102 protein-coding genes, 5 tRNA genes and 2 pseudogenes (2 of these 109 only partly in view) are annotated in these 113,603 nt (G+C 68.8%); 41 read left to right on the forward strand and 68 right to left on the reverse strand.

All coding sequences use genetic code 11. The annotated features are described in order from the left end of the window. The 3 genes from MNO14_RS10140 to MNO14_RS10150 all read right to left on the reverse strand — a co-directional run. Positions 1-503, reverse strand: the 5' portion of a protein-coding gene (locus MNO14_RS10140) for a beta-ketoacyl-ACP synthase III (RefSeq protein ID WP_241943639.1). 481 nt of this gene lie to the left of the window's left edge; only the first 503 of its 984 coding nucleotides appear in the window; the start codon lies at positions 501-503; its stop codon lies beyond the left edge, outside the window. 182 nt (positions 504-685) lie between these two features. Then, positions 686-880 (reverse strand): 50S ribosomal protein L32, encoded by a 195-nt coding sequence (gene rpmF, locus MNO14_RS10145; protein ID WP_183425630.1) that lies wholly within the window; start codon positions 878-880, stop codon positions 686-688. 22 nt (positions 881-902) lie between these two features. Beyond that, positions 903-1,421 carry a YceD family protein gene (locus tag MNO14_RS10150; protein ID WP_241946316.1) on the reverse strand — a complete coding sequence of 173 codons (519 nt, stop codon included), beginning with the start codon at positions 1,419-1,421 and terminating at the stop codon, positions 903-905. Between the two features lie 247 nt (positions 1,422-1,668). Here MNO14_RS10150 and MNO14_RS10155 point away from each other — a divergent pair, with 247 nt between their 5' ends. Then, positions 1,669-2,247: a nucleoside triphosphate pyrophosphatase gene (locus MNO14_RS10155; RefSeq protein ID WP_241943640.1), complete on the forward strand. Its 579-nt coding sequence runs from the start codon at positions 1,669-1,671 to the stop codon at positions 2,245-2,247. A gap of 186 nt (positions 2,248-2,433) precedes the next feature. On the opposite strand, the gene MNO14_RS10160 is transcribed toward MNO14_RS10155, so the two are convergent. The 6 genes from MNO14_RS10160 to MNO14_RS10185 form a co-directional block, all read right to left on the reverse strand. Beyond that, positions 2,434-3,768, reverse strand: coding sequence for a DUF763 domain-containing protein (locus MNO14_RS10160; protein WP_241943641.1), 1,335 nt, complete (start codon positions 3,766-3,768; stop codon positions 2,434-2,436). A gap of 73 nt (positions 3,769-3,841) precedes the next feature. Further along, the gene (locus MNO14_RS10165) at positions 3,842-5,638 is read right to left on the reverse strand and encodes a DUF885 domain-containing protein (RefSeq protein ID WP_241943642.1); all 1,797 of its coding nucleotides are present in this window, start codon (positions 5,636-5,638) and stop codon (positions 3,842-3,844) included. Between the two features lie 23 nt (positions 5,639-5,661). Beyond that, a complete protein-coding gene (locus MNO14_RS10170) occupies positions 5,662-7,920 on the reverse strand; it encodes a S9 family peptidase (RefSeq protein WP_241946317.1) in 2,259 nt (752 codons plus the stop codon). 210 nt (positions 7,921-8,130) lie between these two features. After that, entirely contained in the window at positions 8,131-10,653 is a 2,523-nt protein-coding gene (locus MNO14_RS10175; protein ID WP_241943643.1) for an excinuclease ABC subunit UvrA, read from the reverse strand. A 78-nt stretch (positions 10,654-10,731) separates the two neighbouring features. Continuing rightward, entirely contained in the window at positions 10,732-11,868 is a 1,137-nt protein-coding gene (locus MNO14_RS10180; RefSeq protein ID WP_241943644.1) for an acyl-CoA desaturase, read from the reverse strand. A 19-nt stretch (positions 11,869-11,887) separates the two neighbouring features. Beyond that, positions 11,888-12,994: a ferredoxin reductase gene (locus tag MNO14_RS10185; RefSeq protein WP_241943645.1), complete on the reverse strand. Its 1,107-nt coding sequence runs from the start codon at positions 12,992-12,994 to the stop codon at positions 11,888-11,890. Between the two features lie 134 nt (positions 12,995-13,128). Here MNO14_RS10185 and fabR point away from each other — a divergent pair, with 134 nt between their 5' ends. Beyond that, on the forward strand, positions 13,129-13,800 hold the full coding sequence (gene fabR, locus MNO14_RS10190) for an HTH-type transcriptional repressor FabR (RefSeq protein WP_241943646.1): 672 nt from the start codon (positions 13,129-13,131) through the stop codon (positions 13,798-13,800). Between the two features lie 193 nt (positions 13,801-13,993). Here the strand turns inward: fabR and MNO14_RS10195 are convergent, their stop codons facing one another. After that, entirely contained in the window at positions 13,994-15,226 is a 1,233-nt protein-coding gene (locus MNO14_RS10195; protein ID WP_241943647.1) for a serine hydrolase domain-containing protein, read from the reverse strand. Between the two features lie 92 nt (positions 15,227-15,318). Here MNO14_RS10195 and MNO14_RS10200 point away from each other — a divergent pair, with 92 nt between their 5' ends. The 3 genes from MNO14_RS10200 to MNO14_RS10210 are packed head-to-tail and all read left to right on the forward strand — an operon-like array spanning position 15,319 to position 17,515. Continuing rightward, positions 15,319-16,266 carry a LysR family transcriptional regulator gene (locus MNO14_RS10200; RefSeq protein ID WP_241943648.1) on the forward strand — a complete coding sequence of 316 codons (948 nt, stop codon included), beginning with the start codon at positions 15,319-15,321 and terminating at the stop codon, positions 16,264-16,266. 42 nt (positions 16,267-16,308) lie between these two features. Beyond that, a complete protein-coding gene (locus tag MNO14_RS10205) occupies positions 16,309-16,896 on the forward strand; it encodes an NAD(P)H-dependent oxidoreductase (RefSeq protein WP_241943649.1) in 588 nt (195 codons plus the stop codon). A 19-nt stretch (positions 16,897-16,915) separates the two neighbouring features. Then, entirely contained in the window at positions 16,916-17,515 is a 600-nt protein-coding gene (locus MNO14_RS10210; protein ID WP_241943650.1) for a TetR/AcrR family transcriptional regulator, read from the forward strand. Between the two features lie 278 nt (positions 17,516-17,793). On the opposite strand, the gene MNO14_RS10215 is transcribed toward MNO14_RS10210, so the two are convergent. The 4 genes from MNO14_RS10215 to MNO14_RS10230 form a co-directional block, all read right to left on the reverse strand. Next, positions 17,794-18,537, reverse strand: coding sequence for a hypothetical protein (locus tag MNO14_RS10215; protein WP_241943651.1), 744 nt, complete (start codon positions 18,535-18,537; stop codon positions 17,794-17,796). Positions 18,538-18,647: 110 nt separating this feature from the next. After that, positions 18,648-19,088: a sigma-70 family RNA polymerase sigma factor gene (locus tag MNO14_RS10220; protein WP_241943652.1), complete on the reverse strand. Its 441-nt coding sequence runs from the start codon at positions 19,086-19,088 to the stop codon at positions 18,648-18,650. 63 nt (positions 19,089-19,151) lie between these two features. Beyond that, the gene (locus MNO14_RS10225) at positions 19,152-19,571 is read right to left on the reverse strand and encodes a hypothetical protein (protein WP_241943653.1); all 420 of its coding nucleotides are present in this window, start codon (positions 19,569-19,571) and stop codon (positions 19,152-19,154) included. A 189-nt stretch (positions 19,572-19,760) separates the two neighbouring features. Further along, complete coding sequence (locus MNO14_RS10230; protein ID WP_241943654.1) at positions 19,761-20,384, reverse strand: DUF429 domain-containing protein; 624 nt, start codon at positions 20,382-20,384, stop codon at positions 19,761-19,763. Positions 20,385-20,450: 66 nt separating this feature from the next. On the opposite strand from MNO14_RS10230, the gene MNO14_RS10235 reads away from it, so the two are divergent. From MNO14_RS10235 to hxsA, 6 genes are all read left to right on the forward strand, one after another. Next, a complete protein-coding gene (locus tag MNO14_RS10235; RefSeq protein WP_241943655.1) occupies positions 20,451-20,801 on the forward strand; it encodes a nucleotide pyrophosphohydrolase in 351 nt (116 codons plus the stop codon). A 28-nt stretch (positions 20,802-20,829) separates the two neighbouring features. Further along, positions 20,830-22,695, forward strand: coding sequence for a DUF2075 domain-containing protein (locus MNO14_RS10240; RefSeq protein ID WP_241943656.1), 1,866 nt, complete (start codon positions 20,830-20,832; stop codon positions 22,693-22,695). A 90-nt stretch (positions 22,696-22,785) separates the two neighbouring features. Continuing rightward, entirely contained in the window at positions 22,786-23,091 is a 306-nt protein-coding gene (locus MNO14_RS10245) for a hypothetical protein (RefSeq protein ID WP_241943657.1), read from the forward strand. Next, the gene (gene hxsB, locus MNO14_RS10250) at positions 23,088-24,596 is read left to right on the forward strand and encodes a His-Xaa-Ser system radical SAM maturase HxsB (RefSeq protein WP_241943658.1); all 1,509 of its coding nucleotides are present in this window, start codon (positions 23,088-23,090) and stop codon (positions 24,594-24,596) included. The genes MNO14_RS10245 and hxsB overlap by 4 nt, the downstream gene beginning before the upstream one ends. After that, the gene (gene hxsC, locus MNO14_RS10255; RefSeq protein WP_241943659.1) at positions 24,583-25,800 is read left to right on the forward strand and encodes a His-Xaa-Ser system radical SAM maturase HxsC; all 1,218 of its coding nucleotides are present in this window, start codon (positions 24,583-24,585) and stop codon (positions 25,798-25,800) included. The genes hxsB and hxsC overlap by 14 nt, the downstream gene beginning before the upstream one ends. Then, positions 25,800-26,390, forward strand: a complete 591-nt coding sequence (gene hxsA, locus MNO14_RS10260) for a His-Xaa-Ser repeat protein HxsA (RefSeq protein ID WP_241943660.1) — start codon at positions 25,800-25,802, stop codon at positions 26,388-26,390. The genes hxsC and hxsA overlap by 1 nt, the downstream gene beginning before the upstream one ends. A 97-nt stretch (positions 26,391-26,487) precedes the next feature. Here the strand turns inward: hxsA and MNO14_RS10265 are convergent, their stop codons facing one another. Together MNO14_RS10265 and MNO14_RS10270 are read right to left on the reverse strand one after the other, a co-directional pair. Next, positions 26,488-28,680, reverse strand: coding sequence for a diguanylate cyclase (locus MNO14_RS10265; RefSeq protein WP_241943661.1), 2,193 nt, complete (start codon positions 28,678-28,680; stop codon positions 26,488-26,490). A 441-nt stretch (positions 28,681-29,121) separates the two neighbouring features. Next, complete coding sequence (locus tag MNO14_RS10270) at positions 29,122-29,670, reverse strand: YaeQ family protein (protein ID WP_241943662.1); 549 nt, start codon at positions 29,668-29,670, stop codon at positions 29,122-29,124. Between the two features lie 278 nt (positions 29,671-29,948). Between MNO14_RS10270 and MNO14_RS10275 the strand changes: the two genes are divergently transcribed. Further along, positions 29,949-30,632 carry a hypothetical protein gene (locus tag MNO14_RS10275; RefSeq protein WP_241943663.1) on the forward strand — a complete coding sequence of 228 codons (684 nt, stop codon included), beginning with the start codon at positions 29,949-29,951 and terminating at the stop codon, positions 30,630-30,632. Positions 30,633-30,637: 5 nt separating this feature from the next. Here MNO14_RS10275 and MNO14_RS10280 read toward each other — a convergent pair whose 3' ends face one another. Beyond that, the gene (locus MNO14_RS10280) at positions 30,638-31,147 is read right to left on the reverse strand and encodes a hypothetical protein (RefSeq protein WP_241943664.1); all 510 of its coding nucleotides are present in this window, start codon (positions 31,145-31,147) and stop codon (positions 30,638-30,640) included. 290 nt (positions 31,148-31,437) lie between these two features. On the opposite strand from MNO14_RS10280, the gene MNO14_RS10285 reads away from it, so the two are divergent. Beyond that, positions 31,438-32,829 carry an NAD-dependent succinate-semialdehyde dehydrogenase gene (locus MNO14_RS10285; protein WP_241943665.1) on the forward strand — a complete coding sequence of 464 codons (1,392 nt, stop codon included), beginning with the start codon at positions 31,438-31,440 and terminating at the stop codon, positions 32,827-32,829. A 135-nt stretch (positions 32,830-32,964) separates the two neighbouring features. Here MNO14_RS10285 and MNO14_RS10290 read toward each other — a convergent pair whose 3' ends face one another. The 4 genes from MNO14_RS10290 to MNO14_RS10305 form a co-directional block, all read right to left on the reverse strand. Next, positions 32,965-33,297, reverse strand: coding sequence for a hypothetical protein (locus MNO14_RS10290; protein ID WP_241943666.1), 333 nt, complete (start codon positions 33,295-33,297; stop codon positions 32,965-32,967). Positions 33,298-33,492: 195 nt separating this feature from the next. Next, positions 33,493-34,389 (reverse strand): NAD(P)H-hydrate dehydratase, encoded by an 897-nt coding sequence (locus MNO14_RS10295; protein ID WP_241943667.1) that lies wholly within the window; start codon positions 34,387-34,389, stop codon positions 33,493-33,495. Continuing rightward, a complete protein-coding gene (locus tag MNO14_RS10300; RefSeq protein ID WP_343226386.1) occupies positions 34,386-35,153 on the reverse strand; it encodes a histidine phosphatase family protein in 768 nt (255 codons plus the stop codon). The genes MNO14_RS10295 and MNO14_RS10300 overlap by 4 nt, the downstream gene beginning before the upstream one ends. A 306-nt stretch (positions 35,154-35,459) precedes the next feature. Further along, positions 35,460-36,392 (reverse strand): LysR family transcriptional regulator, encoded by a 933-nt coding sequence (locus tag MNO14_RS10305; RefSeq protein ID WP_241943668.1) that lies wholly within the window; start codon positions 36,390-36,392, stop codon positions 35,460-35,462. 122 nt (positions 36,393-36,514) lie between these two features. On the opposite strand from MNO14_RS10305, the gene MNO14_RS10310 reads away from it, so the two are divergent. Beyond that, entirely contained in the window at positions 36,515-36,916 is a 402-nt protein-coding gene (locus MNO14_RS10310) for a RidA family protein (RefSeq protein ID WP_241943669.1), read from the forward strand. A gap of 77 nt (positions 36,917-36,993) precedes the next feature. On the opposite strand, the gene MNO14_RS10315 is transcribed toward MNO14_RS10310, so the two are convergent. The 13 genes from MNO14_RS10315 to rlmE all read right to left on the reverse strand — a co-directional run bounded on the left by MNO14_RS10315 (position 36,994) and on the right by rlmE (position 51,168). Next, positions 36,994-38,403 (reverse strand): sorbosone dehydrogenase family protein, encoded by a 1,410-nt coding sequence (locus MNO14_RS10315; RefSeq protein ID WP_241943670.1) that lies wholly within the window; start codon positions 38,401-38,403, stop codon positions 36,994-36,996. Next, positions 38,400-38,840: a DUF2231 domain-containing protein gene (locus MNO14_RS10320; RefSeq protein ID WP_241943671.1), complete on the reverse strand. Its 441-nt coding sequence runs from the start codon at positions 38,838-38,840 to the stop codon at positions 38,400-38,402. The genes MNO14_RS10315 and MNO14_RS10320 overlap by 4 nt, the downstream gene beginning before the upstream one ends. 354 nt (positions 38,841-39,194) lie before the next feature. Continuing rightward, entirely contained in the window at positions 39,195-40,487 is a 1,293-nt protein-coding gene (locus MNO14_RS10325) for an adenylosuccinate synthase (RefSeq protein WP_241943672.1), read from the reverse strand. Between the two features lie 240 nt (positions 40,488-40,727). Further along, positions 40,728-40,919 carry a DUF2065 family protein gene (locus tag MNO14_RS10330; protein WP_241943673.1) on the reverse strand — a complete coding sequence of 64 codons (192 nt, stop codon included), beginning with the start codon at positions 40,917-40,919 and terminating at the stop codon, positions 40,728-40,730. 8 nt (positions 40,920-40,927) lie between these two features. Beyond that, the gene (gene hflC, locus MNO14_RS10335; RefSeq protein WP_241943674.1) at positions 40,928-41,791 is read right to left on the reverse strand and encodes a protease modulator HflC; all 864 of its coding nucleotides are present in this window, start codon (positions 41,789-41,791) and stop codon (positions 40,928-40,930) included. Beyond that, positions 41,788-42,948, reverse strand: a complete 1,161-nt coding sequence (gene hflK, locus MNO14_RS10340) for an FtsH protease activity modulator HflK (protein ID WP_241943675.1) — start codon at positions 42,946-42,948, stop codon at positions 41,788-41,790. Before hflK ends, hflC begins: the two co-directional genes overlap by 4 nt. 196 nt (positions 42,949-43,144) lie before the next feature. Beyond that, the gene (hflX, locus tag MNO14_RS10345; protein WP_241943676.1) at positions 43,145-44,467 is read right to left on the reverse strand and encodes a ribosome rescue GTPase HflX; all 1,323 of its coding nucleotides are present in this window, start codon (positions 44,465-44,467) and stop codon (positions 43,145-43,147) included. Positions 44,468-44,487: 20 nt separating this feature from the next. Next, the gene (gene hfq, locus MNO14_RS10350) at positions 44,488-44,766 is read right to left on the reverse strand and encodes an RNA chaperone Hfq (protein WP_241943677.1); all 279 of its coding nucleotides are present in this window, start codon (positions 44,764-44,766) and stop codon (positions 44,488-44,490) included. A 148-nt stretch (positions 44,767-44,914) separates the two neighbouring features. Beyond that, the gene (miaA, locus tag MNO14_RS10355) at positions 44,915-45,901 is read right to left on the reverse strand and encodes a tRNA (adenosine(37)-N6)-dimethylallyltransferase MiaA (protein WP_241943678.1); all 987 of its coding nucleotides are present in this window, start codon (positions 45,899-45,901) and stop codon (positions 44,915-44,917) included. Positions 45,902-45,923: 22 nt separating this feature from the next. Continuing rightward, positions 45,924-47,345 carry an amino acid permease gene (locus tag MNO14_RS10360; protein ID WP_241943679.1) on the reverse strand — a complete coding sequence of 474 codons (1,422 nt, stop codon included), beginning with the start codon at positions 47,343-47,345 and terminating at the stop codon, positions 45,924-45,926. A gap of 121 nt (positions 47,346-47,466) precedes the next feature. Beyond that, the gene (gene folP, locus MNO14_RS10365; protein ID WP_241943680.1) at positions 47,467-48,366 is read right to left on the reverse strand and encodes a dihydropteroate synthase; all 900 of its coding nucleotides are present in this window, start codon (positions 48,364-48,366) and stop codon (positions 47,467-47,469) included. A gap of 131 nt (positions 48,367-48,497) precedes the next feature. Then, a complete protein-coding gene (gene ftsH / locus MNO14_RS10370) occupies positions 48,498-50,426 on the reverse strand; it encodes an ATP-dependent zinc metalloprotease FtsH (protein WP_241943681.1) in 1,929 nt (642 codons plus the stop codon). A 115-nt stretch (positions 50,427-50,541) separates the two neighbouring features. After that, positions 50,542-51,168, reverse strand: a complete 627-nt coding sequence (gene rlmE / locus MNO14_RS10375; RefSeq protein WP_241943682.1) for a 23S rRNA (uridine(2552)-2'-O)-methyltransferase RlmE — start codon at positions 51,166-51,168, stop codon at positions 50,542-50,544. An 83-nt stretch (positions 51,169-51,251) separates the two neighbouring features. Here rlmE and yhbY point away from each other — a divergent pair, with 83 nt between their 5' ends. Together yhbY and MNO14_RS10385 are read left to right on the forward strand one after the other, a co-directional pair. Further along, a complete protein-coding gene (gene yhbY, locus MNO14_RS10380; protein WP_241943683.1) occupies positions 51,252-51,557 on the forward strand; it encodes a ribosome assembly RNA-binding protein YhbY in 306 nt (101 codons plus the stop codon). A gap of 15 nt (positions 51,558-51,572) precedes the next feature. Continuing rightward, positions 51,573-51,956: an Mth938-like domain-containing protein gene (locus tag MNO14_RS10385; protein ID WP_241943684.1), complete on the forward strand. Its 384-nt coding sequence runs from the start codon at positions 51,573-51,575 to the stop codon at positions 51,954-51,956. Between the two features lie 74 nt (positions 51,957-52,030). On the opposite strand, the gene MNO14_RS10390 is transcribed toward MNO14_RS10385, so the two are convergent. From MNO14_RS10390 to surE, 4 genes are read right to left on the reverse strand one after another with little or no spacing between them, the layout of a single operon-like run. Continuing rightward, positions 52,031-52,819, reverse strand: a complete 789-nt coding sequence (locus MNO14_RS10390) for a peptidoglycan DD-metalloendopeptidase family protein (RefSeq protein WP_241943685.1) — start codon at positions 52,817-52,819, stop codon at positions 52,031-52,033. After that, positions 52,753-53,337: a VTT domain-containing protein gene (locus MNO14_RS10395; protein ID WP_241943686.1), complete on the reverse strand. Its 585-nt coding sequence runs from the start codon at positions 53,335-53,337 to the stop codon at positions 52,753-52,755. Before MNO14_RS10395 ends, MNO14_RS10390 begins: the two co-directional genes overlap by 67 nt. Next, positions 53,337-54,032, reverse strand: coding sequence for a protein-L-isoaspartate(D-aspartate) O-methyltransferase (locus tag MNO14_RS10400; RefSeq protein WP_241943687.1), 696 nt, complete (start codon positions 54,030-54,032; stop codon positions 53,337-53,339). Before MNO14_RS10400 ends, MNO14_RS10395 begins: the two co-directional genes overlap by 1 nt. Then, positions 54,029-54,811, reverse strand: coding sequence for a 5'/3'-nucleotidase SurE (surE, locus tag MNO14_RS10405; protein ID WP_241943688.1), 783 nt, complete (start codon positions 54,809-54,811; stop codon positions 54,029-54,031). Before surE ends, MNO14_RS10400 begins: the two co-directional genes overlap by 4 nt. A 123-nt stretch (positions 54,812-54,934) precedes the next feature. Between surE and MNO14_RS10410 the strand changes: the two genes are divergently transcribed. After that, on the forward strand, positions 54,935-55,480 hold the full coding sequence (locus tag MNO14_RS10410; protein WP_241943689.1) for a Smr/MutS family protein: 546 nt from the start codon (positions 54,935-54,937) through the stop codon (positions 55,478-55,480). 112 nt (positions 55,481-55,592) lie between these two features. Here MNO14_RS10410 and lon read toward each other — a convergent pair whose 3' ends face one another. The 7 genes from lon to MNO14_RS10445 all read right to left on the reverse strand — a co-directional run bounded on the left by lon (position 55,593) and on the right by MNO14_RS10445 (position 63,278). Next, the gene (gene lon, locus MNO14_RS10415; RefSeq protein ID WP_241943690.1) at positions 55,593-58,052 is read right to left on the reverse strand and encodes an endopeptidase La; all 2,460 of its coding nucleotides are present in this window, start codon (positions 58,050-58,052) and stop codon (positions 55,593-55,595) included. A 228-nt stretch (positions 58,053-58,280) separates the two neighbouring features. After that, positions 58,281-59,570, reverse strand: coding sequence for an ATP-dependent Clp protease ATP-binding subunit ClpX (gene clpX / locus MNO14_RS10420; RefSeq protein WP_241943691.1), 1,290 nt, complete (start codon positions 59,568-59,570; stop codon positions 58,281-58,283). Between the two features lie 112 nt (positions 59,571-59,682). Further along, complete coding sequence (clpP, locus tag MNO14_RS10425) at positions 59,683-60,309, reverse strand: ATP-dependent Clp endopeptidase proteolytic subunit ClpP (RefSeq protein WP_241943692.1); 627 nt, start codon at positions 60,307-60,309, stop codon at positions 59,683-59,685. 58 nt (positions 60,310-60,367) lie between these two features. After that, on the reverse strand, positions 60,368-61,675 hold the full coding sequence (gene tig, locus MNO14_RS10430) for a trigger factor (protein WP_241943693.1): 1,308 nt from the start codon (positions 61,673-61,675) through the stop codon (positions 60,368-60,370). Positions 61,676-62,501: 826 nt separating this feature from the next. After that, a tRNA-Leu gene (locus MNO14_RS10435) sits at positions 62,502-62,586 on the reverse strand. A 461-nt stretch (positions 62,587-63,047) separates the two neighbouring features. Then, a tRNA-Lys gene (locus MNO14_RS10440) sits at positions 63,048-63,123 on the reverse strand. Positions 63,124-63,201: 78 nt separating this feature from the next. Next, positions 63,202-63,278, reverse strand: a tRNA-His gene (locus MNO14_RS10445). A 188-nt stretch (positions 63,279-63,466) separates the two neighbouring features. Here MNO14_RS10445 and MNO14_RS10450 point away from each other — a divergent pair. From MNO14_RS10450 to MNO14_RS10460, 3 genes are all read left to right on the forward strand, one after another. Continuing rightward, positions 63,467-63,871, forward strand: coding sequence for an isochorismatase family cysteine hydrolase (locus tag MNO14_RS10450; protein WP_241943694.1), 405 nt, complete (start codon positions 63,467-63,469; stop codon positions 63,869-63,871). A 159-nt stretch (positions 63,872-64,030) separates the two neighbouring features. Further along, a complete protein-coding gene (locus tag MNO14_RS10455) occupies positions 64,031-64,324 on the forward strand; it encodes a hypothetical protein (protein WP_241943695.1) in 294 nt (97 codons plus the stop codon). A gap of 251 nt (positions 64,325-64,575) precedes the next feature. Further along, positions 64,576-65,073, forward strand: a complete 498-nt coding sequence (locus MNO14_RS10460; RefSeq protein WP_241943696.1) for a DUF892 family protein — start codon at positions 64,576-64,578, stop codon at positions 65,071-65,073. Between the two features lie 154 nt (positions 65,074-65,227). Here the strand turns inward: MNO14_RS10460 and MNO14_RS10465 are convergent. Then, a tRNA-Arg gene (locus MNO14_RS10465) sits at positions 65,228-65,304 on the reverse strand. 32 nt (positions 65,305-65,336) lie between these two features. Next, a tRNA-Pro gene (locus MNO14_RS10470) sits at positions 65,337-65,413 on the reverse strand. Positions 65,414-65,559: 146 nt separating this feature from the next. Between MNO14_RS10470 and MNO14_RS10475 the strand changes: the two genes are divergently transcribed. Beyond that, positions 65,560-66,321: a Bax inhibitor-1/YccA family protein gene (locus MNO14_RS10475; RefSeq protein ID WP_241943697.1), complete on the forward strand. Its 762-nt coding sequence runs from the start codon at positions 65,560-65,562 to the stop codon at positions 66,319-66,321. Between the two features lie 89 nt (positions 66,322-66,410). Here the strand turns inward: MNO14_RS10475 and MNO14_RS10480 are convergent, their stop codons facing one another. The 3 genes from MNO14_RS10480 to grxC form a co-directional block, all read right to left on the reverse strand. Then, complete coding sequence (locus tag MNO14_RS10480) at positions 66,411-67,418, reverse strand: isocitrate dehydrogenase (protein WP_241943698.1); 1,008 nt, start codon at positions 67,416-67,418, stop codon at positions 66,411-66,413. Between the two features lie 141 nt (positions 67,419-67,559). Beyond that, positions 67,560-67,895, reverse strand: a complete 336-nt coding sequence (locus MNO14_RS10485) for a carboxymuconolactone decarboxylase family protein (RefSeq protein WP_241946318.1) — start codon at positions 67,893-67,895, stop codon at positions 67,560-67,562. Positions 67,896-67,957: 62 nt separating this feature from the next. Next, positions 67,958-68,206, reverse strand: coding sequence for a glutaredoxin 3 (gene grxC / locus MNO14_RS10490; protein ID WP_183425979.1), 249 nt, complete (start codon positions 68,204-68,206; stop codon positions 67,958-67,960). Positions 68,207-68,412: 206 nt separating this feature from the next. On the opposite strand from grxC, the gene MNO14_RS10495 reads away from it, so the two are divergent. The 7 genes from MNO14_RS10495 (at position 68,413) to MNO14_RS10525 (ending at position 78,032) form a co-directional block, all read left to right on the forward strand. Then, the gene (locus MNO14_RS10495) at positions 68,413-70,086 is read left to right on the forward strand and encodes a M48 family metalloprotease (RefSeq protein WP_241943699.1); all 1,674 of its coding nucleotides are present in this window, start codon (positions 68,413-68,415) and stop codon (positions 70,084-70,086) included. 154 nt (positions 70,087-70,240) lie between these two features. Beyond that, complete coding sequence (gene phoB / locus MNO14_RS10500) at positions 70,241-70,930, forward strand: phosphate regulon transcriptional regulator PhoB (protein ID WP_241943700.1); 690 nt, start codon at positions 70,241-70,243, stop codon at positions 70,928-70,930. A gap of 109 nt (positions 70,931-71,039) precedes the next feature. Continuing rightward, entirely contained in the window at positions 71,040-72,368 is a 1,329-nt protein-coding gene (phoR, locus tag MNO14_RS10505; RefSeq protein WP_241943701.1) for a phosphate regulon sensor histidine kinase PhoR, read from the forward strand. Next, positions 72,365-74,512, forward strand: a complete 2,148-nt coding sequence (gene ppk1 / locus MNO14_RS10510) for a polyphosphate kinase 1 (RefSeq protein WP_241943702.1) — start codon at positions 72,365-72,367, stop codon at positions 74,510-74,512. Before phoR ends, ppk1 begins: the two co-directional genes overlap by 4 nt. 148 nt (positions 74,513-74,660) lie before the next feature. Beyond that, entirely contained in the window at positions 74,661-76,205 is a 1,545-nt protein-coding gene (gene ppx / locus MNO14_RS10515) for an exopolyphosphatase (protein WP_241943703.1), read from the forward strand. A 131-nt stretch (positions 76,206-76,336) separates the two neighbouring features. Next, positions 76,337-77,518 (forward strand): glycosyltransferase family 1 protein, encoded by a 1,182-nt coding sequence (locus MNO14_RS10520; RefSeq protein WP_241943704.1) that lies wholly within the window; start codon positions 76,337-76,339, stop codon positions 77,516-77,518. Then, positions 77,499-78,032 (forward strand): phosphatase PAP2 family protein, encoded by a 534-nt coding sequence (locus MNO14_RS10525; RefSeq protein WP_241943705.1) that lies wholly within the window; start codon positions 77,499-77,501, stop codon positions 78,030-78,032. The genes MNO14_RS10520 and MNO14_RS10525 overlap by 20 nt, the downstream gene beginning before the upstream one ends. Before the next feature lie 97 nt (positions 78,033-78,129). On the opposite strand, the pseudogene MNO14_RS10530 reads toward MNO14_RS10525, so the two are convergent. Then, positions 78,130-78,636, reverse strand: a pseudogene (locus MNO14_RS10530) (inner membrane CreD family protein); the annotation flags it as partial. Continuing rightward, positions 78,549-78,881, reverse strand: a complete 333-nt coding sequence (locus MNO14_RS16690) for a response regulator (RefSeq protein WP_343226387.1) — start codon at positions 78,879-78,881, stop codon at positions 78,549-78,551. The pseudogene MNO14_RS10530 and the gene MNO14_RS16690, both read right to left, overlap by 88 nt. Positions 78,882-78,949: 68 nt before the next feature. On the opposite strand from MNO14_RS16690, the gene rlmJ reads away from it, so the two are divergent. The 4 genes from rlmJ to MNO14_RS10555 all read left to right on the forward strand — a co-directional run bounded on the left by rlmJ (position 78,950) and on the right by MNO14_RS10555 (position 84,833). Continuing rightward, complete coding sequence (gene rlmJ, locus MNO14_RS10540) at positions 78,950-79,807, forward strand: 23S rRNA (adenine(2030)-N(6))-methyltransferase RlmJ (RefSeq protein ID WP_241943706.1); 858 nt, start codon at positions 78,950-78,952, stop codon at positions 79,805-79,807. A 106-nt stretch (positions 79,808-79,913) separates the two neighbouring features. After that, positions 79,914-80,501, forward strand: coding sequence for a GNAT family N-acetyltransferase (locus MNO14_RS10545; RefSeq protein ID WP_241943707.1), 588 nt, complete (start codon positions 79,914-79,916; stop codon positions 80,499-80,501). Positions 80,502-80,700: 199 nt separating this feature from the next. After that, complete coding sequence (gene mfd, locus MNO14_RS10550) at positions 80,701-84,228, forward strand: transcription-repair coupling factor (RefSeq protein WP_241943708.1); 3,528 nt, start codon at positions 80,701-80,703, stop codon at positions 84,226-84,228. After that, positions 84,228-84,833 carry an HD-GYP domain-containing protein gene (locus tag MNO14_RS10555; protein ID WP_241943709.1) on the forward strand — a complete coding sequence of 202 codons (606 nt, stop codon included), beginning with the start codon at positions 84,228-84,230 and terminating at the stop codon, positions 84,831-84,833. Before mfd ends, MNO14_RS10555 begins: the two co-directional genes overlap by 1 nt. Positions 84,834-84,836: 3 nt before the next feature. Here MNO14_RS10555 and MNO14_RS10560 read toward each other — a convergent pair whose 3' ends face one another. From MNO14_RS10560 to map, 8 genes and pseudogenes are all read right to left on the reverse strand, one after another. Beyond that, on the reverse strand, positions 84,837-86,192 hold the full coding sequence (locus MNO14_RS10560; RefSeq protein ID WP_241943710.1) for an AcvB/VirJ family lysyl-phosphatidylglycerol hydrolase: 1,356 nt from the start codon (positions 86,190-86,192) through the stop codon (positions 84,837-84,839). Next, positions 86,189-88,762 (reverse strand): bifunctional lysylphosphatidylglycerol flippase/synthetase MprF, encoded by a 2,574-nt coding sequence (mprF, locus tag MNO14_RS10565; protein WP_241943711.1) that lies wholly within the window; start codon positions 88,760-88,762, stop codon positions 86,189-86,191. Before mprF ends, MNO14_RS10560 begins: the two co-directional genes overlap by 4 nt. 155 nt (positions 88,763-88,917) lie before the next feature. Beyond that, positions 88,918-89,406 carry an 8-oxo-dGTP diphosphatase gene (locus tag MNO14_RS10570; RefSeq protein ID WP_241943712.1) on the reverse strand — a complete coding sequence of 163 codons (489 nt, stop codon included), beginning with the start codon at positions 89,404-89,406 and terminating at the stop codon, positions 88,918-88,920. A 72-nt stretch (positions 89,407-89,478) separates the two neighbouring features. Further along, a complete protein-coding gene (dapE, locus tag MNO14_RS10575; protein ID WP_241943713.1) occupies positions 89,479-90,621 on the reverse strand; it encodes a succinyl-diaminopimelate desuccinylase in 1,143 nt (380 codons plus the stop codon). 102 nt (positions 90,622-90,723) lie between these two features. Beyond that, entirely contained in the window at positions 90,724-91,080 is a 357-nt protein-coding gene (locus tag MNO14_RS10580; RefSeq protein WP_241943714.1) for an arsenate reductase, read from the reverse strand. An 82-nt stretch (positions 91,081-91,162) separates the two neighbouring features. Beyond that, positions 91,163-92,030: pseudogene (gene dapD / locus MNO14_RS10585) on the reverse strand (2,3,4,5-tetrahydropyridine-2,6-dicarboxylate N-succinyltransferase). Beyond that, on the reverse strand, positions 92,027-94,642 hold the full coding sequence (gene glnD, locus MNO14_RS10590; RefSeq protein ID WP_241943716.1) for a [protein-PII] uridylyltransferase: 2,616 nt from the start codon (positions 94,640-94,642) through the stop codon (positions 92,027-92,029). Before glnD ends, dapD begins: the two are co-directional and overlap by 4 nt. 1 nt (position 94,643) lies before the next feature. Further along, entirely contained in the window at positions 94,644-95,426 is a 783-nt protein-coding gene (gene map / locus MNO14_RS10595) for a type I methionyl aminopeptidase (protein WP_241943717.1), read from the reverse strand. A gap of 341 nt (positions 95,427-95,767) precedes the next feature. Here map and MNO14_RS10600 point away from each other — a divergent pair, with 341 nt between their 5' ends. From MNO14_RS10600 to tsf, 7 genes are all read left to right on the forward strand, one after another. Then, positions 95,768-96,310: a spore coat U domain-containing protein gene (locus MNO14_RS10600; protein ID WP_241943718.1), complete on the forward strand. Its 543-nt coding sequence runs from the start codon at positions 95,768-95,770 to the stop codon at positions 96,308-96,310. A 7-nt stretch (positions 96,311-96,317) separates the two neighbouring features. Next, positions 96,318-96,890 carry a spore coat U domain-containing protein gene (locus MNO14_RS10605; protein WP_241943719.1) on the forward strand — a complete coding sequence of 191 codons (573 nt, stop codon included), beginning with the start codon at positions 96,318-96,320 and terminating at the stop codon, positions 96,888-96,890. A 100-nt stretch (positions 96,891-96,990) separates the two neighbouring features. Beyond that, complete coding sequence (locus tag MNO14_RS10610) at positions 96,991-97,701, forward strand: molecular chaperone (RefSeq protein ID WP_241943720.1); 711 nt, start codon at positions 96,991-96,993, stop codon at positions 97,699-97,701. Further along, positions 97,701-100,043: a fimbria/pilus outer membrane usher protein gene (locus tag MNO14_RS10615; RefSeq protein WP_241943721.1), complete on the forward strand. Its 2,343-nt coding sequence runs from the start codon at positions 97,701-97,703 to the stop codon at positions 100,041-100,043. The genes MNO14_RS10610 and MNO14_RS10615 overlap by 1 nt, the downstream gene beginning before the upstream one ends. After that, entirely contained in the window at positions 100,040-101,083 is a 1,044-nt protein-coding gene (locus tag MNO14_RS10620; protein WP_241943722.1) for a spore coat U domain-containing protein, read from the forward strand. Before MNO14_RS10615 ends, MNO14_RS10620 begins: the two co-directional genes overlap by 4 nt. Before the next feature lie 289 nt (positions 101,084-101,372). Then, positions 101,373-102,158, forward strand: coding sequence for a 30S ribosomal protein S2 (rpsB, locus tag MNO14_RS10625; RefSeq protein ID WP_241943723.1), 786 nt, complete (start codon positions 101,373-101,375; stop codon positions 102,156-102,158). A gap of 138 nt (positions 102,159-102,296) precedes the next feature. Beyond that, positions 102,297-103,175, forward strand: coding sequence for a translation elongation factor Ts (gene tsf, locus MNO14_RS10630; RefSeq protein WP_241943724.1), 879 nt, complete (start codon positions 102,297-102,299; stop codon positions 103,173-103,175). 197 nt (positions 103,176-103,372) lie between these two features. On the opposite strand, the gene MNO14_RS10635 is transcribed toward tsf, so the two are convergent. Next, positions 103,373-104,482, reverse strand: coding sequence for a hypothetical protein (locus tag MNO14_RS10635; protein ID WP_241943725.1), 1,110 nt, complete (start codon positions 104,480-104,482; stop codon positions 103,373-103,375). Between the two features lie 190 nt (positions 104,483-104,672). Here MNO14_RS10635 and MNO14_RS10640 point away from each other — a divergent pair, with 190 nt between their 5' ends. Both MNO14_RS10640 and MNO14_RS10645 read left to right on the forward strand, forming a co-directional pair. After that, entirely contained in the window at positions 104,673-104,867 is a 195-nt protein-coding gene (locus tag MNO14_RS10640) for a hypothetical protein (RefSeq protein WP_241943726.1), read from the forward strand. Between the two features lie 39 nt (positions 104,868-104,906). Then, a complete protein-coding gene (locus MNO14_RS10645; RefSeq protein ID WP_241943727.1) occupies positions 104,907-105,923 on the forward strand; it encodes a DUF6624 domain-containing protein in 1,017 nt (338 codons plus the stop codon). Positions 105,924-105,983: 60 nt separating this feature from the next. Here MNO14_RS10645 and galU read toward each other — a convergent pair whose 3' ends face one another. From galU to cmk, 7 genes are all read right to left on the reverse strand, one after another. Next, a complete protein-coding gene (gene galU / locus MNO14_RS10650; protein WP_241943728.1) occupies positions 105,984-106,886 on the reverse strand; it encodes a UTP--glucose-1-phosphate uridylyltransferase GalU in 903 nt (300 codons plus the stop codon). Next, a complete protein-coding gene (locus MNO14_RS10655) occupies positions 106,883-108,802 on the reverse strand; it encodes a nucleoside-diphosphate sugar epimerase/dehydratase (RefSeq protein ID WP_241943729.1) in 1,920 nt (639 codons plus the stop codon). The genes galU and MNO14_RS10655 overlap by 4 nt, the downstream gene beginning before the upstream one ends. 6 nt (positions 108,803-108,808) lie before the next feature. After that, on the reverse strand, positions 108,809-109,813 hold the full coding sequence (locus tag MNO14_RS10660; protein ID WP_241943730.1) for a lipopolysaccharide biosynthesis protein: 1,005 nt from the start codon (positions 109,811-109,813) through the stop codon (positions 108,809-108,811). Further along, positions 109,814-110,992, reverse strand: a complete 1,179-nt coding sequence (lapB, locus tag MNO14_RS10665) for a lipopolysaccharide assembly protein LapB (protein WP_241943731.1) — start codon at positions 110,990-110,992, stop codon at positions 109,814-109,816. 181 nt (positions 110,993-111,173) lie between these two features. Further along, positions 111,174-111,476 carry an integration host factor subunit beta gene (locus MNO14_RS10670; protein WP_047135970.1) on the reverse strand — a complete coding sequence of 101 codons (303 nt, stop codon included), beginning with the start codon at positions 111,474-111,476 and terminating at the stop codon, positions 111,174-111,176. Between the two features lie 63 nt (positions 111,477-111,539). Further along, complete coding sequence (rpsA, locus tag MNO14_RS10675) at positions 111,540-113,228, reverse strand: 30S ribosomal protein S1 (protein ID WP_183425738.1); 1,689 nt, start codon at positions 113,226-113,228, stop codon at positions 111,540-111,542. Positions 113,229-113,493: 265 nt separating this feature from the next. Next, positions 113,494-113,603, reverse strand: the final stretch of a protein-coding gene (gene cmk, locus MNO14_RS10680; protein WP_241943732.1) for a (d)CMP kinase. Its footprint extends 571 nt past the window's final position; the window shows 110 of its 681 coding nt (coding positions 572-681); its start codon lies off the right edge, out of view; the stop codon is at positions 113,494-113,496.

The following is a 113,603-nucleotide window of genomic DNA, read 5'->3' on the forward strand; positions in this document are numbered from 1 at the left end:
GCCCCGGCACCGTCGCCGAACAGCACGCAGGTCGTGCGCTCGGTCCAGTCGACCATGCGGGTGAGGGTCTCGGCGCCGACCACGAGCACGGTTTTCGCATCGCCGGACTTGATGAACTTGTCGGCAACCGACATTGCGAACAGGAAGCCCGAGCAGGCCGCGTTGACGTCGAACGCGCCGCAGCCGCCCGCGCCCAGCCGCGCCTGCAGCAAGCAGGCGGTGGACGGGAAGATGATGTCGGGGGTGGTGGTGCCGACGATGATCAGGTCGAGCTCGCCGGCCGAGACGCCGGCCGCCTCCATCGCGCGCGTGGCGGCATGGAAGGCCAGATCGCTGGTGGTCTCGCCTTCGGCCGCGATGTGACGCTCGCGAATGCCGGTGCGGGACGCGATCCACTCATCGCTGGTGTCGACGATCTTCGACAGGTCGTCGTTGGTCAGCACCTTCTCGGGCAGATAACTGCCGGTGCCTGCGATGCGGGAATAGATGCGTTCGCTGCTCATCGTGCGGACTGCCCTCGCCTCATGAACGTCTTGGGAAGGACGGCGGCGACCGGCGCGTTCGCGAATCTGCGAGAACGACCGGCGCTATGCCGCAACGCGGCGCGTCGCCTGGAAAGCGTGATACCAAAACGCTTGATACACGCCGAAGGGTCCGCCGCGATGCGACGGACCCGTGGGAAGACTCAGTCTTCCTCGACGATCCGCGTCTTGGGCTGGATCACCTGCTTGCCGCGGTAGTAGCCATCGGCCGTGACGTGGTGGCGGATATGGGTCTCGCCGGTCGTCGGGTCGGTCGACAGCAGCTTGGCGCTCAGCTTGTCGTGCGCGCGGCGCTGGCCACGGCGGGACGGGGTCACTCGGGATTTCTGCACAGCCATGGGAATTGCTCCAGCAACAGGTTCAGTTGTTTCGTTCTTTCTTGAGATCCGCCAATGCCGCGAACGGATTGACGCGTGTTTCTTCTTCGGTCGACACCGGCCAATCGCGTTCGACCGTCTCCGACCCCGGGGCCGCCGGAATCAGCGGCACCGCGAGAATCAGCTCGTCCTCGACCAGCGTGGCCGGCGACAGCATGCCGTCCTCGGGGACCAGCAGCGCTTCGTACTCCGGCAACAGCCCGGCCTCGTCCGCTTCGTCGCGGATCAGGCCCAGCCGCTGCACCGTCGCGACCGGCAGCACGAACCGCTGCAGGCTGCGCTGGCACATCAGCGGCAGCATCGCGTCGATCCGCAGTTCCGCGTACGGGATCTGCAGCGCGTCGCGACCGAACTCGATCGAGCAGACGACATCGTCGGCTTCGGTGTCGGCCAGGACATCGCGAAGACGCGACATTGACGACAACGGAACCTTGGCTTCCAGACGGCTTGCAGCCGCGACCAGACGCCAAGCATCGACCAACTCGGGCATTTGCGCGGACATAAGCCGCTGAATGTTAAAGAGGTGCCGGGAGCCTGTCAAATACGCCATCGCCCCGGAATCGTCTTCGACCGCCCGGCGATGCTGCCGCTATCGTTCGACACGGGTCGATCGCACTGCAGGCGCCGGATGGGTCTGTATTGTAAGCCGCAGGCAGGCAAAGGTGGGCGCACTGCGACCCCCCCTATCCAGGCGAGGATGACCGCGCACACCGCGCCTCCCTGCCCCATGCAATGCCACAGGACCCCCGATGCCCGCGCCCCTGATCCTTGGTTCCACCTCTCCCTACCGCCGCGACCTGCTCGCCCGCCTGCGCCTGCCCTTCGACTGCCGGCGCCCCGAGGTGTCCGAGACGCCCGCCCCGGGCGAGGACGCGCAGACACTGGCGATGCGCCTAGCGCTGGCCAAGGCGGTGGACGTGGCGACCCATACACCGGACAGCTGGGTCATCGGCTCCGACCAGGTCGCCGCACTCGACGGTGCGCCGCTGGGCAAGCCCGGCGACCGCAACGGCGCCATCGTCCAGTTGTCGGCGATGGCTGGCCGCACCGTGGTGTTCCACACCGCCGTGGCCCTGGTCCGCAATGGCGAGCCGGCACGCCAGGCTCTCGACCGCACGCAGGTGCGCTTCCGTGCCCTCGACCGGGCGACGATCGAACGCTACGTCGACGCCGAGCAGCCCTTCGACTGCGCCGGCAGCTTCAAATGCGAAGGCCTGGGCATCGCCCTGTTCGAGGCGATCACCAGCGACGACCCGACCGCACTGATCGGCCTGCCGCTGATCGAGACCGCCCGCCTGCTGCGCGAGGCCGGCTACGCGGTGCCTTGAGAGTCCTGCCCGAAACCCGTGTCCCCACCCGGCGCGCAATGCACGCCGACCTCTACCCGCGATGCGGGGGAGGTGACCGCATCGCGAAGCGCCACGTCCGCTGGTCAGCGCCCCTCCCCCGCGTGCGGGGCATTGCGCCCTTTACGGGTGGAGGACTGGGGTGGGGACAGACGCTTCGCGGATACCTCAACCCGCGCGCGACGCGCCTGCGTTATCGGCCGGCGGCTCCCAGCCGAACACGCTGCGTCCGCCGTAGGCGTGCGAGGCGGCCCGCTCCTGGGCCAGGAAGGCCGCCAATGACGGGCCGCCCGCGGTCGCCTCCAGCGCGCGCGATTGCGCATCCAGCCGGCGGATCGCCGCCAGGCGGTCGTCGTTGCCGAGCTTGGCGCGCGTCACCGCAGTGCGCATCACTTCGATCGTGTGGTCGAACACCTTTGTGGGCACCGGATAGGGATGCCGGTCCTTGCCGCCGTGCGCCAGCGAGAACCGCGCCGGATCACTGAACCGGCACGGCGTGCCGTGCACGACCTCGGCGACCAGCGCCAGCGCGCGCACTGTCCGCGCCCCTACGCCCGGCACCTGCAGCAGTTCGGTGAAATCGCGCGGGCCGCACTCGGCCGCAGCGGCCAGGGCGCCATGCAGCCGCCGCAGCACGACATCGCCACTGCGCACGTCGTGATGGCCCGGAAGGCTCAGGTGCGGTTGCAGCGGCGCCACGTCGTGACCGTCGGGCGCGAACAGATCGCCGGTCGTGCCCGGCACCATCGAGACCGGTGCCGCGCGCGCGGCACGTGCCGGCGCCGCACCCGCGGCCCGCTCCAGTTGCCCGAACTCCCGCACCAATTGCACAGGTGCCATCTCCCGCAGCAGCGCGACCTGCGATGCGCGCGATGCCGCCGCGCGCCGGTCGGCGAGATTGACGATCCGTCCCTGCCCCGGCCCGTCGATCGCCGCATGCGGCGCGTCGACGAAGCTCTCCAGGCCTTCGGACAGCCAGTGATAGCGGCGCGCCTGCCCGCGCCCGCCGTGCATCCCCTGCTGAATCACGACCCACTGGCCGTCGTCGGCAACGATGAAGCCGTGCAGATAGAGATCGAAGCCGTCCTGCACCGCCGCGCTGTCGACCTTGGCGACCAGCCGGCTGGTGCGCGCCAGCGCCGCGCCGTCGAGCCCGGTGCGCGCGCCGACCGCCAGCAGTTCGTCAGGGGTCGCCCGCGAATGCCGCCCGCGCCCGCCGCAGACATGCAGGCCGAGTTCGCCCGACAACGGCGCCAGCCCGCGCTTGAGCGCGCCGACCACGCTGGTGGTGATGCCAGACGAATGCCAGTCCATGCCCATCACCGCACCGAAGGCCTGGAACCAGAACGGATGCGCCAACCGGCGCAGCAGCTCGGCGCGCCCGTACTCGAGCACGATGGCCTCGCATAGCACCGCCCCCAGCCGGGTCATGCGCCGGCCCAGCCACGCGGGCACGCGCCCGCCATGCAGGGGAAGGTCGGCGCTGCCGGTTCGTCGGGACATGCGCACAGCCTGCCGCGGCGACGTCTCAAACCGTGAGACCGCGCACCGGCGGCGCGTACGCCTGTGCCGTCGGTCAGCCTTGCGCGGCCGGCTTCGCCTTCTCTTCCGCGATGAAGCGCCGCACCTCCGACTCGAGCACCGGCAGCGGCACCGAGCCCAGATTCAGGATCGTGTCGTGGAACGGGCGCTGGTCGAAGGCGGGCCCGAGCGCGCGCTCGGCTTCGGCGCGCAGGTCGAGCATGGTCTTGTAGCCGATGTAGTACGACAGCGCCTGGCCCGGCCAGGAGATGTAACGGTCGACCTCGGTCACGACATCGTGCTTGGCGAGCGCGGTGTGGCTGGCGAGGTAGTCGATCGCCTGCTCGCGGGTCCAGCCGTACTCGTGCAGGCCGGTGTCGATCACCAATCGCGCCGCGCGCCACATCTCGAACGTCAGTCGGCCGAACTCCTCGTACGGCGTCTCGTACAGGCCCATGCGCGTACCCAGCCACTCGGTATACAGCCCCCAGCCCTCGCCGTAGCCGGAGAAATAGGTCTGTTGGCGGAAGTCCGGGCGTGCCGGCGCCTCGAGCGCGAGCGCGGCCTGGAAGCTGTGGCCCGGCGCGCATTCGTGCAACACCAGCGCCGGCAGGTTGTACAGCGGCCGCGACGGCAGGTCGTAGGTGTTGAAGAAGCACGCCTCCAGCCCACCGCGACCGGAGGTGTAGATCGGCGCGATGTCATCGGCCACCGGCAGGATCGTGAAGCGGTAGCGCGGCAGCGTGCCGACGACGTACTGCAACTGGCCGTCGATCTTCTTGGCGATCAACGACGCCTCGGCCAATAGTCCGCGTGGCGTGGTCGCGTAGAACTGCGGGTCGGTGCGCAGGAAATCGATGAACTGCGCCAAGGTGCCGGTGAAGCCGGCGCGCTGCTTGACCTGCTCCATCTCGGCGGTGATCCGCGCGACTTCGGCCAGGCCCAGATCATGGATCTGCCGCGGGTCCATGTCGCGGGTCACGTACTCGCGGATCTGCGCGCGATAGAACGCGCGACCATCGGGCAGGTCGCTGGCGGCGATCGTGGTGCGCGTGCGCGGGAGGTATTCGCCGCGGATGAAGCCCAGCAGCTTGGAGTACGCCGGGATCGCGCGTTCCAGCACCACGCGCCGGCCCTCGTCGCGCAGTTGCGTGCGCACCGGCTCAGGGATGCTGGCAGGAATGCGCTCGAAGGTCGCCAGCAGCGGATTGCCCTCGCCCGTCTGCACATAGGGATCGAGCGTGTTGTCGCGGCCGTCCAGCGTCGCCCGCGGCACGCTCCAGCCCCGCGCCAGGCCGCGCTCCATGTTCGCGATCTGCTCGTCGAAGTACCGCGGCACATCCGCCAGCCGGCCGATGAACCGACGCCAGTCGGCCTCGGTCTGGAACGGCTGGCGCGGATTGATGCCGCCCCAGAAGAAGCTGTCGCTGTTGAACGGCGCCTCGTACGTGCGCCACTGCGCGTTGGCGACGTTGGCTTCGAGCGTGGCGCGGAACACCGTGGCATTGATGCGCTCCTCGCCGCCGAGCGCATCGGCGTCGATGGCATCGAGCGCGGCCAGCGTCCGGGTCCAGTAGTCGGCGCGGCGCGCCCAGGCCTCGGGGGTCACCGACGGCAGCCGGTCGCCGGATTGCCAGCGCCCGTCGACTTTCACGCGCACGAACTCCTGCTGCCGCCACGCCCACTCCTGCGTGTAGAGCGCGCGCAAGGCGGTTTCTGCGGCATTGGCCGGCGCGGCGAGCGGGGCGGCGGGCACGTCCTGCGCCCATGCCGGCACGGCGGCGCCGATCGCGAGCGAGAGCGACAGGACGAGGACGGACAGCGTCGTGCGACGACGCGGCGGCATGGACATCGGGCAACTCCTGGACAACGGATTCATGGGGCGGCAGCCGCGGCACGGTTCCAGCGCGGTGGTGCGACGCCAAGCAGGTGGCGGACGAAGACATCGGCCTGGCGGCGGTGAGCGTAGTCGATCGGCCCGCTGGACCGGCCGACGGTATGGCCGCCGCCAGGAATCGCGAGCAGTTCGAAATCCTTGCCGGCACGGATCAGCGCATCGGCGACCTGCATCGTCGAGGCCGGGTCGACGTTGTCGTCCTGCTCGCCGAGGATCAGCAGCAGCTCGCCCTGCAGGCGATGGGCGTTGTCGACGCCCGAAGCGCGCGCGTAGTGGTCGCCCTCGCCCTCGGGCAATCCCATCCACTGCTCGTTCCAGCTGATCTTGTCCATGCGGTTGTCGTAGCAGCCGTTCCAGGCCACGCCGACCTTGTAGAAATCGGGATGGAACAACAGCGCGCTGAGCGTGCTCTGGCCGCCGGCCGAGGCGCCGTAGATGCCCACGCGCGTGATGTCATAAGCCGGGTCGACCGCGGCCAACGCACGGTGCCAGGCGATGCGGTCCGGGAAGCCCGAGTCGCCGAGATTGCGCCAGGCCACATCGTGGAAGGCCTTGCCGCGGTGCGCGGTGCCCATGCCGTCGATCTGCACGACGATGAAGCCCAGGTCCGCCAGCGCCTGCATGCCGATCGCCTTGTCGCCGCCCGAGTGATAGCCGAACGGCCAAAACGTCTTGGGCACGAACGCATCGTGCGGACCGGCGTAGATGTTCTCGATCACCGGGTAGCGCCGCGCCGGATCGTAATCGCGTGGGCGCACCACCAGTCCCCAGATGTCGGTGATGCGGTCGCGCCCCTTCGCGACGAACGGTTCGGGCGGCCGCCAGCCGGCCGCGCGCAGCGCTGTGATGTCTCCGCGCGCGATCTCCGCGACCAGACGGCCGTCAGCGCGGCGCAGTTCCATCACCGGCGGCAGATCGACCCGCGAATACACGTCGACGTAGTACGCGCCATCGGGCGACAGTGCGATGTCGTGGTCGGCATCCGCGTCGGTCAAGCGCACCGGGTCGCCGCCGTCGAGGCTGACGCGGAACAGTTGGCGGAAATACGGATCGCGCCCCGCATCCACGCCGCTGGCGGTGAACCAGACCTGGCGCGTGGCCTCGTCGACGCGCAGCACCTCGCGCACGACCCAGTCGCCGCGGGTCAGCTGCCGGCGGATCGCGCCGCTGCGGCCGTCGAACAGGTACAGGTGACGCCAGCCGTCGCGCTCCGATACCCAGACGATCTCCTCGCCCAGCCCATCGAGTTCATGCCGGAACCCGCGCCAGGTGTCCACGAAAGTCGCGCTGGGCTCGGCGATCGCGATCCGTGCGCTCGCCTCGCCATCGCCGGTCGGCATGTCGACCGCGATCACATCCACCCGCTGGTGGCCGCGATGCACGACCTCGAACGCGAAGCTGCCGCTGTCGCGGCGCCACTGGATCGGCGAGAGCCGGTAGGGGTTGGCGAACGCCGACGCGTCGATCTCCAATTGCCGGCCCTGCACGACGTCGAACAGCACCGGCCGCTCGATATCGACCCGGTCGCCGGGCTTGGGATAGAGCTGGGTGTGCACGCGCGGCTGGCGCTGGTCGCGTGGCGCACTCTCCACCCGCACGACCTCGCGGCGATCGCCCGGCACCACCCGGTAGACCGCCAGCCAGCGCGAATCGGGCGACCAGGCCAACGTCTGCGGATCGTCGAATGCGGTCGCACTGCCGCCGCTGCCGCGCAGCACCACCTGGCCATCGGCGATCCGGCGCACGACGACGTTGTCGCCTTCGACCTGCGCCTCGTAATGCCCGTCGGGCGACGGCCGCGGCGTCGTGTCGGCGGCCACCGTGACGTCGCGCACCACACCGAACGCGCGCGGCCGCCCCGGGCGCGCCGGCTTCGGCGCGCAGTGCGCAGGCTGCAAGGTGCAGCCCCAGCGCACGTCGCCGACCTGGAACGCGATCGCGCGGCCGCCGGCCTCGTAGTCGAATGTCTCGAACGGCAGCTGCAACGGATCGTGGCGCGTGCCGTCTGCGCGGCCCAACGCGGCCGCGATCGCGCCATGATCGAACGCGCGGCGCGGCCCACCGCCAGCGAGGTCGTAGCGCAGGAACGCGAAGCCACCCTCGACCGTCGCGCGATAGTGGAAGCGCCCGTCGTCGGTCCAGCGCGCCGGCCAGGTCACATTGCGGGTCAATCCGCTCCACTGCGCACGCAGTGCCAGCGAACGCGCGTAGTCGTCGGCGTCCGGACCGGCGGCCATCGCGGTCGCCGGGATCGCCAGCAGCGCCGTCAGTCCCCACGCGGCCAGCCGCCTCGCGCTCCCCTTGTCCGGTCGTGCCATCGTCCCCGTCGCTGCAGCGGCCCCGTCGGCCGGTCGGTTCGTATGCCACATCTCGCGCGGCGACGACAACCGCCGTTCGCCACGTAAGGCCATCAACCGCGCCGCGATCCCGCCGCGCCGGCTTCGGGCCTAGGCCATCGCCTCACGCAGAAACAGTGCGGTCCGGCTGGTGCGGTGCTTCGCGACGGCCTCCGGCGTCCCGGCCACGACCACGTGGCCGCCCGCCGCGCCCGCGCCCGGCCCCATGTCGACGACCCAGTCACTGGCGGCCGCCACGCGCATGTCGTGCTCGACGACGATCACGGTGTTGCCCGCGTCCACCAGCCCGTGCAACTGCGTCATCAAGGTATCGACATCGCTCGGATGCAGGCCGGTCGTCGGTTCGTCGAGCACGTAGACGGTGCCGCGTCGCTGCGCGCGTTGCAGCTCGCTGGCCAGCTTGATGCGCTGGGCCTCGCCGCCCGACAGTTCGGTCGCCGGCTGGCCCAGCCGTAGATAGCCCAGGCCGACTTCGAGCAGCACCTGCAGCGGCCGCGCGATCGCGGCGTCGTCCTCGAAGAACGCCGCGGCCTCGGCCACGGTCATGCCCAGCACGTCGGCGATGGACTTGCCCCGCAGCGTGATCGCCAGCGTCTTCGCATCGAAGCGGCTGCCGTGGCAGGTCGGACACGGCGCATAAACGCTGGGCATGAACAACAGTTCCACGCTGACGAAGCCCTCGCCCTCGCAGGTGGCGCAACGCCCTTTGGCGACGTTGAACGAGAAGTGCCCGGCATCGAAGCGGCGACGGCGCGCGGCCGGGGTGTCGGCGAAGCGCTTGCGCACATGGTCGAACAGGCCGGTGTAGGTGGCCAGGTTCGAGCGCGGCGTGCGTCCGATCGGCTTCTGGTCCACGCGCACCAGCCGGCGCAGCTCATCGAGCCCGCCGACGATCCTCCCCTCGACCGCGGCCTCGACACCACGTTCGAGCGGATCGAGCGACGCCTCGTCGGCATCGCCGGCCTGCCCTAGGTGCGCGCCCAGCAGTTCGACCAGCGCCTGGCTCACCAGCGACGACTTGCCCGACCCGCTGACCCCGGTGACGGTCGTGAATACGCCCAGCGGCAGGTCGACATCGAGCCCGCAGACGTTGTTGCGCACGATGCCGCGCAGTTGCAGCCAGCCGGTCGGCGCGCGCAGGCGGCTGGCCTCGGGGGCGTGCCCGGCGAACAGATAGCGCCGCGTCGCCGAGGCCTCGACGTCCGCCAGGCCCGCCGGCGGTCCGCTGTAGAGCACCCGGCCGCCCTGCTCGCCCGCGGCCGGCCCGACGTCGACGATCCAGTCCGCATGCCGGATCACGTCGATCTCGTGCTCGACCACGAACAACGAATTACCGGCGCCCTTGAGCTGATCGAGCGCGCGCAGCAGCGCCTGCGCATCGGCCGGATGCAGGCCGGCCGAGGGTTCGTCCATCACGTAGACCACGCCGAACAGCTGCGAGCGGATCTGCGTGCCCAGGCGCAGGCGCTGCAACTCACCCGGCGACAGCGTCGGTGTGCTGCGCGCGAGCGTCAGATACCCCAGCCCCAGGTCCTGCAACACCGCGATGCGCGCCAGCAGGTCCTGCGCGATGCGCTGCGCGGCCAGCGCCTGCTCCGGATGCGCGCGGGCATGGGTCTTGCCGGCCGCGGCCGGCGCCAGCAGGCCGGCAAGTTCGTCGAGCGGGCGCTGCGAGAACGCGGCGATGTCCAGCCCGGCGAAGGTCACCGACAGCGCCTCGCGGCGCAGACGCTTGCCGTGGCACTCGGGGCAGTCGGCCCCGATCAGGTACTGCGCCGCACGTTTTTTCTGTTGCGGGCTCTGGGTATTGGCAAAGGTGTGCAGTACATGCCGCCGCGCACTGGTGAAGGTACCCATGTAGCTGGGCTCCATTTTCTTCTTCAGCGCACGCCGCACTTCGTCCAGGCCGAAGCCGGCATACACCGGCACCACGGGTTGCTCGTCGGTGAACAGAATCCAGTCGCGGGTCTTCTTCGGCAGCTTCGACCACGGCACGTCGACGTCGATGCCGAGCGTGGTCAGGATGTCGCGCTGGTTCTGGCCGTGCCAGGCACCCGGCCACGCCGCGACCGCGCGCTCGCGGATCGTCAGACTGCGATCGGGCACCATCGACGCCTCGGTCGCGTCGTAGATCCGGCCCAACCCGTGACAGGTCGGGCATGCGCCGGCCGGCGTGTTGGGCGAGAACCCGTCGGCGTAGATGATCGATTGCCCCGGCGGGTAGTCGCCTGCGCGCGAGTACAACATGCGCAGCGAATTGGAGATCGTCGTCAAGCTGCCCACCGACGAGCGCGCGGTCGGCGTACCACGCGCCTGCTGCAGCGCAACCGCCGGCGGCAGGCCCTCGATCGCATCGACCTGCGGCACGCCGGCCTGGTCGATCAACCGGCGCGCGTAAGGCGAGATCGAATCGAGGTAGCGCCGCTGCGCCTCGGCGAACAATGTGCCGAAGGCCAGCGACGACTTGCCCGAGCCCGACACGCCGGTAAACACCACCAGCGCATCGCGCGGGATGTCGACATCGACGTCCTTGAGGTTGTGCTCGCGCGCGCCGCGCACGCGCACGCATTGCGCGGGGCCGGGCGGCGTCGACGGCGACGGTGGCTTGGGCATGGGCGGCCTTGGAAGCGGAAGCGGCCGGCATTATCGGCCCGCCGCCGTGTCGGCCGCGTGCGGTCGCGTCGTTGCGCGTTACACCTGCTGCGGCGCGCCGACGCGCGGCGCGGGGGCGCGGCGCGGCCGGCTCGGGAACGCGTGCCGCACAATCCGCCAGGTCACCTGGCCGAACTGCCGCAGCAGCGAGCCGGTGTTGTAGGGCTGGCCGTAGCGCGTGCAAATCTCCCGCACCTCGACCGCCATCGCACCGTAGCGATGCGCCGGCACGTCGGGATAGAAGTGATGCTCGATCTGGTGGCTCAGGTTGCCGGTCAGCAGGTTCATCAACCGGCCGCCGCCGATGTTCGACGAGCCGCGCAGCTGGCGCAGGTACCAGTGGCCGCGGGTCTCCTGGCGCAGGCAGTCCTTCGGGAACACCTCGGCATCGGCGGTGAAGTGGCCGCAGAAGATCACCACGAACGTCCAGATGTTGCGCAGGCCATTGGCGACCAGGTTGCCCAGTAGCACCGGCAGGAAGAACGGGCCGGCGAGCGCGGGGAACAGCACGTAGTCCTTGAGCAGTTGCCGGCCCATCTTGCGACCGACCGGCGCGAAATCGCGCGCGAGCTTGCCCTTGGGCATCTTGCCGGCGAACCAGCGACCGACCTTCAATTCCTGGATGGCCACGCCCCACTGGAAGTACAGTGCAAACACCGGGGCGATCAGCGGCTGCAGCAGGTAGAACGGCTTCCAGCGCTGCTCGGGGAAGATCCGCAGCAGCCCGTAGCCGATGTCGTCGTCCATGCCGCGCACATTGGTGTAGGTGTGGTGACGATAGTTGTGCGAATGCCGCCAGTTGTCGGCGGTCGCGACGATGTCCCACTCGTAGCGCTGGCCCTCGAGCTGTGGATCACCCATGAAGTCGTACTGGCCGTGCATCACGTTGTGCCCGACCTCCATGTTCTCGAGGATCTTGGCCAGTGCCAGCAACAGCACGCCCACCGGCCACGCCATCCACAGCACCCACGGTACGAACGCGCCGGCGATCGCGCCGAGCATCAACAGCGCGCGACCGGCCAGGCCCGTCCAGCGCACCGCGGCGACGACCCGACGGATGTAGTCGGCATCGACCTTGCCCACCTGCGCCATCGTGCGCGTGTGCAGCGCATCGAGTTCGGCGCCGAAGGCTTCGAGTTCCTGCGCGCCCAGGCGGCGGGCGGTGGTGTTGGACATCAGGGAGCTCCGCAATTTTCTACAGATCGAGAACGAGATCGGTGACCGCACTGCTGACGCACAGCTTCAGTGCTGCCGAGGGCTCGCCGTGGACGTGGCCGGTGCGCAGGTCGCGCGCGGCACCGGCGGCCTTGCCGCAAGCGCAGGTGTTGCAGATGCCCATGCGGCAGCCCGAACGGGGCTTGAGCCCCTCGGCTTCGAGCGCTGCGAGCAGGTTGGTGCCGCGCGGTAATGTCAGCGCGCGTCCGCTGCGCGCCAACTGCACCGACACCGTGCCGGTGTCGTCGACCGGCGGACTCGGCGGCGGTGTGAAAGCTTCACTGCGCAACAGCGGCACGCGTCCGTCGAGCAGCCCCTGCGCGGTGGCGACGAAGCCGCCAGGGCCGCAGGCATACACCTGACGCTGTGCAAGATCAGACACCATCGTGTCCAGCAGCGCAGCATTGATCCGGCCGCCCGCTTCGTCGCCGGCCACGGGTGCCTCGCCCGTCAGCACGAAGCGCACGTCGAAGTCGGCGTGGCGTGCGGTCAGCATCCTGAGTTCCTCGACGAAACAGGCCTGCGTGCGATGGCGCGCCCAGTACAGCAGCGTCACCGGCACCGACATGTCATGCGCGGCCAGTTGCCGGATCAGCGCCATCATCGGCGTGATTCCGCTGCCGGCCGCCAGCAGCAGCCAGCGCCCCTGCGGCGCCTCGGGCAGCACCAGATCGCCGAAGCCAGGACCGATGTCGAACACATCGCCGCGCTGCGCGCGCTCGAGCAAGTGCCCGCTGACGCGCCCGCCTTCGACCTGCTTGACCGTGATTGTCAACCGGCCGTCGGCCGCGACCGGGGCATCGAGGCTGTAGCTGCGCGTGACGCGCACGCCATCGATCTCGACGCCGAGGTTCACGTGCTGGCCCGGCTGCGCACCGGTCCAGTGGCGATTGGGCTGCAAGGTCAGCGTGACCGCCCCATCGGCGGCGGGCACCCGGCCCACGACTCGTGCGAGTGGCCGCTCCCAGGTCCAGGTGGGGTGCAGCCGGCGGGCCCAGAAGTCGAACACCGGGGGCGCGACGAAGGGCGCGGCAAGCCGACGAAGCGGGCTGCGCGGGCGGGAGGCAAGCGGGGAGACGGCGGACATGGGGCGACTGTACAGGCATCCGCACAGGCGTGTATACAGTTGTGCATTAATTGTTCAGCGCGCCGTCTCCCGCGGTCAGGCGGGCATTCCGGATGCACTGTTATGCTGGTCGCCCGCTTCACCTGGCTTCCCCTTTGACCGTCACCGCTCCCGCGCCCGCCGGCGATCCCGCCGCTCCGGACGGTCAACCCGGCCGCAAGCCGACCATCGTCCGCGACGACCTGATCGCCGCGACGCTGCGCCTGATCGGTCCGCACCGCAGCGTTTCGACGCTGAGCTTGCGCGAAGTCGCGCGCGAGGCCGGCATCGCCCCCAACAGCTTCTATCGCCAGTTCCACGACATGGACGAACTGGCCGTCGCGCTGATCGACCAGGCCGGCGAATCGCTGCGCCGCATCGTCGGCGATGCCCGCAAGCGCGCGGTCTCGGGTCGCAGCATCGTGCGTGGTTCGCTGGAGGCGTTCATGGAACGTCTGCGCGCCGACGATAAGTTGCTGCACGTGCTGCTGCGCGAAGGCACCGTGGGCTCGGACGCGTTCAAGCGCGCGGTGGACCGGCAACTGCATTTCTTCGAGGACGAACTGCGCGCGGACCTCGTGCGCATCGCCGCCGCCCAGGGCGCAGCCTTTCACGAACCCGCACTGGTGGCGCGCGCAATCACCCGCCTGGTGTTCGCATTGGGCGGCACCGCGCTCGACTCGCCGCCCGAACGCGACGCCGCACTGGTCGACGACCTCGCGAAAATGATCCGCATGTTGCTGCGTGGTGCCGCTGCGGTCGGTGCCGATCGCGCACACCGCGGGTAACGCGCGAAGAGCTGCCCCCCACCCGCCGCGCAACGCGCAGCAACTTCCCCCGCGAGCGGGGAGGTAGATGACAGCAGCGGCGCGTTTTCTCCTCCCGCGCTTGCGAGGCATTGCGCCGTTCACGGGTGGACGCTTGGGATGGCGCAGGTGCGGGAGAACGCGCTGAAACACCCCGCTCTGGCGCATCAGCGCCCTATCGGCCCAGCATCACCTGCTTGCCCGACTCGCCCGCATACACCGCATCCCGGACCTCGCGCGGCAGCGCGCCGGACATTCCCTCGTAAGCGGTGTTGGTCAGCAGCACGACGGTCAGGCCATTGGCCGGATCGACGAACCAGGTGTGGCCGTACACCCCGCCCCACTGCAGCGTGCCAGGACTCTGCGGGGTTGCGGTGGCGGCCGGGTCGATGAGCACGGCGCCGCCATAGCCGAAGCCCCAGCCCGGCCCCTGCGTGGCGGCGACTGTGCCGACGTGGTCGCGCCTCGCCTGGGCGATGGTGGCCGGCTGCAGGAACGGCCCGCGACCATGGAAGACCTCGAGCGCGCGCACGACATCATCGGCCGTGCCCAGCATCCCTGCACCGCCCGACGCGAAAGCCTCGGCATCGAACGCACGCTCGGGATCGAAGCGCAGCGAGACACCCAGCCCCGGCGGCAGCGGCACGTCCAGCGCTCCGGTCATCCGCTGCGGCGCTGGCGCGCCATCGACGTACGGCACCGCGACCCGCGCCGACGGCGCAACCCAGAACGCCGCGTCCGCCATGCCGAGTGGCCCGGTCACGAGCTCGGCCACCGCGCGCGGCAGGTCGGTGCCGTGCGCCTGGGCGACGACTTCGCCGAGCACGTCGATCGCCAACGAGTACCGCCAGCCGGTGCCCGGCGCATAGATCAGTGGCGCGTCGGCGATGCGCTGCACGTTCTGCGTCAGCGTCAGCGCACGCCGGTCGAGCCCATCGGAGATGCCCAGCCGGTGATAAGGCCCATCCGGCGGCTGCGCGCCCGGACTGTCGAGACCGGCGCTGTGGGTGAGCAGGTGGTGCACGGTGATCGTCGGCACGCGGCCGTCGGCCAGCGCGGGGCGGAACTCGGGAATCCAGCGCGTGACCGGGTCGCCTAGCTGCAATCTGCCCTGGTCGACCAGGCGCAGCGCCGCCAGCGTCACGATCGGCTTGCTGACCGAGGCCAGGCGGAACACCGCATCTTCGGGCATCGGGCGGCCGGCCTCGCGGTCGATCTGGCCCACAGCTCGCCGGTAGACAGTGCGCCCATCGCGCTCGACCCGCAGCACCGCACCGACGATCCGCTGCTCGCGCACCGCGGTGTCGAGCACGGCGTCGAGCCGCGTCGCCAGATCGGGCGCCGGTGGCGTGGCCGGTGCGTGGCCGGTGGCGATAGACAGGGCGAACAAGGCGGATAAGGCGGTCATGGCGGACTCTCGGCTTGCGGGGCACACACTGTCCCGCCGGCGACACGCCGGAAACAGCGGACCGGGCTTCACTAGGCTGTAAGTTCTGCTTCATGTCCAAGCACGAAACCCTCGCCGGTCTCGCCGCGTTCCGCAGCGTTGCGCGGCTGGGCAGCTTCACCCGCGCGGCCGATGCCGCCGGCGTCAGCCCGTCGGCGGTGTCCCAGGGCGTGCGTGCGCTCGAGGCCCGGCTCGGTGTGCGGCTCCTGCACCGCAGCAGCCGCCGCGTCACACTGACCGAAGCCGGGCACGCGTTCCTCCAACAGATCGACGCCCCGCTCGACCGGATCGACATCGCCATGCAGCAGGCACGTGCCGGCCGCGGCGCGCCGAGCGGCCTGCTGCGGATCAACCTCTCGCGGCTGGCCGCCGACCTGCTGGTGGTGCCGCAGCTGCCCGCGTTCCTCGCCCGCTATCCCGACATCCAGGTCGAACTGTTCACCGACGACACGCTGTCCGACCTCGTCGTCGGCGGCTTCGATGCCGGCATCCGGCTCGGCCAGTCGCTCGCGCGCGATGTCATTGCCCGGCCGATCGGCGGTGCGCAGCAGCGCGTCGTCGTCGGCACTCCGGACTACCTGCGCCGGCACGGCGTGCCGGCCGCGCCGGGCGACCTGGCCGCACACGACTGCATCCGCTTCCGCCTGCCTGGCAGCGGCCGCATCGAGGCCTGGCGCTTCGCCGAGGCCGGCGGCCCTTTCGAGCTGGCTGTTCACGGTCGTCTGGTGTTCGCCGACGATCGCCTCGTGCGCGAAGCCGCGCGCGACGGCCTGGGCCTGTCGCGACAATTCGTGCAGAGCATCACCGAGGACCTCGCCGCCGGACGCCTGGTCGAGGTGCTGGCGGACTACCGTTGCGCGCAGCCCGGCTTTTATCTCTACTTCCCGGCACGCGAACTGATGGCACCGAAGCTGCGTGTGTTCGTGGATTTCTTCTGCGAGGCGGTGCCGACGCCGCCACCAGGCAGCCACCCCCGGGGCTTCAGTTTAAATTACGATTAGTAGGTTGCGATTCGTAGGAAATCATCCTCCCCCGGATCTCCCATGCACGCGCTCGTTGTCGTCGCCCATCCCAACCCCGCCTCCCTGACTCACGCCATCGCCGCCCACCTCGTCGCTGGCATCGAAGCCGGCGGCCATACGGCAGAGACCGCCGATCTGGCCGCGGAAGGCTTCGATCCCCGGTTCAACCAAGACGACCTCGCGCTGTTCCATCAACAAGCGTCCCCGCCGAGCGACGTGGCCGCCGAACACGCGCGTATTGAGCGCGCCGACGCGCTGGCGCTGGTGTATCCGATCTACTGGTGGTCGTTCCCCGCACTGCTCAAGGGCTGGATTGATCGCGTCTTCACCAATGGCTGGGCCTACGACCAGGACGCGGGCGGTAGGCTGCGCAAAAAGCTGGAACTGCCGGTGCACCTGATCGCCAACGGCGGCGCCGACCAGCGCACGATGGCACGGCATGGGTACTTCGGCGCGATGAAGACCCAGATCGACCACGGCATCTTCGATTACTGTGGCGCCCGCGTGCTGACCTCCGAACTGCTGCTCGCCTCCGATGCCGGCTTTCCACAGGCCCACCTCGACACGGCCCATGCGCTGGGCCAGCGTGTGTTTGCACCCCGCCCCTAACGCCACTGGACACCCCGCCTTGCCTACGCCCGCGCCCGCCAACAGCCGCCGCCGACTCCCGCGAGCCGAACGCACGCGTCAGTTGCTGGACGCCGCCTGGACGCTGATCGGCCACGACGGCACGGACGCCCTGACGCTGGCCAAGCTGGCCGAGTCCGCAGGCGTGACCAAGCCTGTCGTCTACGACCACTTCGGCACGCGCAACGGCCTGCTGGCGGCGCTGTACGAGGACTTCGACGTGCGCCAGACGGCGCTCTTCGACGCCGCCGTCGCCGCCGCACGGCCAACGTTGCAGGCCAAGGCCCGCACTATCGCCACCAGCTACGTGGACTGCGTGTTGGCACAGGGCGCGGAGATCGCCGGCGTGCTGGCCGCACTCTGCGGCTCGCCCGAACTGGCCGCCGTCAAACGCCGTTACCAGCACACGTTTCTGGACAAGTGTGCAGCGGTCCTCGCCCCATTCGCCGGCCCGGCGGGCCTGTCGACAGCGTCGCTCTGGGCGATGCTCGGCGCGGCCGATGCCCTATCCGATGCCGCCTGCGCCGGCGACATCACACCTGCGCAGGCCCAGGACGAACTCGAACAGACGATCGTGTCGGTGGTTCGGCGCTGCAAGTAAGCACCATGCGCGCGTTCGCTACGAACGGCTGGTCAGTCGACGGATCGCTCGCATCAAGTGCCGCTCAAGCTCGGCGACCACCACATCCAATGCATGCACGTCGTTTTCGCAGCATCTGATCCCGCTGGATGTCTTGGTGGAGCACATGGATACGAATCCTCGGAACAATCTCAACTTGAGCCAAGTTCTTATATCGCCTGAGAGATGAGTCCATGGCGGCCAAGGACTTGGCGCTGCCGGACACCAGAAGGCGTCCGGCAGCGCCTAAGCCGAACCGCTCAATGCACCCGATACGCCGGTGCGGCCGTGCGCAGGTGGGTACGGCGATGTGCGAGATGCGCCACGCCAGCGCCATAGCGGGGCCGGGGTTCTTCGACGCCGTGGATCGGCCGCGAGGCGACGCCGAGGCGCTGCGTCTCGATCTGATCCAACAACACACGGGCATCATCCGCGCCTTCGGAGATCGCCAGGCCCAGCGTCGACAAGGTGTCGTCGGCGAGATCGTCCGCGTGATCGGAGGCAATGACGTCACCATGCGCGGCAATCGTCTGCAACAGCCTCCCCAGCGCATCGGCCTGGTCCGTCGTCAGGCCGAAGACAAACGGCTCGCCGTCCGTGCACTGGCCGAACGAGGTCGCTGCAGGTGCGTCCTCGGCCTGGCCGGTCGACGCGCGCGACGCCTGGTCGCCGGGCCGTGCCGTCTTGACCGCGCGTTCGGCAGGCACCGCATCGTCCTCGTCCATCGACGCGGACGTTGCGTCCTCGGCAGTGCGGTCGGCCGCATTCCGCCACGCCGGCCAGTCCAGCACCTCCATCACGCTGTCGATCTGCTCGGCCAGCTGCTCCATGCAGAACTGCAACTCCTGCCAGTCCAGTTGCGGCGGGTCGTCTTCACTGGTGCGCGGCTCGGCCAGCCGCGCGATGAAGCGCATGAACACGCGCAGCCGCTCCAGGCGGAACTGCGCATCCACCGACAGGTAGTAACCCAGGTGTTCGTCCGTGTCGTTCGGTGATCCGGTCATGATTGACCTCCATGTGTGGGGGAAAACGTCCTTCGATCCGTTTCAGGCGGCTCGCGACGCGACACATCGCGTGCGACCGCAGATCGCGCTGCAACACCAAGCACGGATCGTCAGCTTGTTGCAGTGCGTAACGTCGACAGCGCCGGACTGATGTGCTTTTCCACCCTCTTGGTGGAGATGCCCATTCGTGCCGCGATCTGGTCGTAGGTCAGCCCATCGAACCTGCTCAATTCAAAGGCCTGCCGACACTTGGCCGGCAAGCCGGGCAGCCCACGCGCCAGCACGGCAACCAGCGTCGAACGCATCTCCACGATCTCCTCGACCGGAGCCAGCAGCGCCGGCAGCATGCCAGCATCGTCCAGGCCGACATGCTGTGCGGCATGTCGGCGCCCGCGAGCGCGTCTGAACTCGATTATCAAGTTCTGTGCAATCCGATACATCAGGCGCGTATGGCTTTCGATGTCAGGATTCTCCCGATACGACAGTAGGCGCACGAGTGTTTCCTGGGTCAGATCTTCGGCCAGATCCGCGTGGCGAACGCGGCGACGCAAGTACCTCAAGCAATTCGACGCAAGCCCGGCACCGCGGCATCGAACCGCGCCCGCGCCTTGGGCCTACTCATCGTCCTTGGCGGACCCGCCGGGTCCATCGGCCAGTACCTGACGGATCTTGTCGAAGTAGCTGTCCTCCAGCACGCGCTCCAGTTCTTCGCGCGTGCGCGCCTCCGACAGGCGGCGCCGCAACTCGTTCTCCTTGACCGAGCGCGACTTGCGACTGTCGACATCACAGCTGGCCGCAGGGTCGACCGTGACGTTCATCCCAAGCCGCTGCGCACCTACTGTGTCGAGAATCTCCTGCGCCTCGAGCCCGGCGCGAAAGATCGCGTGCCCAAGCGTGGACACCGTATGTTCCTGCAGGAGGGGGACATCCCCCATCGCGAGTACATCACCCAGGGCGGTGATCGATTGCAGCAAGTGGTCGAGTCGATCCACCTGATCCAGCGTGACCCCGGCCATCATCCGTTGCGTTGTCATGTCGGCGAGCTTCCTGTGCAGTGAGTCCAGAGAAGTCAGTCCGGGTGTCCCCGCAGAGGCCACAGGCCGCGCGCCCCCCCCTGGCCTGACCTGCACTGCGAAGCTTCCGTCACCCTCAATCTGAATTTTAGATAATCAAAGCCGGGCGCGCAACGTCAGCGCAGCGCGCCCGGCCCACCCCTCATCCGATCAGTGCAGCGCAGCCCCGTAAGTCGGACGCGGCTCACGCACACCCGTCGGTGGCCGCGACGACGCATGCAACTGCTGCTCCTGTACCTGCTCAAGAATCTCGCGCACCGTGTCGGCGCCCTCCGAGATCGCCAGCCCCAGCGTCGAGATCGTGGCGTCAGCCAGATCGTCATCATGACCGGACGCCAGCACATCGCCATGCGCCATCAGCGTCTGCACCAGACGGTCCAACGCATCGGCCTGATCGATGGTGACGCCGAACACGAAGTCCGCGGGCACCTCGGCCGCCTGGGCTGCGCGCGCCTTGGCGTAAACGCCCATCGTCACACCCTCCGCCGCGTCATCGGCATCCGCGGCCTCTGCAGGCTCCACGTCTTCGGGCGGCGTGTACGCATCCTGCCGCGCTACGCGGCGCCCGCCCACGAACCGGCGCGCCAGTCTGTCGACCGGACGCGCCCCATGCTCGGCCAGGCCGATCGGCACGTCCACTGCCACGACCCGGGCCCGCCGATGGTCATCCAAGAGCGCCTTTGGGCTGGCGTACACCGCGAACGTGAGCCCCGCGCTGGCACGCCAGACGGCGAACCAGCCGGCCCCAGCGCCGTCCACTCCCACGCAGTCCATTGGTCGCATCCTCGTCCGCCGCCGACCCGCCTATACTGCCAGCCAACAGGGAACGGACCTCACTGCTTGAGCCAGGACATCAAGGCCCTCCAGGCCTCATTGCGGGCCTTCGCGCAAGCGCGCGACTGGGAGCAGTTCCATAGCCCCAAGAACCTCGCCGCCTCGCTGTCGATCGAGGCGGCCGAAGTGCTGGAGCACTTCCAGTGGCTCACCGAGGCGCAGAGCCGCCAGCTCGATGCCGAGCGCACGGCGCAGGTGGCCGACGAGATCGCCGACGTGCTGCTCTATCTGCTGCAACTGGCCGACAAGTTGGGCATCGACCCGCTGGCCGCCGCACGCGACAAGCTCGCCCGCAATGCCGAGCGCTATCCCGTCGAGCGCGCCAAGGGCAGCAGCGCCAAGTACACCGAGCTCTAACCACAGGCCTACCGGGGGAGCCGGCCGCGTGATCGTTTACCAGTCCACCAAGCAACAGTTTCTCGACGACAGCGACAACCGCGATATCGAGGATCTGATCCGCGATGCGTACCTGCGCAAGACCGGGCGCTACGCCAGCGAGAGCGAGTCCCGCGCCTGGCACGGCTCCTTGCGTGAGATGGCGCGCGTGCTGCGCGACCGGCAGATTCCCAACGACACCGGCATCGGCGTCGAGTTCGGCATTCCACAAAGCGGCAAGCGCATCGATTTCATCCTCTCCGGCCATGCCGAGAACGGCACGCCGCATGTGGTCATCGTCGAGCTCAAGCAGTGGTCGAGCGCGCGCCTGAGCGAAAAGGACGGCCTCATCGTCGCCAACCGGGGCGGCCGCCGCGAGACCGAAGGCCCGCACCCCAGCTATCAGGCGTGGTCCTACGCCGCGCTGCTCGACGGCTTCAACGAGGCCGTCTACGACAGCGGCACCGAACTGCGGCCATGCGCCTATCTGCACAACTACCGCGACGACGGCGTCATCCGCCACCCGCATTACGCGCCCTACCTCGACAAGGCACCGCTGTTCCTCCGAGGTGACGATGAGCTGGAACGCCTGCGCGCATTCATCCGCCAGCACGTGCGCAGGGGCGACGGCGGCGCCCTGCTCTACCAGATCGAGAACGGCCGCATCCGCCCCTCCAAGATGCTGGCCGACAGCGTCGTCAAAATGCTCAAGGGCAATCGCGAGTTCGTGCTGATCGACGACCAGAAGGTGGTCTACGAGACCTGCCTGGCGCGATCTGTGGAAGCCAGCCCAGAGCGCAAGCAAGTGGTCATCGTCAAAGGTGGCCCGGGCACCGGCAAGTCCGTCGTGGCGGTGAACCTGCTGGTCGAGTTGACCAAGCGGGGGCTGGTAACCCAGTACGTGTCCAAGAACGCCGCGCCGCGTGCGGTGTACGCACAGAAGCTAGCCGGTCACCTGCGCAAGGCGGAGATCGGCGCCTTGTTCTCAGGCTCCGGCCGGTTCCACACCGCCGAGCCCCATGTCTTCGACACGCTGGTCGTGGACGAGGCGCACCGCCTCAATGCCAAGAGCGGCCTATACGGCAACCTCGGCCAGAACCAGGTGATGGAACTGATCCGCAGCGCCAAGTGCACGATCTTCTTCGTCGACGACGACCAGATCGTGACCCTGGCCGACATTGGCCACACGAACGAACTCGTCCAGTGGGCCAACGCCGCCGGCGCTCAGGTGACGATGCTGGAACTTGCCTCCCAGTTCCGCTGCAGCGGCTCGGATGGCTATATCGCATGGCTCGACGACTGGCTGGGCCTGCGCGAGACCGCTAACCCGGACTTCGACCGCGACACCTTCGACTTTCGCATCGTCGACTCCCCGGTCGAGTTGCACGATTTGATCCGCGAAAAGAACAAGGTCAACAACAAGTCGCGCGTTGTGGCGGGCTACTGCTGGGACTGGAACAGCAAGAAGAACCCGAACGCCGACGACATCGTGATCCCGGAGTTCGGCTATCGCGCGCAGTGGAACCTGGACCGCGACGGCAGCCTCTGGATCGTGGCAGAAGATTCGGTCGAACAGGTCGGCTGCATCCACACCTGCCAGGGCCTGGAGCTGGACTACGTCGGCGTGATCATCGGCCCGGACCTGCAATCATGCGACGGCCAGCTGGTCACCGCCCCCGAACATCGCTCGCGCATGGACCGCTCGATTCGCGGCTACAAGACGCTGATGAAGCAGGACCCCGAAGCCACGCGGGAGCGTGTGGATCGGATCATCCGCAACACGTACAAGACGCTGATGAGCCGGGGGATGAAAGGGTGCTACGTGTATGCGACGAATATCAATCGCATCCCGTATCAATTCCCCGATCTGCGCTGAAACCGGCAAATACCGAATTTTCAGTTGCGAAAAATCGCGACCTAGCGCACAGTACCTAAGCCGCGGGGGGGCGGCACAGGGGGATGAGCGATGGACAGCTCCACGATCCGGTTCGACCGCGGTCTCTTCGGCGACGAAGTCATCGCGCGCACGGCACACCGCTATACGAATTTCTTCCACGTTGCCATCCACAGCAATGCTGACGAGATCGGCGTGACGCTCACACCGCGTGCTGGTGTCGAGCGCCCCTCTGACTTGGAAGCCCGATTTCGGGACGACGCACTGGACGAGCGCCTGCGGCAATCTGTTCGCGAGGAGACATGCGACCTGCACGCGGAACTGATCCGTGCAGCGCTACGCGAAGCGCTGCCGCGGCGCACGGATAGCACGCCATGAAGTTTCGTCCCGCAGAGGCGTTTACCGGCTCTGCTCAGAGCTACCGCCTGCTTCCTCTTCGCTTTCGTCGCCTCTCATGGGATCGCGACCGCGTGTTCGTCTCGTCGTTGGCGGGCGATTGGCTGATCATGAGTCGAGACGCATTTGATCAGTTCGTTAACCACGCGCTGGACATGCATGATCCTTTGCTGGCGGATTTGCAGTCGCGTCACCTCGCAGTGATCGATCCGCAGCGCAGCACGCTTGCACCATTGCTAAGCCAGTATCGAACCCGGAAGTCCTACCTGTTCGGGGGGCCGGCGCTTCATATCTTCGTGGTGTCGCTGCGATGTCACCACACTTGCAACTATTGCCAAGTATCCCGTCAGCAGGCCTCGGCGACGGCCTTCGATCTAAATGAGTACTCCGCCAACCTTGCGGTCGAACGCCTGTTCGAGTGGCCGTCGCGCGAGCTGACCATCGAATTCCAGGGGGGAGAGCCACTACTCAATTTTGAGCAGGTGAGGGCTATCACCGAACGGATCGTTGCGCTTAATGTCGTCGAGAAGCGTGCGTTGCGCTTTGTGCTGGCCTCTACCTTGCATGATCTCACCGATGCGCAATTGGCTTTTTTCCAGGAACACCGCTTCAAACTCTCGACCTCGCTTGATGGCCCTGAGTGGCTACACAACGCAAATCGGCCAAGGCCAGAGCGCGACAGCTACCGGCGTACGGTCGAGGGCATGGCGCGTGGCCGCAAGGCGCTGGGGGATGATGCTGTATCGGCACTGACCACACTGACCCGCCGCAGCCTTGAGGCGCCCGAAGCCATCATCGATGAGTATCGGAAACTCGGCCTCCATTCCATCTCGTTGCGTCCGCTAAGCCCCTACGGCTTTGCCGCAAAGACGCGCGAGCGCAACGGCTACAGCACGGCGAATTATCTTGCGTTCTACAGGCGAGCGCTGGAGCATCTGCTGGCGGTCAACCGCTCCGGCTACGTCATGGATGAGACGTTTGCCAGTTTGCTGCTCTCGCAGTTACTTGGTCCTTTCGGGCACGGCTACGTGGACCTGCGCTCGCCTACAGGCGGGGGCTTCGGTGCGGTCATCTACGACTACGATGGTCAGGTGTACCCCTCCGACGAAGCGCGCATGCTGGCGGCCATGGGGGATACCTCGTTCGCACTCGGTCACGTGGCTCAGTCAGTGAGTGATTGGTTGGCTTCACCGGCCATGGCACGCCTGATGGCTGCCGGGGTGTCCGAGTCACTGCCCACATGTAGCGATTGTGCCTACGTCCCGATGTGCGGCGCAGACCCCATCGAGCACTATGCCCGTCAGGGTGACGCCATTGGTCACCGCCCAACGAGCGACTTCTGCCAGCGGCAGATGGGAATGTTCGATTTTTTGCTGCAGCGCTATGAGTCCGCCGATACCGCGGACCGGCGTGTGCTGGAAAGCTGGGCTTTCGGGAATATCAGTAGTCCCCACGAAGCAGAGGACGCACTCGATGCTGCCGCTTGAAACCAAAGCTGCGGTGACCGGCCTGACGAGTCCGCTACTAGTCAAGCTTGCTGGGCTACACGAACTCGCCGAGGACCAGTACCCGCTCGAGCGAATGGCTTTGGATTTGAGATCGATTCCCAAGGCCGCGATGACACCTGAACTTCTCGACCTACGATGGGGCGCACTCATCGGTACCCAGCCATGGGAGGACGTCGTCTCAGACGGTCTACTTGCGCAGGTCTGGTCGTCCGGACGTCCTGTGGCGGCGCTGCAAGGCGACAGCGCCATCGCCAAACCCGGCGACGTCCTTGAGCTAGACCCCTACCGTCAGCGCGCCGCCGTGCGCTATCGTCGCGGCGACAATGGCAATGTGCTTTTCGCTACCGAGCGCTGCAACAGCTATTGCCTGATGTGTTCCCAGCCGCCGCGCCAGGTTGAGGATGATTGGCGGGTTCAGCATCTTTGCGATCTGGTGGAGCTCATCGACGACACCGAGCCATCGCTGGCGATCAGCGGCGGGGAACCGACACTGTTGGGCGATGGTCTCGCTACTGTTGTAGCGAAGTGCTCGGAGCGCCTGCCCAGTACGCACTTACACGTACTGTCCAATGGTCGTCTTCTCGGCAGCACCGACCTCGCTAACCAGTTCGAGCGCATCCATCCCCGTTTGACCTGGGGTATACCACTCTATGGGGATCACTACGCCTTGCACGACTACGTGGTCCAGAGTGAGGGCGCATTCGCGCAGACCCTCCGCGGCCTGTATGCACTCGAGGCGGCCAAGCAACGCATCGAGATCCGCGTCGTACTAGTGAAACCATCGCTCGAACGTCTGGAGGCGCTTGCTCGCTTCATTCTTCGCAACCTTCCGTTTGTCGAGCATGTCGCGCTGATGGGCATCGAGCCGACCGGCTTTGCCAAGGCGCACCACGCGGCACTCTGGGCAGACCCGGCCGACTACAGCGCGCAGCTGCAAGGTGCAGTGAATGCTTTGAGCCGTCGCGGAATGGATGTTTCGCTTTACAACCTGCCCTTATGCACCATTCCGGAATCGCTTTGGCCGTTCGCGCGTCAAAGCATTTCCAACTGGAAGAACGATTACCTCGATGCATGTACCCCATGCGCTGTAAAGCATCGCTGCGGTGGCTTCTTCTCCTGGGTGACCCCCCAATGGACGAGCCGCGCAGTCATCCCCATTGAACTCGATCTGGAGGCCGCCTGATGTCTGCTGCTCTCATCCTCACAGGCGGCGCACTAGGCGCCTTCGCGCCGGAGCCCCCACAACGCCCGACAGACCTGCTGCAACTTGCCGCCGCGGATGCCAAGTACTCGACCGTGTTGAGCTCATCGCTCAACGCCGGGCTCGACAACCTCTATGCAGGCCATCGAAGCCATAGTTCGCACCGGTCACACAGTTCGCACCGGTCGCATTCGTCAGGCTCGGGCAGTTCATACCGCTCCTATACTCCACCATCGACTTACCCGCCTCCGCCGCGGCCACCAACACCCACGCCAAGTCAGGTGAGACCACTCGACGAGTCGCGCAACCCCCAATCCACAGGCACGGGAACCAACCTGAGTCCCGCAACGCTGCAGACCCAAGCGCCGCAGCGGAATGCTGAAGACCTGAGCATGCTGATAATGCGGGTGCAGGCCGCGCTCTTTTCTCGCAACTACGATCCAGGTGCGATTGACGGCGTGATGAGCCCCAAGACCCAAACGGCGCTGCGTGCGTTTCAGACCGCTTATGGCCTCAGGGTCACAGGTACGATGACGACCGAGACGCTGACGGCGTTGAGCGTGAGGCTGTAAGTCGAGCGGGTTTGCAATCAGCAAGCGAGAGGCGTTGCCTACACCTCGGGCGTGACAGCAGCCTTGCATCGACCACCCCGCCTGCCTCGTCACACGATCACAGGCGCCACATCCCCCACCGGCGCAGCCGCCCGCGCGTTTCCAGCAGGTCCACGGCCAGGTCGAGTTCGTCGTCGGCCAGCAACGGGCCGTCGCCGGCGATGGCGTAGCCCACCCAGCGGCCGCGGCCTTCATGCTTGGCGCGGTAGAGCGCGGCGTCGGCGATGCGCAGGCTCAGCGGCCAGTCGCCGCTGCGGCTGGAGTGCGCGGGAAACAGGCTGGCGCCCATCGAGACGCTGAGCGCAACGGTCCCCGTCGGGCGCACCAGTGGTTCGGCCTGCAGGCGTTCGCGCAGGCGGCGGAACAAGGCCGGGGCGTCGGCGAGTGTGCTCCCGGGGCAGATCCACAGGAATTCTTCGCCGCCCCAGCGGGCGATGACGTCGCCGGTGCGGCCGCAGTCGCGCAGGATGTCGCCCAGGTGCATCAGCGCGTGGTCGCCGCCTTCGTGGCCGTGCAGGTCGTTGACGCGCTTGAAGTGGTCGAGGTCGAGCAGTGCGACGAGCATCGGCGGCTGCGGCTGTCCCTGGGCCTGCGCGGCGACGCGTGTGTCGAGCCAGGTCTGCACGTAGCGGCGGTTGCGCAGGCCGGTCAGTGCGTCTTCTTCGCTCTGGCGGCGGATGGCGGCGTTGAGCTGTTCCAGTTCGCGGTGCTGGGCCTCGATCTCGACATTCTTACGGGCAAGTTCGGCATTGGCGTGACGGCGGCGGTGGCCTTCGCGCAGTTTCAGCACCACGAATGTGCCCAGCGCCAGCAAGGCAGCCAGCAGGCCGTAGACGATGCTGCGCTGGCGTTGTTCGCTGGTCTGCAGCGCGGCGAAGGCGACCTGTTCGTCGGCACGGGCGCGCTCGACGGCGGCCAGTTCGCTCTCCTTGCGGGCCAGGCCGATGGCCGATTCGAGTTCGGCGATACGGGTGCGCGATTCGACGTTCACCGATTCGTCGTTGAGCGCCTTGTACTCGCGCATCAGCGCAAGCGCCTCGCGGTGACGGCCCAGCGCATCGAGGGTGTCGATCATGCGTGGGTAGAGCTCCAGCCGGCGGGGCACGTTGTCGGACTGGGCGAACAGTGCGCGCGAGCGCTCGAACGCGACCGCCGCGGCCTCGTGTTCGCCCAGGTCCGCATGCGCGGCGCCGATGTTGGAGTAGACGATGGCGGCCTCGCCGTTGTCGCCGGCGCCTTCGATCGCAGCGGCGGCTTCGCGCAACAGCGGCAGCGCCTCGCGCGGACGCTCGAGCCGACGCAGCACGTGGGCCAGGTTGTTGAGCGCGGCCACCGGCGATGCGCCCTCGGCGCGGGCGCTGTCGAGTGCCTGGCGGTACAACGCCTCGGCCTGGCCCAGGCGGGCAGCGCCTTCATAGGCCGAGCCGAGATTGCTCAGAATCTCGGCGCGCGGCAGCCTGGGCCGGGGGTTGGCGTCATAGGCGGCCAGCGCGCGGCGGCCGTACTCGATGGCTTTGGGCCAATCCTGGGCGTAGACGAAGACGCCGGTGGCGTTGTGGAGCAAGGCCGGGTCCGCCGGACGGTTGAGCGCCTTGCCCACGCGCTCGACTTCCAGCAAGGCCTCGATCGCCTCCGGCATGCGGCCCTGCTGGGCGGAGATGATGAAGACGATCTGGTTGGCGTTGTACTCCACCAGGTGCGGGTGCGTGGGCACCTTCGACAGCGCGATGCGCGCCACGCGCAAGGCGTCGTCCTGCGCGCCCACGTTGTAGTAGGACGCGGCGAGTTGCCGCCACAGCTCGGCGAGACCGTGCTCGCCGCCGAGGCGGGTTTCCAGGCGCGCGGTCTCGTCCTCGAGCTCGGCAATGCGGGCCGCGTCGCGGGCCACCCAGATCGCACCGTTGAGCTGCTTGAGCAGCCGCAGCATCTGCTCGGGCGTCAGCGGCGCGCGGGTGCGCAGCGCACTGCCGATCTCGACCACGACATCGCGTCGGCTGGCAGCGCCAGCCGCATCGATCAGGGCCAGGCCCAGGGCGATATCCGGGTCCGCCGATGCGTTCGCCTGCCATACCGGTTCTCCCATGCGCAGCGCGGTGGCCGGGTCGCGGGGCGTGAGTTCGGCGACGCAGGCCGGCACGTCCGCCGGTGTGGTGCAGGGGTCGGCAGTCACCGGCTCGGCGGCCAACGAGGGGCCGGCGGCGGCGAGCAGCCACGGCAACAGCAACGAATGCGAACGGGCGCAATGCGACATGGACAGGTCCCCAGCAAGACACTGGCGCGCTGGCGTTCCCTGGCCGATCGGCGCGCCGCCGTCGATCGCCCTCCCCGGTCTGCGACCGATGTCGCATCGTCCGTCCGGATTCTTCGTATCGGCAGCGGCTGCCCGATCTGTAGTGAAGATTACGTGATGATTGTCACGCGTGGGAAGTGAACTCGGTCACGAACGGCATGCGCCCAAGCCAGGTCCAATGGGCTGCCAATCCAAGTGCCGTGGGCTGTGCCAAGTGATGCAAGGGCCCGTGTTGGCGCGGCACTGCCATCGCCCTCCTTAGGCCGGGCTGATGCGGACCAGGCAATCGGCATTCGTCTGTGCGCATGGCGAGCTCGACGGCGCGCTAAGGCGTCAGGAGCGCTGCACGTTGGCGAACGTGCCACCGCATTGGGGCGATGCCAAGCTCGACGTCGCCTCGCCCTACCCCGTCGGCGCCAGCCGCACCCGCGGCGTCAGCGCGACGCTGGCGCGGTCGCTCATCAGCTGCAGTTCGCCGTCCTGGATCATCGCGGTCAGGCGCATGCCCCGTTCCAGCAGGCCGACGGCGGCTTCGACATCGGCCGGGTCGAGGTCGAGGACGGTCAGGTTCTTGAGCCGCGCGAGCGCGGCGGGCTGCTTGCTCCACCAGATCTCGGCGCTGCCGCCGCTGTAGCTCACCACGACCACGCTGCGCGCGCGGGCGCAGGCCTTACGGATGCGGCTTTCATCGGGCTGGCCCAGATCGATCCACTGCTCGATGTCGCCGGTGTAGTCGCGCAGCCACAGGTCGGGTTCTTCGTCGTTGCTCAGGCCGCGGCCGAATTCCAGCCGCTCGTGGGCGTACAGCGCGAACGTAATCAGCCGCACCATCAGCCGGTTCGGAGTCTCGGACGGATGCTGGGCGAGCGTGAGGTTGTGCTCGGCGTAGTAATGCCGGTCCATGTCGCTGACCTGCAGTTCCAGCCGGTAGATCGTCGCGTTGGGCGCCATGGGCGGGCCGTCTCGGAAGGTGCGCCATTGTAGGCGTGCACGGCGTGTGGCAACCGGTGCGCCTCACGATCACACGCCGGCCCCGGGGTCGCTGCGGCGGCGCTGCTGGCTGCGCCTGACAGCGAGCCTGACGTCGATACCCTGCATTGTGGTCTACTGCGCGCCAAGCGCCTGCCCCGGTCGTCGACAGCGCCACCCGGACGCATCCGTGTGAGGATATGACGGCGTGTGGCGCAAACACCGCCGCGCAGGCAACACCAGCCACAAAAGGGAATCGCATGAAGCAGATCGGGTGTGTCGCCATCGCTGTGATCGCACTGCTGGGCGCCAGTGCGTCGGCCGAGCCCACGACGGCGCCCAAGCGCCCCACGGTCGAGCAGTTGCAGGGCCTGATCGTCGACCGGTCACCACAGACGCGGGTGGACGTGCCCGACAGCGAGCGCATCACCGCACGCCGCATCGACATCGTGGACGACAAGGGCGTGATCCGCATGACTCTCTCCGGACAGACACCCGCGCCGATCATCGACGGCATCCAGTACAAACGCGCGTTCAATGTGGCCGGCATGGTGTTGTACGACGACACGGGCAGTGAACGCGGTGGTTTCGGCACCGCCGATGTCAATGGCGGCATGGCAGTGCTCGCGCTGGATCATCCGGCGATGGATGCGATCGGCTGGCGGGTGTCGCCTGATGGCGACGTCCGGTTCTCGATCAACCAGGCCCCGCCGCCGATCCGCGAACCCGCATTGGATAACAAGCTCGTACCGGGCGTGCAGGTCCCCACGCGGATCGAGATGCGCGTGGCCGCCGATGGCACGCCGGCGATCGCCCTGAGCGATGCGCAAGACCGGACCCGCCTGCGCTTGACCGTCACGCCGGAGGGCTACGGCGCCATCGAGTTTCTCGATGCGCAGGGCAAGGTGGTGCACACGCTGGCGCCGGAAGCCCAGACGCCTTAGCCGCCTCAGCGATCCCGCGGGCTGTCGAGCGCTGCGGCGATGCGACCGGACAGCCAGGCGATGTCGGTTTGCGCCAGGCTCCGACCGAATGCGACGAGACCGGCGCCGATCAGTCCCAACACTACGCCCACCGGCAGCAGCAGCCAGGCGCGCGATGTTCCAGCGATCCCCTGCGCGATCACCGCGCCCGTCCACACCACCGCGAAGCCGAACCAGAACGTGAGGAAGGCCCGCACGCTCCAGTGCATCGCGAAGCTGCCAGCGAGCACGCTGCCGGTGCCCGCAGGTTGGAAGCGACCGACGAACACCGGCTCGAAGGCGTTACGCGTGCGCGGGACGTGGCGCTCGAGCACGACCCGCCGTTCGGTGACCCGCCCGATCATCACTTCCTCGCGCGGCGGCAGGATGCCGCGTCGCCGCACTCCGGCAGCCAGCCGGGCGACGGCGACCTCGGGCGGACAGGCACTCGCGAAGCGGGCGTCGCGAAGCGGTGTGGCAGGCGGTCGGGCGGACATGGCGCGGCAGTGGACAAACGGGCGGGCATCGTAGGGCACCGGCGCACAACCGGGCACGCGGAGGGCCGCCGTCTTGCGCGACCCGCCGCGTTCATGGCGCGCCTGTGTGCGGTACGCATCGTTCTGCGTCTGCTGCATCGTGTCGCATTGCTGCGCCGCCTGGGCGCCCCAACGTGCTGTGGACCGGACGCAGCCGCTTGCATCGCGACGCCGCCGACGCAGGGTCTCCTTGGACAGCTCCCCCTGCCTGTTGTGTCCACGAGCTGCCCATCCCTGCGAAGGAGACACCCATGGCATTTGCGACCACCAATCCCTACACCGGCGAGACCGTCAAGACGTTCGAGGAGGCCACGCCTGCGCAGATCGACGCGGCCGTCGGCCGCGCGCACGCTGCGTTCTTGCAGTGGCGCGAGACCTCGTTCGAGCAGCGTGCACAGGTGCTGCGCCGCGCCGCCGAGCTGCTGCGCGCCAAGCCGCGCGAGTTCGCGCAGATCCTGACCCTGGAGATGGGCAAGCTGATGGCCGAGGCCGAGGCCGAGGTCGAGCTGTGCGCGAAGATCCTCGACTACTACGTCGAGCACGGCGCCAAGGCGATGGGCCCGCGCTACCTGCCCGCCGAGGGCTTCGGCGAGACCGACGTGCAACTGGTCAAGGAGCCGCTGGGCGTGCTGTTCGCGGTGGAGCCGTGGAATTTCCCGTTCTATCAGGTCATTCGCATCACCGCGCCGCAGGCGACCGCGGGCAACGCGATCGTGCTCAAGCACGCGGCCAATGTGCCGCAGTCGGCGCTGGCGATGGCGCAGTTGTTCCGCGATGCCGGTGCGCCGGACGGGCTGCTGACCAACCTGTTCGTCTCGCACGACAACGTCGAGCGCGTGATCGCCGACCCGCGCGTGCGCGGCGTGGCGCTGACCGGCAGCGAGCGTGCAGGCTCGGCAGTGGCGGCGCTGGCCGGCAAGTACATGAAGAAGAGCACGCTGGAGCTGGGCGGCGCCGATGCTTTCATCGTGCTGTCGGATGCAGACGTCGCGCAGGCCGCGAAGTGGGCGGTGTTCGGCCGCCACTGGAACGCCGGCCAAGTGTGCGTGTCGTCCAAGCGCATCATCGTCGAGGCACCGGTGTATGACGCGTTCCTCGAACATTACCGTGCCGGTGTGGCTGCGCTGCAGGCCGGCGACCCGATGGACCCGGCCACGACGCTGGCGCCGCTATCGTCGCAAGGGGCGCGCGACGGGCTGGCGCGGCAGGTCGAGGACGCGATCGCCAACGGCGCCAAGGCCGAGACGCTGGGCGCGCCGGTGCCCACGCAGGGTGCGTTCTACCAGCCGACGCTGCTGACCGGCATCACCGCCGACAACCCGGCCTACCGCACCGAGTTCTTCGGGCCGGTGAGCCAGGTCTATCGCGTCGCCGACGAGGACGAGGCGATCCGGCTGGCGAACGATTCTCCGTACGGTCTGGGCGGTTCGGTCTTCAGCCAGGACACCGAACGCGCCAAGCGCGTGGCCGCGCGGCTGGAGACCGGCATGGTCTACATCAACCAGCCCACCGGCGTGAAGGCGGATATCCCCTTCGGCGGCGTCAAGAACTCGGGCTATGGCCATGAGTTGATCGACCTGGGATTGACGGAGTTCGTCAACGAGAAGGTCGTGGTGGTGACGGACATCCACGGGTCGTTCTGAGGGGCGATTGCCCCCTCCCCAGCCCTCCCCCGGAAGCGGGGGAGGGAGCAGAGCATGCGATACGGAGGTTGAGGCGAGTGTGTGGTTGGCTTGCTCCCTCCCCCGGCCTCTCCTGCGTGCGGAGAAGAAAGTGGATCAGTCGTCTTCGTCGTCCGACGTGGGCGGCAGGCCGCGCTCGGGCTGCGGCGGGATGTCGTCGCCGCCCTGGTCGCTCGCGGGCACGATTTCGCCGTAGTAGTGGCCGCTCTTGTCTTTGTAGACCGTGCCCGGGCTGTCGTAGGTCTCCGGGTCGAAGTGATCCAGGTGCACGACGACGGCGCCCGCCAGCACATACAGGTCCGGGTTCGTGTTCTTCGGGTTGAGGTACGACTTCCACTTCGCGATGCCTTTCTGCTTCTCGCTGTGCAGTGCGCTGATCGCGCGGTTGCTGGCGGTGGTGGCCTTCTTTTTTGTGTCGATGATCGGCATGGGATTGCTCCTGGCTGGATGACGCGCCCAGACTGCAGCCGCACGCCGGCCAGGCCCATCGGGCCGGTGCTGATTCCGGGATATCTGGTGTGCTGAGGTCCGCCGTCTGATCGGGGCGAAGGCGCCGTGCAGCCGGCGTCGCCCTGCGCTCGCGCCATCGCGCGACAGGGATCGCTGCGGCCTCTTGCTGCCTGGCTACAGCCGCTGCATCAGCGCGGGAATCTCGTCACCGATTTCGCGGGCAAGGAAGCCGACCAGGCCCACGCGACGCGAGAGCCTTGCGCCCGCGCGGGCATGCAGGTGCACACCCCAGGCGGCGGCCTGTTCGGGCGCCGCGCCGCGAGCGACGAGACCAGCAATGAGGCCGGCAAGCACATCGCCCGAGCCCGATGTGCCCAGGCCCGCGCTGCCGGCGGTGTTGACCCACAGGCGGCCGTCAGGCGCGGCGATGGTGGTGGTCGGCCCTTTGAGCACCAGCACCACGCCCCAGTCGCGCGCATGGTCGCGGGCGATGGTCTGGGCGTCGGCGGAAATCGCATCGGCGTCGATGCCCAGCATGCCGGCCATTTCGCCGATGTGCGGCGTCATGATGGTCGCGCCCTGGCCCGCCCGGCGCTGCAACGTGCGCACGACATCAGCCTGCAAGGCGCCTGCGTCGAGTACGACCGGGCAGGCGACCGCATCGAGCACCGCAGCGACGACGCGTCGCGTGGCCGCGGTGCAGTCCATGCCGGGGCCGACCAGCACTGCGCCTGCGCTGCGGGCAGCGGCCGTGGCCTTGCGGCCGAGGTCGCGGATGGCGCCGTCGCGGGTACCCGGCACGCCCATGACCTTGGCCTCGGGCATCGCGATCGCCAGCGGCAGTGCGGCCTCGGCGACGGTGGCGACCTGCAGTTTGCCTGCGCCGGCACGCAGTGCGGCCAGGCTGGCCAACAGCACGGCGCCGGGAATCTGCACGCTGCCGCCGATCGCCAGCACACGACCGCGGTCCTCCTTGCTCTGCCCGCCCGACGGGTCGGGCAACGGCCAGGCGCGCAGCAGCGGCGCGGTCAGCCGGCGAACATTGGGGCGACGCGGCGCGCGCGGGGTCATTTCGGTCCGGCCGGGGCGTCGGCGGCGTCGGTGACCGGTGCCCCGCCCGCCTCGACCGGCAGCGCGAAGTTCGCGACCTGCAGTTCGAAGCGCGCATCGCGCCAGTTGCGGTCGAGTGCGTACGCGGTGATCGAACAGTTGGGCACGTCGGCCTCACGGTCGATGGCGAGGATCTGCTGTTCGTCCATGCACTCGAGCAGATAACGGAAGCAGTTGACGATGACCTGATGGGCGACGATCAACACGCGCTCGCCGACATGGTCGCGGCGCAACACTTCGGTCACGCTGCGCAGGCGCAGCAGCACGTCGCACCAGCTTTCACCGCCCGGCGGACGGAAGTAGAACTTGCCGACCTGCGCGCGCTGCGCGGCCAGTTCGGGAAATGTGGCCTGGATGCCGGCCACGGTGTAGCGGTCGAGGATGCCAAATTCCTTTTCGCGCAGGCGCTCGTCGACGACGATGTCGGCGCGATCGATGCCCAGTGCATCGGCGACCGCATGGAGGGTCTGCTGAGCGCGGACGAAGGGCGAGGTCAGCAGCACGGTGGGACGTTCGTCGGCCGGCAGATCGGCGAACCACGCGGCCAGTGCTTTCGACTGGCGATGCCCGAGGTCCGAGAGCGGGGTGTCGGCGTCGCGGGTCTCGATGTCGATCAGATGGGTCTGCGCGAGTTCGGCTTCGTCGCGCGCGACATTGCCGGCACTTTGTCCATGCCGCACGATCCACAGCCGGTCCGGCCAGTCGGTGTGACGAAGCCGCGCCATCGCTCAGCGCTCCACGCGGCGTGCGCCGCAGGCGACGGGCGAGGTCGGCGCGAGGCAATGGGCCCACGCGGCGCTCTGGACACGGCCAAGGCCGCAGGCACGCATCGTCATGCAGGTCTCCATTGCGGGGCACCGCAGCATCGCCAGCGCATCGTCAAGGAGGCGCGAATCCGCGCGTCGGCCGCAGCGCCTGGTGCGCACAACGGGCGAGCCGAGTGCAGGGGCAGCGACGCGGCGCACCGGCCGGGTGACGGCCTCTGCCGCCTCCCAATGATGTCCGCTCGAAACCGCACTCTGACCCCGGTTTTATGGCTGGATGGGGGGCTGCCGGGCCAGGGGGGCATGCTCGGCCATCAGCTCGATGACCCAGTCGATGAACACTCGCACTTTCGCGCTGACGTGGCGGTTGGGTGGGAATGCGATGTGCATCGGCATCGGGTCGAGTTGCCAGTCCTCGAACAGGCGCACCAGTGCGCCGCTCGCCGTCGGCGCCTTGGCCATGTAGGCGGGCAGCCACAGCACGCCCAGGCCGGCGAGCCCGGCGGCGAGGTAGGCGTTACCGTCGTCCAATGCGACCACGTAGCGCCCCTGCACCTGCAGGGACTCGTCGCCGCGGCGCATCGCAATCGGCAGCGGCTTGCCGGTGCGCGCCCACAGAAAGCCAACGATGCGGTGCGCACTGTCTTCGAGCTCGCGCGGATGCGCCGGCATGCCCATGCGCTGCAGATACGCAGGCGCGGCACACACGCCGAACTGCAGGTCGCCGACATGCCGCGCGATCAAGGACTGGTCGGTGATCGTACCGCCACGCACCACGCAGTCGACGTGCTCGCCGATCAGATCGATGCGGCGGTCGCTGACGCCGAGATCAAGCTGGATGTCCGGGTAGCGGGCATGGAACTGCGGCAGCGCGGGTACCAGCACCAGGCGTGCGAACGGACTGGGCACGTCCACCCGAAGCCGCCCGCGCGGCGCAGCGGCGGCGCTCGACAGGCTGGTCTCGGCATCGTCCATGTCGGCCAGCAACTGCACGACGCGTTCGTAATAGGCAGCGCCATCGGCGGTCACGTTGACCTGGCGCGTGGTGCGGTTGAGCAGCCGCACCCGCAGCCGCGCCTCGAGCTGCTGCACCAGTTGGGTCACCGTCGTGCGGCTCATGTGCAGCGTGGCCGCGGCCTTGGTGAAGCTGCCGGTCTCCACCACGCGCGCGAAGGCCTGCATCGCGTCGAAACGGTCCATCGGGCGTCCCACTGATGAGATTGTCCGGATTCTACGAACAGTGCTGGACACAGGGGCGCGTTTATCCCGCCGCCGGTGGCCACCAGACTGATGTCTGTCCTGTATTTGAAGGTGCAACGCCCATGACCACACGCGATGTCGTGTTCCCTGCTCACCGCCATGCGCTGTACGAGCGCCACCGCTACTCGCCGGCGGTCCGCACCGACGGCCTGCTGTTTGTCTCCGGTCAGGTCGGCAGCCGTGAGGACGGATCGCCCGAGCCGGACTTCGAACGCCAGGTGCACCGGGCGTTCGAGAACCTCAATGCGGTACTCGATGCCGCCGGTTGCACATTCGACGACGTGATCGATGTGACGTTCTTCGTCGTCGATCCGGCGACCCGCTTCGAGCAGGCGTGGGCGATCGTGCCCGAGTACTGGGGACAGGCGCCGTTCCCGACTGCGACCGTCGTCGGGGTGACGTGGCTCGCCGGCTTCGATTTCGAGATCAAGGTGGTCGCCAAGCTCCCGCGCACGCCCGGCTGAGCGAGACGCAGCAGTCAAGGCCAATCGGCAGGACGGGCCCCGCAGGGCCCATTCTTCGTCGCATGCGAAGACCGTGATCAGCCTGCGGGTGGTGGGGATGCCGGTGCAGGCGCGTCGGCCGGTGGCGCCGCCGCGGGTGCGGAAGACGCCGCGGGCGCACGGGCACCCGCCCCCGCCCCGGTCGGCACGATCCGCCAGATGGTGTTCGCCAGATCGTCGGCCACCAGCAGCGCACCGCGCGGGTCCACCGCCACGCCGACCGGGCGGCCGCGGGCCTTGCCGTCCTGGCCGAGGAAGCCGGTCGCAAAGTCGATCGCCTCGCCCGACGGGCGGCCGTCGCGGAATGGCACGAACGAGACCTTGTAGCCGACCGGCGGATCGCGGTTCCAGCTGCCGTGCTGGCCGACGAACACGCCATTGGCGAACTGCGCGCCCATCGCGGGCGACGAGAACGCCAAGCCGAGTGCGGCGACATGCGAGCCGAGCGCGAAGTCCGGCACGATGGCGCTGGCGACCTTGTCCGGCTTCTGCGGGCGTACGCGCGCGTCCACGTGCTGGCCCCAGTAGCTGTAGGGCCAGCCGTAGAAGCCGCCGGGGCGCACGCTGGTCAGATAGTCGGGCACGAGTTCGTCGCCGATCTCGTCGCGCTCGTTGACCACCGCCCACAGCTGATCCATGCCCGGCTGCATCGCCAGCGCAGTGGGATTGCGCAGGCCGGTGGCGAACACGCGATGGAAGCCGGTCTGCGCGTCGACCTGCCAGATCATCGCGCGATTCTCTTCCACCGCCAGGCCGCGCTCGGTGATGTTGCTGTCCGAGCCGATCCCCACGAACAGATAGCGCCCGTCGTGGCTGATCGCCAGCGACTTGGTCCAGTGGTGGTTGATCGCCGCCGGCAACCGGGTGATCTCCTGCGGCGGGCCGGCGGCGTTGACCGCGCCGGGCGTGTAGTCGAAGCGCAGCAGCGCATCCTGCGTCGCGACATAGATCGAGTCGTTGCCGAAGGCCAGACCGTAGGGCGCATCCAGACCCTCGGCGAAGATCGAGCGGCTCTCGTAAGCGCCGTCGCCATCGCCGTCGCGCAGCAAGGTGATGCGGTTGCCGCTCTCGACCTGGGTATTGCCGCGGCCCTTGATGACGCCGGCAATGATGTCCTTGGGCGTGAGCTTGGGCGCGCGGCCGCCGCGGCCTTCGGCGACCAGGATGTCGCCGTTGGGCAGCACCAGCATCTGCCGCGGGATCTGCAGGTTGTCGGCGATCGGCGTGATCTCGTAGCCCTCGGGCACCTGCGGGCGCTCATCGCCCCACTGCGCCGGCAGCGAGACCTTCAACGTCGGGAACAGACCGCGCTGCGGCTTGGGCAGGTCGGGCGACGGGCCGACATAGGTCTCCTCGGGCGTGCCATTGCAGGCCGCCAGCGCGAACGCCAGCGCGGGGACCAGAATACGCAACGCGGTCTTCGATCGAGAAAGATCCCTGATGTTCATGCCACCACCTCCCGGCGGCGCAGCGTGCCGCCCAGCGCGAACCACAGGGTCGCGGCGATCGACAGCACGCACAGCGTCGACCACACCAACGCCTGCGGCATCTTCTGCCACGCATCCATCGCATGGATCAGCGAGTTGAGAAAGCCCAGCACGCAGGTCAGCGCCAGCAGGCCGACGTAGAGGAACCGGGTGCGCGTGCGCGCGGTCGGGGCGGCCAGCGAGACCAGCGCCCAGACCAGGCCGACGACGGCGAACAGCATCGCGCCGACCAGCAGCCAGGAGGCGAAGTTGGTCCACTGGATCTCGTAGCTGCGCGCGTAGGCGATATCGGCGATCAGCGCGCCGAGAAACAGCGGGAATGCGCTGGTGACCAGCAGCATGTGCAAGGGGTGCAGCGGCCTGTGCAATGGCGCCACGACGACAGGGCGTGTGTCCATGAAAGGTCTCGATGAGGGCGGGACGCGTCGCGCGCGGGCCACGCGCGGCAGCGGCCATCCTCCTCGAAGCGGCGGCAAGGGCCGGTGAAACGGCTGCAGTGTGGTGGTCCCCTGCCCCGCGCGGAACGCGTCCCGGTGGCCGCCGCCGGGCCTCAGGCCTCGAGATGGGCCAAAGGCAGACGATGACCGCCTGACGTGGCGTGCCTGGCGCATCGTTGCGCCGCGCGCCATCGCGTGCAAGTCCGGCGTGCGCGAACGGCCGGGTCCGCGGGGCGATGGCGCCACCGTGTTCCGGGCGCCGGATACGACACGGCCCGGACATGCCGGGCCGTGTCGGTCACGCAGCGTCCGCGATCAGGCGAACGGGTCCTGCAGCACCATCGTGTGCGCCCGGTCGGGGCCGGTGCTGACGATGCTGATCGGGCAGCCAGCCAGTTCCTCGAGCGCGCGCAGGTAGGCGCGTGCTGCCGGCGGCAGGGCGTCCCACTCGGTGATGCCGTGGGTGGTCTCTTCCCAGCCCGGGAACTCGAGATACACCGGCGTGCACTCGTCCCAGCCGGCGGCGTCGAGCGGGGCGTACTCGGTGCGCTTGCCGCGGTACTCGTAGGCGATGCAGACCTTGAGCTTCTCCATGCCGTCGAGCACGTCGAGCTTGGTGATGCACAGTCCGGAGATACCGTTGATGGCGACCGCACGCTTGAGCGCGACGATGTCTATCCAGCCGCAGCGGCGCGGACGACCAGTCGAGGCGCCGTACTCCTGGCCACGATCGCGGATGCCCTGCCCGATCTCGTCGTCGAGTTCGGTCGGGAACGGGCCGCCACCCACGCGCGTGGCATAGGCCTTGGCGATGCCCAACACGTAGTCGATCGCATCCGCGCCCACGCCGGTGCCGGCCAACGCACCGCCGACGGTGGTGTTGGAGCTGGTGACGTAGGGATAGGTGCCGTGGTCGATGTCGAGCAGCGCGCCCTGCGCGCCCTCGAACAACACCTTGCTGCCCTGCTTGCGCAGGTCGTGCAGGATGCCGGCGACGTCGGACTTCATCGGCTCGACGTACTCGCCGAAGGCCAGCGCCTCGTCGTAGGTCTTCTGGAAGTCCACCGCCTCCACGCCCAGGTACTGGGTCAGCACGAAGTTGTGGTAGTCGAGCGCGGTGCGCAGCTGCTCTTCGAGCTGCTTGGGATAGTGCAGGTCGGCGACGCGGATGCCGCGGCGGGCGACCTTGTCCTCGTAGGCCGGGCCGATGCCGCGGCCGGTGGTGCCGATGGCCTTGCCGCCTGCGGCCTTCTCGCGGGCCTGATCGAGGGCGATGTGGTAGGGCATGATCAGCGGCGTGGCCGGGCTGATCTTCAGCCGCGAGCGCACCTCGATGCCGGCGGCCTCGAGCTCGCCGATTTCCTTGATCAACGCCGCGGGGCTGAGCACCACACCGTTGCCGATCAGGCACAGCGCATCGTCGCGCAGGATGCCCGAAGGAATGAGGTGGAGGACGGTCTTCTTGCCGCCGATGACCAGCGTATGGCCGGCATTGTGGCCACCCTGGAAGCGCACCACCGCGCCGATGTCCTGCGTGAGCAGGTCGACGATCTTGCCCTTGCCTTCGTCGCCCCATTGCGCGCCGAGCACTACGACTGACTGACCCATCTTGATGACTCCTGTTGCGTGCGGCCATCGGGGCCGCAGAGTGGGTCCGCACCTGGACCGACGCGCCGCTGCGGACCGCGCCATCGGGGCACGTCCGCCGCGCCGGGCCCGGACACGGAAAAAGCCGACTGACGCGCCCGTGCAAGGGCGGCCAGCCGGCTTTTGTGCATTCTCCGGGTTTTCGTCGCGCGGGGCCACCCCGGGTACAGGCGGGGGTTCATCCCCGGGGCACAGGCGCTTTCAGCCCGCGCCGCGCACCAGCACCAGGGCGGTCACGCCGAGCAGCAGGACCACGCCACCCACACGCCGCAGCGCACCGGACGACATCGCCAGCATCTGGGCGGCGGTGCGCTTCCACAGGCCCGGGGCGACGAAGAGGATCAGCCCTTCGATCACCGCCACCAGGCACAGCGCTGCCCACAACTGCGCCATCGACGTGCTCAGCGGTCGCTGCGCAGGTACTGCAGGAACGGGTCGTTGCGCTCGAGCACGATCACGTTGTCGCCCTTCTCGAACGCCTTGCGGTACGACTCCAGGCTGCGCTGGAAGGCGTAGAAGCCCGGATCGCGGCTGGCGGCCTCGCCATAGATGCGGGTCGCCTCGGCATCGCCCTCGCCTCGCAGCTTCTGCGCATCGCGCTCGGCCTCGGCCAGCAGCACCGTCTGCTCGCGATCGGCCTGACCGCGGATCGCACGCGCCTGCTCCTCGCCCTCGGCGCGCAGCCGGGTGGCGACTTCGCGGCGCTCGGCGCGCATGCGGTCGTAGACCTGCACGATGACCTGGCTATCGGTGGGCAGGTCGATCTGCTTGAGGCGAATGTCGACGATCTGCATGCCCAGCGACTTGGCGGCTTCGTTGATGCCCGGCAGCTGGCGGTCGACGAACTGCGCCCGGTTGCCCGAGACCAGTTCGGTCAGCGTGTTGGCGTTGATCTCGTTGCGCAGCGAGTTCTTGATGATCGGCTCCAGGCGCAGGCTGGCGTCGTCCTCGCGGCCCTGGGTGGCGCGATAAAACGCGGCGGCGTCGCTGATGGTGACGATCGCGACGAAGTCGACGCTCACGTCCTTGCGCTCGGAGGTCAGCGAGCGCTCGGGCGAGAACGCGCTGGCGTTGAAGCGGCGATCGAAGATCCGCGCCGATTCGATCAGCGGGACCTTGAAGTGCAGGCCCGGGCCGATATCGGTGCGGGCCACGCGGCCGAGGTTGAGCACCAGGGCGACCTGGCCTTCGCGGACCACGAACACCGAGCCCATCAGGCCCAGCAGCACGATGATCAGCAGCGGAATGACGAAATTCAGTCTCATCGGGAGCCTCCATCGCGCGGCGGGCGCGGCAACTGCGAGGACCGCGCGGGCGCCTGGGCGGCCTCACGGGTGGCCTCGACGGTCGGCGACAGCACCTCGGGCGGGACCAGCGACGGCGCCGGCTGGGACGAACCCCCACCCCCGGCCATCGGGACATAGATCAGCTGGCGGCCATCGCCGCCGATCACGGTGCGGTTCTTGGCGAGCACCTGCTGCACGGTGTCGAGCCACAGGCGCTTGCGGGTGACCTCGGGCACCTTGGCGTATTCCTCGACCAGCAGCGAGAAGCGGGTCGCGTCACCGGTGGCGCGGGCGATCTCGGCGGTCTTGTAGCCCTCGGCCTGGGCGCGGATGCGCGCGGCCTCACCGCGGGCCTCGGGCACGATCTGGGCGGCGTAGGCGCCGGCTTCCTTGACCAGCTGCTCGTTCATCTGCTGGGCGCTGTTGACCTCGTCGAAGGCCGGCTTGACCTCTTCGGGCGGACGCGCGTCCTGCAGGTTGAGTTCGGTGACCGCCAAACCCGTCTGGTAACTGTTGAGCGAGACCTGCAGCGATTCCTGCGCCGCGGTCGACAGCGGGCCGCGGGCATTGAGCGCGGCGTCGAGGTTGGCACGGCCGATCTGCTCGCGCACCGCGCTGACCGCGGTCTGCTCGAGCATCTCGCGCGCGTTGCGGGTGCCGTAGAGGTACTTGATCGGATCGCCGACCCGGTACTGCACGTTGAACGACACCACGACGATGTTCTCGTCGCGGGTCAGCACCGGCACGGTGTTGCTGTAGGACTGCACCGTGGTCGCATCGACCTTGGTCACGCGCTCGATCGGCCAGGGCAGTTTGAAGTTCGGTCCCGGGCCCATGACGCGCGCGGCCTGCCCGAACCGCAGCACCACGCCGCGCTGCTGCTCGCCGACCAGCACGAAGCAGTTGAGCAGCACGACGACGACCAGCGCGACCACGATCCAGCGCAGCGGGTTACCGCCACCGCCACCGCCGAACAGGCCGCGCAACTGGTCGATCAGGCCGTCGAAGGCACCGCCACCGCGACCGCGACGACCACCATTGCGGCGCGGCGGCCAGGGATTGCGGTCACCGCCGCCGGACCCGCGATGGTCCGGGGCTTCGTTGTCCTTGTTCTTGCCGGGAATGTTCCAGGCCATGCCTGCTCCAGTTCTGGGCGCGCAGCCTGCGTCGGCGACGGCGCGGGGATTGCATAGTCTAACCGGCTCCCGGGCTGCGGACGCCACGGCGCCAGCAGGAAACACGGTCGTCGATGTCGGGAAAACGCGAGGAAGATCGGGAAACGGACGTGATCGGTGCGCCTGTGCGGGCGCCTCCACGACCCAAAGCCCCAGATCAGATGGTGTCGGGATCGTCGACAGGCAAGAGCCCGCGCAACGGCGCGCCCTCGGCGTGCGCGGCCAGGCGCGCGGCGTCGGCATGCGCCAGGTCGATCTGCAGCCGCCAACCGCCGGCCTCCTCGGCCGCTTCCTCGCGCACCGCCTCGAGCGCGTGCAGGCGCGCGCGCAACCGGCCCGCTTCGGGCGGCAACGCCACGCTGCCGACGATGCGGCGCATGCCCAACCGGCGCGCCAGTGCCTGCGACAGCAGATCCAAGCCGAGCCCGTCGCGCGCGGAGATCCACACCGCCTCACGCACGGCATCGTCGGCGAGCGCCGCCGGGTCCATGTCGTAACGCGGCGCGGCCCCGTCGATGCGGTCGATCTTGTTGAACACCAGCAACTGCGGCAGCTCGCCGGCACCGATCTCGCCGAGCACCGCGTCGACCTGGGCGATGCGCTCGTTGCGCAGCGGGTCGGCGGCGTCGATGACGTGCAGCAGCAGGTCGGCCTCGCGCGCCTCGCTCAACGTGGAGCGGAACGCGGCGACGAGTTCGTGCGGCAGGTCGCGGACGAAGCCGACCGTGTCGGCGAGCACGATCGCGCCGCCCGACAGGTCGACCCGGCGCACGGTCGGGTCCAGGGTCGCGAACAACTGGTCGGCCGCGTAGGCATCCGCGCCGCTGAGCGTGTTGAACAGCGTCGACTTGCCGGCGTTGGTGTAGCCGACCAGGGCCACGCGCGGCAGCTCGCTGCGCACACGCGCGCGGCGCATCTGGGTGCGCTGCACCTCGACCTTGCCCAGCCTGGCCTGCAGCTGCTCGACCCGCTTCTGCAGCAGGCGGCGGTCGGTCTCGAGCTGGGTCTCGCCGGGCCCGCGCAGACCGATCGAACCACCGCGCTGGCGTTCCAGATGGGTCCAGCCGCGCACCAGGCGCGTGGCCATGTGGCGCAGTTGCGCCAGTTCGACCTGCAGCTTGCCTTCATGGCTGCGCGCGCGCTGGGCGAAGATGTCGAGGATCAGCCCGGTGCGGTCGACCACACGCCGCTCGAGCGCACGCTCGAGGTTGCGTTCCTGGCCGGGCGAGAGCCGGTGATTGACCAGGATCAGGTCGGCACCGCTGGCCTCGGCGGCGGCCTTGACCTCCTCCAGCTTGCCGCTGCCGATCAGCGTGGCGGCATTGGGGCGATCGATGCGTGCGGGGATCACCATCGCGACCTGGGCACCGGCCGAGCGCGCGAGCTCGGAGAATTCCTCGAGCACGCCTTCGTCGACCGGACCGTGCGCGTGGGGCTGGATCAGCAGCGCGTTTTCACCCTTGCGGGAGCGTTCGAACAAGCGGGGTCAGGCCTCTGGGTTCATTCAGGCTGTTCGACGGTGTCGTCGCCCGCACCGTTTGCGGACTCGACGAAACCGCCACCGGGGGCCACGCGCACGTTGCGCGCCGGCACCACGGTCGAGATCGCATGCTTGTAGACCATCTGGCTCACGGTGTTGCGCAGCAGCACCACGAATTGGTCGAACGACTCGATCGTGCCCTGCAGTTTGATGCCGTTGACGAGGTAAATCGAGACCGGTACGCGCTCACGGCGCAATGCGTTCAGGAAAGGATCCTGCAAGGACTGTCCCTTGGACATCGTGTTCCCCAGCTTGGTTATTGTTGTCGGGCGCTGGCCCGTCGACGCCACTCCCCGCGACGCGACCCGCCGATGTTACACAACCCTCGCCTCGCGCGTACGGGACGGTTCGTCTCGAATGGTCTGTCGGGTCGAGCGGCATGGCGGTTCAGCCGTCTCCTGCATGCGTCGCGGGGCGCGCTGCCAATGCCTGGTCCACCGCGGCATCGAGCGCGACGCGCTCGCGGACCGGGTCGAACCAGCGCACCTGGCTGCGCCCACGCAACCAGGTGAACTGGCGCTTGGCCAGTTGCCGGGTCGCAGCGATCGCACGCTCGCGCATCGATGCCGCATCGCCCAGCCCGTCCAGGTACTCCCAGGCCTGGCGGTAGCCGACGGCGCGGATCGCCGGCAGGTCCAGCGGCGCAGGATGGGCGCGCAGCTGCGGCAAGGCACGCAACGCGCGGACCTCGTCGAGGAAGCCGGCGGCAAGCATCGCGTCGAAGCGCGCGGCGATCCGCGCATGCAGCTCGCTGCGCTCGGGCGGCGCGATCGCCAGCTGCAGCACGCGCGCCGGAAGCGGCGGTGCCTCGGGCGGGCGGCGTTGCCAGTCGCTGATCGGCACGCCGCTCAGGCGATGCACTTCGAGCGCCCGCTGGATGCGTTGCGGGTCCCCCGGCCCGATCCGCGCCGCGGCCTCCGGATCGACCTCGGCAAGCTGGGCGTGCAGCGCCGGCCAGCCGAGTACCGCGGCTTGCGCGGCGATCTCCGCCCGCACGGCCGGGTCGGCGGCCGGCATCGGCGAGAGACCTTCGAGCAGAGCGGCGAAGTACAGCCCGGTGCCGCCGGCGAGGATCGGCAGCCGGCCGCGCGCGAGGATGTCCTCGATCGCGCGGCGGGCATCGGCGGCGAACTCGGCGGCCGAATAGGTCTGCCACGGGTCGCGCAGATCCAGCATGTGGTGCGCGACGCGCGCGCGCTCGGCGGCATCGGGTTTGGCTGCACCGATCTCCAGGCCGCGATACACCAGCGCCGAGTCGACGCTGACGATCTCGCCATCGAGGCGTTCGGCCAGAGCCAGCGCCAGCGCGGACTTGCCCGAGGCGGTCGGGCCCATCAGCGCGATCGCCCAAGGCCGGGCGTTGCCGGCGTTCATCGCCTGCGGATGCGCGCGGACCTCACGCGTCGCCGCCCCGGCCCAGCACGCTGTTGCGCCGCGCGTAGAGCAGGTAGACCACGACGCCGAACGCGTTCCAGGCCAGGAACCACAGCTGCGTGCGCTGCGGCAGGCTCCAGAACAGATAGCTACAGCCGAGAATCGCGATCGGGCCGATGACCCAGGCCAGCGGCGCGCGGAACACGCGCGTGCGCTGCGGATCGCGCACGCGCAGCACCAGCATGCACAGCGCGACTGCGGTGAATGCGGCCAGCGTGCCGGCATTGGCGAGCGCGGCGATCTCGTCCAGGCGTGCCACGCCCGCAAGTGCGGCGACCAGCACCGCGGTGAACAACGTGATCATCACCGGCGTGCCGCGCCGGGCGTCGACCTTGGACAGCCCGCGCGGCAGCAGGCCGTCGCGCGACATCACGAAGAACACCCGGCTCTGGCCATAGAAGAACGCCAGCAGCACCGTCGGCAGCGCGACCACCGCCGCGCCCGAGACGATGCCCGATGCGGTGCCCTGCCCCAGTTCGCGCATGATCAGCGCCAGCGGCGCCGGGCTCTGGGCGAACAGCGTGTAGTGCATCGCACCCACCGCCGCCAACGCGACCAGCAGGTAAATCACCGTGCAGCCGACCATCGAGCCGATGATGCCGATCGACAGGTCGCGCTTGGGATTGCGGGTTTCCTCGGCCGCGGTGGAGATCGCGTCAAAGCCGTAGAAGGCGAAGAAGATGATCGCCGCGGCCGCCATCACCCCGCGCTCCACACCATCGCCGCCCATGCTCTTGGCAAAGCCGTGTGGCATGAACGGCTCGAGGTTGGCCGCGTCGAAGTGCGGCAGCGCGATCGCGACGAACACCGCCAGCGCCACGACCTTGACCACGACCAGCACGGCATTGAGCGTCGCGCTTTCCTTCGTGCCCACGACCAGCAGGCCCGCGACGGCGAAGGTGATCAGCACCGCCGGCAGATTGATCACGCCACCGGCATGCGGCCCGACCGCGATCGCCTGCGGCACGGTCACCCCGATGCCGGTCAGGAACTCGACCACCGAGCCCGACCAGCCGACCGCCACCGCGCTCACGACCAGCGAGTACTCCAGGATCAGGCTCCAACCGACGATCCAGGCGATGCCCTCGCCCAGCACCGCATAGCTGTAGGTATAGGCGCTGCCGGCGGCCGGCATCATCGTCGACATCTCGGCGTAGGCGAGCGCGGCGCAGGCGCAGACCACGCCGGCGACAAGGAACGACAGCAGCACCGCCGGGCCGGCGAGGTTCGCACCGACGCCGATCAGGGTGTAGATGCCGGTGCCGACGATCGCGCCGATGCCCAGCGCGACCAAGTGCGGCCAGCCGAGGGTGGGCACCAATCGGCGACCTTCCTCGTGCACGGTGATCAGATCGATGTTCTTGCGCCGCAACCAGGCCTGCATGCGGAAATCCCCACCCGAAGACGAAGCGCACAGTGTGGGGCATCCCCCGGCCCATTGCGATGTGCGCTGCGACAGCCGGTCGCGCCGCCTGCGGCGGCGGCGCCGATGCCGCTGGCGACGCTCAGGCGTCGTCGGGCCACTGGATTGCCGGCGGCGCCGAGGCGACCCGCGGGCGCGGCACCGCTGCCACTGCCTGCCAGACCTGCAACGCGTCGACGGTCGCCGCGACATCGTGCACGCGCAGCAGCCGGGCGCCGTTCTGGGCGGCGATCAGGTGCGCGGCGACCGACCCGGCGACGCGCTCGGCCGCCACCTCGCGTCCGGTCAACTCGCCGATGCTGCGCTTGCGCGACAGACCGGCTAGCACCGGCACGCCGAGTTCGCCCAGGCGCGCGAGTTGCGCCAGCAGCGCCAGATTGTGTGCGGTGGTCTTGCCGAAGCCGAAACCCGGGTCGATGACGATCCGTCGCCGTTCGATGCCGGCCATCTCGGCAGCGAAAATGCGCTCGGCCAGGAACCGGTGCACCTCGGCGACCACGTCGTCGTACTCGGGCGCGTCCTGCATGCCGCGCGGCTCGCCCAGCATGTGCATCAGCACCACCGGCACGCCGAGCGCGGCCGCGGTCTCGAGCGCGCCCTCGCGGCGCAGCCCGTAGACATCGTTGATCAGGCCCGCACCGGCCTCGACCGCGGCGCGCATGACCTCGGGCTTGGAGGTGTCGATGCTGATCGGCAACGCGGTCTGCGCGACCAGCGCCTCGACAACCGGCAGCACCCGCCGCAATTCCTCCTCGAGCGGCACCTCGTCAGCGCCGGGCCGGGTCGACTCGCCGCCGATGTCGAGCACGTCGGCGCCCGCCTCGGCCAGCCGTAGGCCGTGCGCAATGGCCGCCTCGGTCGTCGCATACGCCCCACCATCGGAGAACGAATCGGGGGTGACGTTGACGATGCCCATGACCCGCGGGCGGTCGAGCCGCAGGACGCGGCCGTTGCAATCGAGTTGGGGAGCGGTGTCGAACATGGGCGTCGGGCATCGGAATTGGGGCGTCGATTATCGGACGTCCGGCATCGCGACGCCCGCTCATGCAAAACGGCACCCCGTCGCCCGGGTGCCGCTCAGTTGAATCACGTCCTGCGCGTCCGCCCCAGGCGTCAGGCCTGCTCGGCAGCGCCGCCGATCGGCTGCAGCGGGCGCTTGCCGCCGGTGTCGCCGTCGTCGCCCCCACCCCCGGGCGGATTGGCCTTGCCCCAGCCCATCGGCGGCGGCGGATCGCGACCTTCCATGATCGCGTCGATCTGCGGCACGTCGATGGTCTCGTACTCGAGCAACAGCTTGGACATCGCGTGCAGCTTGTCGATGTTGCCGGTCAGGATCTCGCGGGTGCGGGCATAGGCCCGGTCCAGAATCTCGCGCACGACTTCGTCGATCTTGCGCGCGGTGTCGTCGGAGACGCTCTTGTGTTGGGTGACCGACCGGCCCAGGAACACCTCGTCGTCCTCTTCGCCGTAGGCGATCGGACCCATGACGTCCGACAGGCCCCACTTGGTGACCATGTTGCGGGCGATCTTGGTGGCACGCTCGATATCGTTCGACGCGCCGGTGGTGACCTTGTCCTCGCCGAAGATCAGTTCCTCGGCCACACGCCCGCCGTACAGCGAGCACAGCTGGGATTCGATCGCCACGCGGTTCATCGAGTACTTGTCGCCCTCGGGCAGATACATGGTCACGCCCAGCGCGCGGCCGCGCGGGATGATCGTGACCTTGTAGACCGGGTCGTGCTCGGGCACCAGGCGGCCGACGATCGCATGGCCGGCCTCGTGGTAGGCGGTGAGCGTCTTCTCGTCCTCGCTCATCGCCATCGAGCGGCGCTCGGCGCCCATCAGAATCTTGTCGCGCGCACGGTCGAAGTGGTCCATGCGGACCTCCTTGGCGTTCTCGCGCGCGGCGAACAGCGCCGCCTCGTTGACCAGGTTCGCCAGGTCCGCGCCGGAGAAGCCCGGCGTGCCGCGGGCCACGACCAGCGGTTGCACGTCCTCGTCCAGCGGCACCTTGCGCATGTGGACCTTGAGGATCTGCTCGCGACCCTTGACGTCGGGCAGGCCCACGACGACCTGGCGGTCGAAGCGGCCTGGACGCAGCAGCGCCGGGTCGAGGACGTCGGGCCGGTTGGTCGCGGCGACCACGATCACACCCTCGCCGCCCTCGAAGCCGTCCATCTCGACCAGCAACTGGTTCAAGGTCTGCTCGCGCTCGTCGTGACCGCCGCCCAGACCGGCGCCGCGATGGCGGCCGACCGCGTCGATCTCGTCGATGAAGATGATGCACGGCGCCTGCTTCTTGGCCTGCTCGAACATGTCGCGCACGCGCGAGGCGCCGACACCGACGAACATCTCGACGAAGTCCGAACCGGAGATCGAGAAGAACGGCACCTTGGCCTCGCCGGCGATCGCCTTGGCGAGCAGCGTCTTGCCGGTGCCCGGCGGGCCGACCATCAGCACGCCGCGCGGAATCTTGCCGCCGAGCTTCTGGAACTTGGAGGGATCGCGCAGGAACTCGACGAGTTCGGACACTTCTTCCTTGGCTTCGTCGCAACCGGCGACGTCCGCAAAGGTAACCTTGGTCTGTTCCTCGCTCAGCAGCTTGGCGCGCGACTTGCCGAAGGACATCGCCCCCTTGCCGCCACCCTGCTGCATCTGACGCATCATGAAGAACCAGAAGCCGATGATCAGCGCGACCGGCAGCAGCTGGATCAGGATGTAGCCCAACGAGATTCCGCTCGACGGCGGCGCCTGATCGATCGCGACGTTGTGGTTCATCAGGTCGTCGATCATGCGATCGTCGCGCCGCGGGGCGATCACCGTGCCGGTCTGCCCGCCCTTGGTCTTGAACGTGATGGTGCGCTCGTCCTCGGCGATCTTCACCGACCCGATCTGATCGCGGCGCACCTGCTCCATGAACTGCGAGTACTGGACGTCCTGCCCGCCGGCGACGCCGGTGCGGGGGCTGAAGCTCTGGAAGACCACCATCAGCACGATGGCGACCACCACCCAGAGCAACAGATTCTTGACCAGATCGTTCATGTGATTGTTCGACTCTTCATTAGGTGGAGCGAGAAAACCGTCGCCACGCCGGCCGATGGTACTACGGCCGTGTGGTGCCGCTGTTCATGGTCCCAGGGCCCGGATCTGCACCCGCTCAACGCGGCCGCTTGCCCTGGGCCAGGGCGTAGACCTCGGGCGAACGCTGCCGGGAGGCGGCCGGCTTGCGGATCGAGAGCTTCTCGTACCGCTGCCGCAGGTCCTTCACGTAGGCGTCGAAATCGGTGCCCTGGAACAGCTTGATGAGGAAGGTGCCACCGGTGCGCAGGTGGTCGTCGGCGAACGCCATCGCCAGCTCGGCCAGGTGCATCGCCCGTGGCTGGTCGACAGCATCGATACCGCTTTTGTTGGGGGCCATGTCCGACAACACAAGGTCCACCTGCTGGCCGCCGAGCGCGGCCTCGAGCGCGGCCAGCACCGCATCCTCGCGGAAATCGCCATGCAGGAACTCGACCCCGGCCAGCGACGGCATCTCCAGGATGTCGAGCGCGATCACCCGCCCGCTGTCGCCCAAGGCCTGCCGGACCCACTGCGACCAGCCACCGGGAGCGGCCCCCAGGTCGACGACGACCATGCCCGGCTTGAGCAGCCGGCTGCGCTCGACCAGTTCCTCGAGCTTGTACGCCGCACGCGAGCGCAGGCCCTCGGCCTGCGCCTTCTTCACGAAGGGGTCGGAGAAATGTTCTTTCAGCCAGCGCTGGCTGCTTTTGCTGCGGGAGGCCATTGCCGGCTCGGTGAGGCTGAACGGAGGACGCGAATTGCCATGATATCCTGCGGACCGTTTTCATTCCTGCGACCGGTTCATCCATGAGTAACGTCCTGACCGCTGCCCAGACCCGTTTTCTGCGCGGCCAGGCCCATAGCATCAAGGCCATGCTGCAGGTGGGCGGCAAGGGCATCACCGATGCGCTGGTCGCCGAGATCGATGCCGCGCTTGAGCATCACGAGCTGATCAAGGTGAAGGTCGGGGCCGCCGATCGCGAGGCCCGCGATGCGATGATCGCCGAGCTGGCCGAACGCACGGGCAGCGCGCTGGTCCAGCGCATTGGCCATGTCGCCGTGCTCTACCGGCAGAGCCGCGACCGTCGCCAGATCGTGCTGCCGCGGGCCTGAGCGCCCGGTTCGCCGATGCAGCTCAGCCTCGAAACGCCCGACTTCGACTACGTCCTGCGCGGCGCCAACGGCACCAGCGCGCGGGTCAACGATCGCCAACTGACCCGCAGCTTCATCGTCGCACCGCGTGCGCTGGTCGAGGATTGGCCGGTCACCTCGGTGCGCACGCTCGACCTCGATGCCCTCGCCCGGGTGCTGGCGCTCGAGCCCGAAGTGATCCTGCTGGGGACCGGCGGCATGCAGGCCTTCCCGCCGGCCGCGACGATGGCCGCCTGCCTGTCACGCGGCGTCGGCCTGGAAGCGATGACCAATGCCGCCGCGGCGCGCACCTTCAACGTGCTCGCCGGCGAAGGCCGGCGGGTGGTGGCGGCGTTCGTGCTGGAGGGCGATGACTCGTGATCGCTGATTCGACGTCAGCGGCTCACCGCTGACGTCGACGCATCACGCCTTCACGCCTGCCCCATGACGCCGGCTCATCGCGCCGGCAGATACGACAACGGATCGACCGGCTTGCCGTTGTAGCGAATCTCGAAGTGCAGCATGTCGCGGGCGGCGCCGCTGCGGCCCATCTCGGCGATCTGCTGGCCGGCGCGGACGCGCTCGCCTTCGTTGACCCGGCGGGTGCGGTTGTGGCCGTAGGCCGACAGCCACTGTTCGTCGTGCTTGACGATGATCAACTCGCCGTAGCCGACCAGGCCCGAGCCGGAATACACCACGACGCCGTCTGCGGACGCGCGAACCGGCTGTCCGCCGGTGCCGGCGATGTCGATGCCCTGCTTGGTCGGTTCGTTGGCGACATAGCGCGCGATCAACTGCCCGTCGGTCGGCCACTGCCACTGGAACGGGCTGCGCGCCGGCGGTGGCGCGGGGGGCTGCGGCGCCGACTGGGTCGGCCGCACCGGCTGGCGCGTGCCGCCCGACGATGCGGCGGCCGACGCGCCGCGCCCGCCCGGGTACAGGCGCAGGCGCTGGCCGGGATAGATGGTGTACGGCGGCCGGATGCTGTTCCAGGTCGCCAGGTCCAGCACGCTGATCCCGTTGCCCGATGCGATGCGGTACAGCGTGTCGCCACGCTGTACGACCACGCTCTGTCCCGGCTTCGGGGTCGAGGTGCGCGTCGCCCCGCCTTCGCGCACCACCCGGCTACTGCCGCAGCCGACAAGCAACAAGGCCGTCAACACCAGTACCACGATCCTCATCGGCGAAACTCCATCCAGACCAGTCCGACTGCGACCAGACCGACCATCAGCCAGCCCAGCCATTCGATGTAGCGCCGCAGGATCGGCTCCACGCGCGGGCCGCCCCAGGCCATCAGCCCGGCCACGAGGAAGAACCGCGCGCCGCGCCCCACCAGCGAGCCGGCAATGAACGGTAACAGCCCAACGCCGAGCGAACCCGACGCAATCGTGAATACCTTGTACGGAATCGGCGTGAAGGCAGCGAGGAAAACGAACACGAAGCCATGGCGCAGAAACAGCGCCTGGATCTCCTCGAACGCCGGCTGCCAGCCCATGCGCACGATCCATGGCCAGACCAGATCGAGCGCGTAGTGACCGATGACGTAGCCCAGCAGGCCGCCGACCAAAGAACCGAGCGTGCACAGCAACGCGTATCGCCACCACTTCCGAGGCTGCGCCAGCGCCATCGGCGCGAGCATGACATCGGGCGGGATCGGGAAGACCACCGACTCGGCGGCGCTCATGAAGGTGAGATAGCGCGGCGCATGACGATGCCGGGCCCAGGACAGCACGCGCTCGTAGAGCGCCTCGAACAACTGCATCAGTCGATGTACCCCGAAAGCAACGGCACGAAGGCCACCGCCGCGACATCCTGCTGCACGAGCCGGCCGTCGGCCTGCTTGTGCAGCACCAGCAGCCGCTGCGAACCTGCCGCGCCGACCGGCGCGACCAGCGTGCCGCCGTCGGCGAGCTGCGCGGTCAGCGCATCGACCAGCGCAGGGCCGGCCGCAGTGACCACGATGCCGTCGAACGGACCGTTCTCCGGCCAGCCGATGCGACCGTCGTCGTGCTTGCTGCGGACATTGAGGCCGAGCGAGCGGAAGCGCTTGCGCGCCACGCGCAGCAACTCGCCGATCCGTTCGACCGTGTGCACCTCGATGCCGAGCGCGGCAAGGATCGTGGCCTGGTAACCCGAGCCGGTGCCCACTTCGAGCACCTTGCGCGGCATGCCGTTGGCCAGCAGCGCCTCGGTCATGCGGGCGACCACCCAGGGCTGGGAGATCGTCTGGCCATGCCCAATCGGCAGTGCGGTGTCTTCATAGGCGCGGGTTGCCAACGCCTCGTCGACGAACAAGTGCCTGGGCACGGTGCGGATCGCGTTGAGTACGCGCTCATCGGAAATCCCGCCGCCCGGATGCGCGCCATCGCGCAGTCGCTCGATCAGGCGGTCGCGCACGCGCTGCGAGGTCATGCCCACGCCCAATGCCTCGGGTTGCAACCGCAAGCGCGCCATCATGCCTGCGTCGCCCGGAGCCCGGCCTCCAGCCCACTGACCCAACTGGCGACATGCTCGAGCGCCTGGTAACGGGTGAGATCGACATGGATCGGGCTGATCGAGATATGCCGTGTGCGCACGGCATGGAAATCGGTGCCGGGGCCGGCGTCCTGCTCCGGGCCGGCGGCGCCGATCCACCAGAACGTGCGTCCGCGCGGGTCGACGATCGGCGTGCAGCCCTCGGCGCGGTGGCGATTGCCCAGCCGTGTGACCTCGAAGCCTGCGAGCGCGTCCCAGGCGACATCCGGCACGTTGACGTTGAGGATGGTGTCGGCCGGCAGCGGATCGGCCTTGAGCCGGGCAACGATTTCGACCGCGGCGCGCGCGGCGGTCTCGTAGTGTCGCCCGTCGTGATGGGCCGTGACCAGCGACATCGCGACCGCCGGCAAGCCGCAGAAGCGGCCTTCCATCGCCGCGGCGACGGTGCCCGAATAAATGACGTCGTCACCGAGGTTGGCGGTGTTGTTGATCCCCGACACGACGATGTCAGGTTCGCGATCGAGCAGCCCGGTCATCGCCACGTGCACGCAGTCGGTCGGCGTGCCGTGGACCCGCCACGTCGTCTCGTCGAGCTGCACTACGCGCAACGGCAGGTCGAGCGTGAGCGAGTTGCTCGCCCCGGACCGGTCACGGTCGGGGGCGACGATCAGCACCTCGTGCCCCGCATCCCGCAGCCCCTGGGCGAGGATCCGGATGCCCGGCGCGTCGACGCCGTCGTCATTGCTGACCAGTACGCGCATGAACGTTTCCGAAAGCCCCCTGCGGTTGGCGAAGCGGACATGATAACGGATGCGTCCCACGTGCCCCAGCTTGTGCGGGCACACGCGCCTGCGCACGGCAGGCGTCCGCGCTACGCTGGTGCCATGAGCCGCAACCACGACGCGCCCGACGACGACGATGCTGCGCTGTTCCGCGCCGCCATCGGGGCCGTGCGCGAGCTGCCCAGCGCGCCGCCGCCGCCGCAGGCGCCCCGCCCGCGCCCGGCCACGCGCATGGCCGAGCGCGACGACGAGGAGGCCCGCAGCGAGTTCCGACAGCTGCTCGACGGCCCGCTGCTGCAGGGCGGCGATGCGATGCAGTACCGCCGCGACGATGTGCCCGTGCGCGTGTTGCGCCGGCTCGGCCGCGGCGAGTACGCGGCGCAGGAAGAACTGGACCTGCACCACGCCGATACCGCGCAGGCGACGGCGCTGCTGCGGCTGTTCCTGCGCGACGCGATCGACGCCGGCGTGGGCTGCGTGCGCATCGTGCACGGCAAGGGCATGAATTCCTCGCCCGATGCGCCGGTCATCAAGAATCTGGTCGACCGCTTGCTGCGCCAGCGCGGCGACGTACTCGCGTTCCACAGCGCCCCCAGCGCACAAGGCGGCACCGGCGCAGTACTGGTGCTGCTGCGCCCACGACGCTGACCGTCGGTCGAGACGGCGACCTGCCCAACCGGTTTCGAGAGCAGTTGGGAGAGCCCCATAAAAAAGGGCCGCAATCGCTTGCGGCCCTTTTTCGGTGCGCATCGCGCGGGGGTCAGTGTTTGACGCCCGTGCGCCGGCCTTCGCCGCCGTTCTTGGGCACCACCTTCGAACGCGCCTTCTTCGGTTCGGACTTGGCCGAGGGCGGCGGCGGCAGCGGCCGCTCCAGCGCCAAGTCGAGCACCTCGTCGATGTACTTCACCGGCACGATCTTCATGCCCTGGGTCACGTTCTTCGGGATATCGGCCAGGTCCTTGCGGTTCTCCTCGGGGATGATCACGGTCTTGATGCCGCCGCGCAGCGCCGCGAGCAGCTTCTCCTTCAGACCGCCGATCGCGGTCACGCGGCCGCGCAGTGTGATCTCTCCGGTCATCGCCACATCCGCACGCACCGGGATGCGCGTGAGCAGCGAGACCAGCGTCGTGGCCATCGCGATGCCGGCACTGGGACCGTCCTTGGGCGTCGCGCCGTCGGGCACGTGCACATGGATGTCGTGCTTCTGCAGTGTGTCGAGCTCCAGACCGAGCCGCTCGGCCCGCGCGCGCACCACCGACATCGCCGCCGACGCCGATTCCTTCATCACATCGCCCAGCTGGCCGGTCAGCGTCAGCTGCCCCTTGCCCGGCACCTGCGTCGCCTCGATCTGCAGCAGGTCGCCACCGACCTCGGTCCAGGCCAGACCGGTGACCAGACCGACCTCGTTGTCCTGCTCGGCACGGCCGAAATCGAAGCGCTGCACGCCCAGGTACTTGTCGAGATTCTTCTCGGTGACCTTGACCGCCTTGATCGCCTTCGCACCCTTGCCCTTGGTCTGGACCGGACCGGCCAGCGCAATCTCCTTGACCACCTTGCGGCAGACCTTGGCGATTTCGCGCTCGAGATTGCGCACGCCCGACTCGCGCGTGTAGTAGCGCACGATGTCGCGGATCGCGCCTTCGGAGATCGTCAGCTCGGCAGCCTCCAGGCCGTTGGCCTTGAGCTGCTTGGGCAGCAGGTAGCGCGTGGCGATGTTGAGCTTCTCATCCTCGGTATAGCCCGGAATGCGGATGACCTCCATGCGGTCGAGCAAGGGGCCGGGGATATTGAGCGAGTTGGACGTCGCGACGAACATCACCTCCGACAGGTCGAGATCGACCTCCAGGTAGTGGTCGTTGAAGGTGTGGTTCTGCTCGGGATCGAGCACCTCCAGCAGCGCCGAGGCCGGGTCGCCACGGAAGTCCATCGACATCTTGTCGATCTCGTCGAGCAGGAACAACGGGTTCTTGGTACCGACCTTGTTGAGGCTCTGCACGATCCGGCCCGGCATCGAGCCGACGTAGGTCCGCCGGTGGCCGCGGATTTCGGCTTCGTCGCGCACGCCGCCCAATGCCATGCGGGTGAACTTGCGGTTGGTCGCCTTGGCGATCGACTGGCCAAGCGAGGTCTTGCCCACGCCCGGCGGGCCGACGAGGCACAGGATCGCGCCCTTCATCTGCTTGACGCGCGTCTGCACGGCCAGGTACTCGAGGATGCGTTCCTTGACCTTCTCCAGCCCGTAATGGTCGGCGTCGAGCGTGTCCTGGGCGGCCTTGAGATCCTTGCGGACCTTGCTGCGCTTCTTCCACGGCACGCCGAGCAGCCAGTCGAGATAGTTGCGCACGACCGAAGCTTCGGCCGACATCGGCGGCATCTGCTTGAGCTTGTTGAACTCCGCGCGCGCCTTGGCCTCCACCGGCTTGGGCATGCCGGCCGAGGCGATCTTGCGGGCGAACTCCTCGATGTCGTTGGGCGCGTCGTCGATCTCGCCCAGCTCCTTCTGGATCGCCTTCATCTGTTCGTTGAGGTAGTACTCGCGCTGCGACTTCTCCATCTGCGACTTCACGCGGCCGCGGATGCGCTTTTCCATCTGCTGCACGTCGATCTCGCCGTCGACGAAGCCGACCAGCAACTCCAGACGATCGGCGGTATCGGCCGATTCAAGCAGCCGCTGCTTGTCGGCCAGGCGCACGCCCAGGTGCGCGGCGATCGTATCGGCCAGGCGGCCGGGCTCGTCGATGCCAGCCAGCGTCTGCAGCAGCTCCGGCGGCAGCTTGCGGTTGGTCTTGACGTACTGTTCGAACAGGCCCATCAGCGAGCGCGCGATCGCCTCGACCTCGCGCGGCTCGCGCGACTCGACGGCATTCAACGGCACGCCGGTGCCCAGCAATGCGCCTTCGTGCTCGCGGATGTCGCGCAGCGACACGCGCTCGGTGCCCTCGACCAGCACCTTGATGGTGCCGTCGGGCAGCTTGAGCAGTTGCAGCACCTGAGCGAGCGTGCCCACCTGGTAGAGATCATCGGCGCCCGGGTCGTCGATGTCGGCGGACTTCTGCGCGACCAGCAGGATGCGCTTGTCGGCCTCCATCGCCACATCGAGCGCGCGGATCGACTTGTCGCGTCCGACGAACAGCGGGATCACCATGTGCGGGAACACGACGACGTCGCGCAACGGCAGGACCGGGAGATCGTAGGTGTCGGGAGTGGCGCGTGAGCTCATGGGGGTTCCTTGAAAGATCGCGTCCGGCCGGCGGCGCCGGCCCGGCGGCCGGACGAGGCCGCCTGGGGCCAGTCGTTTATGGGGCGCGCGAGCGCCGGATGCAAGCGGGTCGCCCCGCCCCACGCGGAAGCGCCGCGATCTGTCCGATCGCGGCGCTTCGTAGCGGCCTTGGGGCAGGCACCGCAGCTGAACGATGCGGCGGCCGGAACATTTCGTTCCGGGGCGCGATCACTCGCCGGAGGAGGCGACCTTCTGCTCGGCGACCGGGGTCTCGTAGATCAGGTACGGCTCGGACTTGTGCTCGATGACCGATTCATCAACCACGACCTTGCTGACATTCTCAAGCGACGGCAGCTCGTACATCGTGTCGAGCAGCACCGATTCGACGATCGTGCGCAAGCCGCGGGCGCCGGTCTTGCGCTTGATCGCCTTCTTGGCGATCGCCGACAGCGCATCAGGCCGGAACTCCAGCTCGACCCCCTCCATCTCGAACAGCTTGCGGAACTGCTTGCTGATCGCATTCTTGGGTTCGGTCAGGATCTGGATCAGCGCCGGCTCGTCCAGCTCCTCGAGGGTGGCGACCACCGGCAGGCGACCGACGAACTCGGGAATCAGGCCGAACTTGATCAGATCCTCAGGCTCGACATCAGCCAGCACTTTTCCGGTGTCGGCCTTGCGCTGGGAACTCTTGAGCTTGGCGCCGAAGCCGATGCCGCCCGCCTCGGTCGACCGCTGCTGGATCACCTTGTCCAGGCCCGCGAACGCGCCGCCGACGATGAACAGGATGTTCTTGGTGTCGACCTGCAGGAACTCCTGCTGCGGATGCTTGCGACCGCCCTGCGGCGGCACGCTGGCGACCGTGCCCTCGATCAGCTTGAGCAACGCCTGCTGCACGCCCTCACCCGACACATCACGGGTGATCGACGGGTTCTCACTCTTGCGCGAGATCTTGTCGATCTCGTCGATGTAGACGATGCCCTGCTGCGCCTTCTCGGCGTCGTAGTCGCACTTCTGCAGCAGCTTCTGGATGATGTTCTCGACGTCCTCGCCGACATAGCCGGCCTCGGTGAGCGTCGTCGCATCGGCGATCGTGAACGGCACGTTGAGCAGGCGCGCCAGCGTCTCGGCCAGCAGCGTCTTGCCCGAACCGGTCGGGCCGATCAGCAGAATGTTCGACTTGGCCAGTTCGACCTCGTCGTTCTTGCTGCGGCTCTCGATGCGCTTGTAATGGTTGTACACGGCCACGGCGAGCGTCTTCTTCGCGCGCTTCTGGCCGATCACGTACTGGTCGAGCACCTCGAGGATCTCGCGCGGCTTGGGCAGCGAACTACGCGCAGACTGCGCCTTCTCCTCGAGCTCCTCGCGAATGATGTCGTTGCAGAGCTCGACGCACTCATCGCAGATGAACACGCTGGGGCCCGCAATCAGCTTGCGCACCTCATGCTGGCTCTTTCCGCAGAAGGAGCAGTAGAGGATTTTGTTGCTGTCGCCGGAACGACCCTGACGGTCTTCGCTCATGCCTTCGCCAAATCAGTATTGCGGTTACGTTTCGAGAATAGCACAGCGTCCGGCACCGCCCTCATGGGCGGTCCCGGCGCTCGCATGCCTGATGAATCAATGACTTGGAACGTCAGGCAGGGGTGATCGTCTCGTCGGGACGGCGCTCGAGCACCTGGTCGACCAGGCCGTACTCGCACGCGGCCTTGGCGCTCTTGAAGTTGTCGCGCTCGGTGTCGCGGGCGATCGTCTCGATCGGCTGGCCGGTGTGATGGGCCATGATCCCGTTCAACCGCTGCTTCATCGACAGGATCTCCTTGGCATGGATATCGATGTCGGTGGCCTGGCCCTGGAAGCCGCCCAGCGGCTGATGGATCATCACCCGCGAATTCGGCAGCGCGTAGCGCTTGCCCGCCGCGCCCGAGGTCAGCAGCAATGCGCCCATGCTGGCCGCCTGGCCGACGCAGATCGTGCTCACGTCCGGCTTGATGAACTGCATGGTGTCGTAGATCGCCATGCCGGCGGTGACCACGCCACCGGGCGAGTTGATATACAGGTTGATGTCCTTCTCGGGGTTTTCGGCCTCGAGGAACAGCAACTGGGCCACGATCACGTTGGCCATGTGGTCGTCGATGCCGCCGACCAGGAAGATCACGCGCTCCTTCAACAGGCGCGAGTAGATGTCGTACGCGCGTTCGCCGCGGCTGGTCTGTTCGACCACCATCGGCACCAGGTTGAGGGCTTTGGTTTCGATGCTCATCAATCGTTCCATGTCGGAGGGACGCCCGGCCCCGTTGGGCCGGACGGACGGACGCCGCTTACCCCTGGGGGGCGATGGCGTCCTGGAAGGACAGCGGCTGCTCGGTGTGCTGGGCGCGCTCGGCGATCCAGTCGATCACCTGCTCTTCCATCACGCGGTTCTGCAGCCCCGACATCAGCTGGGGGTCGTTGCGGTACATCTCAATGACCTGCTGCGGCTCTTCGTAGGTCGAGGCGATCAGGCGCATGGTCTCGTTCACGCGCTTGGGATCAAGCTTGAGCTCGTTGCGGCGCGCGACTTCGCCCACCAGCAGCCCGACCAGCACGCGCTTGCGCGCCGGCTCCATGAAGCCGGTGTGCGCGTCCTCGCCCACGTTCGGGTTCTGGCCGTTGCGACGGGCCTGCTCGATGGTCTGGCGCAGCAGCGACCGGGCCTCGGCCTCGACCAGCTTGGGCGGCAGTTCGACGTGCGCGAACGCGGCGACCAACTGCTCGCCGACTTCGCGGCGCAGGCGGTTCATCAGCGCGCCCTTGAGCTCGCGCTCCAGGTTGCTGCGGATCTCGGTGCGGAACTGGTCCATCTCGCCGCTCTTGACGCCGAAGCTGCGGATGAACGCCGCATCGACCTCGGGCAGCTGCTGCTCGGAGACCTGCTCGATCTTGACGTGCACGGTGGCCTGCTTGCCGGCCAGCTGCGGCACGCGCCAATCCTGCGGGAAGCTGACCTCGATCGCCTTCTCCTCGCCCTTCGACAGGCCGACCAGCGCCTCCTCGATCTGCGGGAACATCGCGCCCGAGCCGAGCACGGTGACGCCGCGCTCGGCACCTTCGGCCGGCAGGCGCTCGTCGCCGATCTGCGACCAGGTCTCGACATCGACCGCGTCGCCGGTCTGCGCGCCGCGCGTGACCGCGCTCCAGCTGCGGCGCTGCAGGCGCAGGTTCTCGATCATGCGATCGATGTCGTCCTCGGCCACCTCGGCGGTGTGACGCACGACCTGGAGCTTCTCCAACTCGATGTCGCCGAAATCAGGAACGACCTCGAATGTGGCGGTGAAGGCCAGTTCGCCCGCGTCCGGGGCGTCGGACGGCGCGATCTGCGGCTGGCCGGCCAGGCGCAGCGCGTTCTCGCGCACGCCCTGGTCGAAGCCCTCGCGCAGCAGACCCTCCAAGACCTCGGCACGGACCTGCTCGCCGAACCGCTGCTCGACGACCTTGGCCGGCACCTTGCCAGGCCGGAATCCCTTGAGCCGCGTGGTCCGCGCGATCTCGCGCAGACGGCCAGCGACCTGGGTCTCCAGGCGTTCGGATGGCACACGGAACGTCATCCGGCGTTCCAGGGTGCCCAGCGATTCGACCGAAACTTGCATATCCACTCCTGCGCTGCGGACGGCGCCGCACGACTCTGACTTGTTGGGAAATTGGTTCCGACGGCGGCGGCCGCCCGCGACCTGCGCGGCTGGCGACGGAACGGCGTAGTTTGGCCGATTCGGGGGCCGGCCGCCACCGGGCGGCGCGCCAGGGGTGTGAGCCGGGCGGTCAGGGGGAGTCGAGGCCCGGCTGGACCGGACGTGATATTGGTTGGAGTGAAAGCGGCCCGGGACCGGAAGGCAGAGGCGCTTGGGCCCTGCCGCCAAGGTCGCAGGGTCACGACCCTGGCGCGCGACGGCGCTGCTCCCGACTCTCTTGAAAAGCCCGCGGCGTCACGATCCGGGCGCAACGGCGCGCCCTGCTCCCAACGCTCTCTCCTGAAAAGCCCGCTGCGTCATGATCCCCACGCGCGCGAGCGCGTTGCTCACCGGGGAAGCCTCGAACAGCCTGCGGCGTCACGATCCGGGCGCGCGACGGCGCGCCCTGCTCCCAACTCTCTCCTGAAAAGCCTGCGGCGTCACGATCCCCACGCGCGAGCGCGCGTTCCTCACCGGGGAAGCCTCGAACAGCCCGCGGCGTCACGATCCGGGCGCGCGACGGCGCGCCCTACTCCCAACTCTCTCCTGAAAAGCCTGCGGCGTCACGATCCCCACGCGCGAGCGCGCGTTCCTCACCGGGGAAGCCTCGAACAGCCCGCGGCGTCACGATCCGGGCGCGCGACGGCGCGCCCTGCTCCCAACTCTCTCCTGAAAAGCCTGCGGCGTCACGATCCCCACGCGCGAGCGCGCGTTCCTCAATGCCTGCCGCTTTGGGTTCCACCTGGGCTGGTGCGAAAGGCGGGACTCGAACCCGCACGCCTTGCGGCACTGGTACCTAAAACCAGGGCGTCTACCAATTCCGCCACTTTCGCTCCGTGTCCGGCTGGCGGACGGCGGCATCGTAGTCGATCCCAGCCTCCACGCCCATCCCGCCCCTATGTCCAAACGAAAAACGCCCGGCGGTGCCAGGCGTTCTTCCTAACTGGTGGGCCGTCAAGGGTGAGCCCGGGCGGCTTGCGAACCACTGGTTCGCGCCCGGGCGAACGCCATGCGCGCTGCGCATGGCCGGACCTGCGCAGCAGGCGAACCACAGGTTCGAATCCCACGACCAAGCACCCAAACGAAGAACGCCGGCGATGCCGGGCGCTTTTCGTAAACTGGTGGGCCGTCAAGGGTGAGCCCGGGCCGCTTGCGAACCACTGGTTCGCGCCCGGGCAAATGCCATGCGCGCTGCGCATGGCCGGACCTGCGCAGCAGGCGAACCGCAGATTCGAATCCTGCGACCAAGCACCCAAACGAAGAACGCCCGGCGGTGCCGGGCGTTCTTCGTAACTGGTGGGCCGTCAAGGATTCGAACCTTGGACCTATTGATTAAGAGTCAACTGCTCTACCAACTGAGCTAACGGCCCGATGAAGCGGGCGCGCATTGTAATACCGCCTTGCGCGCCGATGCAACACCCGACGGGTATCGCATCTTGTTGAAACGGTGGGGTGGCTGAGGGGATTCGAACCCCCGACCACTGGAATCACAATCCAGTACTCTAACCAACTGAGCTACAGCCACCACAGATCCGTATCGCCTGGCGACCTAAGGGGCACCCGGCGGCCGCGCATTCTATCCCGAAACGCATGGCAACGACATGCCTTCGAAACGACCCGCGCGGCGGGCGCGCATTGTAGCGCGGCACCGACCGAAATGGCAGCGCCTTGGTGGCGCTATCGGCCTGCGCCGCCGCGCCACGAATGCGCGTCATGCCCGCCTGTGCGTCGATCTGCTCACGCACCTCCCATGCACGCGCGGCAACAACGCCCCTGGCGCGGGCAAAGGCCGCACCGATCCTCGACCACCTCGAACCGCAGCCTGACGACACGCTGATCCTCAAGCCGCGGCATTCGGCGTTCCACCAGACCGCCCTGCATTTCATCCTGGAGACCCGCGGGATCCGCCGCCTTCTGCTCACCGGCGTTTCGACCGAGGCCTGTGTCCTCGCCACGGCGCTGGATGCGCGCATGCTGGAGATCGACGTGGCGGCGGTGTCGGACTGCGTCGCCGCGAGCAGCGTGCAACGCCACCGGGACGGGCTCGCGGTGCTGCGGCACTTCGAGCTCCCCGTCGTGCGCGCGAGCGCGGCGATGCGTGTCTTCGACCGCGACTGAAGCTGACGAGCACCAAGTCACGCGTCGGGCTGGACGGTGCGGCACTGGGGTGCACGCGTGCAACATCGTCACATCCATTCAGCGATGTCGCCGGGATCCTCACGGCCTGGTCGCGAACCCAACCGCCATGTTGCGGGTTCGTTTCCACCGTGGTCGCACATGCCTCACCGGAATCTCGACACCCTGTTTTCTGCCTGGGAAGGCGAACTTGCACTGCTCTTGGAAGCGAAGCCTGGGATCGAAGAGTTCTGGCAGCACTGGCGCGAGCGTGAAGCGGTGATCGAACGATTTGTCACGCCCGAACTCGCCGTCTTTGCGGATGCCGCGTTCGACCGGTTGGAGGCGCTGGCCGAAGCGCAAGGCTACGGCAGCCGCCCGCGTGGCACGACACCGACCTGCGCTGTGGATGCGGCTGACACGCCCACCGCACCCGACACGCATTCAACACGCTGAAAGACTGCCCATCGCACGCGCGGCGCGCGTTCACGGTGGCGTGTGCCCATTGCGGTGATGGCACGCGTCTCACGCGCGGTGCCATCACGTTGTCTCCGCAATGTGCACGCTCGGCGCCATATCGCATTGCACCACGCGCGCATTGCGCAGATCACTTTGCAGACATCACGCTCAACGGCGCCCGCGACCTCACGCATCCCCGACGATGCGCTCCTTAAACAGGACCGTCCGGTCCCACAAGAGAGCTTGCAATGGCAGTCAAGACGCTCGAAGAGTTGTTCATCCACGAACTCTCGGACACCCATTCGGCCGAGCGCCAGATGGCGAAGGCACTGCCGCGCCTGGCGCGTGCGGCCGCCAACCCGAAGCTGGCGGCCGCGTTCGAAACGCATCTGGAAGAGACCAATCTGCAGATCGAGCGCCTCGACCGCGTCGTCGAGTTGCTGGACACGCGCCTGAAGCGCATCAAATGCGCGGCGATGGAAGGCTTGGTCGAGGAGAGCAAAGAAGTCATCGACTCGATCGACAAGGGCCCGCTGCGCGACGCCGCGCTGATCGGCGGTGCGCAGAAGGTCGAGCACTACGAGATCGCCTCCTACGGCACGCTGTGCGCGCTCGCCAAGCAGCTCGGTTACACCGATGCGGCCAAGCTGCTGCACGAGACGCTGGCCGAGGAGAAGGCCACCGACGAGAAGCTGACGCTGCTGGCCGAACACGGCGGCAACCAGGCGGCGGCCGAGAACACCTGATCGCGGAGACGGGCCTGACGCAACGCCGGCCCATGGCGTCGCGCTTCGACGCGCGCGCCCCAGGCCTGACGACCGGCATGCGCGCTAGGCGCGCCGAGTTGTGTGGAGAATTGTTTGGGGCGCTCGGCCGGCGAACCGTAAGCCATTGATGCAATGGCGCGCCCGACAGGAATCGAACCTGTAACCCCCGACTTAGAAGGTCGGTGCTCTATCCGGTTGAGCTACGGGCGCCCGCGGGACACGTTGCGACCGGGCTCGCCGGGTGGTCGGGGTAGAGGGATTCGAACCCCCGACATCCTGCTCCCAAAGCAGGCGCGCTACCAGACTGCGCTATACCCCGCCGGAATCGAGCGGTCGAATCGCCCGCCGGCAGGCCGGAGGACCCAGGCATTGTCGGAAGGCGCAGCCGCGCTGTCAACGCGCCGCCCAGCCGCCGCGGTGTATCCTGCCGGGCGATCCAAACATGAACCACCAGGGGCTTATTCGATGCGCAGCGGCAATCCCACTCTTCAGGAATCGACCTTCCTCGACCTCGCCAGCGGCAGTGTCGTCACCCGCGACAGCGAGGCGATGACGCTCAATGGCACGGTCAACAAGACCGGCCTGCTGCTCCTGCTGGCGGTATTGACGGCCGCCTTCGCGTGGACCCAATCGGTCGCCCCGGACGGCACGCCGACGGCCAGCTTCGGCCTCTATGCCTGGGGCGGCGCGATCGGCGGCCTGATTCTGGCGCTGGTTACGGTGTTCAAGAAGACCTGGGCACCGGTCACCGCACCGATGTACGCGCTGGTCGAAGGCTGCTTCCTCGGCGCGATCTCGGCAATGTTCGAGGCGCGTTTCCCGGGCATCGTGATGCAGGCGGTGATGCTGACCTTCGGCACGCTGTTCGCGCTGCTGGCGGTGTACCGCAGCGGCCTGATCAAGGCGACCGAGAACTTCAAGCTCGGCGTGGCGGCCGCCACCGGCGGCATCGCACTGGTCTACCTGGCCACGATCGTGCTGGGTCTGTTCAACATCCAGGTGCCGCTGATCCACGAGTCGGGCCTGGTCGGCATCGGTTTCAGCCTGTTCGTGGTCGTGGTCGCTGCGCTGAACCTGGTGCTGGATTTCGACTTCATCGAGACCGGCGTCGAGCACGGGGCGCCGAAGTACATGGAGTGGTACGGCGCGTTCGGCCTGATGGTCACGCTGGTGTGGCTGTACGTGGAGTTCCTCCGCCTGCTGGCGAAGTTGCAGTCGCGCGACTGAGCCTCCACGCGCCGGGGATCGCACCCCTGGACGACAGAAACGACAAGGGCGCCGAACGGCGCCCTTGTCATGTAGACCTGCCGGCGACCTCAGAGTCGCGAGGCGATCGCTTGCGCAAAGCCCATCGTGGTGCCGGTGCCGCCCAGGTCCGGCGTCACGCGGTCCTTCGCGTCGAGCGTGGCGACGATCGCGCCGCGCAGCCGCTGCGCCTGCTCGGGCAGCGCCAGGTGGTCGAGCATCTGCGCGGCGGCCAGCAGCAGCGCGCAGGGATTGGCCACACCCTTGCCGGCGATGTCCGGCGCCGAGCCGTGCACCGCCTCGAAAATCGCCGCGTCCTTACCGATGTTGGCGCCCGGGGCCAGGCCCAGGCCGCCGACCAGACCGGCGCACAAGTCGGAGATGATGTCGCCGAACAGGTTCGTGGTCACGATGATGTCGAACTGTTCGGGACGCATCACCAGCTGCATGCAGGTGTTGTCGACGATCATCTCGTTGGCCTCGATCTCCGGATAGTCGGCCGCGACTTCGCGGGCGACTTTCAGAAACAGGCCCGAGGTGCTCTTGAGGATGTTGGCCTTGTGGACGATCGTGACCTTCTTGCGACCGGTCTTGCGCGCCAGCTCGAACGCGTAGCGCACGATGCGCTCCGAGCCCTTGCGGGTGATGCGGGTGATCGACACCGCGGTCTCGCCGTCGGCCGACACCTCCTGGCCTTCGCTGATGTACGAGCCTTCGGTGTTCTCGCGGATCGTGATCAGATCGACACCGCTGGAAAAGCGCGAGCGGGTGTTGGGGAACGAGGTCGCCGGGCGGACATTGGCGTAGAGATCGAACTGGCGACGCAGTTCGACGTTGATCGAGCTGAAACCACCGCCCACCGGCGTGGTCAGCGGGCTCTTGAGCGCGACCGCATTGCGGCGGATCGAATCGAGCGTCGCGGCCGGCAGCAGTTCGCCGTGCTTGTCGAGCGCCATCAGGCCGGCGTCGGCGTCCTCGTACTTAAGACCCAGCTGCATCGCGTCGAGCACGTGCAGCGTGGCGTCCATGATTTCCGGGCCGATACCGTCGCCGCGGATAACCGTAATCGTGTGCGTCATGTCGGGGGGAGATCCCTGCGCAGGGGACGCCGCGCAGCGCGCGGCGCCAGGGTGAAATGAAGGAAGAAAACCGCCGTATTATGCCCGATGCGCGCAGACGGCCCCAAACCGGGGGCTCGCACGCACGCGGCGCGCGGCGGGTCAACCGTGGTCGTGACCGGCGGGCGCGGCGGCCTCGCCCTGCTCCAGCCGGTCGAGGAAATCGACCGCGCGGCGCAGGTGCGGGATGACGATGCTGCCGCCTACGACCAGGCCCACCGAGAACGTCTCGAACAGTTCCTCGCGGCTCGCCCCCGCGTCCTTGCACTGGGCAACGTGGTAGCTGATGCAGTCGTCGCAGCGCAGCACGAGCGACGCCACCAGTCCCAGCAACTCCTTGGTCTTCACGTCGAGCGCGCCGGCCTGGTAGGTCTGGGTGTCGAGCGCGAAGAAGCGCCGTACCACCTGGTTGGGCTCGGCGAGAATGCGCTCGTTCATGCGCTTGCGGAACGCGGTGAACTCGGCGAGCCGGTCGCTCTCGCCTTCGGTCTGGGCGCTGCTCACGAAGCCGCGCCCTCGACCAGCGGCAGAAAGCCGCCCTGGCGGTGCAGCGCCATCATGTCGTCGTAGCCGCCGACGTGGGTCTGGCCGACGAAGATCTGCGGCACGCTGGTGCGGCGCGCACGCTCGACCATGCGCTGGCGCTCGTCGGCATCCAGGTCCACGCGCACTTCGCGCCACGACAGGCCCTGGCTCTTGAGGAAGTTCTTCGCGGCCGCGCAGTAGCCGCAGATCGCGCTGGTGTACATGACGATCTCCGGCGCCGCCGGGTCGGGGGTTGGGCTGGTCAAGTCGGTCTCCGGGGAAACTTGTGCCGCCATTGTCGGTCAAAGCCGGGTCATGGGGCGATGATGTCGCAACCACCGCGTGCCGTCGGCTTAACATGGGATTCACGCCCGTGCCCGAGCCCGCCGGCATGCTGGTTGCGCGGCCCCGCCCCTCCGACTCCGAGCCGATGCCCACGATCCGACCTCGCCGCTCTTCCTTCCGCGTCCGGCTGCTGCCATCGGCGATCGCGCTGACGCTGGTCGCCGCGTCCATCGGCGCGCCGGCCCAGGACACCCGGTTGCCGGACATCGGCTCGTCGGCCGGCACGGTGCTCAGCCCCGCCAAGCAGTCGGAGTACGGGCAGATGCTGCTGGCGCAGCTGCGGCACTACAACTACGTACTCGAGGACCCCCTGGTCGAGAACTGGCTGCGCGCCACCGGCACGCGCTTGGCGGCGTCGAGCGACCGGCCGCAGCAGCCTTTCACCTTTTTCATGATGCGCGACCGCAGCATCAATGCCTTCGCGACGCTCGGCGGCTACATCGGCATGAACGCCGGCCTGGTGCTGGCGGCCGAGAGCGAGGACGAGGTCGCCGCGGTGCTGGCGCACGAGATCGCGCACGTAACCCAGTCGCATGTGCTGCGTGGCGTCGAGCGCGCCCAGCGCGACCAGGTGCCGATGCTGCTGGCGATGCTCGGCGCGATCGCGGTGGCCTCGCAGAGCAGCAGCAGTTCTTCCGATGATGCCGCAATGGCGGTACTGGCCGGTGCCCAGGGCCTGGCCCTGCAGCGCCAGATCGACTACACCCGTTCCAACGAATCCGAGGCCGATCGGCTCGGTATCCGCACATTGGCGCGCAGCGGCTACGACCCCGATGCCATGGCCTCGATGTTCGAACGCATGCAGGCGGTCTCGCGCACCAATCAGGGCGGCGAACGCGAGCGGCTGCCCGACTATCTCAAGACCCATCCGGTCACCACGACCCGAATCAGCGAGGCGCGCGACCGCGCCGAGCGCATGGCCCGCGACACCGTGCAGGTCACCACCACGACCCCGCAGGGCTCGCGGGTGGAGCGCGTGCCGGTGGACGGCACGCCCGAGGCGCCGTTGCGCGCGCTCGACAACCCGCTGCTGCCGGCCGCCCTGCGCCTGCCGCCCGGCGCCACCGGCGGCACCGATCCGGTGCAATTCGGCTGGGCGCGCGAGCGGTTGCGCGTGCTCAGCGCCAATACCCCGGCCCAGGCGATCCGCGAATACGAGGCGATGCGCCGCAGCGGTAGCCTGACCGATGCCCAGCGCTACGGGCTGGCCTTCGCCCGCCTGCGCGCCAACGAGGCCGAGGTCGCCGCGCGCGAGCTCTCGACTCTGCTCGACGCCTACCCCGGCGATGTCTGGCTGTCGCTGGGCATGGCCGAGGCCGATGCGCGAATGGGCCGCGCCGCGGCCGCCGACCAGCGTCTGGAGGCGCTGGTCGAGCGGATGCCGCGCAACCCGGCGGTCGTGCTGAGCTACGCGACCTTGCTGCTCGAGCGCGACTCGGCCGAATCCGGGCGCCGCGCCCAGGCGCTGCTGCGGCCGTTGCTCAACGGCTCGAGCGACGACCCCGCGTTCCAGCGTGCGTTCGCCCGCGCCAGCGAGATGGCCGGCGACCCGGTGCGGGCGGGCGAGGCCTGGGCCGAGGCGGCGTTCCTGGGCGGCCGCGCGGAACAGGCGCTGATCCAGCTCAACACGCTCAAGAAGCGCGACGACCTGGACTACTACGCCCGGGCGCGGATCGATGCGCGGATCGCCGCGATCACGCCGATGGTGCTGGAACTGCACCGCCAGGGCGTCCGTGACGAGGATCTGCGTCGACGCTGACGGGCGTGTCCCAAGCCGGCAGGCGCGCGCCCACACCGGCGCCTGCTGCGGCAGACCAGAGCCGCGGGCGCGCCGACAGGCTCGGCCGCCCCTGTCACCGGACCGTCATAAAACTGTCGTGTAATGAGGCTCCCCGGTCCTAACGGAAGGCTCCATGCAGAAGCGCATCCTCATCGTCGATGACGAACCGGCGATCCGCGACATGGTCGCGTTCGCGCTGCGCAAGGGCGAATTCGAGCCGATGCACGCGGGCGACGCCCGCGAGGCCCAGTCGGCGATCGTCGACCGCGTGCCCGACCTGATCCTGCTCGACTGGATGCTGCCCGGCACCAGCGGCCTGGAACTGGCCCGACGCTGGCGCAAGGACGCGCTGACGCGCGACATCCCGATCATCATGCTCACCGCACGCGGCGAGGAGAACGATCGCGTGGGTGGGCTTGAGGCCGGTGTCGACGACTATGTGGTCAAGCCGTTCTCGGCGCGCGAGTTGCTGGCGCGTATCCGCGCGGTGATGCGCCGGGCGCGCGACGACGACGAGGACGGCAGCGTGACGGTCGGCACGCTGCGCATCGACGGCGCGGCGCACCGGGTGTTCGCCAGCAACGAACCGGTCCAGATCGGCCCGACCGAGTACCGCTTGCTGCATTTCTTCATGACCCATCCCGAGCGCGTCTACAGCCGCTCGCAACTGCTCGATCACGTCTGGGGCGGCAGCGTCTATGTCGAGGAGCGCACGGTCGATGTGCACATCCGCCGGCTGCGCAAGACGCTCGAGCCCAGCGGACTGGACGGCATGGTGCAGACGGTCCGCGGCGCCGGCTACCGGTTCTCGGCGTCGGTGTGAGGCCCGCTCTGCGCGGCGCGTGCGTGCCGCCTGCGGTCGCCCTGCCCCGCGGCGACACCGCATCACGCCCTCGCAGACCTGCCCGCCTACATTGCCTAGACTTGCCGCCATGCCCCCTCGTCTCCACGCCGCCTGGACCCGCACGCTGTTGCAGCTCGGGGCCGTGCTTGCGGGCGCGACGCTCATCGGCGCCCTCGCCGGTCAGGCATGGATGGCGCTGGCGCTGGCCGCGCTGGGCGTGATTGCCTGGCACGCGTGGAAGCTCTACGCCCTGTTGCGGCGGCTGACCTCGCGCAGCCGAGTGCCACCGCCGCAAGGCGACGGGGTCTGGCAGGAAACCGACCGGCTGCTGCACCGCGGCCAGCAGGACATGCGCAACCGCAAGCGGCGCCTGATCGCGATGCTGCGCGCATACCGCGCGGTCGCCGCGGCGCTGCCCGATGCGGTCGTGGTGGTCGAGCGCAACAGCCAGCGGGTGCAGTGGGTCAACCGCGCGGCGACGACACTGCTCGGCCTGCAGATGCCACGCGACGTCGGCCGCCCGGTCGGCGCGGCACTGCAGCCGCTGCCGCTGGCGCACTGGCTGGCCCAGGGCCGGCGCGCGGAACCGCTGCTGGACGTGCCCTCGCCGTTCTCGTCGGGCACCCGGCTGGAACTGCGGCTGATCCCCTATTCAGACGATCTGTGGCTGCTGCTGGTGCGCGACGTCACGCGCATGGTGCGGTTGGAGCAGATGCGCCGCGATTTCGTCGCCAACGTCTCGCACGAACTGCGCACGCCGCTGACCGTGGTCCACGGCTACCTGGACATGCTCGACCCGGAGGAGCAGCCCGAATGGGCGCCGATGCTGCAGGAGATGCAGCGCCAGTCGCAGCGCATGACCCAACTGGTCGAGGACCTGCTCACGCTGTCGCGGCTGGAAGCGCAGGAAGGCGTCGGCGACGAGATCGTGTCGATGGCCTCGATGCTGGCCTCGCTGCGCCGGGAACTGGAGATGCTCAGCCAGGGCCGGCATGCGATCGAGGTCGAGGATGCATCGGACACCGACCTGGTCGGCTCGACCCGCGAACTGCACAGCGCGTTCTCCAACCTGGTCAGCAACGCCGTGCGCTACACGCCGCCGGGCGGGCGCATCACGATCCGCTACGCCCCCACGCGCGACGGCGGCGTCGCGCTGTCGGTGGACGATTCGGGCTACGGCATCCCGGCCGCGCACCTGCCACGCATCACCGAGCGCTTCTACCGGGTCTCGACCAGCCGTTCGCGCGAGTCGGGTGGCACCGGGCTGGGGCTGGCGATCGTCAAGCACGTGCTGCATCTGCACCAGGCGCGCCTGGAGATCGACAGCGAGGTCGGGCGCGGCAGCCGCTTTGCCTGCCATTTCGTCGCCGAGCGCGTCCGCGCGCGCGACGCCCATGTCACAGGAGCCTTCGGATGAGTCGTCCCCCCGCTCCCGGCAAGCCACTGCGTCCGCGCCGGCCGGCGCGCAACGCAGGACGCGACGCCGGGCCGCCGCCGCAGATCGCAGGCGATCCGCTGCTCGATCCAGCGCTGTATCTCAACCGCGAACTGTCGCAGCTCGACTTCAACTTCCGGGTGCTGGCCCAGGCGCTCGATGAGACGGTGCCGCTGCTCGAACGAGTGAAGTACCTGTGCATCTCGTGCACCAACCTCGACGAGTTCTTCGAGATCCGCGCCGCGACCGTCCGCCACGCGCAGGACTTCGGCATGCCGCTGCCGCCCGACGGTCTGCCGCCGGCGACGGTGCTCAAGCGCATCCACGAGCGGGCCGCCGCGCTGGTCGAGGCGCAGTACACCTGCTGGAACCAGATCCTGCGCCCGGCGTTGGGTGCGACCGGTGTGCGGATTCTCGGCCGCGATACCTGGACGGCACGGCAGAAGCGCTGGCTGCGGGCGTACTTCCGCGAAGAAGTGATGCCGGTGCTTTCGCCGCTCGGGCTGGACCCCGCGCACCCGTTTCCCAAGATCCTCAACAAATCGCTCAACATCGTCGTGGTGCTCAAGGGCAAGGACGCGTTCGGCCGGATCGGCAATCTGGCGATCGTCCGCGCACCGCGCTCGCTGCCGCGCATCATCCAGTTGCCCGAGCGCGTGTCGGGCGGCGAATACGACTTCGTGTTCCTGTCGGCGGTACTGTCGGAGTTCGTGCATGAACTGTTCCCCGGCATGGACGTGCGCGGCGCCTACCAGTTCCGGGTCACCCGCAACTCGGAGCTGATCGTCGACGAGGAGGAGGTCGAGAACCTGGCGCTGGCGCTGCGCGACGAACTCGCCGGCCGTGGCTATCTGCGCGCGGTGCGACTGGAGATCGCGGCCAACTGTCCCAAGGCGATCGTGCGCACGCTGCTGCAGAACTTCGACCTGCCCGAGAACGCGGTCTACCGCATCGACGGACCGGTCAACCTCAACCGCGTCAGCCAGATCTTCGACCTGGTGCAGCGTCCGGATCTGAAGTTTCCGACGTTCCAGCAGCGCCAGTTGCCGGGCAACGACGCGATGTTCGAGACGGTCGCCGATGGCGACGTGCTGTTGCATCACCCCTTCGATTCCTTCGCGCCGGTACTCGAACTGATCAAGCAGGCGGCGGAAGACCCGAACGTACTGGCGATCAAGCAGACGCTCTACCGCACCGGCAAGGATTCGGCGATCGTCGAGCACCTGGTCACTGCCGCGCGCAACGGCAAGGACGTCACGGTCGTGGTCGAGCTGCGCGCACGGTTCGACGAGGAAGCCAATCTCGGTCTCGCCGACCGGCTGCAGGAGGCCGGCGTGCAGGTGGTCTACGGCGTGGTCGGCTTCAAGACTCACGCCAAGATGCTGCTGATCGTGCGCCGCGAGGGCCGCAAGCTGCGCCGGTATGTGCACCTGGGCACCGGCAACTACCACGCCGGCACAGCACGCGCCTACACCGACTTCGGACTGATCACCGCCGACCCGCAGATCGGAAACGACGTGCACCTGATCTTCCAGCAGCTCTCGGGGCTGGCGCCGGCGATCGAGCTTGAGCGCCTGCTGCAATCGCCGTTCACGCTGCAGCCCGGCATCATCGCGAGGATCGAGCGCGAGACCCGGCACGCCGCGCAGGGCCGCCCGGCGCGGATCGTGGCCAAGATGAACGCGCTCAACGAGCCGCAGGTGATGCGCGCGTTGTACGCGGCCTCGCAGGCGGGGGTGAAGATCGAACTGATCGTGCGCGGCGCCTGCGCGCTGCGGCCCGGCGTGCCCGGCGTGTCGGACAACATCCGGGTGCGTTCGATCGTCGGGCGGTTCCTGGAACACCATCGCGTGTACTGGTTCGCCAACGATGGCGATCCGGAACTGTTCTGCGCCAGTGCCGACTGGCTGGAGCGCAACCTGCTGCGGCGCGTGGAGACCTGCTTTCCGATCCTCGATCCCCAGATCGCGACCCGGGTGCGCACCGAATCGCTGGACAATTATCTGGCCGACAACATCAACGCCTGGGAGCTGCGCGAGGACGGCAGCTACGTGCGGCTTGCACCCGAGGGCGATGCGATGCCGCACTCGGCGCAGGGCTGGCTGCTCGCACGGCTGTGCGGCTGACGCGACCGCGATCGGCCGGCGCTCGCTGCGCCGTGACGTGCGGCATCGCGCACACCGTCACGGTTTGCGCGCCCGCGGCATGCTTTACCATGCGCACTTCCCACCACCGCCACGTGGCGCCGCGCGCGTCGCGCCACGCAGGACCGTGATGACCGGACAGGACACGCTCGCACTCGCCGATGCGCTGACGCCGCCGATCGAGGACGGCGACATGCTCGCCGCGATCGACCTGGGATCCAACAGTTTCCACATGATCGTCGCCCGCTACACGCTGGGCCAGCTGCGCGTGGTCGACCGACTTCGTGAGACCGTGCGACTGGCCGAAGGCCTGGATGCGCGCGGCGGGCTGGATGCGGACGTGCGCCAGCGCGCGTTGCAATGCCTGTCGCGCTTCGGCCAACGCATCCGTGACATCCCGCCGCAGCACGTGCGGGCACTGGCCACGCACGCCGTGCGCCGGCTGGCCGCACCGCAGGCTTTCCTGGTACCGGCCGAGACCGCGCTGGGCCATGCGATCGAGATCATCGCCGGCCGCGAGGAGGCGCGCCTGATCTACCTGGGCGTCGCCCACGCACAGCCGCCCAAGCCGGGCCACCGCCGGCTGGTCATCGACATCGGCGGCGGCTCGACCGAATGCATCATCGGCAGCGGCTTCGACGCCCTCGAGCGCGAGAGCCTGCAAGTGGGCTGCATCGCTAGCACGCGGCGCTTCTTCGCCAACGGCAAGCTGACCCGGCGCCGCTGGCGCGAGGCGCTGGCCGAAGTCGCCGCCGAGTTCCAGCAGTTCGCCAGCACCTACCGCGCGCTCGGCTGGCAGGAAGTCGTCGGCGCCTCGGGCACCAACAAGGCGATCGGCGAGATCTGCGCGGCGATGAAGCTGACTAAGGGCGCGGTGACCGCAGAGGCGTTGCCGGTCGTGCGCGACCGCCTGCTGCAGGCCGGCCACATCGATGCGATCGACCTGCCCGGCTTGTCGGAGGACCGCCGGCCGATCATCGCCGGCGGCGTGCTCGTGCTCGAGGCCGCATTCGAGGTGCTGGGCATCGAGCGCATGCACGTCAGCAAGGCGGCGATGCGCGAAGGCGTGCTGCACGACATGCTCGGCCGCCGCGGCGAGGCCGACCCGCGCGAGACCTCGATCGAGGCGCTGGTGCAGCGCTACGGCATCGACGGCGCCCATGCGGCGCGGGTGGAGGCGACCGCATTGCGGCTGTTCGACCAGGTCGCGCGGCCGTGGCAGCTCGACGGCGACGACCTGCGCATGCTGGCCTGGGCGGCGCGCGTGCACGAGATCGGCCTGGTCATCGCGCATAGCCAGTACCACGTCCACGGCGCCTACGTGCTGGCACATTCGGACATCGCCGGCTTCTCGCGCCAGGAGCAACAGTTCCTGGCCGCGCTGGTGCGCTGCCACCGCCGCAAGGTGCCCAAGTCGGCCTTCGACGCCCTGCCCGACCGCCTGCTGCGCCAGGCCCGCTACACCGCCGCCCTGCTGCGGCTGGCGGTGCTGCTGCACCGCAGCCACGAGCCCGACGAGATTCCGCAGCTGCAGGCCAGCGTCTACGGCGACGCGTTGCGGCTGCAGGTCTCTCGCCATTGGCTCGAGGCCCGGCCTCTGCTGCGCGTGGATCTGGAATGCGAGCCCGAGCACATCGGCGCGCTCGGCGTGAAGCTGGTGCTGGCCGCCGAGTAGACGCAACGCGCGCCGGGCTGCCTGCACCGGGACCGTCCGCCTGCCACTGTCACCGTTCTGTCGCCGCGCGGTCATGGCGCGGGCATCTCGCGCCGCGATCATCGCCGCAGCCACGGCAGCGGGACCGAACGATGCGCTACGCGATCGTCACCGACACCTACACGCCCGACCTCAACGGGGTGGCGCTGACCCTGCAGGCCTACGTCGCCGGCCTGCGCGCCCGCGGCCATGCGGTCGAGGTGATCCGGCCCCACCCGCCGGGTGGGCTTGCAAGCGAAAGCGACGCGGGCCCGGTGCGGGTCCGCGGGCTGCGTCTGCCGCGCTATCCCACACTGCGCGTCGGGTTGCCGGTCCAGGCACGCCTGCAGGTGGCCTGGCGTGCGCAACGCCCGGATGCGGTCTACGTCGCGACCGAAACCCTGCTCGGCGGCTCGGCGATCCGCGCCGCGCGTACGCTTGGCATCCCGGTTGTCACCGCACTGCACACCCGCTTCGACCTGTACATGGCCGACTACGGCCTGCGCGCGCTGGCCCCGTTGGCGCTGGCGTGGATGCGGCGCTTCCACGGCGGCGCCGATGCCACGGTGGTCGCGACCCAGGCGCTCGCCGCCTGGCTGCAGGCCCAGCGCATCGGCCATGCGGTGGTGCTGCCGCGCGCGGTGGATTGCACGCAGTTCGATCCGGCGCGGCGCGACCCGGCGCTGCGCGCGAGCTGGGGCATTCCGCCGGACGGACTGGCGGTGATCCATGTCGGCCGGCTCGCGGCCGAGAAGAACCTGCCGCTGGCGATTCATGCCTTCCGTCTGCTGCAGCAGCAGCGGCCCGATGCGCGGATGGTGCTGGTCGGCGACGGGCCCCTGCGCGAGACACTCGCGCGTGCCCATCCCGACCTCGTGTTCGTCGGCGCGCGGCGCGGCGAGGCGCTCGGCCGGCATTTCGCCAGCGCGGACCTGTTTCTGTTCCCCAGCCGCAGCGAGACCTTCGGCAATGTCGTCCTCGAGGCCATGGCCAGCGGCGTGCCGCAGGTGGCCTTCGACCTGGGCGCGGCCTCCGAGCACCTGGTCGATGGCCTGCACGGCGCCCGGGTCGCAGACGATGCACATGGCGACGCGGCCTTCGTCGCCGCAGCGCTGCGGCTGGCCCAGAACGACGCCGACCGCGAGGCGATGGCCCGCGCCGGTCGCCGGGCGATGCAACGGCTGACGCCGGCCCAGGTCGCTGCCGAACTCGATGCGCTGCTGGCCGCGCCGCGCGCGCGCGCGGCCTCTGTTCCCGTCCGACAGGCCGATCGTCATGCACACCGCGCCGCGTAGCCGTCTGCATCTCCACGACGTGGGCTGGTGCCTGCGCGCCAACCGCGCCTGCACCCGCCTGTGGCTCCGCCGCGGCTTTGCGACCGTCAGCCGGCTCGGCGACGGCGTGTTCTGGTATGGGTTGATGACTGCGTTGGTGGTGCTCGACCGCCTCGACGGCGCGCTCGCAGCCGCGCACATGGCGGCCACCGGCGCGGTGGCCCTGCTGCTGTACCGTCGCCTGAAGCGCTGGACCAGGCGTCCGCGGCCATTCGCCGCGGACGTGCGCATCCGCGCCTGGGTCGCGCCGCTCGACGAGTTCAGCTTTCCGTCCGGCCATACCCTGCATGCGGTCGCGTTCTCGACTGTAGCCATCGCGCACTACCCGGTACTGGCCTGGCTGCTGGTGCCGTTCGCGGCCGCGGTCGCGGCCTCGCGTGTGGTGCTCGGCCTGCACTACCCCAGCGACGTGCTCGCCGCGACCGCGATCGGCGGCGCATTGGGCGCGGTCTCGCTGTGGGTGGCCGGGCTCTGAGCGCGTCCGCCTCACCGGCACATCGCGAGCCGGCAGTCCAGAAACGACGCAACCGCGGACCGAAGCCCGCGGTTGCGTGGTGTGCGCCTGACGCGTGTCAGCGATCGGGCAGCGGCGGCGGCGTGGCGGTCGCCGGTGCGTCCGACAGTGCGTACCAGTCCAGGAGCCGGGTCGTGAGCATGATCGCCGCCAGGATCGCGAACAGCAGGCCGGCCCCGAGCACCAGCGCGTTGTCCTCGGAGATCAGCAGACCGTAGAGCGCGGCGTACAGGATCGCCAGCATCCCGGCGAAACCGGCGACCCAGGCGCGGCTGCGCAGCACCGACGACAGGTAGACGCCGATCAGGCCGATGCAGGCGACGCTGGCGGCCAGGTACGACCAGCCGAACCCGATGCGCTCCGACAGGCCGATCAGCAGCAGGAAGAAGATCGCCAGCGCCAACCCGACCATCGCGTACTGGATCGGGTGGATGCGCAGGTGCCGCAGCATCTCGAACAGCAAGAACCCGGCGAAGGTCAGCAGCACGAACAGCACGCCGTACTTGCTGGCGCGATCGGCGCGCACGTAGGCATCCACCGGATCGACCAGCGCGATACCGAGCGCGTCGATCCCCGCCTCGCCGTTCTCGCGCAGCATCGCCGCCGGCGCAGGGCCGCGCACAGGGCGAAGCCGCTGACGTCCGGCAGCCCGACATCCAGGATGGCCAGATCGAAGGTCTCGGCGGCCGCCGCGGCGAGCGCCGTGCGGCCGTCCAGGCAATGCCGTACCTGGTGGCCCTCGGCGCGCAATGCGTAGGCAACGGTGTCGGCGATGGCGGGCTCGTCCTCGACGAGCAGGATGCGGGACATGGCGCGGCGCGAGTGTAAACCGCGCACAGCATACGGCGTGGCCCGTCGCGCGCCGCTACCCTATGCCGATGAACTATCGCCACGCCTTCCATGCCGGCAACCACGCCGACGTCCTCAAGCACGTCGTGCTGCTGGCGATCTGCGACGCGCTGGCAGTGAAACCGGCGCCCTGCTTCGCGCTCGACACCCACGCCGGCGCCGGACTCTACAGCCTGGTCGACGACCCGGCCCGCCGGACCGGCGAGGCCGACGCGGGCATCGGCCGCCTGCAGGCCGCGCGCCCGGCCGCGGCGGCGGTCGTCCGCTACCTGGACGCGGTCGCGGCCTGCCGCGCCGCGCACGGCGCCGACGCCTACCCGGGCTCGCCCTGGCTGCTCGCCCATGCCCTACGCGCGCAGGACCGCATCGCCTGCTGCGAGATCGAGCCAGGCGCATTGGCCGCGCTGCGCCTGGCAGTCGGCCGCGACCCGCGCGTGGCGGTGCATGCACGCGACGGCTACGAGGCCTGTCGGGCGTTGCTGCCGCCGCGGCACGGCGCGCAGAAGTTCGCCCGCGGCCTGGTATTGATCGATCCGCCTTACGAGGCGCAACGCGCGGAGTTCGACACCGCCCTGCTCGCCATGCGCGATGCCCTGGCGCGTTGGCCGCAGGCGGTCCAGGCGCTGTGGTATCCGATCAAACAGCGGCGCACGCTCGCCCCGTTCCTGCGCGCCGCGGGCCGGCTCCAGAGCCGCTCGACTCTGGTGGTGGAACTGCTGGTCCGAGGCGACGACTCGCCGCTGCGGATGAACGGCAGCGGTTTGCTGCTGATCGACCCGCCCTGGGCGCTGGCCGATACCCTCGCGCCGGCGCTCGACGCCTTGCGCGGCACCCTGGGCGAGGCTGGCGCCGACACCCGCCTGCACTGGCTACGCGAACCGGCCTGAGCACTGCAGGTTGTGGCGGGTAGACCAGCGGCTGGCGTCCTGCCTTCACGGTACCTGAATCGCGGAGTTAGGTATGGTCGGCGCCACCCTCCCAGCCCGACCTTCGATGACCGCACGCAACCGCCTCCCTCCCTGGCACGAGGAAATCCGTCTCGCGAACGGCCGCCAGGTGTTGATCCGGCCGATTCGTCCCGCCGATGCCGAACCGCTGCGCGCGGCCTTCGCGTTGCTGGAGCCCGATGAGGTCCGCCAGCGCTTCCTGTACGCCAAAACGGAGCTGTCGCCCGAAACCGCGCTCCGTCTGACCCAGCCCAACCCCAAAACGGAGTTCGTGCTGGTCGCCGCCGAGCCGATGACGCCCGGCGAGGCGCTGGTGGGCGCGGTGGCGCGCGCGGCGATCCTGCCCGGCACCCGGCACGCCGAGTTCCACATCCTGGTCAGTCACTACGTCGCCGGCATGGGGCTGGGGCGCCATCTGATGCGGCGCCTGGTGCGCTGGGCCAAGGGCAAGCGCCTGGACCGGCTGTACGGTGATGTGCTCGAAGAGAACGAGCCGATGCGCGCGCTGGCCAAGTCGCTCGGCTTCCAGCAGACCGGCGGCGAAGCGCCGGGCATGATCCGGGTCTCGCTGGACCTCAAGCGCAGCGCCCCGGAAAGCATCGGCGCCCAGGCGCCGCATCTGCCGCTGGGCTGACGCCCGCCGCGGTGGCGTCGCATCGCCGGGACATCCCGGCGATCGCGGCGTCGCCGAGCCGCGCGCTGTCTCAGGCCGCGAGACCGCTTCGTTTAGACTGACAGGTTGATCGCGCCGGAAGCCCGATGGGCATCCGGCGCTGTCGTCGTTGTGCCCTGTTCCCACCGCTCCCGCCGCTGTCCCGCTTCCCGACGTTCCGATGCCCAAGTCCCCCGCTTCCCCCGCCGCCCCGCCGCTGCCCGGTTCCGGCCATACCCGCGCCTGGTGGCGCGCGCCCGCCAGCCGCAGTGCGCTGGCCTGGGCGGTGCTGCAGGCCGCGCGCACGCACGCCGGGCCGCTGCTGCTGGTCGCACGCGACAACCACGGCGCCCACCAGCTCGAACACGATCTGCGCACGCTCGGCGGCGATGACCCGGCCGTGCCGGTGGTGCCGTTCCCGGACTGGGAGACGTTGCCCTTCGACCGCTTCAGCCCGCACCCGGACATCGTCTCCCAGCGTCTGGCCGCGCTGCACCGCCTGCCGGGGCTGACCCGCGGCATCGTCGTGGTTCCGGTGCAGACGCTGATGCAGCGACTGGCGCCGGTCAAGCACATCACCGGCAGCAGCTTCGACCTCGCCGTCGGCCAGACGCTCGAGCTCGACGCCGAGAAACGCCGGCTGGAAAGCGCGGGCTACGCCCATGTCCCGCAGGTCCACGATCCGGGCGATTTCGCCGTGCGCGGCGGGCTGCTCGATGTGTTTCCGATGGGCGCCGGCCAGCCGTACCGGATCGAGCTGTTCGACGACGCGATCGAGACGATCCGCGCCTTCGACCCCGAATCGCAGCGGTCGCTGGAGAAGATCGATGCGCTGCGCATGCTGCCCGGCCGCGAAGTGCCGCTGGACGAAGCGTCGCTGGCGCGCGCGATGGACGCGCTGCGCGAGCGCTTCGACATCGACACCCGGCGCAGCGGGCTGTACCAGGATCTCAAGGCCGGCGCCGCGCCGGCCGGCATCGAGTACTACCTGCCGCTGTTCTTCGACGCGCCGCGCCGCGCACTGGCCGAACGCGGCGCCCCCGCGCCGAGCACGGCGACGCTGTTCGACTATCTGCCTGCGGACACGCTGCCGGTACTCGATGTCGGGGTATCGGCGGCCAGCGACCAGTTCCAGGCGCAGATCGACCATCGTTACGAGCAGTTGCGCCACGACATCGAGCGTCCGCTGCTGCCGCCGGCCGAGCTGTGGCTGGCGCCCGACGCACTGCGCGAACGGCTGAACCAGGGCGCGCGGATCGAACTGTGCGACGCCGCGCACCCGCGCCACGCCCAGGCCGCGGCGCTGGGCGAGCAGCCGGCCCCCGAACTGCCGCTGGCCGCCCGCGATCAGGCGCCCGCGCAGGCGCTCAAGACCTTCCTGGGCAGCTATGCCGGGCGCGTGCTGATCTCGGCCGATTCGGCCGGTCGCCGCGAGGCGCTGCTCGAGGTGCTGCACGCCGCCGACCTGCGCCCCACGGTGCTGGCGGACTTCGGCGCGTTCGTCGACGACGCTGCGCGCTTCGCGATCGCGGTGGCGCCGCTCGACGACGGCTTCGCGCTCGATGCGCCGCAGATGACGGTGCTCACCGAACGCCAGTTGTTCCCCGAACGCGCCGCGCAGCCGCGCAGCCGACGCCGGGCCGGGCGCGACCCCGAGACCATTATTCGCGATCTAGGCGAGCTCAGCGAAGGCGCGCCGATCGTCCACGAGGACCACGGCGTCGGGCGTTACCGCGGCCTGGTCGTGCTCGAGGCCGGCGGCCAGCCGGGCGAGTACCTAGACATCGAGTACGCCAAGGGTGACCGGCTGTACGTGCCGGTGTCGCAACTGCACCTGGTCAACCGCTATTCGGGGGCGTCGCCGGAGACCGCGCCGCTGCATTCGCTCGGCGGCGAGGCCTGGTCCAAGGCCAAGAAGAAGGCGGCCGACAAGGTCCGCGACGTCGCCGCCGAGCTGCTGGAGATCCAGGCCAAGCGCCAGGCGCGGGCCGGCCTGGCGCTGGAGGTCGACCGGTCGATGTACGAGCCGTTCGCCGCCGCGTTCCCGTTCGAGGAAACGCCCGACCAGCATGCCGCGATCGAGGCGATGATTCGCGACCTGGGCAGCAGCCAGCCGATGGACCGCGTGGTCTGCGGCGACGTCGGCTTCGGTAAGACCGAGGTCGCGGTGCGTGCGGCCTTCGTCGCCGCGACCGCCGGCAAGCAGGTCGCGGTGCTGGTGCCGACCACCCTGCTGGCCGAGCAGCACTTCCGCACCATGGCCGACCGCTTCGCCGACTGGCCGCTGCGCGTGGAGGTGCTCTCGCGCTTCAAGAGCACCAAGGAGATCAAGGCCGAGCTCGAGAAGCTCGCCCGCGGCGAAATCGACGTCATCGTCGGCACCCATCGCCTGCTGCAGCCGGACGTGAAGTTCAAGGACCTGGGGCTGGTGATCGTCGACGAGGAGCAGCGCTTCGGCGTGCGCCAGAAGGAGGCGCTCAAGGCGCTGCGCGCCAATGTGCACCTGCTGACCCTCACCGCGACCCCGATCCCGCGCACCCTCAACATGGCGATGGCCGGCCTGCGCGACCTGTCGATCATCGCCACGCCGCCGGCGCACCGCTTGGCGGTGCAGACCTTCGTCGTGCCCTGGGACGATGCCCAGTTGCGCGAAGCGTTCCAGCGCGAGCTCAGCCGCGGCGGCCAGGTTTATTTCCTGCACAACGATGTCGAGAGCATCGGCCGCATGCAGCGCCAGTTACAGGAGCTGGTGCCCGATGCGCGCATCGGCATCGCCCATGGCCAGATGCCCGAACGCGAGCTCGAGCGGGTCATGCTCGATTTCCACAAGCAGCGCTTCAACGTGCTGCTGTGCTCGACGATCATCGAGTCGGGCATCGACATCCCCAACGCCAACACGATCATCATCAACCGCGCCGACAAGTTCGGCCTGGCGCAGCTGCACCAGCTGCGCGGCCGCGTCGGCCGCTCGCATCACCGCGCCTATGCCTACCTGGTCACGCCCGACCTGCGCAGCATCACTGGCGACGCGCGCAAGCGTCTGGAGGCGATCGCCTCGATGGACGAGCTCGGCGCCGGCTTCACGCTGTCCACCCACGATCTGGAAATCCGCGGCGCCGGCGAACTGCTGGGCGAGGGCCAGAGCGGACAGATGGCCGAGGTGGGCTTCAGCCTGTACACCGAGCTGCTCGAACGGGCGGTGCGCAGCATCAAGCAAGGCAAGCTGCCCGACGTCGACGAGGCCGATGCGCGCGGCGCCGAGGTCGAACTGCACGTCCCGGCGCTGATTCCCGAGGACTACCTGCCCGACGTGCACACCCGTCTGATGCTCTACAAGCGCGTCAGCGGCGCCCGCGACGCCGAGCGGCTGCGCGAGTTGCAGGTGGAGATGATCGACCGCTTCGGTCTGCTCCCCGACGCCGCGAAGCATCTGTTCCAGGTCGCTGATCTCAAGCTGCAGGCCACCGCGCTGGGCATCCGCAAGCTCGACCTGGGCGAGGCCGGCGGACGCGTGCAGTTCGCCGACAAGCCCAAGGTCGACCCGCTGGCGGTGATCGGACTGGTGCAGGGCCAGCCGCAGCGCTACCGTATGGACGGACCGGACAAGCTGCGCATCACGCTCGACCTGCCCGATGCCGAATCACGGATCAAGACCGCGCGCGGCCTGCTGATCGCCCTCGCCCCGTCTTCGTCGTCGCCCGCCCGCTGATGCCCACCACCACCTCGCATGTCGACCGCGCGCCCGACGACCTCGTCGCCTCGCTGCATGTGCTGACGGTGGCATTGCACGAGCGCGACACCTATACCCACGGCCACTGCGACCGCGTCGGACGACTGGCCAGTGCCCTGGCCCGCCGTCTCGGCCTGTCGCGCGCGCGCCGGCATGCGCTGGTGCTGGCCGCGCGGTTCCATGACATCGGCAAGATCGGCATCCCCGACGACGTGTTGCTGCACCCGCATCGGCTGGATGCCGAACGACTCGCGATCATGCGCACCCATTCGGCACGCGGCGCGCGGGTGTTCGTCGCCACCGGCCGCGAAGACGCCCACGAAGTCGCTCGGATCATCCGCCACCACCACGAGGCGGTCGACGGCAGCGGCTATCCCGATGGGCTGACCGGCGAGGCAATCCCGCTCGAGGCGCGCATGCTGGCAGTCGTCGACAGCTACGACGCGATGACCAGCGATCGCCCGTATCGCCCCGCGCTGGGCATCGACCAGACGCTGATGCGGCTGCGGGCCGACGCCGCGCGCAGGCTCGACCCCGACCTGGTGGACGCCTTCATCGGCGTCCTGCACAGCAGCCCGGGCTGACGCTCAGCGCGGCGGCTGCACCCCGCCGACACTGTCCAGGATCGTGCCCGCCAGGCGCGCATAGTCGCCGTCGAAATGGTGCCCGCCGGGCAAGGTCTGGACCGTGACATGGCCGGGCGGCAAGGTCGCACAGGTGGCGTCATCGTCGCCCTCGCCTTCGATGCACAGCACGCGATCGGCCGACAGGCGCAGCACTTCGGGGGCGACCTCCAGCGCATCGGGGTCGGCTGCCGACAGCCAGTTACCAACATGGAATTCGAACGAGGCACGCCGGCCCAGCCCGATCAACACCGTGTGCGCGACCATCGCGCGGGTGGCCGGCGACAGCCGATTGACCGCGAAGGGCAGCACGTCGGCACCCTGCGAGTAGCCGATCAACACCACCCGCGACCGTCCCCAGCGCGCGGCATAGCTTCGCACCACGCGATCGATGTCGTGTGCCAGGCCCCCGGGCGTGCGCGCCGACCAGAAGTAACGCAGCGAATCGAAGCCCACCACCGCGATGCCGCGCGCGGCCAAGGCATCGGCGACCTCGGTGTCGAGCCCGGCCCAACCACCGTCACCGCTGAGCAGGATCGCGAACATCGGCTGCGCCGGCCCGTGGGTCGGGACCTCGACCAGCGGCAGGTCGCGCACGTCCGCGGGCGGCCCGGCCGGTTGCGCGCGTGCCGACAGGCGCGCCAGGCGCTGCACTGCGGCGCGCAACGGCGCCGGCGCATCGCCATGTGCGCGCATCGCAGCGCCGTCGATGCCGCGCGCGAAGCGCTGGAGCTCGCCCAGGTCGGCCGCGTTGACCAATGCGAGCCAGGGCATGACGAGGGCGGGCACTGGGCGCAGCATCACCGTGTCAGGCTGGGGCGTGTGCGCAACGAACAGCGTGCCTGCGCCCTGGCAAGGCGGCTTGCCCAGCGCCAGCGGCGGCAACGCGCCGCGCGTGATCGCACCGGCGAACACACCCGGCTGGGCCTGTGCGGCCATCGCGTAGACGATCGCCGCGCCCTCGCCCTGGCCGACCAGCACCGGCGGCCGGTAATCGGGCAATTGCGCATACCCCTGCAGCCAGTGCGAGAGATTCTCCAGATCCCCATCCGGAAACACACAGGCCGCGGCGCCCCGCGCGAGCGCCGCCTGCAACCGCGGCACGTCGATCTCGGCCACCAACGCACCGTCGGCCGCCAACGCTTGCGCCGTGGCGCGACCGTCGCCCGTATCGAGCAGCAGCACGGTATGCGTCGCCTGCCCGACCGGCCGTGTCAGTTCGACATCCTCGAAAAAGCCATGCCGCAACCGTTCTTGCGCACCCACAGATCCCACCAGCAGCGCCGCCGCTAGGACGCCCCACATCACGACATGCTTCATTTCGACAGGACTCCTCGGTAACCGCCCGCAATCAACGCCGCGGCATCGGCGAGCACCAACAGCGGCGCGATGCCGCCGGGCGAGGCGAGATAGCGCGCACTCCATTGGGGATCGAACTTGTCCTTGAACGCGCGCAGCCCACGGAAGTTGTAGAACTGCTCACCCCGCGCGAACAACAGCCGCCCCATGCGATGCCACTGCGGCGCGAGTGCGTGGGTTGCCATGCCCGACAGCGGCGCCATGCCCAGCCCGAAGCGCTGGTAGCCATCGGCGGCCAGGTGCTGAAGCAGACGCGCGAACAGGAAATCCATCGTGCCCGGTGGCGCATCGGGCAGGTGGCGCATCAAATCGATGCTTGCCTCCGACGCCTCGCCCGCTGGATCGCCGGCGAGTAGCAGGCTGGCGAACGCGATGATCCGCGTCTCGTCGCGCACCACCGCCACCGGATTGCAGGCCAGGTACGCAGGATCGAACGCGCCGATCGAGAACCGCTTCTCCGCGGTGCGGTGCTGCGCCAGCCAGGCATCGGACACCGGCTGCAACGCCGGCAGCAGCGCCGGCACATCCGGCGTGTCGACGATCTCGAACCGCAGGCCGGCACGCTCGGCCCGGTTGACGGCGGTGCGCAGGCTGCCCCGCCGTTTGCCCTGCAGTGAGAATCCAGGCAGCGGCACGCTCGCGTACTCGCCGAGCTTGAACAGCCGCAGGCCGGCATCGAGGTACACGGGCAACGCGTCCGGGCCGACCTGGTAGAAGCAGCCCCGCGCGCCGGCATCGCGCGCGCGTTCCAGGAACGTCCACACCAGATCCGGCCAGGCCTCGTTCGGGCCGACCGGATCGAACAACGCGATCCACGACCGGCCCTGCCGCCCGTACATCAGGAAGGCATCGCCGGCCGGCGAGAACAACAGGTGTTTGTCGCCGGTGAGCACCAGCCCGGCGTCGGCGTTGTCGTGCGCACGCACGATCGCCTGGGCCTGGGCCAGTTGCGCGGCATCGGGCAACGGCGGCGGTGGCGCGGCCGGACGCACCAGTTGCCGGAGCGCGAGCGCCAGTGCGACCACAGCCATCGCCACCAAGGCCCGCAACGAACGCGGCGCCTCGCCCGACAGTGCGAACTGCCACCACAGCTGGTGCGCATAGGCGACGTCGCGGTAGGCGAAGAACAGCAGGCCGACCACCGCGATGCAGATCACCGCCATCGCCACCAGCCAGCCACCGGTGAACGGCACCGCCAGCAACGATGCGCGGCGTGTGAACTGGCGCCTGGAGGCGAGCAGCGCCAGCAGCAACGCCGCCAACACGGTCGCTTCGGTCACCGCCACGCCCTTGGGCAGCGCGAACACCAGCGCCAGCGTCACCAGCACCACCGCCGCCCACCACGCGGCGTCGAGCCGCCGCAACAACGCGCGTGCGACGAACAGCAGCAACACGCCGATGACCGAACTGAGGAAATGCGCCGCCTCGATCAGCGGCAGCGGAACCAGCGCGAGTAGGCGCAGCGCGCGGCCGGTGGCCGGAGTGACGCCCGAAACCAGCAGCATCACCGCCGCCACCAGGGTCGCGCCCGCCAGCACGCGCGGCGCCAGCCCAGCCAGGAACCGGCGCGCCGGCGACGCCACCCGCCCGCTCTCGTGCAGCACCAGCACGCCCAGCGCGATCAGCAGCGGCAGGACGTAGTAGACCAGGCGATAGAGCACCAGCGCACCGGCCAGCGTGCCCGCCGGCACGCGGTCGCCGAGCGCGACCAGCATCACCGCCTCGAACACGCCCAGCCCGCCCGGCACATGGCTGACCACCCCCACCACCACCGCCGCGGCATAGAAGCCCAGAAACGTCGCGAAGCCGACCGCGCCTTCGGGCAACAGCAACCACAGCACCGCGGCGGCGGCGGTGATGTCGACGATCGACAGCGCCAGCTGGGTCCAAGCCAGCCTGGGCGCCGGCAGGCGGAGACGGCCGACGCGCCCGCGGATCTGGCACAGCACGAGCAGCGCCAGCACCGCGGCCACCGCCAACGCGCCCAGCGACGCCACGGCCCAGGCCGGCAGGCGCAGCATCGGCGCGAGCGCCGCAGCGTCCCACCACAGTCCGGCGCCGCCGACCGCGCAGGCACCGAGCCCGAACGCCGATGCGTTGAAGACGATCGCGCGCGACACCTCGCCCGGCTCCACGCCCGCGGCCCCGTAGAGCCGCATGCGCACCGCGCCGCCGGTGAACACGCCCAGGCCGATCGTGTTGCTCAGTGCATAGGCGACAAACGCGGTCTTGGCGACGGTCCGCGCGGGCACGCGCGCGCCGACATAGCGCAGTGCGCTCGCGTCGTAGCCGACCAGCGCGGCGAAGCTGATCGCGGTGGCGAAAACCGCCAGCGCGATCCGCAGGCCCGGCGTGGCCTCGATCGCGGCGACGATTTCGTCGTAGCGCAACTCGTGCCAGAAGCCGTGCAAGGCGACCGCGAGCAGCGCGCCGATCGCCAGCACGCCGGCGACGATCCCGACACGGCGCAGCGCCTCGGCGTGCGCGATCGACCAGGCACCGACCGTCTGCAGCGAACGTCGTATCGACACCGCCATGTCCACCTCGCAGGCGCCCCGCGGCGATCGCAGGGCACGAAGGCCGCGGAGCATACACCGGCGTCCGTCTCGGGCACGCGCACACGCCGCGCCGGCCAAAGCACGCGTTCAGGCATCCCGTAGTCGCGGAAAACCGCTGAAAAGAGGACCTACACCCGCGAGTACGACCAGGACTGCATGCAACCGTTTCGATACGGCATCACACCGTGGAAGGCGCGCGGATCGTCGTCGAACACCAGCGGCAGGAACTGGCGGTCGCCCTCCCACAGCGGCAATTCGAGTACGCGATCGGCCTCGACCCATTCCAGCGTGCCTTCGGGATTGGACGTCAGCGGCGTGCCATGCCAGGCGTCGACGACGAACACGAAACCCAGCCAGTCCTCGCCGTTGCGACCGAAGCCCGGCCAGCTGATGGTGCCGCGCAGGCGCAGGCTGTCGCACTCGATGCCCGCTTCTTCGCGGATTTCCCGGCGCATGCCGGCAACCACGTCCTCGTCGCGCTCGATCTTGCCGCCCAGGCCGTTGTACTTGCCCAGGTGCTGATCGCCGGGCCGCGCATTGCGGTGGATCATCAGCACCCGTCGGCGATCGGGGGACAGCACGTAGCCGAGCGTGGCGACGATCGGGGTGTAAGGCATCGGGCACGGGCCTGCGTCGGGAAGCCGGGCATTGTAGCGAGCCCCGCCGCGGCGATCCTGCCGTGCTGCGTCTCAGCCGGGCACGGCAGGCAGCAGCAGCCGCGCCACCAGGGCCTCGTACAGCGCCGGCAGCGCCTCGAGATCGGCGACGCGGACGTGTTCGTCGACCTGGTGGATGCTGGCGTTGACCGGACCGATCTCGATGCACTGCGCGCCCAACGGCGCGATGAACCGGGCATCGGACGTGCCGCCGCCGGTGCTTTCCTCGGGCGCGGCGCCGGCGAAGGTCGCCAGCACCTCGCGCGCGGCCGCGCGCAGCGGCCCCTCCGGCGTGTGGAACGGCTCGCCGCTGCGATGCCAGTCGAGCGTGCAATCCAGGTCGTGTCGCGCCAGCAGCGCGGCGATTTCGGCCTCCAGCCGCGGCGCGTCCCAATGCGGGTTGTAGCGCAGGTTGAACTGCACCGTCGCATTGCCGGGGATCACGTTCGTCGCGCCGGTGCCGGCGGCGATATTGCTGACCTGCAGGCTGGTCGGGGGGAACGAGTCGAAGCCGTCGTCCCAATGCCGGCCGACGAGCTCGGCCAGCGCCGGCGCCAGCAGGTGGATCGGATTGCGCGCCTTGTCCGGATAGGCCACATGGCCCTGCACGCCGTGCACGGTCAGCGTGGCCGACAGGCTGCCACGCCGACCCACGCGCAGCAGATCGCCCAAGCGCCGGGTCGATGACGGCTCGCCGGTGATGCACCAGTCGATGCGCGTGCCGCGCTCGGCGAACGTACGCGCGACCCGGCGCACGCCGTCGATCGCGGCGCCTTCCTCGTCGGAGGTCAGCAGCACGGCCAGCGTGCCCGGGTGGTCGGGGTACGCGGCGACGAAGCGCTCGGCCGCGACGACGAACGCCGCGACGCTGCCCTTCATATCGGCCGCGCCGCGTCCGTACAGCAGGCCGTCGCGGATCTCGGGCACGAAGGGGTCCGAGCGCCAGTCCGCGACCGGGCCGCTCGGCACCACGTCGGTGTGACCGAGCAGCACCAGCACCGGCCTACCGGTCCCGTGCGTGGCCCAGAGATTGTCGACCTCGCCAAAGCGCAGGGACTCGATCGCAAAGCCCGCCTGGGCCAGGCGTCCGGCAAGCAGCGCCTGGCAGCCGGCGTCGTCGGGCGTCACCGAGCGGCGGGCGATCAGGTCACAGGTGAGATCGAGAACGTCGGACATGGCAGCTCGCTTGGGACGGGTTCGGCGCGCATGCGCGCCCCGGGGCGCGTTGCCCGGCAGGATGGCATGACGAGCCTGCCAGGAGACTTTCGCCCGCGCTTTTTAGTCGATGCCGAAGCGCTTCTTGAAGCCGTTATCGCTGAAGCCCTGGGTGACCGTGCCGTCCTCGGTGACCACGACCGGGCGCCGGATCAACTGCGGGTATTCGCGCAGCAGCAGCTTCCACTCCGCCTCACTGGCTGCGCCCTTTCGGTTGTCGGGCAACTGCCGCCACGTGGTCGAGGACTTGTTGACCATCGCCTCGAAACCGCCGAGCTGGCCGGCCCAGGCGACCAGCGTCTCGGGCGTCGGCTTGTCGTCACGGTAGTCGACGAAGGTGTGCGCGACACCGAAGCGGTCGAGCCATTTGCGCGCCTTCTTGCAGGTGTCGCAGTTCTTCAGGCCGTAGAGCGTGGTCATGGGAGGGTCCTTGAACAATCGCCGGGACCGGCCCGGCGTGAGGTCATCAGCCGCCGCACGTGCGGCGGCCGTCCGGGCCGGCTCAGTCGGCCAGGCCGCGCAGCAATTCGTTGACCGAGGTCTTGCTGCGAGTCTTCTCGTCGACCTGTTTGACGATGACCGCGCAGTACAGCGAATGCGAGCCGTCCTTGGCCGGCAGCTGGCCCGAGACCACGACGCTGCCGGGCGGCACGTAGCCGTAGGAGATCGCGCCGGTCGCGCGGTCGTAGATGCGCGTCGACTGGCCGAGGAACACGCCCATGCCGATCACGCTGTGGTGGCCGACGACGACGCCCTCGACGACCTCCGAGCGCGCGCCGATGAAGCAATGGTCCTCGATGATCGTCGGGCTGGCCTGCAGCGGCTCGAGCACGCCGCCGATGCCGGCGCCGCCCGACAGGTGCACGTGTTTGCCGATCTGCGCGCACGAGCCCACGGTGGCCCAGGTATCGACCATCGTGCCCTCGCCCACATAGGCCCCGATATTGACGAAGCTCGGCATCAGCACCACGTCGCGACCGAAGTAAGTGCCGCGGCGCACCGCGGCCCCGGGCACCACGCGCACGCCGGCAGCCTTGAAACGTGCTTCATCGTATCCGGCAAAGCGCGCCTCGACCTTGTCCCAGAACGGGGCCGGCTGGGCCTCGACGACGGCCATGTCGTTGCTGCGGAAATACAGCAGCACCGCCTTCTTGAGCCACGCGTTGACCTGCCAGCCGCCGTTGCCATCGGGCTGGGCGACGCGCAGCTCGCCCGATTCCAGGCCCTGCATCGCCTGCTCGACCGCCGGTTTGACCGCATCACCGATCTCCTGGGGGGTGAGCTCGGCGCGACGCGCGAACGCGTCCTCGATCAACGTCTGCAGCGCTTGGGTCATGGCGGGTCTTCGTGGGGAAAAACGGGGGCGCTATCGTGCCATGTCGCCATCGATCGAAGCGAGCAGCGCGGCGCGCAGGGTCGCCTGCGCGGCCTCGTCGAGGGGCTGGCCGTCGCCGCCGACGATCCGGAACACGTCCTCGACGCGTTCGCCGAACGTCGCCACGCGCGCATCGTGTACACGCACGCCGTGCTGGCGCAGCACGTGGGCGACGTCGGCCAACAGGCCCGGCCGGTCGGTGCACACCAGGCTGAAAACCGTGTGCCGGCCGTCGGCGCCTGGGTTGAATTCAATCCGCGGCGGCACGCGGAAATGACGCAGGTGGCGCGGCTGGGCACGACGCGCCGGGCACAGGTCGAGCGCACCGCCAAGCACGGTGGCGAGCTTGCGCTCGATCGCGGCCAGTTCCAGCGGATGGCGCGTGTCCATCGGCAGCACCTGGAAGACGTCGAAGATCGTGCCGCCCGGACCATCGAGCGCGCGCGCCTGCTGGATCGCCAGGCCCAGGCGGTCGAGCGTGATCACGATCGCCGAGAACAAGCCGTCGCGGTCGGGCGAATGCACGAACACCTCCAGCGCCTGCGCCCCGGCGGCGAGCCGGCGCACGCGCACCACCAGCCCCCCTTGCGCACTGTCGCTCAGCGCCAGCGCCTGCCACACCACCTGGTCGGCGCGCCCGCGCAGGAAGCTCTCCTGCGGAATCCGCGCGAACAGGGCGTCGGCCTGGACATCGTCGATGCCGTGGGCCGACAGCAGGCCGCGGGCACGGTCGCGCGCCTCGGCGATGCGCTCGATCGCCGCCACCGGATGCTCGAGGCCCCTGCGCAGCGCCAGCCGCGTGGCACTGCGCAGGTCGGTCAGCAGCCGGTCCTTCCAGGCGTTCCACAGCTTGGGCGAGGTGCCGGCGATATCGGCACAGGTCAGCAGGTACAGATAATCCAGCCGTTCGCGGTCGGCGACCTCGGCGGCGAACTTGTGGATCACCACCGGGTCGGAGATGTCGAGCTTCTGCGCGCTGGTCGACATCAGCAGGTGGCGCCGCACCAGCCACTCCACCAACGCGGTGTCGGCCTCGCCCAGCCCGTGCCCCTCGCAGAACGCGCGCGCGTCGACCGCGCCCAGTTCCGAATGGTCGCCGCCGCGCCCCTTGCCGATGTCGTGGAACAGCCCGGCCAGCAGCAGCAGTTCGGGCTTGCGCAGTTGCGGCCACACTTCGTGCGCGGTGGAAAACCGCTCGTCCGGCGTTTCGGACGCGAAGCTGGCCATGTTGCGCAGCACCGCCAGCGTGTGTTGATCGACGGTATAGGCGTGGAACAGATCGAACTGCATCCGCCCGGTGACATTGGCGAATTCGGGGATCCACACGCCCAGCACCCCAAGCCTGGCCATCCGCTCGAGCGTGCGCACCGGCGTGGGTCCACGCAGCAGTGCCATGAACTGCTCGCGCAGCGCGGGCGAGGCACTGCGCCAGGACGGCAATGCGTGCAACGATTCGGCCAGCGCACGTGCGGTCTGCGAGTGCAGGCCGCGCAGTTCCTGGCGATCGGCCCAGATCGCGAACAGGTCGAACACCCGCGCGATGTCGCCGCCGGGCCAGACATCGTCGCGCGCCACCAGGTAGCCGCGCTGTACCCCGAACTCGGCATCGAGCGGCCGCAACTCGCCCTCGCCCTCGATCTGCTCCTCGAAGCGCTGCAGCAAGCGTTCGCTGATCCGCTGCACCACCGCGGCGCTGCGGTAGAACTCCTGCATCATCTTCTCGACCAACGGGTTGTCGGCCTGTTCGACGTGGTGCAGGCGCGCGGCCAGCGCCTTCTGGTAATCGAAGCGCAACCGTTCCTCGGCCTTGCCGGCGACCAGGTGCAGTCCGAAGCGCAGCCGCGAGAGCGTGCGCCGCTCACGTTCGAGCGTGGCATGCTCGTCGACCCCGAGCTGGCCGAGTGCGATCAGTTCTTCCAGGCCGTAGATGCCGAGGACGCGCCGCGCCATCCAGCGCAGGTTGTGCACGTCGCGCAGACCGCCTGGGCCGTCTTTGATATTGGGCTCGAGATTGTCGGCGGTGTCGCCGAAACGTGCGTGACGGACTTCGAGTTCGCGGCGCTTGGCATGGAAGAACGCGGCCGCTGGCCAGACCTTGGGATCGGCGATCGCGTCCATCAGCGCGCGCACCTCGCCGATGTTGGCCAGCAGCGGACGCGCCTCCAGCAGCGCGGTCAATACGGTTGCATCGGCGGCCGCCTCGGTGCATTCCTCGAAGCTGCGCACCGCATGGCCGACCGGCAACCCCAGGTCCCACAGCAACGCCAGCATCCGGCTCAGCGCCTGCGCGTGCGCGGCTTGCACCTGCGGCTCGCCGACGACGAGCAGGTCGATGTCCGAATGGGGGAACAGCTCGCCGCGGCCGTAGCCGCCGACCGCGAACAGCGCCAGCACCGCCTCGCCGGGAATGCAGCGCGCCCAGGCCTTGCGGACCCAACCGTCGACGGCGTTGGCGCGTGCGGCCAGCAGCCGATCGATGTGCTGGCCGGCGTCGAAGCCCTGGATCAGCCGCGCGTCGTGCGCAGCGAGCGCGTCGCGCGCCTCCGCCACCCAGGCCGCGTCGCCGACATCGGCGGCAGGTGCGGTGGCGGCGGTGCGCTCGCCCACGTCAGAGGAACGCGTCGTTGTCGTCGCCCGGAATCCGGGTCAACACGTCGACACCGTCGGCGGTGACCGCGACCGTGTGCTCCCACTGCGCGGAGAGCTTGCGGTCCTTGGTGACCACCGTCCACCCATCGGGCAGCACCTTGGTGAAGCGCGTGCCCTCGTTGATCATCGGCTCGATCGTGAAGGTCATGCCTTCCTTGAGCACGACGCCGGTGCCCGGCGTGCCGTAGTGCAGCACCTGCGGATCGTCGTGATAGACCTTGCCGATGCCGTGGCCGCAGTACTCGCGCACGACGCTGAAACGCTCACTTTCGGCGTACTTCTGGATCGCGTGGCCGACATCGCCGAGCGTGGCGCCGGGCCGTACCGCGCGGATGCCGCGCCACATCGCCTCGCGGGTCACTTCGACCAGTCGCTTGGCCATCACCGACGGCGTGCCGACGAAGTACATGCGGCTGGTGTCGCCGTGCCAGCCGTCCTTGATGACGGTCACGTCGATATTGATGATGTCGCCGTCCTTGAGCACCTTCGCATCGCTCGGGATACCGTGACAGATGACGTTGTTGGCCGAAATGCAGGTCGTCTTGGGATAGCCCTTGTAGCCGACGTTGGCCGGGATCGCGCCCTGCACGTTGACGATGTGCTCGTAGCAGATGCGATCCAGCTCGTCGGTGGTCACCCCGGGTTTGACGTGCGGGGCAACGATCTGCAGGACTTCGGCGGCCAGGCGGCCGGCCACGCGCATCTTCTCGATCTCGTCGGGCGTCTTGGTCTGAATGCTCATCCGGCCATTATCGCAGATCGCCCCGGCCCGCCGCGCGGCTCGCCTCAGGACGGAGCGCGTCAACGCCGCGCGACACCCTTTATCCGACTCACGGCGCCTTCACCGCGCGTGCGCCCACTATGGCACGCATAAAGGATTCACGGCTTTTTCGAACACGCTAGTGACGACGAGCGGGCGTACCAGCGCAGCCCGACCGTCGCGGACAGGAGACCGCCATGCCACTGAACGCCCCCCCTCCCCCGCCAGCGGCCCGTGCCAACGCACGACGCGCAGCCCACGACCGCGCGCTGGCCGTTCCCTGCCCGCATGTCCTTCGGATTTCCACACCACGGAGATATCCCATGCGTCTGATGCCGTTGACCGCCGCCGCCCTGCTTGGGCTGTTCGGCGCAACCGCCCACGCCGAGATTACCGGACAGATCGACGCCACCATGACCCTGCAGGCGGGCTGCATCATCAATGGCGTCGATACCGCCGACGGCGCCGACGCCGGCCTTCTGGGCACGCTCGATTTCGGCACCGAGACCACGGTATTCGATCAGGCCGATGCCGAGGTGCAGAACGCGGGCAGCGCGATCACCATCCGGTGCTCGGAAGGCGTGACACCCACCATCGCCTTCGATGGCGGTCTCAACCCCGGCGCTGCGCCCGATGGTGGTGGAACCCGCGCGCTGGCGCTGCAGGGCGGCGCGGATGCGCGCTTCATCAGTTACGAGCTCTATTCCGATGCCGGCAGGACGACGGTGATCGCCGACGGCGATGCGCTGACCTTGCCCGCCGATGGCACCACGCAGACGGTGAACGTCTACGGACGGGCGTTCGGGGGCGGCGCGTTGTTGCCGGGCACCTACACCGATGTCATTGGCGTCGTGATCACGCTCTAACGTGGCCGTGGCCCGCACGCGTGCGCATCGGCCCCATGCACCGCGCCCTGTCGGCGCACGCGTTGCCGGCAGTCTGCTCGCGGTGCTGCTGACGACATCGTCCTACGGACTGCAGGCCGAGACCCAGACCACCTTCCCGGTTTCGGCGACAGTGGTCCGGGGCTGCGCGATCGACGGATTGGGCAGCAGTGGCGCTGCGGGGGTGATGGCGACGCTCGACTTCGGCACCGACAGCGCGCTCTCGAGCGCGGTGCGTACCGCGGATGCCGGCGCGGCGCAGGTGGTCACGCTGCGCTGCACGCCAGGCGTGGTGATGCGCATGCGCATCGATGGCGGCGCGCATGCGGCAGGCGGGGTCCGGCAACTGCGGCACGCCTCGGTCGATCGCCGGCTCCCGTACCGGCTCTACCGCGACCCGGCTTTCGCCCAGGAGATCGCGATCGATCAGGCGCAGGCGATCACCGTGCCCGGCACCGGTGCCCTTGGCATTGTGCTGCCAGTCCACGCCCGGCTGGCGCTACCAGGAAACGCACTGCCAGGCGCATACACCGACACGGTCACCGTGACGCTGGATTGGTGAGGTCGCCCGATCCGGCATCGACAAGGATAACGCCATGTCCCTGTTCCCCCGCCGCGCCGATGCATTGGCTCGTGCAATCCGCTGGCTGTTCGCTGCCTCGATGGCGCTGGCGTCGATCACCGCCCCGGCAGGCAATTCGCTGCTGATCTGGCCAGTCAACCCGACCATTCGCCACGACGAGCAGGCCACCGCACTGTGGATCGAGAACCAGGGCCGAACCACCGCGCACCTGCAACTGCGCGTGTTCGAATGGCACCAGACCGATGGCGAAGACACGTATCGCCCGCAGCAGGCCGTCGTCGGTTCGCCGCCCATGACCCGAATCGCCCCCGGCCAGCGCCAGTTGGTCCGCCTGACGCGGACCGCAGAGGCCGCGCCTGGCGCCGGGGAACTCGCCTATCGGATCGTCGTCGACGAGATCCCGGTTCAGCCCGTCGAGGAAACACCGGCCGGCACCCCGGTCGGCGTGCGCTTCCAGTTCCGTTACTCGATTCCGTTGTTCGTCAACGGCGACGCAGCCGACCAGGAGGCGCCGCAGCTGGCATGGGAACTGGAGCGGCGCGACGGACAGGTCTTCCTGCTGGTCCACAACCGCGGCCTGAGGCACGCACGGCTGACGGGGCTCGGATTTCGCCGCCCCGGCGGCGCGCACGTTCCCCTGGAGGACGTGCAACTGGGCTACGTCCTCGCCGGCAGCTTCGCGCGCTGGCCGCTGGCGGATGCGGCACAGACCGACGGCACGCTCGAGGCCCACATCGAGGATCACCAGCGCCTGCACGTGATTCCGCCGATGCGGGGGACGGCACGCTAATGCCCCGCCCATCGACCGCGTGCCTCGCCTCGGCCCTGCTGTGTGCAGGGCTGGCGCCGGCACCGCCGACCGAGGCTGCAGCGCCGCCTGGCCGACTGCCGCCGCCTCCGCGGGCGAGCGATGCGGTCGGTGAAGGCCTGGTGCACCTGGAGCTGGTCGTCAACGGGCTGGCATCGGGACGTGTGGTGCCGGTCGAGTTGCGCGACGGACACTATCTGGTCGACGCGGCCGTGCTGCACGCCCTGCACGTGCGCGTCGATGCACCCGACGAGGACGGTCGGGTCGCGGTCGACCGCGTGCCGGGCGTCACCGTCGATTACGACGTCGTCAATCTGCGCCTGCACATCCAGGTGCCCGCCGACTGGCTACCGACGCAGCACTTCGACAGCCACGCCGGCCTCGCCCGCCATCCGTCGCGCGCCAGCAGCGGGATGCTGCTCAACTATGACCTCTACGCCACGCGGGCGCCGCACGCGTCCACGGCGACCTCGCTATGGACCGACGTGCGCCTGTTCGGCGATGCCGGCACGGTGTCGTCGTCGGGTGCCTGGCGCCACGGCGGTGGCGTCGATCGGGCGTTCGTCCGCTACGACACCCGCTGGCAGCGCGTCGACGAGGCGCAGGCACGGTTCTGGGAGGCCGGCGACCTGATCACGCGCGGGCCCGTCTGGACTTCGCCGGTCCGGATTGGCGGGGTCCAGTTCTCGCGCGATTTCTCGCTCCGGCCAGACATCGTCACCTATCCGTTGCCGCAGTTCGCTGGCCAGGCCGGGGTGCCGTCGGCGGTCGATCTGTACGTCAACGGCAACCTCGCTGCACGCGAACGTGTCGACCCCGGCCCCTTCGCGCTGACCGACGTGCCGTTCATCAACGGCGCCGGCGAGGCGGTGGTCGTGGTGACCGATGCGCTGGGCCGGCAGGTCGCCACGGCCGTGCCGTTCTACGTCAGCAGCCGCCTGCTCGCGCCAGGCCTGAGCGACTTCGCGCTCGCGGCCGGTGCGTTGCGCCGCGATTACGGCGTCGAGAACTTCGCCTACGGCCCGGTCGTGGCCTCGGCTGCCTACAGCCGCGGCCTCACCGATGCGCTGACCGTCGAGACGCTCGGCGAGGCGGCCGAGGATCTGACCCGACTCGGCGCCGGCGGCGTGGTCCGGCTGGGCATGCTGGGGGTGCTCAATGCCGCTTACAGCCGCAGCGAGTCGCGCGGCCGCTCGGGCGACCAGATCGATGTCGGCTACCAGTACGCGCGCCGCGGGTTCACCCTGTCGGCGCAGCATCAGCGCAGCGACCGCGACTTCGTCGACCTGGCCCGTTACGACCCCCGGACCACGCCGCTATTCCGGCCGCGGACGACGGTGGTCGCCGGCAGCGTCGCCCTCGGACGCTGGGGCAGCCTGGGGCTTGGTCACATTGCGCTCGAGAACGCCGACGCCTCACGGATCCGGCTGGTCAACCTGTCGTGGAGCGTATCGCCATGGCAGAACATCGGTGTCTACCTGTCGGGCAACCGCGACATCGACAGCGGCGACTGGTCGGCGGTCGCGCAACTGGTGGTCTCGCTGCGACACGGCAACGTCACCGCGACGCACGACCGCGCGAGCGGGCGCGGCGATGCGCAACGCCTGCGCTACACACGCCCGGTGCCCAGCGACGGCGGGCTCGGGCTCGGCCTGGGCTACAGCCGCTTCGAGGCGGGCGACGACCAGTTGGAGCTCGACGCCTTGTGGCGCAACCGCCACGTCCAGTTCGGTGGCGGGGTGCGCGGCAGCGCCGGTGCGCACACGCTGTGGGCCAGCGCCGCCGGCGCGATCGTGCGTATGGGGGGCGGTACCTTCCTGTCGAACCGGATCTCCGATGCGTTCGTGGTGGTGGACACCAACGGGTTTGCGGATATTCCGGTGCGCTACGAGAACGTGACCGTAGGCACCACCGACCGCAGCGGCCGGCTGCTGGTGCCGTGGTCGGGGGCGCACTACGCCGCAAAGTTCGAGATCGATCCGCTGCAATTGCCGACGAACGTGCAAACGCCGGTCGTCGAGCAACGCGTCGCGGTCCGCCGCGGCAGTGGCTACGTGATGCACTTCCCAGTCGAGCGCACGCTCGCGGCCTTGGTGACGTTGCACGATGCCGCGGGCGTCGAGCTCGCACCGGGCACGCCGGTGACCAGCGCCCAGGGCGAGGAGGCGTACGTGGGCTGGGACGGGCTGGTTTATCTGTCGAGACTGGCACCGGACAACACGCTCACTGCACGCCCCGCCGGGGGAGCCTCTTGCACCGTGCGCTTCACGCTCGCCCCTGACGTCGATGGGTTGGCGCGGATCGGCCCCCTGGCCTGCCGATGATACGCCCACGCATCCGCATTGCCCCCCCGGCGCGCAGCCGTCAGCGTCTGCGTCTGCTGCTCCTCCTCGCGCTGCTCGCCGCTGGCGGCACGCATGCGCAGGACACCGGCTCGTGCACGGTGGCCAGCGCGCAGGCCGACCTTGGCACCGTCGGCACATTGGCGTTGGCCGAGGGCCCGCGGCAGGCGGCCGGCAACGGCGGCCTGACCTGCGGCGCGCTGGCCTTCATCAGCACCTCCTATATCAAGGTGCGGCTGGAGAACTCGACGTTCCAGTTGGCCCACGATGGCGGCGGGCCTTCGCTTCCGTTCACGGTGCTGGCGCAGAGTACGGGGCCGCAGATCGGTCAGGGCCAGGAGTTCGACTTCTCGGGACTGAACCTGCTCAACCTCTTCAACGGGCCCGGCGGGAGCCTGCCACTGTACGTCCGCACCACGCCCACCGCGGGCCTGCGCGCCGGCACCTACACCGGCATGATCAACCTGCGCTGGTTCTTCTCGGTCTGCACCGTCGGGCTCGGGCCGGTGTGCGTCTATTCGCAGAGTCCTGGTTTCCAACGCCCCGGCTTGTTCACGCCGCTCAATTGGGGCACCGGCATTCCGACCAGCGTGAGAGTCGTGCTGCGGCTGGAGAACGACTGCGCGATCGCCGCCCCGCCGCTGAACTTCGGCAGCGCGCCGCTGGCCGGCGCGTTCGGGCCGGTGGTCCAGCAGATCACCGTTCGCTGCAGCGCCGGTGCCGCGTACTCAGTGGGGATCGACGACGGCCAGCACTTTGCGGGAGGCTGGCGGCGCATGCGCGACGAGGCCGCCCCGACCCAGTTCCTGCGCTACGCGCTCTACAAGGGCGCAGGATCGGGCGAGCGCTGGGGCAGCGTCGGGGCCGAGCGTCGCACCAGCGCCACTGCGGAGGCCAATCCCGGCCTCTACACCGGCACCGCGGCCCAGGGCTTCACGTACCGGGCGCTGATCGACCCGACCCAGACCACACCGCCGCCGGGGGTCTACCGCGACACTCTCCGGGTCGATATCCGCTTCTGAGCCCGAGGACCGGGCAGATTGCGCCCAGGCGGCAGCGCAGGCTACAATCCCGCGCTTGCCGTGCCCGTTCGTCGGGCCCGACACGCAACGCCGGGCGTCATCGGCGAATACACACCTGTCGCATCGACCCGTGCCGGGGTGCCTCGCAAGAGGTTCGGCCACGGAGGTGACAGGGAGGCCCAACCCCGGAATCGAGATGCGAGTCCGATCGCCAAGTACCTGCACATCTGACGTGCGGACTTGTCACGACACCGGCTTCGTTCGATTCCACCATCACGAGACTATCCAAATGCCTCAGATCACCATGCGCCAGATGCTGGAAGCCGGCGTGCACTTCGGCCACCAGACGCGCTACTGGAACCCCAAGATGTCGCCGTACATCTTCGGTGCCCGCGGCAAGATCCACATCATCAACCTCGAGAAGACGGTTCCGCTGTTCAACGACGCGATGAACTTCATCTCGGGCATCGCCCAGAAGCGCGGCATGATCCTGTTCGTCGGCACCAAGCGCAGCGCGCGCGAGGCGATCAAGGAAGAAGCCGAGCGTTGTGGCATGCCGTACATGACCCAGCGCTGGCTGGGCGGCACGCTGACCAACTTCCGCACGGTCAAGCAGTCGGTGTCGCGCCTGAAGGAACTCGAGTCGGCCGAGACCGACGGCACGTTCGAAAAGCTGGTCAAGCACGAAGTGCTGGGCCTGCGCCGCGAACGCGACAAGCTCGAGGCTTCGCTGGGCGGCATCAAGGAAATGAACCGCCTGCCCGACGCGCTGTTCGTCATCGACATCGGCCATGAGAACATCGCGATCCAGGAAGCCAAGAAGCTCGGCATCCCGGTCATCGCCGTCGTCGACACCAACTACGATCCGGCGCTGGTGGACTACGCGATCCCGGGCAACGACGACGCGATCCGCGCCGTGCAGCTGTACGCCAACGCCGCGGCCGACGCCGTGCTCGAAGGCAAGGCGGCCGCGCCGAGCGCGGCGACCGTGCGCGAGGAAGAGTTTGCAGAAGGCGGCGACAAGCCGGCCCGCGCCCCGCGCGGCAAGAAGACCGAGGAAGCCGCGGCCGAGTAATCGCCGCGACATGTGGCTGCGCCATGCTGCGCAGCCGCAGCGCCTCCGGCGCGATCGCCGTTCGCCTGCGAGCGGAGATCGCCAACGACCGGCCGTGCCCCGCGCGGCCGACGCATCCACCGAATACTGAGGTCATCCATGGAAATCACCGCATCCCTGGTCAAGGAACTGCGCGAGCGCACCGGCGCCGGCATGATGGAGTGCAAGAAGGCGCTGAGCGAGACCGCCGGCGACATCGACGCCGCCGCCGAAGCCCTGCGCAAGTCGGGCCTGGCCAAGGCCGACAAGAAGGCCGACCGCGTCGCCGCCGAAGGTCGCATCGTCGCCACGCAGAACGATCGCGCAGCGGTGCTGGTCGAGATCAACTCCGAGACCGACTTCGTCGCCAAGGATGACAACTTCCTGCGCTTCACCGAGGCCGTCGCCCAGGCCGCCCTCACCTCCGGCGCTGCCGATATCGACGCGCTCAAGGCCGCGAAGCTCGCCTCGGGCGAGACCGTCGAGGAAGCGCGCGCTGCCGTCATCGCCAAGGTCGGCGAGAACGTGCAGGTGCGTCGCATCGTGCGGATGGAGAGCAGCCACAACCTGGCGGCCTACGTCCACGGCGGCCGCATTGGCGTGCTGGTCGAACTGCAGGGCGGCGACGCCGACCTCGCGCGCGGCCTGGCGATGCACGTCGCGGCGATGAACCCGCCGCACAACAAGGCCGCTGACGTCCCGGCCGAGTTCATCGAGAAGGAAAAGGAAATCGAGCTGGCGAAGATGTCCGACAAGGACAAGAACAAGCCGGCCGATATCCTCGAGAAGATCATCAGCGGCAAGCTCAACAAGATCGTCAACGAAGTCACGCTCTACGGCCAGCCCTACGTGCTCGACACCGACAAGACGGTCGAGGCCACGCTCAAGGCCGCCGGCGCGGACGTGCTCGGCTTCAAGCGCCTGGCCGTCGGCGAAGGCATCGAGAAGGTCGTCGAGGACTACGCCGCCGAAGTGATGAAGCAGGCCGGCCTGGCCTGATCCATCCGCCGCGGGTCCTTGCCGGACACCGCCAGGCGACAGAAAAGCACGCCCCTTACGGGCGTGCTTTTTTTTGCCTCATCTCCCTCGTTAGCGAAAATGAGCGTGCTTCTTCGAAGCGACAGCGGCCTGCCAGCCAGAAGCCGCTCTCCCCTCGGTCAGACCGCTTTGCGGTCCGGCCACGCGAAGCACGCGCTTCACTCCTGGAACACCACGCCTTCCATCGACACCGGCAGATGGTCCTGGGCCGCGCCCTGCAGGAACGCCTCGTAGGCCGGGCTCCCGCGAAACGCGCCGAACCGGTACGGAAACTGCGCCAGGTCCGCGTTCGAGAAGTCCGGCCTGCGTGCCAGGAACAGGCCCACGAGCGCCGAGAGCACCGGCAGGTCCGGGCAATCCTCTTCCATCCACAGGCATTGCCCCGACTCGTTGACCTCCAGGAAGACGAAGCCGCCATCCGGCCGGACGATAAAGTCGAACGACCCGTGGACCAAGCCCAACATCGCCATGACCCGCAGACACCCCTCGCGCACCTGCTCGGGCAGCTGGAACGGCGTCACGGTCGGATGCTTGGCGGCGTGGCGCCAGTCCACCGCCAGGTCGGGATCGCCGCGCGTATCCAGGCGCGCGGCGATTACCGCCTGCCCGAACACGGCCACCCGTACCTCAAACGCTTTGTCGACGTAGTGCTGGTAGATCAGCGGGGACGCCTGCAGGACGCGTGGATCCTCCAGGTCCCGCTCGGTCACCAGCGAGGACAGGTACTCGTACGAGCGACCATCGCGCGTGTTCCATAGATGCGGGAAGAACGGCTTGGCGATGACCCGGCCTCTGTGAGCGCGCACGAATGTACGGATCTGGGCCGGATCGTTGCTCGCCAGCGTCTCGGGCACGATCATGCCGCAGGCCTGCGCCAAGCGCAGCTGATGCAACTTGTTGTGCCGGCTGGTCATGAAGCTCGTCAGCGGGTTGACCCACCAGGCCTGGGGGGCAAGCACATGCAGCAATCCCCAGAAGAAGCGCTCGCTTTCGCGTCGACAGGCCTCCGCATCGCGGACATCCAGGCCCTCCGGCACGCCGGGCGAGCGTCCGATCCTGCGGATCCACACGAAATCGCAGTCGGCATCGGGCAGGCTGCCCGCCGCCGCGTCCGCGGTCTCGCGCAGCTCGAAGCTGTGGGTCGCGCGCGCGGGAAAGTCGCTCAGGCACATCCAGCGCGTCGCGATGCCGCGATCGGCAAGCGCCCACGCGACCGCGCCCGCATGGACGTCTCCGGGATGGGTGACGACGCGTAGATGTCCAGGCATGAAGGGCGTTCCGTCGATGGCGATGCGGGTGTTCTACCGCAGACCGCGGCCGCCATGCGAGCGGGCTCGCCGGCATCCGACACCACGGGGCATGTCCCCCGGACGATTTGACAGGGGGGATGGTCATGGACTAAGACACCGAGGACGCCGCCATGTCGACGGCGCCGCGAATCGAAAAGGAGACGTCGCCATGTCGAAGCCAGGACCCGCCCCCCACTCGCCCACCGCCGACGCGCCCGGCAGCTTCCGCCTGCTCAGCCGCCAACTCGCGCGCGACCTTACCGACACCGAGATCGACGCCGTTGCCGGCGGTACGACCTCGCGGACCCAGCTGTCGGCCCAGGTCTCGGCGCAGATCATCGTCGTCGACGATGCCGATGCATGAGTCACCGGCCGGGCATCCTGCCCGGCCAGCCTCCGCTTGATGGGCCGCGCAACTCGGCGAGCGCTCAGCGCGCTGCTGCTGCTCGCCGGCGGTTCGGCCGCATGGGCTGGCACGCCGACGCCCGTGCTGCTCGACCGTCTTCCTGCTGACAGCGCGGTCGATCTGACCCGCCTGGACTGGATCCGGCCGCGGTTCTCGTCTGATCCGACCGAGCGCGCGCACTGGCACGCGCTGCTGGACTGGGCCAAGGCCACACGGCGCGCACGCACGTCGGCCCTGCGCGAGACCTTGCGCACGCGCGGCGTCGACGCCGCCGCGCTCCCCGAGGCCTGCTACGGGGACCGGCGGTGCGGCTTGATCATGGATGCGGAGGCGACGGCGGCCGCATTCGACGACTGGCCGGCCTTTGAGGCCGCCGCCAAGGACGCATGGCCCTACGTGCTGGGCCTGCGCCGCGCGGTGGAGATCGTGTCCCAGGTGCAGCCCCCCTCGACCGACCGCGAGGAGGCCCACGCCGTGGCGGCGGACCTGCAACGGCGCGCCACCAATGACCAGATCCTGCGCTATGCCCTCGATGGGGTGCCCGGCCGCGATGCCGGGCCCGACGATCCGCTCTATGCGACCTACGCGTTCGCGCTCGGCGACGATGTGCGTCGGCTGGACGCGGACAACGCCGCCTTCGCGGCGCAGCTGATGACCCGTCACGATGGCTGGCCCGCGCTCACCGCCCTGCCCGAGCAGGCGCAGGCCCAGCTGTGGCTTCTGGTCCAGCACGCCGACCAGCGGCCCGATCTCCAGTACCAGGCCTTGCTCGCCATGCAACGGCGCCATGCCGACGGCGCGGTGCCGGCCCGCTACGGCTTTCTCTACGACCGGGTCATGCTCAAGCTCGACGGCCGGCAGCGCTACGGCACCCAGGTCACCTGCATCGAGAGCCGTCGCGCGCCGCAGCCACTGGAAGACGAGGCGCGGGTCGACGCGCTGCGCGCCGAGTTGAAGATGCCACCGCTGAGCGAGTATCTCGCCCAATTTCCGGATTGCGCCACGGCGCCCTGACGCCGCGCGAGACGGGCCCGCTCACGCAGCAAGGCGCAAGCGAACCCGTGACCTGGGCGGTCAGTCGAGGTCGCGGACCCCGAGTTCGTCGAGCGCATCGCGCATCAGCGCCGCGGCCGGCTCGCTGAGCTTCTCGTTGTCGAGCGCGTAACGGATCGTCGCTTCGATCAGTCCCAGATGTGTGCCGCAGTCGAAGCGCGTGCCGCGGAAGCGGTAGGCGTGCACCGGCTTTTCGGCGAGCAGGGCCGAAATAGCGTCGGTGAGCTGGATCTCCCCGCCCGCGCCCGGCGGTGTCTGCTCGAGCAACGGGAAGATCCGACCATCGAGCACATAGCGGCCGACGACCGCCAGAGTGCTCGGCGCCTCCTCGGGCTTGGGCTTCTCGACCATCGAATGGATGCGGCCGTGCCGACCCTCGAACGCATCGGTGGCGACGATGCCGTAGCTGGCTGTCTTCTCCGGCGGCACGTCCTGGACCGCGATCATGCTCGCGCCAGTCTGCGCATGCGCATCGGCCATCTGCTTGAGCGCACCGTCGCCGCCCCGGTTCCACAGCAGATCGTCGGGCAGCAACACCGCGAATGGCTCGTCGCCAACCACCGGGCGCGCGCACAGGACCGCGTCGCCCAGTCCACGGGCCTCGGGCTGGGTCACGAAAATCGCGCGCACCCCGTCAGGCAGCGGCCGGCGCACCTTCTCCAGCAGTTCGTGCTTGCCTGACGCCTCGAGCCGGTCTTCGAGCTCGTAGGCCTTGTCGAAGTAGTCGCCGATGGCGTGCTTGTAACGGTTGGTGACGAACACCAGCGTGTCGCAGCCAGCCTCGATCGCCTCGTCCACCGCGTACTGGATCAGGGGGCGATCGACGATCGGCAGCATTTCCTTGGGCACCGTCTTGGTCGCGGGCAGAAACCGCGTTCCCAGGCCGGCGACGGGAAACACCGCCTTTCGAATCCTTTGTGTCATGGTTGTCTCGCGTGTCGTGGGGGAAAGGCAACGATAGTCGCTGTAGTACTCGTGCGCTGCAGCGCCGCATCCGCGGCGGCCGGCTTGAACTCGGGCACGGCGTCGCGCAGCGCCGCCCCCAGTTGCTCGAGGTCGTAGCGCGCGACGCCGTCTTCGAGACGCGCCAGCGCCGCAGCCAGCTTCTCCGGATGCACGGGACGCGCTTCGGCCTGCAGGATCTTCGGATGCACGGTGGGCCGATAGCGCTCGTCGGCATGGAACAGGGTCTCGTGCAGCTTTTCGCCGGGGCGCAGGCCCGAATAGACGATCGCGACATCATGGCCGGGTTGCTTGCCGCCGAGGCGAATCATCTGCTCGGCCAGCAAGCGGATCGAGACCGGTTCGCCCATGTCGAGCGTGTAGACGGCCTGCGAGGCGCCAATCGCGACCGATTGCATGATCAGCTGGCAGGCCTCTGGGATGGTCATGAAGTAGCGGGTCACCTCCGGGTCGGTGACCGTCACCGGGCCGCCGCGCCGGATCTGTTCGCGGAACAGTGGCACCACGCTGCCGGCCGAGTCGAGCACATTGCCGAAGCGCACGGTCACAAAGCCGGTCCCGCCGGCGCCCGCCAGGTCCTGGCAGACCATTTCCGCCAGGCGCTTGGTCGCCCCGAGCACGTTCACCGGATCGACCGCCTTGTCGGTGGAGATCAGCACGAACGTGCTCGCGCCGTGCTCGACCGCCGCACGGGCGACGTTGCGGGTGGACAACACGTTGTTGCGCACGCCTTCGCGCAGTTGCTGCTCCAGAACCGGCACCTGCTTGTAGGCCGCGGCATGGAAGACCGCGTCCGGCGACGACAGCCGCATTGCGTGCGCCATCACCGCGGGATCACCGCAGTCGCCGAGCACCGGCGTGACCCGGATATGCGGGAAATCACGCCGCAGTTCGCCTTCGATGCGGGTCAACGCGAGCTCGTCGATCTCCACCAGTGCGATCTGCGCGGCGCCATGGCGTGCGCACTGCCGGCACAGTTCCGAGCCGATCGAACCACCGGCGCCGGTCACCAGCACACAGCGCCCGCGCAGCCAACCGCGGATCGCCTTCCAGTCCGGCAGCACCGGCTTGCGTCCGAGCAGATCCTCGATCGCGACTTCCTTCAATTCGCCCGGCAGCGAGCGACCTTCCAGCAGGTCGTCGAGCCGGGGCACAGTCCGGAACGGCAGCGCCGTCCGTTCGCAGGCGGCGACCACGCGGCGCATCGCCGCGGCATCGGCGGACGGCATCGCGATGACCAGCAACTTGGCGGCGGTCTCCGGCGCGATCCGCTCCACATCCTCGACACGGCCGAGCACCGGCACACCCTGCAACTGGCTGCCGCGCAGTTTCGGCGCATCGTCGAGGAACCCGACCGGATCGTAGGCGCCGGTCCGGCGCAGGTCGCGCACCAGGGTTTCGCCGGCCTGACCGGCACCGAGGATCAGTACCCGGGTCGCGGTTTGGTCCAAGCGCACGCTGCCGTGATCCTTCCAGGCCCGGTACAGCAATCGCGGCATGCCCAGCAACGCCGCGAGCAGCAGCGGGTAGACGATCAGCACGCTGCGCGGGACGAGGTCGAGCCGGTTGTAGACGAACAGCACCAGCAGGATCGCGAGCAGGCCCAAGACCGACGCCTTCACGATGTTGAGCAGATCCGGAATGCTGGCAAAACGCCACACGCCGCGGTACAGGCCCACACGCCAGAAGATCACACCCTGTGCCAACAAGATCAGGGCGACTTCGACCGACAGCGGCGAGAACGCAGGTGCCTGCGCCATCACTGAGAAGCGGAACTGGTGCAGCCCGACCCAGCACAGCCACACCATGGCCAGATCGTGCACGACCACCGCCAAGCGGGGTCCCAGGACACCGAGCCGGGTCCTTACATCATGCATCGGGATTCATCCTTGAGGGCAACGTTGCCCGGCGAGCAAGCGGACGCGGGCGGCGCACCAGACGGAGACAATGAGCAGATACCATGCGACCAAGGCTCCGATGATAACCGGGCGACCGTGCCCGGCGAGCAATCCGCACGCCAGCACCCCGATCATCGACAGCGCCGCGTAACCAGCGGCGACCCTCGCATGCGGATGCCCGGCCTGCACGGCGCGCTGGTAGACATGCTGGACATGCGGCGTCCACCAGCGTTCGCCGCGCAGCATGCGTGAAACGAGTGTCAACGAGGCGTCAATCAGGAACGGCGCAAGCGGGAAGCACAGCGTCCAGACCGCCGGATGGCCGATCTCCAGCGAGGCCGCGGCAATCAGGCCCGCCAGCGCATAGCCGAGGCTGCCGCTCCCGACGTCGCCGAGGAAGATCCGCGCTTTCGGGCAGTTGAACGGCAGAAAGCCGCCGCAGGCGGCCAGCAATGCGATCGCCAACACGCCGGCCCCACCCCAGGGTCCGGCCACCCACGCGACCGCCAGCGCGGCCAGCATCGCCTGGCTGGTGGCGATGCCGTCGATTCCGTCCATGAAGTTCCAGACGTTGATCAGGCCGACCGCCAGCACGAACACCGCCGCGCCCCACCATAACGGTTGGCCGGCATGGATCACCGCAACCGCCAGCAACGCGGCGGCGACCGCGTGGACCGCCAGCCGCGACCACGGCGACAACGGTCGATGGTCATCGAGCCAGCCGATACCGGCGACCAAGACGAGGCCGGCCAGCAAGGCCAGATGCACGCCGGGGAACGCCGCCTGCCAGGTTGTCCACGCCAGTACGCACAGCATGACGACCACGATCGCGATGCCGCCGCCGCGCGGGGTCGGCACGGCGTGACTGCGCCGTTCGCCCGGGGCGTCGACCAACTGGCGCGACAGTGCATAGCGACGCGCCAGCCAGGTTCCCGCCGACGCCGAGACCAGGGCCAGGACGGCGACTGCGATGAGCGCCTGCGGCTGCACTCAGACCACGGCGTAGTTCAGCAGCGGCTTGATCGTGCCCCACTCCTTGCAACTCGGGCACTGCCAGTGATGGCTGCGCGCGCCGAAGCCGCACTGCTTGCAGCGATAGCTGGGATTGCGCACCAGCAACTGCTCGGTGATCAGTCGCAGCTCCTGCAGCGTGCCGGCATGGTCGACCCCGTCGGCGAGCGTGAGATCGATCAGCGCCGCCTCGCCGCGAACCGAGGGCCGGTCCTTGAGCTGGCGCGCCAGGTAGGTGCGCGCCGCGTGGACGCCCTCTTCCTGTTCGACCAGCCGCGTGAGCGCCAGGACCGGCGCCACGCCCGGGTAGTGCTCGGTCATCTGCGATAGGAAATTGCGCGCGCCCGGCGTGTCGCCGACCCGCTCGTAGGCGGCCAGGAGCGGCCCGAGGATCTCGGGCAGGAAATCGGGATCGTGGCGGGCCGCGCGCTCGAACGCGCGGATCGCCGCGACATCGTTACCGGCATCGATCTCGATCCGGCCCTCGAGGATACCGGCACGCACCGATCCCGAATCCGCGGCGTAGGCGCGGGCGACCGCCGCGCGCGCCTCGTCGGGGTTGCCGGCCGAACGGTGGCGATCGGCCAGCTCACATTCGAACTGCGCAATCAGCTTGCCCATCGGCTCGCCGGTCGCCGCTTCGTAGCGGGTCGCGTTCTCGATCGCCTTGGCCCAGTCGCGCTCGGCTTGGTAGATGCCGATCAGGTGGCGCAGCGCATGCGGCGCCCGCTGGTCGATGCGGGCCAGATCGCTGAACACCGTCTCGGCGCGGTCGAGCAACCCGGACTTCATGTAGTCCTCGCCCAGTGCCAGCAGCGCCTGCACCTTCTGCTGGTCGTTGAGATCGGACCGCTGCACCAGGCCCTGGTGCAGGCGGATCGCACGGTCGACCTCACCGCGCCGGCGGAACAGGTGGCCGAGCGCGACCTGGGTCTCGAAGGTGTCCTTGTCGAGCTCGGCGATGTGCAGAAACAGCTCGATCGCCTTGTCGGGCTGTTCGTTGAGCAGGTAGTTGAGACCGCGGAAATAGGTCGTCGACAGTCGGCTGACCTGGGTGTCGCTGTGCCGCTCGCCGCCGCGTCGCCCGATCACCCAGCCGCTGAGCGCCGCGATCGGCAGCAGGAGGAAGAACCAGAACCACTCGGTGACAAACGCCATGGATCATGCTCCATCAGGAAGGTCGCCTTGCATCCCCATCGCGCGGCGCGGTCGATACACGCGACCACGGCATTTCGACGACGGTCGACGGGCCGTCGTCGATCCTAACCGCTCGGGGATCGGCGGTGCCAACCATGTGCGGCGGCACCAGGCAGACAGAAAACAGCGCGCCTTGGCGCGCTCACTCGTCCGCGGGCAGCGGTTGCACGTCGCTGACGCGATCGCGCAGTTCCTTGCCCGGCTTGAAATGCGGGACGTGCTTGCCCGGCAGTGCCACGGCATCACCGGTCTTGGGATTGCGGCCGGTGCGCGGCGGGCGGAAATGCAGCGAGAAGCTGCCAAAACCACGGACCTCGATACGATCGCCCGCCGCCAACGCGCCGCCCATCATTTCGAGCATGGCCTTGACCGCCAGGTCGACGTCCTCGCCCTTGAGGTGGGCCTGCCGCTGGGTCAGCAGTTCGATGAGTTCCGACTTCGTCATATCTCTGCTTGCAGATGCGCAAACGCCGGCCCGGGGACGACCCCCGGACCGGCGCCGAACGCATTACTCCGACTTGTTACCCAGCTGCTCGCGCAGCAGCGCGCCCAGCTTGGTGGTGCCGCTCGACGCGTCCGAGGCCTGCTTGTTGTACTCGGCCAGGGTCTCGGCGGTCTCCGCCTCGTCCTTGGCGCGGATCGACAGCTGCAGCGAACGGGTCTTGCGGTCCATGCCGAAGTACTTGGCCTCGATCTCCTGGCCGACCTTCAGATGCTGGCTGGCATCGTCGATGCGCTGGTCGCTGATGTCGCGCGCCGACACGTAGCCTTCCACGCCCTCGCCCAGGTCAATGACCGCACCCTTGGCGTCGACTTCCTTCACGGTGCCCGAAACCTTCGAGCCACGCGGGTTGTTGGCCATGAACTGGCCCAGCGGATCCTGCTCGAGCTGCTTGACGCCAAGCGAGATGCGCTCGCGCTCCGGATCGACTGCCAGCACCACGGCCTCGAGGGTGTCGCCCTTCTTGAAGTTGCGGGCCACGTCTTCGCCGGTGGAGTTCCAGGCGATGTCCGACAGGTGGATCAGACCGTCGATGCCGCCGTCCAGGCCGATGAAGATGCCGAAGTCGGTGATCGACTTGATCTGGCCGTCGACCTTGTCGCCCTTCTTGTGGATCGCGGCGAAGGTCTCCCACGGGTTGCTGGTGACCTGCTTGATGCCCAGCGAGATACGGCGACGCTCTTCGTCGACGTCGAGCACCATGACCTCGACCTCGTCGCCGACCTGCACGACCTTCGACGGGTTGACGTTCTTGTTGGTCCAGTCCATCTCCGAGACGTGCACCAGGCCCTCGACGCCCGGCTCGATCTCGACGAACGCACCGTAATCGGTGACGTTGGAGACCTTGCCGAACACGCGGGTGTTGGACGGATAGCGGCGCGAGATGTTGTCCCACGGATCCTCGCCCAGCTGCTTGAGGCCGAGGCTGACGCGGTTGCGCTCGCGGTCGTACTTGAGCACGCGGACTTCGAGCTCCTGGCCCACTTCCACCACTTCGGACGGATGGCGCACGCGCTTCCAGGCCATGTCGGTGATGTGCAGCAGGCCGTCGATGCCGCCCAGGTCGACGAACGCGCCGTAGTCGGTGAGATTCTTGACCACGCCCTTGAGCACGGCGCCCTCGACCAGCTTCTCCATCAGCGCTTCGCGCTCCTCGGAGTGCTCGCTCTCGACGACCGCGCGGCGCGAGACGACGACGTTGTTGCGCTTGCGATCGAGCTTGATCAGCTTGAACTCGAGTTCCTTGCCCTCGAGGTAGACCGGGTCGCGGACCGGGCGCACATCGACCAGCGAGCCGGGCAGGAACGCGCGGACATCCTTGATGTCGACGGTGAAGCCACCCTTGACCTTGCCGCTGATGCGGCCGGTGATGGTCTCGTTCTTCTCGAGCGCTTCCTCGAGCTCGTCCCACACCATCGCGCGCTTGGCCTTCTCGCGCGAAAGCACGGTCTCGCCGAAGCCGTTTTCGAGCGAGTCCAGCGCCACCTTGACGGTGTCGCCCTCGGCCACGTCGATCTCGCCGGCCTCGTTACGGAACTGCTCGATCGGCACGATGCCTTCGGACTTCAGGCCGGCGTTGATCACGACGACGTCGGTGCGGACCTGCACCACGACGCCGGTGACGATGGCGCCCGGCTTGAGCTTGGCCAGGTTGGTCTGGCTCTGTTCGAACAGTTCTGCGAATGATTCGGTCATTTGGTGAATACCTGGTTGATGTCGGACCGGGCCGGCCAGCAACGGAGCACGGTGCCGGAGGTCCACCCGTTGATCGGCCGTCGCGGGATTGCAGGGCCGTGAGTGTTGGAATGGAAAAACACCGGCGCCGCGCCTTGGGCGTGGTGCCGGAACCGTTGGAGCGATGACGCGGTGTTGCGGTTGCGGCATGCGACCGGACGCTCCGTCCGGGGCACGCGACTGCTGGACACGCCGGCGACGGCAGGCGCGCGGGACCGGACCTCTTTTAGTCCATGCGCGCCGGCAGCAGCGCCAGCACCTGCGCCACGACGGCCTCGATGCCTCGGCCGGTGGTGTCGATGCGGACGGCCTCCTCGGCCGGCCGCAACGGCGCCA

The sequence above is a fragment of the Luteimonas sp. S4-F44 genome (assembly GCF_022637415.1).
Lineage (GTDB): Bacteria > Pseudomonadota > Gammaproteobacteria > Xanthomonadales > Xanthomonadaceae > Luteimonas.

Bases quoted from the DNA above. Each gene is read 5' to 3' on its own strand.
- rpmF (WP_183425630.1), bottom strand. From the start codon at position 880: ATGGCTGTGCAGAAATCCCGAGTGACCCCGTCCCGCCGTGGCCAGCGC.
- MNO14_RS10150 (WP_241946316.1), bottom strand. From the start codon at position 1,421: ATGTCCGCGCAAATGCCCGAGTTGGTCGATGCTTGGCGTCTGGTCGCG.
- MNO14_RS10155 (WP_241943640.1), top strand. From the start codon at position 1,669: ATGCCCGCGCCCCTGATCCTTGGTTCCACCTCTCCCTACCGCCGCGAC.
- MNO14_RS10160 (WP_241943641.1), bottom strand. From the start codon at position 3,768: ATGTCCCGACGAACCGGCAGCGCCGACCTTCCCCTGCATGGCGGGCGC.
- MNO14_RS10165 (WP_241943642.1), bottom strand. From the start codon at position 5,638: ATGTCCATGCCGCCGCGTCGTCGCACGACGCTGTCCGTCCTCGTCCTG.
- MNO14_RS10170 (WP_241946317.1), bottom strand. From the start codon at position 7,920: ATGGCCGCCGGTCCGGACGCCGACGACTACGCGCGTTCGCTGGCACTG.
- MNO14_RS10175 (WP_241943643.1), bottom strand. From the start codon at position 10,653: ATGCCCAAGCCACCGTCGCCGTCGACGCCGCCCGGCCCCGCGCAATGC.
- MNO14_RS10180 (WP_241943644.1), bottom strand. From the start codon at position 11,868: ATGTCCAACACCACCGCCCGCCGCCTGGGCGCGCAGGAACTCGAAGCC.
- MNO14_RS10185 (WP_241943645.1), bottom strand. From the start codon at position 12,994: ATGTCCGCCGTCTCCCCGCTTGCCTCCCGCCCGCGCAGCCCGCTTCGT.
- MNO14_RS10195 (WP_241943647.1), bottom strand. From the start codon at position 15,226: ATGACCGCCTTATCCGCCTTGTTCGCCCTGTCTATCGCCACCGGCCAC.
- MNO14_RS10200 (WP_241943648.1), top strand. From the start codon at position 15,319: ATGTCCAAGCACGAAACCCTCGCCGGTCTCGCCGCGTTCCGCAGCGTT.
- MNO14_RS10205 (WP_241943649.1), top strand. From the start codon at position 16,309: ATGCACGCGCTCGTTGTCGTCGCCCATCCCAACCCCGCCTCCCTGACT.
- MNO14_RS10215 (WP_241943651.1), bottom strand. From the start codon at position 18,537: ATGACCGGATCACCGAACGACACGGACGAACACCTGGGTTACTACCTG.
- MNO14_RS10225 (WP_241943653.1), bottom strand. From the start codon at position 19,571: ATGACAACGCAACGGATGATGGCCGGGGTCACGCTGGATCAGGTGGAT.
- MNO14_RS10230 (WP_241943654.1), bottom strand. From the start codon at position 20,384: ATGGACTGCGTGGGAGTGGACGGCGCTGGGGCCGGCTGGTTCGCCGTC.
- MNO14_RS10245 (WP_241943657.1), top strand. From the start codon at position 22,786: ATGGACAGCTCCACGATCCGGTTCGACCGCGGTCTCTTCGGCGACGAA.
- hxsB (WP_241943658.1), top strand. From the start codon at position 23,088: ATGAAGTTTCGTCCCGCAGAGGCGTTTACCGGCTCTGCTCAGAGCTAC.
- hxsC (WP_241943659.1), top strand. From the start codon at position 24,583: ATGCTGCCGCTTGAAACCAAAGCTGCGGTGACCGGCCTGACGAGTCCG.
- hxsA (WP_241943660.1), top strand. From the start codon at position 25,800: ATGTCTGCTGCTCTCATCCTCACAGGCGGCGCACTAGGCGCCTTCGCG.
- MNO14_RS10265 (WP_241943661.1), bottom strand. From the start codon at position 28,680: ATGTCGCATTGCGCCCGTTCGCATTCGTTGCTGTTGCCGTGGCTGCTC.
- MNO14_RS10270 (WP_241943662.1), bottom strand. From the start codon at position 29,670: ATGGCGCCCAACGCGACGATCTACCGGCTGGAACTGCAGGTCAGCGAC.
- MNO14_RS10275 (WP_241943663.1), top strand. From the start codon at position 29,949: ATGAAGCAGATCGGGTGTGTCGCCATCGCTGTGATCGCACTGCTGGGC.
- MNO14_RS10280 (WP_241943664.1), bottom strand. From the start codon at position 31,147: ATGTCCGCCCGACCGCCTGCCACACCGCTTCGCGACGCCCGCTTCGCG.
- MNO14_RS10285 (WP_241943665.1), top strand. From the start codon at position 31,438: ATGGCATTTGCGACCACCAATCCCTACACCGGCGAGACCGTCAAGACG.
- MNO14_RS10290 (WP_241943666.1), bottom strand. From the start codon at position 33,297: ATGCCGATCATCGACACAAAAAAGAAGGCCACCACCGCCAGCAACCGC.
- MNO14_RS10295 (WP_241943667.1), bottom strand. From the start codon at position 34,389: ATGACCCCGCGCGCGCCGCGTCGCCCCAATGTTCGCCGGCTGACCGCG.
- MNO14_RS10300 (WP_343226386.1), bottom strand. From the start codon at position 35,153: ATGGCGCGGCTTCGTCACACCGACTGGCCGGACCGGCTGTGGATCGTG.
- MNO14_RS10305 (WP_241943668.1), bottom strand. From the start codon at position 36,392: ATGGACCGTTTCGACGCGATGCAGGCCTTCGCGCGCGTGGTGGAGACC.
- MNO14_RS10310 (WP_241943669.1), top strand. From the start codon at position 36,515: ATGACCACACGCGATGTCGTGTTCCCTGCTCACCGCCATGCGCTGTAC.
- MNO14_RS10315 (WP_241943670.1), bottom strand. From the start codon at position 38,403: ATGAACATCAGGGATCTTTCTCGATCGAAGACCGCGTTGCGTATTCTG.
- MNO14_RS10320 (WP_241943671.1), bottom strand. From the start codon at position 38,840: ATGGACACACGCCCTGTCGTCGTGGCGCCATTGCACAGGCCGCTGCAC.
- MNO14_RS10325 (WP_241943672.1), bottom strand. From the start codon at position 40,487: ATGGGTCAGTCAGTCGTAGTGCTCGGCGCGCAATGGGGCGACGAAGGC.
- MNO14_RS10330 (WP_241943673.1), bottom strand. From the start codon at position 40,919: ATGGCGCAGTTGTGGGCAGCGCTGTGCCTGGTGGCGGTGATCGAAGGG.
- hflC (WP_241943674.1), bottom strand. From the start codon at position 41,791: ATGAGACTGAATTTCGTCATTCCGCTGCTGATCATCGTGCTGCTGGGC.
- hflK (WP_241943675.1), bottom strand. From the start codon at position 42,948: ATGGCCTGGAACATTCCCGGCAAGAACAAGGACAACGAAGCCCCGGAC.
- hfq (WP_241943677.1), bottom strand. From the start codon at position 44,766: ATGTCCAAGGGACAGTCCTTGCAGGATCCTTTCCTGAACGCATTGCGC.
- miaA (WP_241943678.1), bottom strand. From the start codon at position 45,901: ATGAACGCCGGCAACGCCCGGCCTTGGGCGATCGCGCTGATGGGCCCG.
- MNO14_RS10360 (WP_241943679.1), bottom strand. From the start codon at position 47,345: ATGCAGGCCTGGTTGCGGCGCAAGAACATCGATCTGATCACCGTGCAC.
- folP (WP_241943680.1), bottom strand. From the start codon at position 48,366: ATGTTCGACACCGCTCCCCAACTCGATTGCAACGGCCGCGTCCTGCGG.
- ftsH (WP_241943681.1), bottom strand. From the start codon at position 50,426: ATGAACGATCTGGTCAAGAATCTGTTGCTCTGGGTGGTGGTCGCCATC.
- rlmE (WP_241943682.1), bottom strand. From the start codon at position 51,168: ATGGCCTCCCGCAGCAAAAGCAGCCAGCGCTGGCTGAAAGAACATTTC.
- yhbY (WP_241943683.1), top strand. From the start codon at position 51,252: ATGAGTAACGTCCTGACCGCTGCCCAGACCCGTTTTCTGCGCGGCCAG.
- MNO14_RS10385 (WP_241943684.1), top strand. From the start codon at position 51,573: ATGCAGCTCAGCCTCGAAACGCCCGACTTCGACTACGTCCTGCGCGGC.
- MNO14_RS10390 (WP_241943685.1), bottom strand. From the start codon at position 52,819: ATGGCTGGGCTGGCTGATGGTCGGTCTGGTCGCAGTCGGACTGGTCTG.
- MNO14_RS10395 (WP_241943686.1), bottom strand. From the start codon at position 53,337: ATGCAGTTGTTCGAGGCGCTCTACGAGCGCGTGCTGTCCTGGGCCCGG.
- MNO14_RS10400 (WP_241943687.1), bottom strand. From the start codon at position 54,032: ATGATGGCGCGCTTGCGGTTGCAACCCGAGGCATTGGGCGTGGGCATG.
- surE (WP_241943688.1), bottom strand. From the start codon at position 54,811: ATGCGCGTACTGGTCAGCAATGACGACGGCGTCGACGCGCCGGGCATC.
- MNO14_RS10410 (WP_241943689.1), top strand. From the start codon at position 54,935: ATGAGCCGCAACCACGACGCGCCCGACGACGACGATGCTGCGCTGTTC.
- lon (WP_241943690.1), bottom strand. From the start codon at position 58,052: ATGAGCTCACGCGCCACTCCCGACACCTACGATCTCCCGGTCCTGCCG.
- clpX (WP_241943691.1), bottom strand. From the start codon at position 59,570: ATGAGCGAAGACCGTCAGGGTCGTTCCGGCGACAGCAACAAAATCCTC.
- clpP (WP_241943692.1), bottom strand. From the start codon at position 60,309: ATGAGCATCGAAACCAAAGCCCTCAACCTGGTGCCGATGGTGGTCGAA.
- tig (WP_241943693.1), bottom strand. From the start codon at position 61,675: ATGCAAGTTTCGGTCGAATCGCTGGGCACCCTGGAACGCCGGATGACG.
- MNO14_RS10450 (WP_241943694.1), top strand. From the start codon at position 63,467: ATGCCCGCCTGTGCGTCGATCTGCTCACGCACCTCCCATGCACGCGCG.
- MNO14_RS10455 (WP_241943695.1), top strand. From the start codon at position 64,031: ATGCCTCACCGGAATCTCGACACCCTGTTTTCTGCCTGGGAAGGCGAA.
- MNO14_RS10460 (WP_241943696.1), top strand. From the start codon at position 64,576: ATGGCAGTCAAGACGCTCGAAGAGTTGTTCATCCACGAACTCTCGGAC.
- MNO14_RS10475 (WP_241943697.1), top strand. From the start codon at position 65,560: ATGCGCAGCGGCAATCCCACTCTTCAGGAATCGACCTTCCTCGACCTC.
- MNO14_RS10480 (WP_241943698.1), bottom strand. From the start codon at position 67,418: ATGACGCACACGATTACGGTTATCCGCGGCGACGGTATCGGCCCGGAA.
- MNO14_RS10485 (WP_241946318.1), bottom strand. From the start codon at position 67,895: ATGAACGAGCGCATTCTCGCCGAGCCCAACCAGGTGGTACGGCGCTTC.
- grxC (WP_183425979.1), bottom strand. From the start codon at position 68,206: ATGTACACCAGCGCGATCTGCGGCTACTGCGCGGCCGCGAAGAACTTC.
- MNO14_RS10495 (WP_241943699.1), top strand. From the start codon at position 68,413: ATGCCCACGATCCGACCTCGCCGCTCTTCCTTCCGCGTCCGGCTGCTG.
- phoB (WP_241943700.1), top strand. From the start codon at position 70,241: ATGCAGAAGCGCATCCTCATCGTCGATGACGAACCGGCGATCCGCGAC.
- phoR (WP_241943701.1), top strand. From the start codon at position 71,040: ATGCCCCCTCGTCTCCACGCCGCCTGGACCCGCACGCTGTTGCAGCTC.
- ppk1 (WP_241943702.1), top strand. From the start codon at position 72,365: ATGAGTCGTCCCCCCGCTCCCGGCAAGCCACTGCGTCCGCGCCGGCCG.
- ppx (WP_241943703.1), top strand. From the start codon at position 74,661: ATGACCGGACAGGACACGCTCGCACTCGCCGATGCGCTGACGCCGCCG.
- MNO14_RS10520 (WP_241943704.1), top strand. From the start codon at position 76,337: ATGCGCTACGCGATCGTCACCGACACCTACACGCCCGACCTCAACGGG.
- MNO14_RS10525 (WP_241943705.1), top strand. From the start codon at position 77,499: ATGCACACCGCGCCGCGTAGCCGTCTGCATCTCCACGACGTGGGCTGG.
- MNO14_RS16690 (WP_343226387.1), bottom strand. From the start codon at position 78,881: ATGTCCCGCATCCTGCTCGTCGAGGACGAGCCCGCCATCGCCGACACC.
- rlmJ (WP_241943706.1), top strand. From the start codon at position 78,950: ATGAACTATCGCCACGCCTTCCATGCCGGCAACCACGCCGACGTCCTC.
- MNO14_RS10545 (WP_241943707.1), top strand. From the start codon at position 79,914: ATGACCGCACGCAACCGCCTCCCTCCCTGGCACGAGGAAATCCGTCTC.
- mfd (WP_241943708.1), top strand. From the start codon at position 80,701: ATGCCCAAGTCCCCCGCTTCCCCCGCCGCCCCGCCGCTGCCCGGTTCC.
- MNO14_RS10555 (WP_241943709.1), top strand. From the start codon at position 84,228: ATGCCCACCACCACCTCGCATGTCGACCGCGCGCCCGACGACCTCGTC.
- MNO14_RS10560 (WP_241943710.1), bottom strand. From the start codon at position 86,192: ATGAAGCATGTCGTGATGTGGGGCGTCCTAGCGGCGGCGCTGCTGGTG.
- MNO14_RS10570 (WP_241943712.1), bottom strand. From the start codon at position 89,406: ATGCCTTACACCCCGATCGTCGCCACGCTCGGCTACGTGCTGTCCCCC.
- dapE (WP_241943713.1), bottom strand. From the start codon at position 90,621: ATGTCCGACGTTCTCGATCTCACCTGTGACCTGATCGCCCGCCGCTCG.
- MNO14_RS10580 (WP_241943714.1), bottom strand. From the start codon at position 91,080: ATGACCACGCTCTACGGCCTGAAGAACTGCGACACCTGCAAGAAGGCG.
- map (WP_241943717.1), bottom strand. From the start codon at position 95,426: ATGAGCATTCAGACCAAGACGCCCGACGAGATCGAGAAGATGCGCGTG.
- MNO14_RS10600 (WP_241943718.1), top strand. From the start codon at position 95,768: ATGCGTCTGATGCCGTTGACCGCCGCCGCCCTGCTTGGGCTGTTCGGC.
- MNO14_RS10610 (WP_241943720.1), top strand. From the start codon at position 96,991: ATGGCGCTGGCGTCGATCACCGCCCCGGCAGGCAATTCGCTGCTGATC.
- MNO14_RS10615 (WP_241943721.1), top strand. From the start codon at position 97,701: ATGCCCCGCCCATCGACCGCGTGCCTCGCCTCGGCCCTGCTGTGTGCA.
- MNO14_RS10620 (WP_241943722.1), top strand. From the start codon at position 100,040: ATGATACGCCCACGCATCCGCATTGCCCCCCCGGCGCGCAGCCGTCAG.
- rpsB (WP_241943723.1), top strand. From the start codon at position 101,373: ATGCCTCAGATCACCATGCGCCAGATGCTGGAAGCCGGCGTGCACTTC.
- tsf (WP_241943724.1), top strand. From the start codon at position 102,297: ATGGAAATCACCGCATCCCTGGTCAAGGAACTGCGCGAGCGCACCGGC.
- MNO14_RS10635 (WP_241943725.1), bottom strand. From the start codon at position 104,482: ATGCCTGGACATCTACGCGTCGTCACCCATCCCGGAGACGTCCATGCG.
- MNO14_RS10640 (WP_241943726.1), top strand. From the start codon at position 104,673: ATGTCGAAGCCAGGACCCGCCCCCCACTCGCCCACCGCCGACGCGCCC.
- MNO14_RS10645 (WP_241943727.1), top strand. From the start codon at position 104,907: ATGGGCCGCGCAACTCGGCGAGCGCTCAGCGCGCTGCTGCTGCTCGCC.
- galU (WP_241943728.1), bottom strand. From the start codon at position 106,886: ATGACACAAAGGATTCGAAAGGCGGTGTTTCCCGTCGCCGGCCTGGGA.
- MNO14_RS10655 (WP_241943729.1), bottom strand. From the start codon at position 108,802: ATGCATGATGTAAGGACCCGGCTCGGTGTCCTGGGACCCCGCTTGGCG.
- lapB (WP_241943731.1), bottom strand. From the start codon at position 110,992: ATGGCGTTTGTCACCGAGTGGTTCTGGTTCTTCCTCCTGCTGCCGATC.
- MNO14_RS10670 (WP_047135970.1), bottom strand. From the start codon at position 111,476: ATGACGAAGTCGGAACTCATCGAACTGCTGACCCAGCGGCAGGCCCAC.
- rpsA (WP_183425738.1), bottom strand. From the start codon at position 113,228: ATGACCGAATCATTCGCAGAACTGTTCGAACAGAGCCAGACCAACCTG.